This window comes from Burkholderia sp. USMB20 (genome assembly GCF_000949135.2).
Taxonomy (GTDB): domain Bacteria; phylum Pseudomonadota; class Gammaproteobacteria; order Burkholderiales; family Burkholderiaceae; genus Burkholderia.
Genome location: NZ_JTAN02000010.1, coordinates 1 through 115,343, shown reverse-complemented (window position 1 = coordinate 115,343; position 115,343 = coordinate 1). Strand labels below are relative to the sequence as shown.

The 115,343-nt window shown below is 65.8% G+C and carries 99 protein-coding genes, 1 tRNA gene, 6 pseudogenes and 1 riboswitch; of the genes and pseudogenes, 46 read left to right on the top strand and 60 right to left on the bottom strand.

Annotated features, from left to right (window positions below; translation table 11 throughout):
• Positions 1-95: 95 nt before the first annotated feature.
• The 5 genes and pseudogenes from dnaA (at position 96) to PL79_RS11630 (ending at position 7,359) form a co-directional block, all read left to right on the top strand.
• Positions 96-1,677, top strand: a pseudogene (dnaA, locus tag PL79_RS11650) (chromosomal replication initiator protein DnaA).
• A 168-nt stretch (positions 1,678-1,845) separates the two neighbouring features.
• The gene (gene dnaN, locus PL79_RS11645; RefSeq protein WP_006756934.1) at positions 1,846-2,952 is read left to right on the top strand and encodes a DNA polymerase III subunit beta; all 1,107 of its coding nucleotides are present in this window, start codon (positions 1,846-1,848) and stop codon (positions 2,950-2,952) included.
• Positions 2,953-3,145: 193 nt separating this feature from the next.
• A complete protein-coding gene (gene gyrB / locus PL79_RS11640; RefSeq protein WP_044848661.1) occupies positions 3,146-5,620 on the top strand; it encodes a DNA topoisomerase (ATP-hydrolyzing) subunit B in 2,475 nt (824 codons plus the stop codon).
• Between the two features lie 331 nt (positions 5,621-5,951).
• Positions 5,952-6,548 carry a hypothetical protein gene (locus PL79_RS11635; protein WP_135801035.1) on the top strand — a complete coding sequence of 199 codons (597 nt, stop codon included), beginning with the start codon at positions 5,952-5,954 and terminating at the stop codon, positions 6,546-6,548.
• A gap of 91 nt (positions 6,549-6,639) precedes the next feature.
• The gene (locus PL79_RS11630) at positions 6,640-7,359 is read left to right on the top strand and encodes an FRG domain-containing protein (RefSeq protein WP_082088743.1); all 720 of its coding nucleotides are present in this window, start codon (positions 6,640-6,642) and stop codon (positions 7,357-7,359) included.
• Between the two features lie 151 nt (positions 7,360-7,510).
• Here the strand turns inward: PL79_RS11630 and PL79_RS11625 are convergent, their stop codons facing one another.
• Genes PL79_RS11625 through PL79_RS11610 form a run of 4 tightly spaced genes read right to left on the bottom strand, consistent with a single transcriptional unit; the run spans position 7,511 to position 16,349 of the window.
• The gene (locus PL79_RS11625) at positions 7,511-9,190 is read right to left on the bottom strand and encodes an AAA family ATPase (RefSeq protein ID WP_044848660.1); all 1,680 of its coding nucleotides are present in this window, start codon (positions 9,188-9,190) and stop codon (positions 7,511-7,513) included.
• Positions 9,187-12,861 (bottom strand): Eco57I restriction-modification methylase domain-containing protein, encoded by a 3,675-nt coding sequence (locus tag PL79_RS11620; RefSeq protein WP_044848659.1) that lies wholly within the window; start codon positions 12,859-12,861, stop codon positions 9,187-9,189. The genes PL79_RS11625 and PL79_RS11620 overlap by 4 nt, the downstream gene beginning before the upstream one ends.
• On the bottom strand, positions 12,854-16,180 hold the full coding sequence (locus tag PL79_RS11615) for a helicase-related protein (protein WP_044848670.1): 3,327 nt from the start codon (positions 16,178-16,180) through the stop codon (positions 12,854-12,856). The genes PL79_RS11620 and PL79_RS11615 overlap by 8 nt, the downstream gene beginning before the upstream one ends.
• Positions 16,143-16,349 (bottom strand): helix-turn-helix domain-containing protein, encoded by a 207-nt coding sequence (locus PL79_RS11610; protein ID WP_082088747.1) that lies wholly within the window; start codon positions 16,347-16,349, stop codon positions 16,143-16,145. Before PL79_RS11610 ends, PL79_RS11615 begins: the two co-directional genes overlap by 38 nt.
• Before the next feature lie 631 nt (positions 16,350-16,980).
• On the opposite strand from PL79_RS11610, the gene PL79_RS36870 reads away from it, so the two are divergent.
• Positions 16,981-17,283, top strand: a complete 303-nt coding sequence (locus PL79_RS36870; protein ID WP_328591984.1) for a SymE family type I addiction module toxin — start codon at positions 16,981-16,983, stop codon at positions 17,281-17,283.
• Positions 17,284-18,166: 883 nt separating this feature from the next.
• Here the strand turns inward: PL79_RS36870 and PL79_RS11595 are convergent.
• A complete protein-coding gene (locus PL79_RS11595) occupies positions 18,167-19,432 on the bottom strand; it encodes an SGNH/GDSL hydrolase family protein (protein WP_044846316.1) in 1,266 nt (421 codons plus the stop codon).
• 201 nt (positions 19,433-19,633) lie between these two features.
• Between PL79_RS11595 and paaA the strand changes: the two genes are divergently transcribed.
• From paaA to PL79_RS11555, 8 genes are all read left to right on the top strand, one after another.
• Positions 19,634-20,632, top strand: coding sequence for a 1,2-phenylacetyl-CoA epoxidase subunit PaaA (gene paaA, locus PL79_RS11590; protein WP_044846317.1), 999 nt, complete (start codon positions 19,634-19,636; stop codon positions 20,630-20,632).
• Between the two features lie 36 nt (positions 20,633-20,668).
• Positions 20,669-20,953, top strand: coding sequence for a 1,2-phenylacetyl-CoA epoxidase subunit PaaB (gene paaB / locus PL79_RS11585; protein ID WP_006752453.1), 285 nt, complete (start codon positions 20,669-20,671; stop codon positions 20,951-20,953).
• Positions 20,954-20,963: 10 nt separating this feature from the next.
• On the top strand, positions 20,964-21,767 hold the full coding sequence (gene paaC / locus PL79_RS11580) for a 1,2-phenylacetyl-CoA epoxidase subunit PaaC (RefSeq protein WP_044846318.1): 804 nt from the start codon (positions 20,964-20,966) through the stop codon (positions 21,765-21,767).
• Between the two features lie 25 nt (positions 21,768-21,792).
• The gene (gene paaD, locus PL79_RS11575; RefSeq protein ID WP_044846319.1) at positions 21,793-22,356 is read left to right on the top strand and encodes a 1,2-phenylacetyl-CoA epoxidase subunit PaaD; all 564 of its coding nucleotides are present in this window, start codon (positions 21,793-21,795) and stop codon (positions 22,354-22,356) included.
• Positions 22,357-22,387: 31 nt separating this feature from the next.
• A complete protein-coding gene (gene paaE, locus PL79_RS11570; protein ID WP_044846378.1) occupies positions 22,388-23,524 on the top strand; it encodes a 1,2-phenylacetyl-CoA epoxidase subunit PaaE in 1,137 nt (378 codons plus the stop codon).
• Between the two features lie 129 nt (positions 23,525-23,653).
• Entirely contained in the window at positions 23,654-24,469 is an 816-nt protein-coding gene (locus PL79_RS11565; RefSeq protein WP_044846320.1) for a DUF1835 domain-containing protein, read from the top strand.
• A 22-nt stretch (positions 24,470-24,491) separates the two neighbouring features.
• Positions 24,492-25,097 carry a TetR/AcrR family transcriptional regulator gene (locus PL79_RS11560; RefSeq protein ID WP_044846321.1) on the top strand — a complete coding sequence of 202 codons (606 nt, stop codon included), beginning with the start codon at positions 24,492-24,494 and terminating at the stop codon, positions 25,095-25,097.
• A gap of 234 nt (positions 25,098-25,331) precedes the next feature.
• A complete protein-coding gene (locus PL79_RS11555; RefSeq protein ID WP_044846322.1) occupies positions 25,332-25,979 on the top strand; it encodes a GNAT family N-acetyltransferase in 648 nt (215 codons plus the stop codon).
• A 69-nt stretch (positions 25,980-26,048) separates the two neighbouring features.
• Here PL79_RS11555 and PL79_RS11550 read toward each other — a convergent pair whose 3' ends face one another.
• Entirely contained in the window at positions 26,049-26,573 is a 525-nt protein-coding gene (locus PL79_RS11550; RefSeq protein ID WP_044846323.1) for an Lrp/AsnC family transcriptional regulator, read from the bottom strand.
• 213 nt (positions 26,574-26,786) lie between these two features.
• Here PL79_RS11550 and hppD point away from each other — a divergent pair, with 213 nt between their 5' ends.
• On the top strand, positions 26,787-27,884 hold the full coding sequence (gene hppD, locus PL79_RS11545; protein WP_044846324.1) for a 4-hydroxyphenylpyruvate dioxygenase: 1,098 nt from the start codon (positions 26,787-26,789) through the stop codon (positions 27,882-27,884).
• A 133-nt stretch (positions 27,885-28,017) separates the two neighbouring features.
• Here hppD and PL79_RS11540 read toward each other — a convergent pair whose 3' ends face one another.
• Positions 28,018-28,212 (bottom strand): hypothetical protein, encoded by a 195-nt coding sequence (locus PL79_RS11540; protein ID WP_044846325.1) that lies wholly within the window; start codon positions 28,210-28,212, stop codon positions 28,018-28,020.
• Positions 28,213-28,529: 317 nt separating this feature from the next.
• Between PL79_RS11540 and PL79_RS11535 the strand changes: the two genes are divergently transcribed.
• Complete coding sequence (locus tag PL79_RS11535) at positions 28,530-32,120, top strand: indolepyruvate ferredoxin oxidoreductase family protein (RefSeq protein WP_044846326.1); 3,591 nt, start codon at positions 28,530-28,532, stop codon at positions 32,118-32,120.
• Between the two features lie 145 nt (positions 32,121-32,265).
• On the opposite strand, the gene PL79_RS11530 is transcribed toward PL79_RS11535, so the two are convergent.
• Positions 32,266-34,536 (bottom strand): NADP-dependent malic enzyme, encoded by a 2,271-nt coding sequence (locus PL79_RS11530; protein WP_044846327.1) that lies wholly within the window; start codon positions 34,534-34,536, stop codon positions 32,266-32,268.
• 473 nt (positions 34,537-35,009) lie between these two features.
• Between PL79_RS11530 and PL79_RS11525 the strand changes: the two genes are divergently transcribed.
• The 7 genes from PL79_RS11525 to PL79_RS11490 all read left to right on the top strand — a co-directional run bounded on the left by PL79_RS11525 (position 35,010) and on the right by PL79_RS11490 (position 42,749).
• Positions 35,010-35,696, top strand: coding sequence for an orotate phosphoribosyltransferase (locus PL79_RS11525; RefSeq protein WP_006752465.1), 687 nt, complete (start codon positions 35,010-35,012; stop codon positions 35,694-35,696).
• Between the two features lie 239 nt (positions 35,697-35,935).
• On the top strand, positions 35,936-36,541 hold the full coding sequence (locus PL79_RS11520; RefSeq protein WP_044846328.1) for a YbhB/YbcL family Raf kinase inhibitor-like protein: 606 nt from the start codon (positions 35,936-35,938) through the stop codon (positions 36,539-36,541).
• A gap of 391 nt (positions 36,542-36,932) precedes the next feature.
• A complete protein-coding gene (locus PL79_RS11510; RefSeq protein ID WP_044846329.1) occupies positions 36,933-37,505 on the top strand; it encodes a flavodoxin family protein in 573 nt (190 codons plus the stop codon).
• 187 nt (positions 37,506-37,692) lie between these two features.
• Positions 37,693-38,643, top strand: coding sequence for an N-acetyl-gamma-glutamyl-phosphate reductase (argC, locus tag PL79_RS11505; RefSeq protein WP_044846330.1), 951 nt, complete (start codon positions 37,693-37,695; stop codon positions 38,641-38,643).
• A gap of 427 nt (positions 38,644-39,070) precedes the next feature.
• Complete coding sequence (locus PL79_RS11500) at positions 39,071-40,504, top strand: DUF2957 domain-containing protein (RefSeq protein WP_044846331.1); 1,434 nt, start codon at positions 39,071-39,073, stop codon at positions 40,502-40,504.
• A gap of 151 nt (positions 40,505-40,655) precedes the next feature.
• Positions 40,656-41,900 carry a DUF2957 domain-containing protein gene (locus PL79_RS11495; RefSeq protein WP_044846332.1) on the top strand — a complete coding sequence of 415 codons (1,245 nt, stop codon included), beginning with the start codon at positions 40,656-40,658 and terminating at the stop codon, positions 41,898-41,900.
• Positions 41,901-41,915: 15 nt separating this feature from the next.
• The gene (locus tag PL79_RS11490; RefSeq protein ID WP_044846333.1) at positions 41,916-42,749 is read left to right on the top strand and encodes an OmpW/AlkL family protein; all 834 of its coding nucleotides are present in this window, start codon (positions 41,916-41,918) and stop codon (positions 42,747-42,749) included.
• Positions 42,750-42,949: 200 nt separating this feature from the next.
• On the opposite strand, the gene PL79_RS11485 is transcribed toward PL79_RS11490, so the two are convergent.
• Positions 42,950-43,870 carry a LysR family transcriptional regulator gene (locus PL79_RS11485; protein WP_044846334.1) on the bottom strand — a complete coding sequence of 307 codons (921 nt, stop codon included), beginning with the start codon at positions 43,868-43,870 and terminating at the stop codon, positions 42,950-42,952.
• A gap of 97 nt (positions 43,871-43,967) precedes the next feature.
• Here PL79_RS11485 and PL79_RS11480 point away from each other — a divergent pair.
• Positions 43,968-44,906 (top strand): annotated as a pseudogene (locus PL79_RS11480) (MFS transporter); the annotation flags it as partial.
• A 429-nt stretch (positions 44,907-45,335) separates the two neighbouring features.
• On the opposite strand, the gene PL79_RS11475 reads toward PL79_RS11480, so the two are convergent.
• Together PL79_RS11475 and PL79_RS11470 are read right to left on the bottom strand one after the other, a co-directional pair.
• Complete coding sequence (locus tag PL79_RS11475; protein ID WP_044846336.1) at positions 45,336-45,971, bottom strand: LysE family translocator; 636 nt, start codon at positions 45,969-45,971, stop codon at positions 45,336-45,338.
• Between the two features lie 71 nt (positions 45,972-46,042).
• Positions 46,043-46,954, bottom strand: coding sequence for an NAD(P)-dependent oxidoreductase (locus PL79_RS11470; protein WP_260427334.1), 912 nt, complete (start codon positions 46,952-46,954; stop codon positions 46,043-46,045).
• Between the two features lie 56 nt (positions 46,955-47,010).
• On the opposite strand from PL79_RS11470, the gene PL79_RS11465 reads away from it, so the two are divergent.
• Positions 47,011-47,778, top strand: a complete 768-nt coding sequence (locus tag PL79_RS11465) for a Mut7-C RNAse domain-containing protein (RefSeq protein WP_044846338.1) — start codon at positions 47,011-47,013, stop codon at positions 47,776-47,778.
• A gap of 78 nt (positions 47,779-47,856) precedes the next feature.
• Here PL79_RS11465 and PL79_RS11460 read toward each other — a convergent pair whose 3' ends face one another.
• A complete protein-coding gene (locus PL79_RS11460; protein WP_044846339.1) occupies positions 47,857-48,090 on the bottom strand; it encodes a hypothetical protein in 234 nt (77 codons plus the stop codon).
• 368 nt (positions 48,091-48,458) lie between these two features.
• On the opposite strand from PL79_RS11460, the gene PL79_RS11455 reads away from it, so the two are divergent.
• Genes PL79_RS11455 through PL79_RS11440 form a run of 4 tightly spaced genes read left to right on the top strand, consistent with a single transcriptional unit; the run spans position 48,459 to position 52,725 of the window.
• Entirely contained in the window at positions 48,459-49,664 is a 1,206-nt protein-coding gene (locus PL79_RS11455; protein WP_044846340.1) for an efflux RND transporter periplasmic adaptor subunit, read from the top strand.
• Between the two features lie 10 nt (positions 49,665-49,674).
• Positions 49,675-50,373 (top strand): ABC transporter ATP-binding protein, encoded by a 699-nt coding sequence (locus tag PL79_RS11450; RefSeq protein ID WP_044846379.1) that lies wholly within the window; start codon positions 49,675-49,677, stop codon positions 50,371-50,373.
• An 18-nt stretch (positions 50,374-50,391) separates the two neighbouring features.
• Positions 50,392-51,546 carry an ABC transporter permease gene (locus tag PL79_RS11445; protein ID WP_044846341.1) on the top strand — a complete coding sequence of 385 codons (1,155 nt, stop codon included), beginning with the start codon at positions 50,392-50,394 and terminating at the stop codon, positions 51,544-51,546.
• A 12-nt stretch (positions 51,547-51,558) separates the two neighbouring features.
• Positions 51,559-52,725: an ABC transporter permease gene (locus tag PL79_RS11440; RefSeq protein WP_044846342.1), complete on the top strand. Its 1,167-nt coding sequence runs from the start codon at positions 51,559-51,561 to the stop codon at positions 52,723-52,725.
• A 13-nt stretch (positions 52,726-52,738) separates the two neighbouring features.
• Here the strand turns inward: PL79_RS11440 and PL79_RS11435 are convergent, their stop codons facing one another.
• The 3 genes from PL79_RS11435 to PL79_RS11425 form a co-directional block, all read right to left on the bottom strand.
• Positions 52,739-54,076, bottom strand: coding sequence for a carotenoid oxygenase family protein (locus PL79_RS11435; RefSeq protein WP_044846343.1), 1,338 nt, complete (start codon positions 54,074-54,076; stop codon positions 52,739-52,741).
• Positions 54,077-54,092: 16 nt separating this feature from the next.
• Positions 54,093-54,719, bottom strand: coding sequence for a DUF2239 family protein (locus PL79_RS11430; RefSeq protein WP_044846344.1), 627 nt, complete (start codon positions 54,717-54,719; stop codon positions 54,093-54,095).
• A 127-nt stretch (positions 54,720-54,846) separates the two neighbouring features.
• Positions 54,847-55,578 (bottom strand): glutathione S-transferase family protein, encoded by a 732-nt coding sequence (locus tag PL79_RS11425; RefSeq protein WP_044846345.1) that lies wholly within the window; start codon positions 55,576-55,578, stop codon positions 54,847-54,849.
• 38 nt (positions 55,579-55,616) lie between these two features.
• Here PL79_RS11425 and PL79_RS11420 point away from each other — a divergent pair, with 38 nt between their 5' ends.
• From PL79_RS11420 to PL79_RS11410, 3 genes are all read left to right on the top strand, one after another.
• Positions 55,617-56,591, top strand: a complete 975-nt coding sequence (locus PL79_RS11420) for a LysR substrate-binding domain-containing protein (RefSeq protein ID WP_044846346.1) — start codon at positions 55,617-55,619, stop codon at positions 56,589-56,591.
• A gap of 246 nt (positions 56,592-56,837) precedes the next feature.
• Positions 56,838-58,178 carry an MFS transporter gene (locus tag PL79_RS11415; RefSeq protein ID WP_044846380.1) on the top strand — a complete coding sequence of 447 codons (1,341 nt, stop codon included), beginning with the start codon at positions 56,838-56,840 and terminating at the stop codon, positions 58,176-58,178.
• 62 nt (positions 58,179-58,240) lie between these two features.
• On the top strand, positions 58,241-59,638 hold the full coding sequence (locus PL79_RS11410; RefSeq protein ID WP_044846347.1) for an enolase C-terminal domain-like protein: 1,398 nt from the start codon (positions 58,241-58,243) through the stop codon (positions 59,636-59,638).
• Between the two features lie 69 nt (positions 59,639-59,707).
• Here the strand turns inward: PL79_RS11410 and PL79_RS11405 are convergent.
• From PL79_RS11405 to PL79_RS11385, 5 genes are all read right to left on the bottom strand, one after another.
• Positions 59,708-59,783, bottom strand: a tRNA-Ala gene (locus PL79_RS11405).
• 65 nt (positions 59,784-59,848) lie between these two features.
• Positions 59,849-60,208 carry a c-type cytochrome gene (locus tag PL79_RS11400; protein ID WP_044846348.1) on the bottom strand — a complete coding sequence of 120 codons (360 nt, stop codon included), beginning with the start codon at positions 60,206-60,208 and terminating at the stop codon, positions 59,849-59,851.
• Positions 60,205-61,002, bottom strand: coding sequence for a BON domain-containing protein (locus PL79_RS11395; RefSeq protein ID WP_044846349.1), 798 nt, complete (start codon positions 61,000-61,002; stop codon positions 60,205-60,207). Before PL79_RS11395 ends, PL79_RS11400 begins: the two co-directional genes overlap by 4 nt.
• A gap of 17 nt (positions 61,003-61,019) precedes the next feature.
• Positions 61,020-61,604 carry an SIS domain-containing protein gene (locus PL79_RS11390; RefSeq protein WP_044846350.1) on the bottom strand — a complete coding sequence of 195 codons (585 nt, stop codon included), beginning with the start codon at positions 61,602-61,604 and terminating at the stop codon, positions 61,020-61,022.
• 127 nt (positions 61,605-61,731) lie between these two features.
• The gene (locus PL79_RS11385; RefSeq protein ID WP_193759843.1) at positions 61,732-62,160 is read right to left on the bottom strand and encodes a YraN family protein; all 429 of its coding nucleotides are present in this window, start codon (positions 62,158-62,160) and stop codon (positions 61,732-61,734) included.
• Between the two features lie 46 nt (positions 62,161-62,206).
• Between PL79_RS11385 and rsmI the strand changes: the two genes are divergently transcribed.
• A complete protein-coding gene (rsmI, locus tag PL79_RS11380) occupies positions 62,207-63,085 on the top strand; it encodes a 16S rRNA (cytidine(1402)-2'-O)-methyltransferase (RefSeq protein ID WP_044846352.1) in 879 nt (292 codons plus the stop codon).
• Positions 63,086-63,180: 95 nt separating this feature from the next.
• Here the strand turns inward: rsmI and PL79_RS11375 are convergent, their stop codons facing one another.
• On the bottom strand, positions 63,181-63,792 hold the full coding sequence (locus tag PL79_RS11375) for a septal ring lytic transglycosylase RlpA family protein (RefSeq protein ID WP_044846353.1): 612 nt from the start codon (positions 63,790-63,792) through the stop codon (positions 63,181-63,183).
• A gap of 662 nt (positions 63,793-64,454) precedes the next feature.
• Between PL79_RS11375 and PL79_RS11370 the strand changes: the two genes are divergently transcribed.
• The 3 genes from PL79_RS11370 to PL79_RS11360 all read left to right on the top strand — a co-directional run bounded on the left by PL79_RS11370 (position 64,455) and on the right by PL79_RS11360 (position 66,305).
• Positions 64,455-65,099 carry an MBL fold metallo-hydrolase gene (locus tag PL79_RS11370; RefSeq protein ID WP_044846354.1) on the top strand — a complete coding sequence of 215 codons (645 nt, stop codon included), beginning with the start codon at positions 64,455-64,457 and terminating at the stop codon, positions 65,097-65,099.
• The gene (locus PL79_RS11365; RefSeq protein WP_044846355.1) at positions 65,096-65,755 is read left to right on the top strand and encodes an exonuclease; all 660 of its coding nucleotides are present in this window, start codon (positions 65,096-65,098) and stop codon (positions 65,753-65,755) included. Before PL79_RS11370 ends, PL79_RS11365 begins: the two co-directional genes overlap by 4 nt.
• 79 nt (positions 65,756-65,834) lie before the next feature.
• Complete coding sequence (locus PL79_RS11360; RefSeq protein ID WP_006477376.1) at positions 65,835-66,305, top strand: Lrp/AsnC family transcriptional regulator; 471 nt, start codon at positions 65,835-65,837, stop codon at positions 66,303-66,305.
• Positions 66,306-66,332: 27 nt separating this feature from the next.
• Here PL79_RS11360 and PL79_RS11355 read toward each other — a convergent pair whose 3' ends face one another.
• The 4 genes from PL79_RS11355 to PL79_RS11340 form a co-directional block, all read right to left on the bottom strand.
• Positions 66,333-67,490, bottom strand: a complete 1,158-nt coding sequence (locus PL79_RS11355) for a cation diffusion facilitator family transporter (protein ID WP_044846356.1) — start codon at positions 67,488-67,490, stop codon at positions 66,333-66,335.
• 238 nt (positions 67,491-67,728) lie between these two features.
• Entirely contained in the window at positions 67,729-68,022 is a 294-nt protein-coding gene (locus PL79_RS11350; RefSeq protein ID WP_044846357.1) for an H-NS histone family protein, read from the bottom strand.
• A 353-nt stretch (positions 68,023-68,375) separates the two neighbouring features.
• The gene (locus PL79_RS11345; protein WP_044846358.1) at positions 68,376-69,035 is read right to left on the bottom strand and encodes a HugZ family pyridoxamine 5'-phosphate oxidase; all 660 of its coding nucleotides are present in this window, start codon (positions 69,033-69,035) and stop codon (positions 68,376-68,378) included.
• Complete coding sequence (locus tag PL79_RS11340; protein ID WP_044846359.1) at positions 69,032-69,289, bottom strand: hypothetical protein; 258 nt, start codon at positions 69,287-69,289, stop codon at positions 69,032-69,034. The genes PL79_RS11345 and PL79_RS11340 overlap by 4 nt, the downstream gene beginning before the upstream one ends.
• 20 nt (positions 69,290-69,309) lie before the next feature.
• Between PL79_RS11340 and PL79_RS11335 the strand changes: the two genes are divergently transcribed.
• Positions 69,310-70,524: an MFS transporter gene (locus tag PL79_RS11335; protein ID WP_044846360.1), complete on the top strand. Its 1,215-nt coding sequence runs from the start codon at positions 69,310-69,312 to the stop codon at positions 70,522-70,524.
• Positions 70,525-70,607: 83 nt separating this feature from the next.
• On the opposite strand, the gene PL79_RS11330 is transcribed toward PL79_RS11335, so the two are convergent.
• Both PL79_RS11330 and PL79_RS11325 read right to left on the bottom strand, forming a co-directional pair.
• A complete protein-coding gene (locus PL79_RS11330) occupies positions 70,608-71,750 on the bottom strand; it encodes a branched-chain amino acid ABC transporter substrate-binding protein (RefSeq protein WP_044846361.1) in 1,143 nt (380 codons plus the stop codon).
• A gap of 439 nt (positions 71,751-72,189) precedes the next feature.
• Complete coding sequence (locus PL79_RS11325) at positions 72,190-73,269, bottom strand: NAD(P)H-dependent flavin oxidoreductase (protein ID WP_044846362.1); 1,080 nt, start codon at positions 73,267-73,269, stop codon at positions 72,190-72,192.
• A gap of 270 nt (positions 73,270-73,539) precedes the next feature.
• On the opposite strand from PL79_RS11325, the gene PL79_RS11320 reads away from it, so the two are divergent.
• Both PL79_RS11320 and PL79_RS11315 read left to right on the top strand, forming a co-directional pair.
• Positions 73,540-74,232 (top strand): dienelactone hydrolase family protein, encoded by a 693-nt coding sequence (locus tag PL79_RS11320; RefSeq protein ID WP_044846363.1) that lies wholly within the window; start codon positions 73,540-73,542, stop codon positions 74,230-74,232.
• Between the two features lie 81 nt (positions 74,233-74,313).
• A complete protein-coding gene (locus PL79_RS11315; RefSeq protein ID WP_044846381.1) occupies positions 74,314-75,792 on the top strand; it encodes an amidase in 1,479 nt (492 codons plus the stop codon).
• Positions 75,793-75,890: 98 nt separating this feature from the next.
• Here PL79_RS11315 and metF read toward each other — a convergent pair whose 3' ends face one another.
• From metF to flhD, 26 genes and pseudogenes are all read right to left on the bottom strand, one after another.
• Positions 75,891-76,721: a methylenetetrahydrofolate reductase [NAD(P)H] gene (gene metF, locus PL79_RS11310; RefSeq protein WP_044846364.1), complete on the bottom strand. Its 831-nt coding sequence runs from the start codon at positions 76,719-76,721 to the stop codon at positions 75,891-75,893.
• Between the two features lie 24 nt (positions 76,722-76,745).
• Positions 76,746-77,099 (bottom strand): phage holin family protein, encoded by a 354-nt coding sequence (locus PL79_RS11305; protein ID WP_006477367.1) that lies wholly within the window; start codon positions 77,097-77,099, stop codon positions 76,746-76,748.
• A gap of 182 nt (positions 77,100-77,281) precedes the next feature.
• Positions 77,282-78,700, bottom strand: a complete 1,419-nt coding sequence (gene ahcY, locus PL79_RS11300) for an adenosylhomocysteinase (protein ID WP_044846365.1) — start codon at positions 78,698-78,700, stop codon at positions 77,282-77,284.
• Between the two features lie 34 nt (positions 78,701-78,734).
• A riboswitch (S-adenosyl-L-homocysteine riboswitch) is annotated at positions 78,735-78,851 on the bottom strand.
• Between the two features lie 77 nt (positions 78,852-78,928).
• Positions 78,929-79,663: an RNA polymerase sigma factor FliA gene (locus tag PL79_RS11295; protein ID WP_044846366.1), complete on the bottom strand. Its 735-nt coding sequence runs from the start codon at positions 79,661-79,663 to the stop codon at positions 78,929-78,931.
• Positions 79,664-79,685: 22 nt separating this feature from the next.
• Positions 79,686-80,504 (bottom strand): MinD/ParA family ATP-binding protein, encoded by an 819-nt coding sequence (locus PL79_RS11290; RefSeq protein ID WP_044846367.1) that lies wholly within the window; start codon positions 80,502-80,504, stop codon positions 79,686-79,688.
• A complete protein-coding gene (gene flhF / locus PL79_RS11285) occupies positions 80,497-82,278 on the bottom strand; it encodes a flagellar biosynthesis protein FlhF (protein ID WP_044846368.1) in 1,782 nt (593 codons plus the stop codon). The genes PL79_RS11290 and flhF overlap by 8 nt, the downstream gene beginning before the upstream one ends.
• Positions 82,275-84,377 (bottom strand): flagellar biosynthesis protein FlhA, encoded by a 2,103-nt coding sequence (gene flhA, locus PL79_RS11280; protein WP_044846369.1) that lies wholly within the window; start codon positions 84,375-84,377, stop codon positions 82,275-82,277. The genes flhF and flhA overlap by 4 nt, the downstream gene beginning before the upstream one ends.
• Positions 84,374-85,573: a flagellar biosynthesis protein FlhB gene (gene flhB, locus PL79_RS11275; RefSeq protein ID WP_044846370.1), complete on the bottom strand. Its 1,200-nt coding sequence runs from the start codon at positions 85,571-85,573 to the stop codon at positions 84,374-84,376. The genes flhA and flhB overlap by 4 nt, the downstream gene beginning before the upstream one ends.
• A gap of 572 nt (positions 85,574-86,145) precedes the next feature.
• Positions 86,146-86,415, bottom strand: a pseudogene (locus PL79_RS36590) (DUF805 domain-containing protein); the annotation flags it as partial.
• Between the two features lie 362 nt (positions 86,416-86,777).
• On the bottom strand, positions 86,778-87,275 hold the full coding sequence (locus tag PL79_RS11265; protein ID WP_044846372.1) for a VOC family protein: 498 nt from the start codon (positions 87,273-87,275) through the stop codon (positions 86,778-86,780).
• A 187-nt stretch (positions 87,276-87,462) separates the two neighbouring features.
• On the bottom strand, positions 87,463-88,722 hold the full coding sequence (locus PL79_RS11260) for a DUF3443 domain-containing protein (protein ID WP_044846373.1): 1,260 nt from the start codon (positions 88,720-88,722) through the stop codon (positions 87,463-87,465).
• A gap of 16 nt (positions 88,723-88,738) precedes the next feature.
• Positions 88,739-89,242 carry a DUF2844 domain-containing protein gene (locus PL79_RS11255; RefSeq protein ID WP_044846374.1) on the bottom strand — a complete coding sequence of 168 codons (504 nt, stop codon included), beginning with the start codon at positions 89,240-89,242 and terminating at the stop codon, positions 88,739-88,741.
• 283 nt (positions 89,243-89,525) lie between these two features.
• Positions 89,526-90,257: a protein phosphatase CheZ gene (gene cheZ, locus PL79_RS11250; protein ID WP_044846375.1), complete on the bottom strand. Its 732-nt coding sequence runs from the start codon at positions 90,255-90,257 to the stop codon at positions 89,526-89,528.
• 1 nt (position 90,258) lies between these two features.
• On the bottom strand, positions 90,259-90,654 hold the full coding sequence (gene cheY, locus PL79_RS11245; RefSeq protein WP_006754880.1) for a chemotaxis response regulator CheY: 396 nt from the start codon (positions 90,652-90,654) through the stop codon (positions 90,259-90,261).
• A 67-nt stretch (positions 90,655-90,721) separates the two neighbouring features.
• The gene (locus PL79_RS11240) at positions 90,722-91,816 is read right to left on the bottom strand and encodes a protein-glutamate methylesterase/protein-glutamine glutaminase (protein WP_044846376.1); all 1,095 of its coding nucleotides are present in this window, start codon (positions 91,814-91,816) and stop codon (positions 90,722-90,724) included.
• Positions 91,813-92,574, bottom strand: a complete 762-nt coding sequence (cheD, locus tag PL79_RS11235; RefSeq protein WP_044846377.1) for a chemoreceptor glutamine deamidase CheD — start codon at positions 92,572-92,574, stop codon at positions 91,813-91,815. Before cheD ends, PL79_RS11240 begins: the two co-directional genes overlap by 4 nt.
• Positions 92,571-93,584, bottom strand: coding sequence for a CheR family methyltransferase (locus tag PL79_RS11230; protein ID WP_135801034.1), 1,014 nt, complete (start codon positions 93,582-93,584; stop codon positions 92,571-92,573). Before PL79_RS11230 ends, cheD begins: the two co-directional genes overlap by 4 nt.
• Positions 93,585-93,587: 3 nt before the next feature.
• Positions 93,588-95,541 (bottom strand): annotated as a pseudogene (locus tag PL79_RS11225) (methyl-accepting chemotaxis protein).
• Positions 95,542-95,578: 37 nt separating this feature from the next.
• Positions 95,579-96,094 carry a chemotaxis protein CheW gene (cheW, locus tag PL79_RS11220; RefSeq protein ID WP_031397017.1) on the bottom strand — a complete coding sequence of 172 codons (516 nt, stop codon included), beginning with the start codon at positions 96,092-96,094 and terminating at the stop codon, positions 95,579-95,581.
• A gap of 48 nt (positions 96,095-96,142) precedes the next feature.
• Positions 96,143-97,678 carry a chemotaxis protein CheW gene (locus PL79_RS11215; RefSeq protein WP_442861538.1) on the bottom strand — a complete coding sequence of 512 codons (1,536 nt, stop codon included), beginning with the start codon at positions 97,676-97,678 and terminating at the stop codon, positions 96,143-96,145.
• 20 nt (positions 97,679-97,698) lie between these two features.
• Positions 97,699-98,364, bottom strand: a complete 666-nt coding sequence (locus PL79_RS37155; RefSeq protein WP_442861537.1) for an Hpt domain-containing protein — start codon at positions 98,362-98,364, stop codon at positions 97,699-97,701.
• Positions 98,365-98,397: 33 nt separating this feature from the next.
• On the bottom strand, positions 98,398-98,775 hold the full coding sequence (locus tag PL79_RS11210) for a response regulator (RefSeq protein ID WP_044849175.1): 378 nt from the start codon (positions 98,773-98,775) through the stop codon (positions 98,398-98,400).
• A 107-nt stretch (positions 98,776-98,882) separates the two neighbouring features.
• Complete coding sequence (gene motB, locus PL79_RS11205; protein ID WP_044849176.1) at positions 98,883-99,902, bottom strand: flagellar motor protein MotB; 1,020 nt, start codon at positions 99,900-99,902, stop codon at positions 98,883-98,885.
• 13 nt (positions 99,903-99,915) lie between these two features.
• Entirely contained in the window at positions 99,916-100,776 is an 861-nt protein-coding gene (gene motA / locus PL79_RS11200) for a flagellar motor stator protein MotA (RefSeq protein WP_044849177.1), read from the bottom strand.
• Between the two features lie 189 nt (positions 100,777-100,965).
• Entirely contained in the window at positions 100,966-101,520 is a 555-nt protein-coding gene (gene flhC, locus PL79_RS11195; protein ID WP_044849178.1) for a flagellar transcriptional regulator FlhC, read from the bottom strand.
• 93 nt (positions 101,521-101,613) lie between these two features.
• The gene (gene flhD / locus PL79_RS11190) at positions 101,614-101,934 is read right to left on the bottom strand and encodes a flagellar transcriptional regulator FlhD (RefSeq protein ID WP_006751074.1); all 321 of its coding nucleotides are present in this window, start codon (positions 101,932-101,934) and stop codon (positions 101,614-101,616) included.
• Positions 101,935-102,599: 665 nt separating this feature from the next.
• Here flhD and PL79_RS11180 point away from each other — a divergent pair.
• On the top strand, positions 102,600-103,664 hold the full coding sequence (locus tag PL79_RS11180; protein WP_044849179.1) for a glycosyltransferase family 4 protein: 1,065 nt from the start codon (positions 102,600-102,602) through the stop codon (positions 103,662-103,664).
• 107 nt (positions 103,665-103,771) lie between these two features.
• Here PL79_RS11180 and PL79_RS11175 read toward each other — a convergent pair whose 3' ends face one another.
• Positions 103,772-104,068, bottom strand: coding sequence for an H-NS histone family protein (locus PL79_RS11175; RefSeq protein WP_006489320.1), 297 nt, complete (start codon positions 104,066-104,068; stop codon positions 103,772-103,774).
• 298 nt (positions 104,069-104,366) lie between these two features.
• On the opposite strand from PL79_RS11175, the gene aqpZ reads away from it, so the two are divergent.
• Entirely contained in the window at positions 104,367-105,107 is a 741-nt protein-coding gene (gene aqpZ, locus PL79_RS11170; RefSeq protein WP_044849180.1) for an aquaporin Z, read from the top strand.
• 105 nt (positions 105,108-105,212) lie between these two features.
• On the opposite strand, the gene PL79_RS11165 is transcribed toward aqpZ, so the two are convergent.
• Both PL79_RS11165 and PL79_RS11160 read right to left on the bottom strand, forming a co-directional pair.
• Positions 105,213-106,046, bottom strand: coding sequence for a Cof-type HAD-IIB family hydrolase (locus PL79_RS11165; RefSeq protein WP_044849181.1), 834 nt, complete (start codon positions 106,044-106,046; stop codon positions 105,213-105,215).
• Positions 106,047-106,173: 127 nt separating this feature from the next.
• On the bottom strand, positions 106,174-107,055 hold the full coding sequence (locus PL79_RS11160; protein WP_044849182.1) for a BadF/BadG/BcrA/BcrD ATPase family protein: 882 nt from the start codon (positions 107,053-107,055) through the stop codon (positions 106,174-106,176).
• Between the two features lie 141 nt (positions 107,056-107,196).
• Here PL79_RS11160 and PL79_RS11155 point away from each other — a divergent pair, with 141 nt between their 5' ends.
• Entirely contained in the window at positions 107,197-107,802 is a 606-nt protein-coding gene (locus tag PL79_RS11155) for a DNA-3-methyladenine glycosylase I (RefSeq protein ID WP_044849183.1), read from the top strand.
• Positions 107,803-108,109: 307 nt separating this feature from the next.
• Here the strand turns inward: PL79_RS11155 and rpsU are convergent, their stop codons facing one another.
• On the bottom strand, positions 108,110-108,322 hold the full coding sequence (rpsU, locus tag PL79_RS11150; protein ID WP_006401410.1) for a 30S ribosomal protein S21: 213 nt from the start codon (positions 108,320-108,322) through the stop codon (positions 108,110-108,112).
• Positions 108,323-108,909: 587 nt separating this feature from the next.
• Between rpsU and PL79_RS11145 the strand changes: the two genes are divergently transcribed.
• The 4 genes from PL79_RS11145 (at position 108,910) to PL79_RS11130 (ending at position 112,601) form a co-directional block, all read left to right on the top strand.
• The gene (locus PL79_RS11145) at positions 108,910-109,737 is read left to right on the top strand and encodes a flagellin N-terminal helical domain-containing protein (RefSeq protein WP_044849184.1); all 828 of its coding nucleotides are present in this window, start codon (positions 108,910-108,912) and stop codon (positions 109,735-109,737) included.
• A gap of 173 nt (positions 109,738-109,910) precedes the next feature.
• A complete protein-coding gene (gene fliD / locus PL79_RS11140; RefSeq protein ID WP_044849185.1) occupies positions 109,911-111,377 on the top strand; it encodes a flagellar filament capping protein FliD in 1,467 nt (488 codons plus the stop codon).
• A gap of 40 nt (positions 111,378-111,417) precedes the next feature.
• Complete coding sequence (locus tag PL79_RS11135; RefSeq protein ID WP_044849186.1) at positions 111,418-111,723, top strand: flagellar protein FliT; 306 nt, start codon at positions 111,418-111,420, stop codon at positions 111,721-111,723.
• A gap of 98 nt (positions 111,724-111,821) precedes the next feature.
• Positions 111,822-112,601, top strand: a complete 780-nt coding sequence (locus PL79_RS11130; protein WP_044849187.1) for a glycosyltransferase family 2 protein — start codon at positions 111,822-111,824, stop codon at positions 112,599-112,601.
• 57 nt (positions 112,602-112,658) lie between these two features.
• Here PL79_RS11130 and PL79_RS11125 read toward each other — a convergent pair whose 3' ends face one another.
• From PL79_RS11125 to PL79_RS11120, 3 genes and pseudogenes are all read right to left on the bottom strand, one after another.
• Positions 112,659-113,918, bottom strand: coding sequence for an O-linked N-acetylglucosamine transferase, SPINDLY family protein (locus PL79_RS11125; RefSeq protein ID WP_235879261.1), 1,260 nt, complete (start codon positions 113,916-113,918; stop codon positions 112,659-112,661).
• Between the two features lie 99 nt (positions 113,919-114,017).
• A pseudogene (locus tag PL79_RS36580) lies at positions 114,018-114,410 on the bottom strand (tetratricopeptide repeat protein); the annotation flags it as partial.
• Between the two features lie 287 nt (positions 114,411-114,697).
• Positions 114,698-115,343: pseudogene (locus PL79_RS11120) on the bottom strand (heme utilization protein); the annotation flags it as partial.

The following is a 115,343-nucleotide window of genomic DNA, read 5'->3' as shown; positions in this document are numbered from 1 at the left end:
AGGCACGCTCGCACGACCGCTTCGGGCCTTGTTGCGCAACCGCGACAAGGGCGCCGGCGAGCCGCGCTGTGCACGCAAAAAACGACAGTTACTTGATGAACGATTTCTGGCAACACTGTTCCGCACTGCTGGAGCGCGAGCTGACGCCCCAGCAGTACGTGACGTGGATCAAACCCTTGGCCCCGGTGGCCTTCGATGCGTCGGCGAACACGCTGTCCATCGCCGCGCCGAACCGCTTCAAGCTGGACTGGGTCAAGAGCCAGTTTTCGGGACGGATCTCCGATCTGGCCCGGGATTTCTGGAATGCGCCGATCGAAGTCCAGTTCGTCCTCGATCCGAAGGCAGGCATGCGTAGCGCCGCGGCCAGCGCCGCACCGGGCGCAGCCGCGCCACGCGCGCCGCTCGCACCGAGCGGCCCGGCCGCCACGGTGGCCGCGATCGCCGCCAATCTGACCGCGAATGCATCGGCTGCACCGAGCGCGCCGGCCGACGTGCCGATGACGCCGTCGGCGGCCGCCGCACACCACCTGAACGCCGACGACGCCGACATCGACCTGCCGAGCCTGCCCGCGCACGAAGCGGCGGCCGGCCGCCGCACGTGGCGCCCGGCCCGGGTGCGGCACCGCGAACGGCGGCGAAGCCGATTCGATGTACGAACGCTCGAAGCTGAACCCGGTGCTCACGTTCGACAACTTCGTGACCGGTAAGGCGAACCAGCTCGCGCGCGCCGCCGCGATCCAGGTCGCGGACAACCCGGGCATCTCGTACAACCCGCTGTTCCTGTACGGCGGCGTCGGCCTCGGCAAGACCCACCTGATCCACGCGATCGGCAACCAGCTGCTGCTCGACAAGGCCGGCGCGCGGATCCGCTACATCCATGCGGAACAGTACGTGTCCGACGTGGTGAAGGCGTACCAGCGCAAGGCGTTCGACGACTTCAAGCGCTACTACCACTCGCTCGACCTGCTGCTGATCGACGATATTCAATTCTTCTCCGGCAAGTCGCGCACGCAAGAGGAATTCTTCTATGCGTTCGAGGCGCTGGTCGCGAACAAGGCGCAGGTGATCATCACCAGCGACACGTATCCGAAGGAAATCTCGGGTATCGACGATCGCCTGATCTCGCGCTTCGACTCGGGCCTCACCGTCGCGATCGAGCCGCCCGAGCTGGAAATGCGCGTCGCGATCCTGATGCGCAAGGCGCAGTCGGAAGGCGTGAACCTGTCGGAGGACGTCGCGTTCTTCGTCGCGAAGCACCTGCGCTCGAACGTGCGCGAACTCGAAGGCGCGCTGCGCAAGATCCTCGCGTATTCGAAGTTCCACGGCCGCGAGATCTCGATCGAGCTGACCAAGGAAGCGCTGAAGGATCTGCTGACCGTGCAAAACCGGCAGATTTCGGTCGAGAACATCCAGAAGACCGTCGCCGACTTCTACAACATCAAGGTCGCCGACATGTATTCGAAGAAGCGCCCCGCGAACATCGCGCGGCCGCGGCAGATCGCGATGTATCTCGCGAAGGAACTCACGCAGAAGAGCCTGCCGGAAATCGGCGAGCTGTTCGGCGGGCGCGATCACACCACCGTGCTGCACGCGGTGCGCAAGATCGCCGACGAGCGCAGCAAGGACGCGCAGCTCAACCACGAGCTGCACGTGCTGGAACAGACGCTGAAGGGCTGAGCGCGCACCGCGCTTGATAATTCGGCATCCGCCCCAAATTAAGGGGGGCGGTTCGGTTTTGAGGCACAATACTGGTTTGACCGCCCCGGTGGTGGCGGGCCAAGAGCCCGGCCGGCGGGGCGCTGCGAGGCTGCTGCGCTGCAGGCCGTTACTCAACGAAGGAACTCTATGCAACTGGTCAAGACCGAACGAGACACCCTCCTCAGGCCGCTGCAAACGGTCAGCGGCATCGTCGAACGCCGCCATACGTTGCCGATCCTCGCCAACCTGCTGATCACCAAGAACGGCCCGGACGTTTCGTTCCTGTCGACCGACCTGGAGCTGCAGATCACCACGCGCGCCGATTTCGGCGTCGGCGGCGACCAGGTCGCGACCACCGTCGCCGCCCGCAAGCTGCTCGACATCCTGCGCGCGATGCCTGACGGCCAGGTCACGCTGTCGCTCGCCGACAAGCGCCTCACCGTTCAATCGGGCAAGAGCCGTTTCGCACTGCAGACGCTGGCGGCCGACGAGTTCCCGACCGTCGCACAGGCGAAGGATTTCGGCGCGACCCTGACCGTCCCGCAGAAGTCGTTCCGCCAGCTGCTCGGCATGGTCCACTTCGCGATGGCGCAGCAGGACATCCGCTACTACCTGAACGGCATGCTGCTCGTCGTCGACGGCGACCAGCTGATGGCCGTGGCCACCGACGGCCACCGCCTCGCGTTCTCGTCGATGAAGCTCGAAGGCGGCACGTTCGGCCGCCAGGAAGTCATCGTGCCGCGCAAGACGATTCTCGAGCTGCAGCGCCTGCTCGAAGACATCGACGACACCGTCACCATCGACATCGCGCAAACCCAGGCCAAGTTCACGTTCGGCCAGGTCGAGCTCGTGTCGAAACTCGTCGAGGGCAAGTTCCCCGACTTCCAGCGCGTGATCCCGAAGGCGCACAAGAACACGTTCGAGATCGGCCGTGAAGAACTGCAGCGTTCGCTGCAGCGCGCGGCCATCCTGACCTCGGACAAGTTCAAGGGCGTGCGCTGCATCATCGCGCCGGGCCAGCTGAAGATCATGTCGACCAACGCCGATCAGGAAGAGGCGCAGGAAGAACTGGAAATCGCCTACCAGGGCGATACCGTCGACATCGGCTTCAACGTCACGTATCTGCTCGACGTGCTCGCGAACCTGAAGGTCGACACCGTGCAGGTGAGCCTCGGCGACGCCAGCTCGAGCGCGCTGATTACCGTGCCCGAGAACGACGAGTTCAAGTATGTCGTGATGCCGATGCGCATCTGACGCGCACGACATCAAGACACACACCAGGGGGCGGCAAGCCCCTTTGGCGTTTTTATGGCGAACCGACAACCCGTCCCTTTGGTGCCTTTTCGGCGCTTGGGGCGGGCCAGGAAACTGGAGCGGCCCGGCGATTTCTCTCGCTGAAACGCACCGCGCCGCCACCTGAGTGGCCTCGCAGAACCGGAAGATATCCATGAGTGAACAGCACAATTCGCAACCCGATAACAGCAGCTACGGCGCCTCGTCGATCCAGATCCTCGAAGGTCTGGAAGCGGTGCGCAAGCGCCCCGGGATGTACATCGGCGACACGTCTGACGGCACCGGTCTGCACCACCTCGTGTTCGAGGTGCTCGACAACTCGATCGACGAAGCGTTGGCCGGGTACTGCAACGACATCCACGTGACGATTCACGCCGACAACTCGATTTCCGTGACCGACAACGGCCGCGGGATTCCGACCGACGTGAAGATGAACGACAAGCACGAGCCGAAGCGCAGTGCTGCGGAAATCGTGATGACCGAGCTGCACGCCGGCGGCAAGTTCGACCAGAACAGCTACAAGGTGTCGGGCGGCCTGCACGGCGTGGGCGTGTCGTGCGTGAACGCGCTGTCGAGCTGGCTGCGGCTGACCGTGCGTCGGAACGGCAAGAAGCACTTCATGGAGTTCCATCGCGGCGTCGCGCAGGAGCGCGTGCTCGAGACGGTGGACGGCGTGGAAGTTTCGCCGATGCTGATCACCGGCGACACCGAGAACCGCGGCACCGAAGTGCACTTCATGGCCGATCCGACCATTTTCGGCACGGTCGAGTATCACTACGACATCCTCGCGAAGCGGATGCGTGAACTCTCGTTCCTGAACAACGGCGTGCGGATCCGTCTCACGGACCTGCGCTCGGGCAAGGAAGACGATTTCGCGTTCGCAGGCGGTGTGAAGGGCTTCGTCGAGTTCATCAACAAGACGAAGACCAACCTGCACCCGACGGTGTTCTTCGCCAACGGCGAGAAGGATGGCGTGGGCGTCGAAGTCGCGATGCAGTGGAACGACAGCTACAACGAAAACGTACTGTGCTTCACGAACAACATTCCGCAGCGCGACGGCGGCACGCACCTGACCGGCCTGCGGGCCGCGATGACGCGCGTCATCAACAAGTACATCACCGACAACGAAATCGCGAAGAAGGCGAAGGTCGAGACGACCGGCGACGACATGCGCGAAGGGCTGTCGTGCGTGCTGTCCGTGAAGGTGCCGGAGCCGAAGTTCAGCTCGCAGACGAAGGACAAGCTGGTTTCGTCCGAGGTTCGTGCGCCGGTTGAAGAGGTTGTGGCGAAGGCGCTGGAAGAATTCCTTTTGGAAACGCCGATCGACGCGAAGATCATCTGCGGGAAGATTGTTGAGGCTGCTCGGGCGCGTGATGCTGCGCGGAAGGCGCGTGAGATGACGCGACGCAAGGGTGTGCTCGATGGCGTTGGTCTGCCGGGCAAGCTCGCGGACTGTCAGGAGAAAGACCCGGCGAAGTGCGAAATCTACATCGTCGAGGGTGACTCGGCAGGTGGGTCGGCCAAGCAAGGGCGTGATCGGAAGTTCCAGGCCATTCTGCCGCTGCGCGGCAAGGTGCTGAACGTCGAGAAGGCGCGCTACGACAAGCTGCTGTCGTCGGAACAGATCGTCACGCTAGTGACCGCGCTTGGGTGCGGCATCGGCAAGGAAGACTACAACCTCGACAAACTGCGCTATCACCGCATCATCATCATGACCGACGCGGACGTGGACGGTGCGCACATCCGGACGCTGCTGCTCACGTTCCTGTATCGACAGATGCCGGACATGATCGAGCGCGGGTACGTGTATATCGCGCAGCCGCCGCTTTACAAGATCAAGGCGGGCAAGGACGAGCGGTATCTGAAGGATGATGTCGAGCTCAACGCGCATATGCTGCGGTTGGCGCTGCAAGGGTCGGAGCTGGTGCCGGGTGAGAATGCTGCGGCGATTTCGGGCGATGCGCTTGGGGAGCTGGCGCGGTCGTATCTGCTGTCGCAGAGCGTGATCGAGCGGTTGAGCCGGTTGTATGACCCGGCCGCGCTGGAAGCGGTCATGGATGGGGTGGTGATCGATCTCTCAACTGAGGCTTCGACTGAGGCTTCGGCAAAGGCTTTGCACGCTGCGTTGCATGACGAGGCTTTGAAGAACGAAGTGCGCGTGGTGCCTTCGTATGACCCGGTTCGCGAACAGCGGTCGCTGCATGTCGAGCGTACGCATCACGGTAACGTGCGGGTTTCGGTCATCGACCAGGAATTCCAGCACACGGCGGATTATCAGCAGCTCGTGACCACCGCGAATACGTTCAAGGGGCTCATCGGCGAAGGTGCGGTCATCAAGCGCGGTGAGCGCAGCATGGCCGTGGCGGACTTCAAGAGCGCGATGAAGTGGCTGCTGGCGGATGCCGAACGGAACGTTTCGAAGCAGCGGTATAAGGGGCTGGGGGAGATGAACCCCGAGCAGCTGTGGGAAACGACGATGGATCCGGCGGTGCGGCGTCTGCTGCGTGTGCAGATCGAAGACGCGATTGCCGCGGATGGGATCTTTACTACCCTCATGGGGGATGATGTGGAGCCGCGGCGGGCATTTATTGAGAGCAATGCGTTGCGGGCGGGGAATATTGACGTTTGACACTGTAGGTTGTCAGAGATAGTGAAAAATTTGTCACTGAGATGAAAAAAATTTCTCATTGTTCGTGAAAATTTGGTCACTTTTGTAGCCCGGTCGACTGCCAAAATCTTCCGGGCTATTTTATTTTTTGCCACCAAATCGAGCAGCGTATCGATAGCGCAGGACCACATATATTCCCGCCCAGTCGTCGAACTGCAGTGACGTGATGACACACAAGGACCAAATCCAGTCGAACACACCCCGCGACTAGCAGCACGTCGCAGACGCGCGAGCACTCATGTTTTCACTCGTGCTGCCGTAATAGAATTGGGATATAAAAACTGGACAGCCTGTGGCGAAATATTCGATTAGGGTCGGCTGGAAACGTCTTGCGGAAGAGCGCTACCACAAGGCGCTTTTCGACCATCTCAAAAACTCGACGCTTGTAGTTGCTCTTGCCGTAGCTGCCGCGAAGGTTTTTTCGGCTCATGTGGCCAGCATCATCACCGTCACAGGAAAGGGTCTAGCCGTTTTGTTGGCGACAGCACTTTTTATCGGCTTCTTCTCGTTACTGTGGTACAACACATGGTATTACATTAGACAGGTCTTGTTCCCTCAACTTGCGATTGAGCAAACCCGTCCAGTGGTTAAGATGCGAATCCGACTTAAGATGGGGGCAAGGCGACCGCTCTACAGAAGATTGGTGACATGGCTTCAGCGATACAGAAGCCATTTGGCTATTACCGCGTTCATAACGGCCCTTTGGGGATCGGAAGTGTACGCATTCTTCTCCTCCATGGATCATCTCGGCTCCTCCGAAGCAAGCGCGCCGGCCGGTGCACGCGAAACTACGGACCAACTGCATGAAGAACCTTCCTCGTCATACGGCGGGAAAACGCGACCATTCCCGAGTCAAAACCGCCTTTCGATCAATAGCATCCGATGCTAGAGAAATCGAAGCACTGAGTCGACTGCCCTGTCTGTCGTGAGGTTTATCGAGTTTGAGACAAATGCCCGTATCAACGTGAAGTGATCACTCAATGCATATAACAAATTTCACGGACTTGCACAACGCATTCTCGAAATACCGTTCTGACAATCGTTGGATGTTCAGAGGGCAAGCTCGTGCAGCATGGCCTGTAATACCTAAGGCGGGCCGTGCACCGTACGGCGCTGCGAATGATCTCGTGAACCTCGAGGCATGGAAGCGGCGTGCGATGGAGTTCCTGGAAGTCGAGCCCGTTGACGATTGGGAATGGCTTGCGCTCGCTCAGCATCACGGTCTACCCACCCGATTGTTGGACTGGAGCTACAACCCACTTGTAGCGGCATTCTTTGCTTCGCTTGAAGAGACACTTGCCGATGGTGCAATTCATTGTCTTTTGCCGCATTGGGCGATCAAGCCAGAGCATGCGAAGCCGGGAAGTCACCCGAATGTAGCACGTTACAAACCTCGGATAGTCGCGAGCCGCATCGCAAGGCAGAGTGGCTTATTTACCGCACACCCGGATCCTAAGGTTCAACTTTCGGAGTGCTTAGACCACCGCGACCGTTACGAAGTACACACGATTGCTTCAAACTACAAGCGGCAACTGCAGTTCGAACTGAATCACTACGGAATTAATCGCCTGACGTTGATGGGAGACCTCGACGGCCTCGCAGCACACATGCGCTGGACCCAGGAAAATAGAGGATACTGGACAAATCACGACGAATTCATGCAGGAACTGAACGAACACATTACAAATCCTCCAATTTAAGCGAAATCTTCCGGAATACTGTGGATAATAGGCGCGACACCGAGATCGATATGTGTTGTCACCCATCAACCTCTGCCCTCTATCAGGGGCCGCCAAGCACCTTCAATGGCCGACTACGCGAAGAATGTTTGAACCAGCATGCGTTCGTCAGTCACTTCCGAGCGTCTAGCAATACTTGCTCAAGTCGATCTATCAGCTTCTTCGCACGCCGTACTTCTTCCTCGTAGAGCGGCGTTGTGTTTCCATGGGATGCCGGATTCAGCACGCGTTCAGTCATCTCGAGCACGCGGTCAACCGCCTCCACCGCTTCCATTTTCTTCCACCCGTCGTGGTTCAGAACATTGCCCAGATCGCGGCGTTTTGACTTCAGCCTTCCCTTGTCGGCCGGCTGTAGCGCAGCGTTATTGTCCAGGTCCGTATTTTCAGATGGAAGCAAAAGCCCTCGATGCTCGACGGGCGTGTTCTTCAGAACATTTTTGTAAAGAGTAGTAGGGATGCTTTCTATCAGCTTGTTTCGCGCAGCACGCAGATTCTCGGTTAGCGAGAAAAATTGGCCTGATGGCAGGGTCGTGCCTTCCGCCCATTCACGATAGCGCTTCGCCGTGTCTTCCGCCGCCTTTCGCAAGAACATCGCGGCCTCTTCAATATCGTGCCCATTGAGATAGTCCTCGGCTTTCTCGATATCCTCCTTTTCGCTTTTGACCTCTATATTCTGTGCGGCGGTTCCTTGCAAACGAACAAAACTCCATTCGGCATGGCAAACCCCAATCCGTCGACGAAACTCCCGAAAAAAACCTAACTCATGAGTAAGAATTATTTTCTGATAGTTCCTAAAAGTGTCTGACAAAAGGATGTCAACCACTTTCATGCGATTGCTCATATCCAAACTCACCAACAGGTCATCCAGCACTAACAGCTTGAGATCTGAATCATGTAAATTAACCAAGGATGCGGCGAATCGAACTGACAATGCCAGTTGAGTCAGTTTCGCCTCATTCAAGAAACTTTGAGGTCGCTTGATTTCTTCATCATCAATCTTGATACCAAATGACACCACTGGATTCGTAAATACAAATGTGCTATTAGACGTTCCAGAGGCGCGCGGCGCCGTCGTAACACCAAGCTTTACAATTACTTCAGCCGGGCCATCATCGGCAAAATGTTCATTATAAAACTCCTGAGCCTTCGTACTAATGGAGTCAACCACACCAGCAAGAACAGTCGCAAAATCCTTCGTCTTCTGCCTAATAATTTCGTAGGAATTTTCCGCCGCCTCTTCATTCAAACCGAGAGTATTTTTTACTGCGGATTTTATACCTTCCCACATCTGCAAAGGATTCTCCCCACTGGTTGACACACAGAATGGCAGAATCTCTTTCTCGAACAGCGGCCACAAGTCGAAATTTTCAGAGTTTCTAAAATGCGAGAAACCGAAGAAAAACCGATAGGTAATGAAATCGCTCGCCAAATCACCTTTCAAAATCGCAGGCTGATTGAACGTCCCGTGATCAGCCTGACTAATTCGAAAAATCGAATCATTGCGAGTTTCTCCATCGCGTAGTGTCAGCGCAATTTCACCGAGCCTCGGCTTTGCCGTTTTCTGCTCATGAATATTGAGCAAATTCTCCGATTCAGTGGGATCAAAATACTTTGCAATGCTGTTCTTCGATTTACGAGCGCTTTGAAGAAACGTGTAAAGCGCCCAATAAAGCGAGGATTTCCCCGCGCCATTTGCACCATACACCAGCAAATGCCGGCCTTCGAGTTTGAGAGTAAATTCGCGAAATGCCTTGAAATTTGTAATGGCGATGTCGTGCAATCTGGTTTTCATTCCACCTCCTCGTTCTTAATGACCGCGAGAAGTTCGGGGCTATCAGCGGAAATGCGAAGCAGGCGATTGCGGATAATCGACGCAGGAGCATTTAGCGCTCGATACAGTTCCAATATGAAATTGTGTCGCACCGCTTCCGGTGCACTCATGTCGTAAGCAGACACTTGCGAAGCCAAGTCTTCGAGAAAGAGTATGTCTCGTTCGGCCATGTGTTCGTGGAAATAGCATTCCATAACACAAGCATCGACAAGGTCCTCGAGGAATCTCGCAGGTGCAAGTTCACCAACTTTTTTGGACAGAATGAGCATATTGACCAGGCTACCAAATACGCCCAGAATTCGCTCGCTCGCTGGAATTTTTATAGGGATTTGACCTACATATTCCTTTGAGAGATTAACGGTCAATTTTGAATTATTCGTAAATCTCTTTCGATAGAACCAGTTGCCAATCTTTGAGTTCAAAACCGCAAGAATAAACTCGTACTTATCACTATGCTGCGGCATCAAGATCAAATTCAAGATCGATTCTTTATTGTAGAAATTCTCATCATCAAGAGTTGCCTTGAGTGGAGTTTGCCCGCCAGTGATTCGTAGAATCATGATCTTTCTGCACTCGAAAATATCCCGCGTGCGACTTCGATGCAAAAGCGCCGGGTCGTAATTCAAGAAGCGGCCGCGATATTGGAGCGTATACGGACCAATTTCATCACCTTCCAGAAAAGGTTTCCAGCCATCGCCGTGAGAGACATCATCAACGACCTCTGCCAAATTCCCCGAAATAACGACGCCGAATCGAATACGACTACAAAGCTCCCCCAGACACACACTTCCCGACTCGAGGTGCTCGATAATATTTCGATCCCGTTCGTTCGAAAAAATGTCGATCGTACCGCCGTTCGCGAGCCAATCTGACTGCCGGGATCGCTTTTGTTCTACGTCATCAAGACCATGCTTAATTTCGGCCATCCAATTTACTTGAGGCCTACAACGCTTGAGTCTGATAACAATTGTCGATGCAGTTACCGCATCGAATACCCCAACATCCAAATCGAGAACCTCATCGATTTGAAGATTTTCGAGGATGTAATTTCGAATATTTTTATACGACGTCACTCGAAGAAGCGTGTTCGGTAAGATATATGTGAGAACACCTCCTGCCTTCAGAAGTTGCGAGCCACGCTCAATGAAAATGGTGAAAAGATTTATTTTCCCGCTACCGGATACATAAGTTTTTTTATAAATTTTCTTATTTTTTTCGGATATACCAACGTTCCCGCCGAAGACGTAAGGTGGATTTCCAAGAACTATGTCGAAACCGTCACTTAGAGATTTCCCGAACATCCAATGTGGGTCGAAGAAATCGCAACTGGTCTGCGGGTCGAAGGGGTCCCAGTCTGCTATATGTCGAGCTTTCTCTGACGATCCAAGGCTTTCTGACAGGAGTCTACCCAGCTCTTCGCGCAGGACCTTAATCTTCTTCTGGATAACAAGCTTATGATCGTGTCGTTGAATGGCAAAATAATTGTGGTAAAGGGCTTCAATTTCGCCTTCGACTTGGAAAACCCTACCGGGCAGTAGCGCGAATTGATCTATTTCCGGCAACTTGGTAAGTGTGTCGGCGACGACAAACTTTGTTTCAAGATTCGGCAAAGGACGAACGCCGTGATTTTCCCTTTTATTGCGATTGGTTCGTTGATCGCATATGAGAGAAATAAAGAAGCGAAGCTTTGAAATTTGGATCGCAATGGGTTGAATATCGACACCATAAAGGCAGTTCTCAATAAGGTAGAGCTTGCGACCGTAATCATCCTCATTGTCAGCAAAGTCACGCTCGATTGCAGAGATAGCAGCATCTCGCGCAGAGAAGTCAGGAATCTTAGTGGCGGCATCAATCTGGATCTGCTTCCAGCGGGCGTTGTCCGGATCGAGCTTGTGAATGATGTAAACAAGCTTGTGCAGCATACCCATTGGGAAAGCGCCAGATCCGCAAGCTGGGTCAAGAATCTTGCACGTGTGGATAGCGTCCAGCAGAGTAGCGACGTCTTTCTCCGAAAACGGGTGTACTCGTTCGCTGTAGGAAAAAAGAATGTCGAGACCAGCTCGTGCGTCCTGGTCACCCTTTCCGCCCTTGATGAGAGCATTTGCAAGGTGCGATTTAAGGGCTCCATCCACCATATATTCGACAATGGGGCGCGGCGTATAGAAGGAACCCGTCTGCTTACGAGCGGTCGTTTTCGTTTCCTCATTGTAGGAAGCGAGTAGATTTTCAAAGACCTTGCCCAGCAATTCAGGATCAAGGGCTATTTCCTGGTCAACAGGTGTGTTTTCTACAATAGTGAATTTGTAAGCATGCAGTATGCGGAGGAGACCTCGCACCTTCTCCTTTTTGCGTTTTTTGTCTCCATAGGCTGCGGAAAGATCCTCGTCATGCTCATTACCAAAAAAGACGCGATTCGGAATAACAGGACGTTTTTCTGGATCGCGTGAAAAACCGTCGAGATAGCGTTTCTCGTTGGTACTCTCGTCGATATAATCGAGACATTCGAAAAGACCACCATTCAAAAATGGCACATCGGCAAACTGATCGAGCGCTGCATCCGGATCGAGAAAATGGTCTTCGTAGCGATACAGAGCGTCTCCGCGCATAGTTGCGCGGTTTTGCTGCACGCTGACATCATCGATAAAAGCACGAAATGGCACGCCTTTTGCGTCCTTTCCCATTCGCTGATTGAGCGTAGCAAAGAAAAGATTTTGCAGAATGGCTTCGTGGTAAGTAGAGATCTCGGGCGAAAGATCTTTGAGAATGTCCTTCAGGGCGGTTTCAGAAAACAGCTTGTCTGGAACAAGGCCCTTCTCCCTGAGAAACCAGCAGAAAATGAGGCGAGTGAGCAGGCGAATCAAGCCAGTGGCGCGGCGCTTCTCGTCATCTTTCTCAATGTCCGCCGGGAAGTCGACTTGCGGGAGTGCCCAGAAATACCAGTTGGCGAGTTCACGGTAGAATCGTTTGTTGAGCAACTCAACATTGAATACCTCTTCCCAAGCAGCGTGCATCTGGTCGAAATTCTCGATAACACGGCGGCCTTCAGTTAGTTCGGCCAGCGAGAATGATGCCAAGATATCAAGGTGGCCCGGATGTGGTTTTTCGATCGCGATGTTTTGAATCAGCGTGACCTTGCCCAGCACGTCCCTGCTTTCGTCTCTCTTATTTTGCCGACGGTTGATAACGGCAATCGAGAGCAGCTCCCCTATCTTGAACAGCACCATGACAGGCATGGGGAATATCTGGTTGATCTGGCGCGCGATGCCTGCGAGCTTGCCGCGTGCATAGTCGCCTTCAGCCAGTTCGATAGCAATGAAGATGTAGGACTGCAGCAAGGATTTCTTGATAGATTCATCCTTGAACAGCGCGGTATTGCCGGAAAGCTCTTCGTCGGTGAGCTGAAACAACAGGTGGGCGGATTGCCAGTTCGTGACAAATGCTGCCGGATGCTCCAGTCGGGATTCAGGGTCGAATTTCGAACGAAAATCAGCGACCGACTGGCTTTCCACAGTGCGGTCAGACTCGTAGCCGAGCGTGGAGAACAGCGACAGCGCCGCCTCGCGTAAAGGCTCGGAGCAGAAAGCCTGGATTCGCTGGCTGATGCTTTGTTTGAGTTGTGGGTTACTAGGCATTCTTGATTACCAGCCAAGTGATGAGTTCGAAGTCGGTGGCGTTGTGGATGGCATTCTGACTAGCCAGCAATTTGCCTCCCCTCCCGGCAAACAGGTTGCCTGCGTTCTTGCGCCCGAACTGCGCTGCAATGGCAGCCACGGCCAGGTCGAGTAGACCGCTGTAGCGGCTCATGTCTTGACCGTGCCCGGTTTCCTCGTCAAACAGGTCACATAGCTTTGCGTGTGGCTCGGCTTCGCCCTGGCAGACGGTGCGGAATATCTCCAGCACCTGCTTAGGCGCCGTGAAGTTGTAGCGCACCTCACCATCGTCTCGGATGTACACGAGAAAGTAGGGCTGCATCGGATTCACCGCTTCGTTGCCGGTGACTTCGGTACGCTGCTTTAAGCAGTAGATGACGCCAGGCCGGATGAATTTGTATCCGGTGTGGGGCGGTACCACGGCGTAGAGGCCGAACGGAGTTTCTTCCAATTTTTCACGGTTCGCCTCGATGTACGCGGCCAATTCCATGCGGAAGTCGTCAAGTGTGAATTCATTGAGGGCGACGGACTCATTAAAGTCTTCAAGATCGAGCACTTCGTCCTTCAGTTTGAGCAATTGCTTGTCGCGGTAGCGCAGATCTTCCTTGATGAGATCTTGCAGGTCTTCGACTTGCAGGATGTTATCTTCCGCCGTGGCCGCGATGTCCACCAGAGCCATGCGTGCTTCGACGCGGTTCTTGAGGTTGATGTATTTGTTGAGGTCGGGTGTCGGCCAGAAGTTGACGAGCTGGACCGCCTCATTGAGGCTACCGATGCGGTCAATTCGCCCGAATCGCTGGATGATACGCACCGGATTCCAGTGAATGTCGTAGTTGATAAGGTAATCGCAATCCTGCAGGTTCTGGCCTTCAGAAATGCAGTCTGTTGCGATGAGGATGTCGATTTCGCCATCCTGAGGCATGGATTTCATCTTGGCCCGCTGTTTGGCGCGGGGGGCAAAATTCGCAAGAATGTGTGTGAACTCGGCGTTGCCAAAGGTGCTGCGGTTGAGGCGAGTCCCTCCAGACACCAAGGCGATGTGCACACCAAGCTGCTGGCGCGCCCAGACTTCGAGCTGTTCGTAGAGATAAGCTGCGGTGTCGGCAAAAGCGCAAAACACGATGACTTTGCGGTTTTCCTCACCACGCGTATTGACGCCAGGGTGACGAACCTTGTGTCCAATACGCATTTTGAGTTCCGCCAACTTGGCATCGCGTGCAGCGTCGACTGCCTGGGCGGCGTCGGCCAGCAGAGAAAGTTGCTGCTTGTCGCGCGTCAGATCCTGTAGCCAGCCAGTGACATTTAGATGAGCCATTTCGTACTTGAGCTTGGTGCCCACCTGGAACACTTCGGCCAGTTCTTCGTCGTCTCCCGGCTCGATGAAGAGGTCAGGTTGAAGATCGGTGATCTTGACATCTTGATGTTCCTGGAATGCCTTTAGCCGAGATTCCAGATCCTCGATCTTGGCAACCGTGCGCTCCATCGTGATGGCAAAGGCATGAACAGAACTCTCCAGCCGCTTGAGAAAGTTAACTTTCATCATGCCAATGAGGAATCGCTCACGGCTTGCTTGACTAAAATTACCCACATTGCCGATGTCGTATTTCGCCTTGAAAGGTTCAAGAACGTAGCGTGATGGGTTGTACAGCGAAAGCTGATAGTTGTCGATTTCGTCGTTCAATCGATCGTAAGAGAGAAATCGCCCCTTGAGATCGATTTCGGAAAAGACGGCTTCCGGCTTCCTGCGCTTTGGGAATTGGCCGATCTGTGCAATCGAGGCACGATAGTATTTCTGGATGTGCTTGCGCGACCGCGCGATGGTAAGTTCATCCAGTAAGGTAAAAAAGCCTGCCGAGAGTCGTTCCATCAGGTCGCGTGCGTCCTTCTCCCCCGAGCGCTTAGCCCATTCCGTGAAGGTTCTCTGGGCAAGGGTGAGCGTGTCCTTGATACTGTGAATTCCGAAGCTCTGCGAAAAAGCGGCATCTCGCCCCTCGGTCACGAAATAGATCTGGTTGCGCAGATCTTTCAAATCGTTGTTGACTGGAGTGGCAGAAATCAGCAGCACTTTGGTCTTGACGCCCGCCCGGATAATGTCGTCCATTAAACGATCGTAGCGACTCTTGCGGATGAGGTTTCCCTCTTCGTCGTGTTTGCCCTTGGTGTTGTTACGGAAGTTGTGCGATTCGTCAATGACGATCAAATCGAAATTGCCCCAGTTGAGCGTTGCCAAATCAACTCCATCAACACGACCGCGATCACGGGACAAGTCGGTGTGCGAGAGTACGGTATAGGCAAAACGATCTCTCAGAAATGGATTCAATTCACTGTTGTTCTGTGCGAGATAAACCGTCCAGTTGTCACGCAACTTCTTGGGGCAAAGTACGAGAACTCGGTGGTTGCGCAGTTCGTAATACTTGATGATCGCCAACGCAGAATAGGTTTTACCCAGCCCCACGCTGTCGGCCAGGATGCATCCGTTATGGTTGTTGATCTTGTGGATAGCGCCTTTGACGCCGTCCTTCTGGAAGTCGAATAACGCTTTCCAGATTTCTGTATCCACGATGGCAGTCTGATCGAACAGAGCAGCGTCGGCCTCCTGGCCTGACAAGTAGCGCTCGAAGACGTGATAAAGGGTCTTGAAGTAGACGAACTCCGGTGCATGATTGACGTAGAGCTGCTCCAAGTAGCGCAGAACCTCCGCCTTCACGTCAGCAACTAGCTTGTCGTCGTTCCAGATGTCGTCAAACCACTGCTTGAGGTCAGCGCGGTCACGGTCACTGTCGACAATAAGATTGAGTTCGATGTTAGACGTGGCGGACAGACCCAAGCCACGACGAGTGAAATTGGAACTACCCAGAAGGGCGTGCTCGCGCTTGCCATCATCAATGTGGTATAGCTTGCCGTGCAACAGATTGGCTTGACGCACCGAGCGAATGTCCACTTTGTTGCGGATCCATTCGGAGCAGCGGCGTGCGATCTCCTTTTGCTGGAGACGGTTCGCAAGTTCCAGACCATCGTCCTCAATCTGGAAAGATTTCTTGCTGGTCTTTTCTGGGTCAAGTGAGGCAATGAAGCGCGGCTCACCGAACAGGAAATTAAGGTGATCGATCTGGTCCAGTTCGTTGGACAAGGCTTCATAGGCATAAATGGTGAAGTAAGCCGAGACGATCGAAAGTCGACTGTTGGTGGCGATTTTGTCAGCCAAGAACTTGGCAACCTTGCCACGGCCGTGGTTGTCCCTAATGCCGAAGTGGTGCTTGTGGTTATCGACCATCTTTCTCACCTCCGTTTTCAGCGTCATCCGCGCCACCTGCACGCACCCAGCCATCCACCTCCGACACCTGGAACTTCCACAACCGTCCAACGCGGTGTGCAGGGAGGCCCTTGCGGTCGATCCAGCGGTAAATGGAATCGCGCTTCACGCCCAAGTGTTCTGCGATCTGTTCAACGGATACCCATGGCTCGGTCACGGTATGCTCCAGCAGCAATAATTTTGGTGGCACAAAGTCGCACCAAATCGGAAAAACTCGAATCTAGCAGGTAAATTTCGAGTTGACCATTGAGCGCGAGGCTCCGGGCGGAACCGGTTGTTATATGCGCTATGCCGGAGCTTTGCCCACTCCTAAGCAGCATTCATGCTCTTACGGTATGGCCTCTCGCGCCGGTTGTCCTCGGCTGGGATGCCGCGCATATGTACGCGCATTGAAGAATTTGATCGTCGTGCCGTAGGGCAACCACTCGCCTAGCTCGGACTGCTTGCAGAAGTAGCAATCCGTCTTGAGACGGACTTGAATGAGCGCTGATGCTGTGGTTGCCATTCGCCATTCGTCGCTACGATTTGCGAAGCCCCGTTACCGCGGGAGAACTGGACCCACGCACGGCAATGCTCGCAGGGCAAGCTCTCCCATCCCTGACCTGCCTGATTTCTTCGGGCCATTGCCTCGCAGGACTCGTCGGGCATCGATACCTAGACCTACGCCGCAATTTTCTGCAATGAAAACTCAAGAAGCTATGCCGATTGGCCATCCCTCGAATTTTCCATATTTCGAGATGCCCAGTTAGGTAAACTCAAGTGGCATCACCGCAAAAAGCGCGGGCCGCATGGGCTGCCACCCATACGACCCGCTGACCACAACCAACTCAATACCGGAGTCGGAAATGGCTAACGCCAATCATAAGTCACGCCTCGTCGTAACGGAACGCTTCGTCAAGATTCAAGAGTCAGCACGTCATCACTCCTTGTCTAGAGTCCTCCGTGCCATCAGAGCACACCGGAAACTGAACACGACGTATTACCCGTGGATCAAATTGGCTGGAGTATGGCTTGAGGACGCGGGATTCGAGGCAGGAGAACGCGTCCGGATTACTGTCGAGCACCAGCGACTCATCATCACGCCGATGTGAGCGGCGCATTGCCCATGGTGGGCGTCGCAAGTCACGATCCGTCTAGGTAACTCGGTGCCCGATACTCCGCACCGTTAGTAACTGTGACAAGCGACGATCGTGCTGCAATCGCAGCGGGCCGGCCACTCAGGTCCGCTGCCGTGTAGCCTTTCAGCACGAGCTGCAACCCACACCAGGCGCACCACACATTTCCGTCGCGCAAATGCAAAAACCCCCGCCTTTCGGGCGGGGGTTTCTGGCTTAGGGAGCCTGACGATTACCTACTTTCACACGGGAATCCGCACTATCATCGGCGTAGAGTCGTTTCACGGTCCTGTTCGGGATGGGAAGGGGTGGGTTCAGTTAAGAACCGGTCGCTCACTCAAAGCTGACAGGAATATGAATCACTTCATAAACCTGACTTACTTTAGTGTGAGACTCTTGATACTTTCGCTTTTCTGATCCGAAGATCAGCTCGCGGCCATCAAGCGCCCACACTTATCGGCTGTTAATTTTTAAAGAGCATTTCTGCGAGAAACTTCGTGTTTCTCAGCAGCGCCGCGTTTTCAGCAGCAGAGAAGCGAGATTATGAACCGTCTTTTTCAGTTCGTCAACAACTTTTTAACTGCTTCGTTGCGACGACTGGGGTTCAACTTCCTGCACCGCCGAGACCGCTACGACCCGCCCGACAGCACCGCTTCCCTTCTTCTCCCGCGCCGCGTTTCCGTTAGCGCGAAAGAGGCGTGATTCTAAGCACCTGCCCTCGTCTGCGCAACCCCTTTGTGAAAATATTTTGAAAAGCCCCCGTGCGCTGCCGCGCACGGGGGCTTGGGGTTCGATGAACTACGTGCCTCCGGCGACCTTGAAGCGGCCGGCAATCCGTCGTTCTATATATATGGCGAGTTTACTTGCCGCCAGCCACGGCCTGCAGCCGCTCCACCGGCACCGCGTCGGCCATCGCCGCGTAACCGGCGTCGCTCGGGTGAATGCCGTCGCCGCTGTCGTAGCGGCGCTGCAGCACACTCGGGCGCGCCGGATCGCGCAGTACCGCGTCGAAGTCGACCACACCATCGAACCCGCCGCCGCTTCGGATCCACCGGTTCACCTCAAGCCGGATCGCCTCGCGCCCGGCCGGCAACGCCGCGGGCGTGAGCGTCGCACCGAAGATCTTCACCCCCTGGCGGTGTGCAGCCTCGATCAACCGGCGATAGCCGTCGATCAACGATGCCGCCGTGACCTGCGTATGCGGGTTGTCGCAATCCAGCCCCGCGCGCGGCGGCATCGCAGCAAAGTTGATGTCGTTGATACCGATCAGCACGATCGCCGCCTTCACCCCCGCGCGCGACAGCGCATCGCGCTCGAACCGCGACGCCAGCGACGTGCCGTAGCACGCCGAATCGCTCAGCAGACGATTGCCGCTGATCCCGAGATTCACGACGCCAAGCGAATCCGAACCTGCCGCTGACAGCCGGCGCGCCAGCGCGTCGGGCCAGCGACGGTTGCGGTTCAGGCTCGAGCGCAGCCCGTCGGTGATCGAGTCCCCGATCGCGGCGACGCTCGCCCGCGCGGCCCCGGCCTCGACGGCCAGTTCGGTCACCCACGCATACTGAGTAAAGCGCGCACGGAATGCACCGCCGCCCGGATCGTTCACGTGATCACCCGGCGCCGATACGTAATTGAGCTGGTTCGACACGCGGTGCCACACGGTCATCCGCTGGTTCGCGCCCATCCGCAGACTGATCGCATACGGCTGCCCGGCCATCACGTCGATCGCCACCGCGTCGCTTTCGAGTTCCTGGCCCGGCGCGAGCGTCACCGACGCCTTGCCGCCGAAGCGCACGGCCGAACTCGCCCCGTCGGCAAGCGCCGCGCCGTCACCCGCGCGCGCAAGACCGGCGCCCTCGATCACCAGCGGCGCGCGACCGTACGCATTGCTCACGCGAATCCGCGCGGCATGCCCCGATACCGTCGGGTAGACGATCTGACGGACCGTACGTCCGCCCACGTCGGGCGCGCGATAGAGCGGCGGCGGCGCAGCCAGGTCGGGAATCGGCTGCAATGCGGTCGCCCACGCGGCGACCCACCCGGCCGGTGCGGCCGAGGCGGCAAGCGGCGACAGGAACACGGACGCGCCCAGCACGGTCGCGACGAAACTGCTTCGAAATGACATCGGCGAAATCCTTATCGGAAAGCGGGCATTGTGCCGCAGAAGCCGCCCGTCTCACGCGCCGGACCGTCTTCTTGCCCTGGCGATCGCGCCCCGACGCCCCACGTTTACCCGAATCTCCCCGCAAATCCGCGAGAAATTTATTAACCGACCGGTCGGTTGATTTATACTTCGCACACATTCAACCGGACGAGATCCTCCGCCATGTACACGCAATCCCTCGACATCCCCGGCAACGTCGCATCGCTCGACGCCGCAGCCGAGTCGCCCGAGCAGGCGCGGTTCGACGCGGTCATGGCCGCGGACGGCAAGATCGAACCGCAGGACTGGATGCCCGACGCCTATCGCAAGACGCTGGTGCGCCAGATTTCGCAGCACGCGCACTCGGAAGTCGTCGGCATGCTGCCGGAAGGCAACTGGATCTCGCGCGCGCCGAGCCTGAAGCGCAAGGCGATCCTGCTCGCGAAGGTCCAGGACGAAGCCGGTCACGGCCTCTATCTATATAGCGCGGCGGAAACGCTCGGCGTCTCGCGCGATTCGCTGATCGACGCGCTGCACGCCGGCAAGGCGAAATACTCGAGCATCTTCAACTACCCGACGCCGACCTGGGCCGACGTCGGCGTGATCGGCTGGCTCGTCGACGGCGCCGCGATCATGAACCAGATCCCGCTGTGCCGCTGCACGTATGGCCCGTACGCGCGCGCGATGATCCGCGTCTGCAAGGAAGAGTCGTTCCACCAGCGTCAGGGCTTCGATGCGCTGCTGTCGATGATGAAGGGCACCGACGCGCAGCGTGCGATGGTCCAGCAGGCGGTGAACCGCTGGTGGTGGCCCGTGCTGATGATGTTCGGCCCGAGCGACGCCGATTCGGTCCACAGCAACCAGTCCGCGAAATGGGGCATCAAGCGGATCACGAACGACGACCTGCGGCAGAAGTTCGTCGACGCGACGGTCGACCAGGCGAAGGTGCTCGGCGTGACGCTGCCCGACCCCGACCTGAAATGGAACGAGGCACGCGGCCACCACGACTACGGCGCGATCGACTGGGACGAATTCTGGCGCGTCGTCAACGGCGACGGCCCGTGCAACAAGGAACGCCTCGCGACCCGCGTGAAAGCGCACGACGACGGCGCATGGGTGCGCGAAGCCGCGCTCGCGCACGAGGCGAAGCGCCGCGCCCGCGCCGAACAGCACGCCGCCTGAGCGGCAACCATCGAATACAGGATTCAGGAGAGAGTGATGAACAAGGAATGGCCGATCTGGGAAGTGTTCGTGCGCAGCAAGCAAGGCCTCGACCACAAGCATTGCGGCAGCCTGCACGCGGCCGACGCGTCGATGGCGCTGCGCATGGCGCGCGACGTCTACACGCGCCGCCAGGAAGGCGTGAGCATCTGGGTGGTGCCGTCGTCGGCGATCACCGCGTCGGATCCGGCCGAGAAGGCCGAGCTGTTCGAACCGGCGGGCGACAAGATCTACCGTCACCCGACGTTCTACACGCTGCCCGACGAAGTCAACCACATGTAACGCCCGCGCCATGACGATCACGCCCGAACACCTCTCCTACGTGCTGCGCCTCGCGGACAACGCGCTGATCCTCGGTCAGCGCAACGCCGAATGGTGCGGCCACGGCCCGATCCTCGAGGAAGACATCGCGCTCACCAACATGAGCCTCGACCTCATCGGCCAGGCCCGCATGCTGTATACGCACGCAGCCGAACTCGAGCGCCAGCTGAACGGCGCGACGAAGACGGAAGACGATTACGCGTACTTCCGCACCGAGCGCGAGTTCGCGAACTTCACGCTCGCCGAGCTGCCGCACTACGGCCCGATCGCCGGCACCGCGCACGCCGACAAGGATTACGCGGTGACGATCGTGCGCAACTTCCTCTACGCGACGCTGATGCTGCACGTGTGGACCGCGCTCGAAACGTCGACGGACGCGCAACTGGCCGCGATCGCCGCGAAATCGGTGAAGGAGACCCGCTATCACGTGCAGCACGCGCGCGAATGGCTGGTGCGCCTCGGCGACGGCACCGACGAATCGCATCGCCGCGCTCAGGCCGCGCTGGACTACCTGATTCCGTACACGCGCGAATGCTTCGCGGCCGACGCGATCGACGACGCGGTCTGCGCATCGGGCGTCGGCCCGGCACCGGCCGCGCTCGAAGCCGCATGGCGCGCGGACGTGGACGAAGCGCTCGCGGAAGCGACGCTCACCCTGCCGGCGCCCGTGCAGCACGTGAGCACCGGCAAGCAGGGCGAGCACTCGGAGCACATGGGCTACCTGCTCGCGGAAATGCAGAGCCTCGCGCGCCAGCACCCTGGCGCGACCTGGTAACCCGCCGCCCCAACGGAGCCCGACGATGTCCGTCCAGACCGCCGCCCCCGCCGACCCGACGCCCGCCGCGCACCGCAACGATCCGTTGCTCGCGCGCGCGTGGGACGTGCTCGAAGCCGTGCCCGATCCCGAGATTCCGGTCGTGTCGATCCGCGAGCTCGGCATCCTGCGCGACGTCCGTCGCGCGGACGACGGCCGGCTCGAAGTCGTGATCACGCCGACCTACTCCGGCTGCCCGGCGATGTCGCAGATCGCCGAGGACATCGCCGCGGCAATGCAGGCCGCCGACCTGCCGCCGCACCGGATCGAGACGGTGCTCGCCCCCGCGTGGACGACCGACTGGATCACGCAGGAAGCGCGCGACAAGCTGCGCGCGTACGGCATCGCGCCGCCCGTCGGCCAGTGCGGCAGCGCCGCGCCGCGGGAAAACGTCGTGCGTTTCGTGCCGCGCCCCGTCGCGGCGCCCGTGTGCCCGCGCTGCGGGTCAGCCAACACCGAGCGTCTCGCGCAATTCGCGTCCACGGCCTGCAAGGCGTTGTATCGCTGCGTCGACTGCCGCGAACCCTTCGACTACTTCAAACCTTACTGAAATGAAACAGCCCCCACGCTCTCTTCATTCGCTGCCCCCCGAGGGGGCCGACGCCCCCGTTGGGGCGGCCCGGCGGGGGTCGTCAACCCCGCAATTTCACCCGCTGCGTATCCGCGACGTACGGCCCGAGACCGCCGACGCCGTTACCGTCTCCTTCGACGTGCCGCCCGAGCTGCGCGACGCGTACCGCTTCACGCAGGGCCAGTTCGTCACGCTGAAGACCCACATCGACGGCGAGGAAACGCGCCGGTCGTACTCGATCTGCGTCGGCACGACCGACTACGACCGCGACGGCGAACTGCGCATCGGCATCAAGCGCGTGCGCGGCGGCCGTTTCTCGAATTTCGCGTTCGACACGCTGCAGCCGGGTCACACGATCGACGTGATGACACCGGACGGCCGCTTCTTCACGCATCTGAACGCGGACCACGGCAAGCAGTACGTCGCGTTCTCCGGCGGGTCGGGCATCACGCCGGTGCTCGCGATCGTGAAGACGACGCTCGAACTCGAACCGCGCAGCACGTTCACGCTGATCTACGGCAACCGCAGCGTCGACGCGATCATGTTCGCGGAGGAACTCGAGGACCTGAAGAACCGCTACATGAGCCGCTTCGTCCTGTACCACGTGCTGTCGGACGACCAGCAGGACGTCGAGCTGTTCAACGGTGTGCTCGACCAGGCGAAATGCGCGGAATTCCTCGCGACGCTGACGCCGGCCGACGCAATCGACGAAGCGTTCATCTGCGGCCCGGCGCCGATGATGGACGCGGCCGAAGCCGCGCTGAAGGCAGCCGGCGTGCCGCAGGCGAAAGTGCACGTCGAACGCTTCGGCACGCCGCTGCCGCAGGCGGGCGCGCCCGTCGTCGAGATCACCGACCAGACGCCGGCTGCCGACCTCGAAATCGTGCTCGACGGCAAGAAACGCAAGCTGCGCCTGCCGTACGAAGGCGTGAGCCTGCTCGACGTCGGCCTGCGCGCGGGCCTCGCGCTGCCGTACGCGTGCAAGGGCGGCGTGTGCTGCACGTGCCGGGCGAAGGTGGTCGAAGGCGAGGTCCGGATGGAGAAGAACTACACGCTCGAGGAACACGAAGTGAAGGACGGCTTCGTGCTCACGTGCCAATGCCACCCGATCAGCGACAAGGTCGTCGTGAGCTTCGACGAGCGTTGAGCGGCGTCGCGCCGGCGCGCCGCGCCGGTTTCTCGTCGTCACACATCTCGCTTACACTAGGGGCCGCCGGCCGGCTGGACGTCTTCACGTCCGCCCGGCCGGCGGTTTTCTTTTGTTGACGACAGACCGATGAGTACCATTCACGTGATTCAGGGCGGCACCGCCGCCGCGTCGCTGCGCGAGGCCCTCGCGCAAGCCGGACGCGACGAGCGCGTCGTCGGATTGCTCGACGATCTCGCGGTCGGGCCGCTGAAGGGCGCCGACGAGACGCCCGACACGCGCGCCGCCTTCTGGCAGCGCGTGCTCGGCGACGCGATTCCCGACTGGAACGCGGAAATCGAAGGCGAATTCGACCGCCTCGACCAGCTCGCGACCGAGACGGGCCAGGTGGTCGTCTGGCACGCGCCGAGCGTCGGCGACAAACTGCTGCTGCGCCGCGTCGCCTATCACCTGCGCAACGTGCCGCAGCGCCTGAACGAGGTGCGGCTGTCGGCCGCGGACCTCGACGCGCCGCAGCGCGCGGCGCTGACCCGCACCGACCAGGCCTGTTCGACCGGGATGTTCTCGCCGGCGGCGCTCGCGCGCAAACGGCCGCTGGCCGCACCGATCTCGGTGCTGCGCATCGGCCGCCTCGCACTCGAATGGCAGGAGGCGAAGCACCTGAATGCCGAGTTGCGCTACTGGGTCAGCAACACCATCAAGAGCGGCCAATACGCGGACCTCGACGCGCTGATCGTCGCGCACGCGGAAACCGGCTGGCTGCCCGCGCGACGCGTCGTCGGCGGCATCATGGCCGGCGCCGACCGCGGCGGGCTGTTCGTCAGCGACTCGATCGCCTGGTGGCGCTGCCGCGAACTCGCGGCAGCCGGCCGGCTCGAGCTGCAGGACGACGCGCCGGCCGCCCTTTCTTCCACGCAGGTGCGCGCGCCCGCCGCGCCTCGCTAACGCTACTCTTTCGCATTCGACCATGGCCCGTACCCGAGCGCCCGACCACGAATCCCAGCGCGAGCAGATCCTCGATCTCGCCGCCGAGAAATTCGCGCAGACGAGCTACCCGAGCACGTCGATGTCCGATCTCGCGACCGCGAGCGGCACGTCGAAGGCACGTCTCTATCACTATTACGAGAGCAAGGAAGCGATCCTGTTCGACCTGCTCGACCGCTACACGAAGCGGTTGATGCTGATCATCGCCGAGGTCGAAGGCGCGAGCCAGCGGCGCGGCCTCACCGAGCGCGACGCGTTCGCCGAGCTGGTGCGCGCGTTCCTCGCCGAGTACGAGACGTCGCACAGCCGCCATGTCGCGCTGCTCAACGACGTGAAGTATCTCGAGGACGCGCAGCGCGAGATCGTGCTCGACCGCCAGCGCGACATCGTCGCGGCATTCGCGCGCCAGCTCGCGCGCGCCTATCCGGACCGGATCTCGAAGGAAAACCAGACGTCGGTCACGATGATGGTGTTCGGGATGATCAACTGGACGTTCACGTGGCTCAAGCCGGGGGGCCGCCTCGGCTACCGAGACTTCGCCGAGCAGGTGATCGACCTGATGGAGCACGGGCTGTCGTCCGGCGCGTGATTGCCGCGCAGCAGCATGCGTTGCGCGGCGGGTACACTGCGACAGGCCGCCGTGCATTTCATGTGATGAATTTTAAATCACTTATAAATCAAATAGATAGCAAATGAACTAAGCGGATTTAGAATTCACCCTCGGCACAAATAACGTCAAATACGGGTTTTCCCCAACCCGCTCGGGTAAAATGCTGTTGCATTGCACAAGCTGCTTGTGCGGCTACAGACTGAGGAACCCACGATGAACACGCAACTCGACCGCCGTGCCGATGCTGTCGGCCACGCCGGGACTGCGCCGGTTCTCGTCAGGGAACTGGCTTCCAAAGACCGTGAGCGAATGCTCACCCACTTTCTCTCGCTCAACGAAGAGGACCGCCTGCTGCGCTTCGGCCAGATGGTGCCCGATCACGTGATCGAGAACTATGTCCGTACGATCGACTTCGGTCGCGACACGGTGTTCGGCGTGTTCGACCATGGGCTCGAACTGATCGGCGTCGGCCACCTGGCGTACCTGCCCGCGGAAGGCGACAAGCGCACGGCCGAATTCGGCGTGTCGGTGCTCGAAAGCGCCCGCGGACGTGGCGTCGGCTCGAAGCTGTTCGAGCGCGCGGCGATCCGCAGCCGCAACACCCGCGTGACGATGCTGTACATGCATTGCCTGTCGCGCAATGCGACGATGATGCACATCGCGAAGAAATCCGGGATGCGAATCGAATACGCGTACGGCGAAGCCGATGCGTACCTGTCGCTGCCGCCGGCCGACCACGCGACGATCCTCGCCGAGATGCTGCAGGAACAGGCCGCGGTGTTCGACTACGCGCTCAAGCGCCAGGCGCACCGCACGTCGAAGTTCATCGAATCGCTGATGCCCGCCGCGCTGACGGCATAACATCGGCCGACCGGGCTGCCCTGCGGGGCGCCCGGCCTTCCCTTCCTTCTCGCCTTCCCCCGCCGCGCACTAGCGCACCGAGCGGATCGGCAACGCCGTCGTCTCCTTGAAGCACTCGAGCGAGAAGCTCGTCTTCACGTCGATCACCGACGGATGGTGCAGCAAGTGCTCCTGCACGAAGCGGGAGAAGTGCGCCATGTCCTCGACCTGCACGCGAAGCAGGTAATCCATGTCGCCCGTCATTGCATGACACGCGACCACTTCCGGCCAGGTCTGCACGGCCGCGCGAAACAGTTCCGCGTGGGTCGCGCCCGCGCGCGCCGACGTCTCGTCGGCACGGACCGGCGCCAAACCACCACGCTTCTCGAGCCGCACGCTCACGTACGCCAGCAGGTCGAGCCCGAGCTTCTGCGGATCGAGCAGCGCGACGTAGCCGGTGATCACGCCGATCTCCTCGAGCCGCCGGATCCGCCGCAGGCACGGGCTCGGCGACAGGTTCACGCGCTCGGCGATCTCCTGGTTCGACAGGCGGCCGTTCTCCTGAAGAATCGCCAGAATCCGCCGGTCGATGGCATCCAATTCGGCGTGCGCCATTTTCTGCCCTCCGTTGATTATTTCCAGACTGGAAATTGCGCCATCGTAGGCAGGGACGATTAAGTTCGCAAGTTTTCGCTCGCGCCCGCCCGCTACACTTTGTCGCACGTACCGATTCGTTGCGCACGCCGACGCGTGCGCCGCGTTCGACATCGAACCGGGCCGCACACGCGCACGTCGCGCCGGCCGATCGCCCCGCACAGGAGACACGACATGCAGATCCCCAACTGGGACAACCCCGTCGGCACCGACGGCTTCGAATTCATCGAATACACCGCGCCGGATCCGAAAGCGCTCGGACAACTGTTCGAGCGGATGGGTTTCACCGCGATCGCCCGCCATCGTCACAAGGACGTGACGGTCTACCGCCAGGGCGACATCAACTTCATCATCAACGCCGAGCCCGATTCGTTCGCGCAGCGCTTCGCGCGCCTGCACGGCCCGTCGATCTGCGCGATCGCGTTTCGCGTGCAGGACGCCGCGAAGGCATACCGGCACGCGCTCGAACTCGGCGCGTGGGGCTTCGACAACAAGACGGGCCCGATGGAGCTGAACATCCCGGCGATCAAGGGCATCGGCGATTCGCTGATCTATTTCGTCGACCGCTGGCGCGGCAAGAACGGCGCGCAACCGGGCGCAATCGGCGACATCAGCATCTATGACGTCGACTTCGAACCGATCGCCGGCGCGAACCCGAACCCGGTCGGCCACGGCCTCACCTACATCGACCACCTGACGCACAACGTGCATCGCGGCCGCATGCAGGAATGGGCGGAATTCTACGAGCGGCTGTTCAACTTCCGCGAAGTGCGCTATTTCGACATCGAAGGCAAGGTGACAGGCGTGAAGTCGAAGGCGATGACGTCGCCGTGCGGCAAGATCCGGATTCCGATCAACGAGGAAGGCTCGGACACGGCCGGCCAGATCCAGGAATACCTCGACGCCTATCACGGCGAAGGCATCCAGCACATCGCGCTCGGCACGAATGACATCTACGGCGCGGTCGACGGCCTGCGCGGCAAGGAAGTGAAGCTGCTCGACACGATCGACACGTATTACGAGCTGGTCGACCGCCGCGTGCCGAACCACGGCGAATCGCTGGACGAGCTGAAGAAGCGCAAGATCCTGATCGACGGCGCCCGCGACGACCTGCTGCTGCAGATCTTCACCGAGAACCAGATCGGCCCGATCTTCTTCGAGATCATCCAGCGCAAGGGCAACCAGGGCTTCGGCGAAGGCAACTTCAAGGCGCTGTTCGAATCGATCGAGCTCGACCAGATCCGCCGCGGCGTGGTCCAGGACAAGGCCTGACGCAGAAGGCCGCGCGGACCCCGGCTGGCCCGGGCGTCCGCGCGAACATCGGCGGCACAAGGAAAAAGGGCGGGAATCCTGCGATTCCCGCCCTTTCGTCGTTCCGGCGCGGCCCGGCGGCCGCGCGAACGGATCAACGCACGTTCGCCTTCGACACGACGGCACGTGCGGCCGCCGGCTGTGCGTCGGCATCCTGCGCCGGCGCGATCTGACGCATCTGCGCGCCGGCTGCCGCCAGTGCGCTCGCGCCGCGCGCGTGCACCGGGCCGGTCATCGCGAAGAACGCGGCGGACACGATCAGGAAACTCTGGATATGACGTGTGTTCATTGCACCTCCTGTAAAACTGCCGGCGCCTCCCCGGTTGCGTCGAAACGAGCCGACGCGACCGGGCACCTCCGGCAGGCCGACAAGATTAACGGCATTTGTCCGATGATGGGCGCGGCTTTACATGCCTTTACATGATGTAACGCATCGTCGCGCCATTTCGTCGGCGTGCCGCGGCACGCCGGCCGGTGGTCGGCGGGTTTATACCAGTGCTACCATCACTTAAAACCGGCCAATATGCCGGCCACTGCCGACACGTTCACAAGACGTCGACGCAATCGAAGCTTTGGTGATCCCAAACTGGGTGGAGGAGACTGTTAATGAATGCCCCGCTAGACGCAGGCCAACGCGCGTCGCTCGAAGCCGCGCTGAAGTCCGTCACGCTTGACGACAAATACACGCTCGAACGCGGCCGCGCGTACATGAGCGGCATCCAGGCGCTCGTGCGCCTGCCGATGCTGCAGCAGGAACGCGACCGCGCCGCCGGCCTCAATACGGCCGGTTTCATTTCCGGCTACCGCGGCTCGCCGCTCGGCGGCCTCGATCTGTCGCTCTGGAAAGCCAAGCAGCACCTGGCGGCCCACCAGATCGTCTTTCAGCCCGGCCTCAACGAAGATCTCGCCGCCACCGCCGTGTGGGGCTCGCAGCAGGTCAACCTGTACCCCGGCGCGAAGCACGACGGCGTGTTCGGCATGTGGTACGGCAAGGGCCCGGGCGTCGACCGCACCGGCGACGTCTTCAAGCACGCGAACTCGGCCGGCTCGTCGAAGCACGGCGGCGTGCTCGTGCTCGCCGGCGACGACCACGCAGCGAAATCGTCGACGCTCGCGCACCAGTCCGAACACATCTTCAAGGCCTGCGGGCTGCCGGTGCTGTTCCCGTCCAACGTGCAGGAATATCTCGACTTCGGCCTGCACGGCTGGGCGATGAGCCGCTATTCGGGCCTGTGGGTCGCGCTCAAGTGCGTGACGGACGTGGTCGAATCGTCGGCGTCGGTCGACATCGACCCGCATCGCACCGAGATCGTGCTGCCGACCGACTTCATCCTGCCGGAAGGCGGCCTGAACATCCGCTGGCCGGACCCGCCGCTCGTGCAGGAAGCACGGCTGCTCGACTACAAGTGGTACGCGGCGCTCGCCTATGTGCGCGCGAACAAGCTCGACCGGATCGAGATCGACTCGCCGAATGCGCGCTTCGGGATCATGACGGGCGGCAAGGCGTACCTCGACGTGCGCCAGGCGCTGACCGACCTCGGCCTCGACGACGAAACCTGTGCGCGGATCGGCATCCGCCTGTACAAGGTCGGCTGCGTGTGGCCGCTCGAAGCGCAGGGCGCGCAGGCGTTCGCGCGCGGCCTCGACGAAATCCTCGTCGTCGAGGAAAAGCGCCAGATTCTCGAATACGCGATCAAGGAAGAACTGTACAACTGGCCGGACGCGCAGCGCCCGCGCGTGTTCGGCAAGTTCGACGAGAAGGACGGCGCCGGCGGCGAATGGTCGGTGCCGATGGGCAACTGGCTGCTGCCCGCGCACTACGAGCTGTCGCCCGCGATCATCGCGAAGGCGATCGCGACGCGCCTCGAGAAGTTCGAGCTGCCGTCCGACGTGCGCGCGCGCATCGCCGCGCGGCTCGCGGTGATCAACGCGAAGGAAATGGCGCTCGCGAAGCCGCACGTGCAGACCGAGCGCAAGCCGTGGTTCTGCTCGGGCTGCCCGCACAACACGTCGACCAACGTGCCGGAGGGCTCGCGCGCGATCGCCGGGATCGGCTGCCACTACATGACGGTGTGGATGGACCGCAGCACGAGCACCTTCAGCCAGATGGGCGGCGAAGGCGTGCCGTGGATCGGCCAGGCACCGTTCACCGACGAGAAGCACGTGTTCGCGAACCTCGGCGACGGCACTTATTTCCACTCGGGCCTGCTGGCGGTGCGCGCGGCGATCTCGTCGAAGGCGAACATCACCTACAAGATCCTCTACAACGATGCGGTGGCGATGACGGGCGGCCAGCCGGTCGACGGCGTGCTGACGGTGCCGCAGATCACGCACCAGCTCGCGTCCGAAGGCGCCAAGAAGATCGTGATCGTCACCGACGAGCCGGAGAAGTACGACAGCCAGAAGGCGCTGCTCGCGCCGGGCGTGACGATCCATCACCGCGACCAGCTCGACGACGTGCAGCGCGAGCTGCGTGAGATCGAAGGCACGACGATCCTGATCTACGACCAGACCTGCGCGACCGAGAAGCGCCGCCGCCGCAAGCGCGGCACGTATCCGGATCCGGCGAAGCGCGTCGTGATCAACGACGCGGTGTGCGAAGGCTGCGGCGACTGCTCGGTGCAGTCGAACTGCCTGTCGGTCGAGCCGCTCGAAACGGAATTCGGCACGAAGCGCCAGATCAACCAGTCGAGCTGCAACAAGGACTTCTCGTGCGTGAAGGGCTTCTGCCCGAGCTTCGTCACAGTCGAAGGCGGCCAGCTGAAGAAGCCGAAGGCCGTGTCGGTCGACGGCGGCGCGCTGCCGCCGATTCCGGAGCCGACGCTGCCGGCGATCGACCGTGCGTACGGCGTGCTCGTCACGGGCGTCGGTGGCACGGGCGTGGTCACGATCGGCGCGCTGCTCGGGATGGCCGCGCACCTGGAGAACAAGGGCGTGACCGTGCTCGACGTGACCGGCCTCGCGCAGAAGGGCGGCGCCGTGATGAGCCACGTGCAGATCTCGCACGCGCCGACCGACATCCACGCGACGCGGATCGCGATGGGCGAAGCCGACCTCGTGATCGGCTGCGACGCGATCGTCACGGCCGGCGACGAATGCACGTCGCGGATGCGGCACGACACGACGCGCGTGGTCGTCAACAGCGCGCAGACGCCGACCGCCGAGTTCATCAAGAACCCGAACTGGGCGTTCCCTGGCCTGTCCGCGGAGAACGACATCCGCGCGGCAGCCGGTGAAGCCGTCGACTTCATCGACGCGAACCGCTTCGCGGTCGCGCTGCTCGGCGACGCGATCTACACGAACCCGTTCGTGCTCGGCTACGCGTGGCAGAAGGGCTGGCTGCCGCTCACGCTCGCGTCGCTCGAACGCGCGATCGAGCTGAACGCGGTGTCGGTCGAGAAGAACCGCGCGGCGTTCGACTGGGGCCGCCGCGCCGCGCACGACCTCGCGAGCGTGAAGCAGGCCGCGGCCGGCGATGCACGCCACGCGCAGGGCGCCACGGTGATCGCGCTGCACACGAAGAAGGCGGTCGACGCGCTGATCGCGAAGCGCGTGGAGTTCCTCACCGCGTACCAGAACGCCGCGTACGCGTCGCGCTATGCGGCCTTCGTCGACACGGTGCGGGCGGCCGAACGCGCGCTGGCGGACGGCGACGCCGTGCAGGAGCCGTTGACCGAAGCGGTCGCGCGCAACCTGTTCAAGCTGATGGCGTACAAGGACGAGTACGAGGTCGCGCGGCTGCAGTCCGATCCCGCGTTCCTCGCGCGCCTGTCGTCGCAGTTCGAAGGCGACTGGAAACTGAAGTTCCACCTCGCGCCGCCGCTGTTCGCGAAAACGGACGCACACGGCCATCTCGTGAAGAAGGCGTACGGCCCGTGGATGCTGTCGGCGTTCCGGCTGCTCGCGAAGGCGAAGTTCCTGCGCGGCACGGGGCTCGACCCGTTCGGCCGCACCGCGGAGCGCCGCACCGAGCGCGCGCTGATCAGCGAGTACGAAGCGCTGATCGGCGAAGTGCTGGGCAAGCTGAACGCGGCCAACCGGCCGCTCGCGCTCGAGCTCGCGGCGCTGCCGGACGGCATTCGCGGCTACGGCCACGTGAAGGAGAACAACCTGCGCGCGGTACGCCAGAAGTGGGACACGCTGCTCGCGAAGTGGCGTTCGCCGACGGGCGGCCAGTCGCATCAGCAGGTCGCGTGACGGCGCGCGGCGGGTGTTCGCGGTCGGGACGCCCGCCGCCGCGTAGCCTCGCCCACGGCAGTGCATAAAAAAACGCCACGGAACGCAGGTTCCGTGGCGTTTTTCATTGCGCCGCGCATGACGCGCGGCGCACGCGGGCGCGAACTTACTTCGTGTTCGCGTTCGCGGCGGCCACTGCCGTCATGTTGATGATCCGGCGCACGGTCGCGGCCGGCGTCAGGATGTGGACCGGCTTCGCGGCGCCGAGCAGGAACGGGCCGACCGTCACGCCTTCGCCGCCGACCATCTTCAGCAGGTTGTACGCGATGTTCGCCGCTTCGACGTTCGGCATGATCAGCAGGTTCGCTTCGCCCGACAGCGTCGTGCCCGGGAACGCGGCCTTGCGGACTGCTTCCGACAGCGCCGCGTCACCGTGCATTTCGCCGTCGACTTCGAGGTTCGGCGCACGCTCGCTGATCAGCTTGCGGGCCTCGGCCATCCGGCGCGACGACGCCGACGGCGCGCTGCCGAAGTTCGAGTTCGACAGCAGCGCGGCCTTCGGCGCGATGCCGAAACGCTCGATCTCGGCGGCCGCCTGGATCGTCATGTCGGCGAGCTGTTCCGCGCTCGGCACTTCGTTCACGTACGTGTCGCACAGGAACAGGTTGCGGCCCGGCAGCATCAGCAGGTTCATCGCCGCGTAGTGCTCGGCGCCCTGCGCACGGCCCAGCACCTGCTCGATGAACTTCAGGTGCGTGTGGTACGTGTCGATCATCCCGCAGATCATGCCGTCCGCGTCGCCCAGGTGCACGAGCATCGCGCCGATCAGCGTGTTGAACTTGCGCAGCGCGGCCTTCGCGACTTCGGGCGTGACGCCGTCACGCGCGCCGATCTCGTGGTATGCCTGCCAGTAGCGGTGGTAGCGCGTGTCGTCTTCCGGATTCACGATCTCGAAATCGACGCCGGCCTTCAGCTTCGAGCCGATCTTCGCGAGGCGCATCTCGACGACCGACGGACGGCCGACGATGATCGGCTTCGCGATCTTTTCCTGCAGCACGAACTGCGCGGCGCGCAGCACGCGCTCGTCCTCGCCCTCGGCGAACACGATGCGCGCCTGCTTCGTCTTCGCGGTCGCGAACACCGGGCGCATCACCATGCCGGTGCGGTAGACGGTCGCGCCGAGTTGCTCGCGGTATGCGTCCATGTCCTGGATCGGACGCGTGGCGACGCCCGAATCCATCGCGGCTTGCGCGACGGCCGGCGCAATCTTGATGATCAGGCGCGGATCGAACGGCTTCGGAATCAGGTAGTCCGGCCCGAACTCGAGCGAGTGGCCTTCATACGCCTTCGCGACTTCCTCGCTCTGGTCGGTTTCCTGCGCCAGCTCGGCGATCGCGCGCACGCACGCGAGCTTCATTTCTTCCGTGATCGTCGTCGCGCCGACGTCGAGCGCGCCGCGGAAGATGAACGGGAAGCACAGCACGTTGTTGACCTGGTTCGGGTAGTCCGAACGGCCGGTCGCGACGATCGCGTCGGGGCGCACGGCCTTCGCGTCTTCCGGGCGGATTTCCGGTTCCGGGTTCGCGAGCGCCAGGATCAGCGGGCGCTCGCCCATCGTCTTGACCATGTCCTGCTTCAGCACGCCCGCGCTCGAGCAGCCGAGGAACACGTCCGCGCCGACGATCGCGTCGGCGAGCGTGCGCGCGTCGGTGGTCGCCGCATAGCGCTGCTTCGACGGGTCGAGGTTGCCGCGCCCTTCGTAGATCACGCCCTTCGAATCGGCGACGAGGATGTTCGACTTCGTGAGACCCAGGTTCACCAGCAGGTCCAGACACGCGATCGCTGCCGCGCCCGCGCCGGAACACACGAGCTTCACTTCGGACAGCTTCTTGCCGACGACCTTCAGGCCGTTCAGGATCGCGGCCGACGCGATGATCGCGGTGCCGTGCTGGTCGTCGTGGAAGACGGGGATCTTCATGCGCTCGCGCAGCTTCTGCTCGATGTAGAAGCATTCCGGCGCCTTGATGTCCTCGAGGTTGATGCCGCCGAGCGTCGGCTCGAGCATCGCGATCGCCTCGACGAGCTTGTCGGGGTCGGACTCGGACAGTTCGATGTCGAACACGTCGATGCCCGCGAATTTCTTGAACAGGCAGCCCTTGCCTTCCATCACCGGCTTCGCGGCCAGCGGGCCGATGTTGCCGAGGCCCAGCACGGCCGTGCCGTTCGTGATGACGCCGACGAGGTTGCCGCGCGACGTGTACTTCTGCGCGTCGAGCGGATCGGCGTGGATCGCCTCGCACGCCGCGGCGACGCCCGGCGAATACGCGAGCGACAGATCGAGCTGGTTCGACAGCGGCTTGGTCGGGGTGACCGAAATCTTGCCGGGTTTCGGGTTCAGGTGATAAGCGAGAGCGGCCTGCTTCAGTTGTTCGTCCATGATTGACCTGCGAGAGACATGCGAAATTTTTGACGGTTCAGTACACAGCACCTTGGGCCGCGTCTGCTTGAATCGAGGGGGTGGTCGACTGCGAGACGGCACGCGACGCGCCGGGTCGGCACGCCATCGAACCTTGGCGGGTGGCAAGAGAAAAGTACAAAGTACTGAACGATTTCTAAGGGTCGCCTAGTGTACACCCCCTAAATGCCGCCTGTTGGTGCAGCGCGGCATCCTCGCCATCAGCATCGGGCTGGTCGTGCCCCGTTTGTTTCACCGGTGGCGAGCCGCACGTCGAACCTGCGCGAATTCCGCCGAAAACCGGCCTGAATCGGGTAAAATAGCGGGCTACGCGCGCAGCGATGCGATTGTTGGCCCGATGGGTCCGTCGATCGCACCCCGGCCCCTCGGGCAGGTTCCCCTTGCTGCGCCACCGGGCCCGCGCCCGCTCTTCGCTCATCACCCAAGGAATGCCCATGACAGGCTACGATCGTCAGTCGATCTCGGATACGACCGCCAAAATCCTGCTCGAAGTGCAGGCGGTGCACTTCAACGCCGAAAAACCGTTCATCTTCACGTCCGGCTGGGCAAGCCCCGTCTACATCGACTGCCGCAAGCTGATCTCGTATCCGCGCGTGCGTCGTGCGCTGATGGAAATGGCGGAAACGACGATCATGCGCGACGTCGGCTTCGAGCAGATCGACTCGGTGGCAGGCGGCGAGACGGCCGGCATCCCGTTCGCGGCATGGCTCGCGGACCGCATGATGGTGCCGATGCAGTACGTGCGCAAGAAACCGAAGGGCTTCGGCCGCAACGCGCAGATCGAGGGTCATCTGGAAGAAGGCTCGCGCGTGCTGCTGGTGGAAGACCTGACGACCGACAGCCGCAGCAAGATCAACTTCGTCAACGCGCTGCGCACCGCGGGCGCGACGGTGAACCACTGCTTCGTGCTGTTCCACTACAACATCTTCAAGGAAAGCGTGTCGGTCCTGAAGGACATCGACGTCGACCTGCACGCGCTGGCGACCTGGTGGGACGTGCTGCGCGTCGCGAAGGCGTCGGGCTACTTCGAGACCAAGACGCTCGACGAAGTCGAGAAGTTCCTGCACGCGCCGGCCGAGTGGTCGGCCGCGCACGGCGGCGCGACGGCCCCGAAGGAGTAACGCCGAGCCGGCACGCAGCCGGCATCCTGGCTGAAAAAACCGCTCGCGTGGTCGCGAGCGGTTTTTTTTCGTCCGTCGATCGACATCGCGGCCGGCCCGAATCGCGGGCCGCGGCATGCATCGCTCATCGAACCCTAATGCTAGACTTGATCCATCGCAGCCATCAGCTGCGCGGGCAACGCACAACGCCAACAATGCCGGGAGCATCGGCCCGGCCCACGTGACGGGAGAAGCGCCATATGCGTGTGGATCGCCGGATCACTTCGCCTGCGTCCCCGGGTCGTTCGTCCCCGTTCATCGCCGTCCTGCTCTGCGCCGCCGCCGCGTGCGCTGCGTTTACCACCCTGCCCGCGCGCGCGGAAGGCCCGTTCACCGTGTCGAGCGACGAGCTGACGCCCGGCGGGCGCGTCGGCGCCGCGAACGTGTTCGACCGCGGCGACTGCAAGGGCGACAACCGTTCGCCGCAGCTCAGGTGGCGCAACCCGCCGCCCGGCACGCGCGGCTACGCGATCACGATCTTCGATCCCGATGCACCGGGGCACGGCTGGTGGCACTGGGCCGTCGCCGGCATCCCGGCGAGCGTCACGAGCCTGCCGGCCGACGCGAGCGCATCGGGCTTCCTGCGTCGCATCGGTGCGAGCGAGGCGCGCAACGACTTCGGGATCGACGGCTACGGCGGCCCGTGCCCGCCGCCCGGCAAGCCGCACCGCTACGTGATCACCGTCTACGCGCTGAAGGGCACGGACCTGCGCATCGGGCAAGGACGCCCCGCCCCGATGTTCGAGCACGAAATCGGCACGCTGACGATCGGCACCGCACAGCTCACGGTCACGTACGGGCAGTAAGCGCTCGCGTGTCCGCCGTGAGGCGTGTGGCGTGTATCGCCGACCGCCCGTCGCCCGTCGCCCGTCGCCGATTGCCGATCTCCGGTCGCCGGTCGCCGGTCGCCGGTCGCCGATCTCCGGTCTCCGGTTGCCGGTTGCCGGTTGCCGGTTGCCGGTTGCCGGTTGCCGGTTGCCGGTTGCCGGTTGCCGGTTGCCGGTTGCCGGTCGCGATTGTCCGCGCCTGCGAATTTCTGTGCGCCGCCCGCGCGCTTTTCTCCCGTCATTTCGGCTTGCTAGACTCGGCGGCACCGGTCGCGGCATCCCGCCGCGCATCCGTCGCGCCGCCCGACCGCGGCGCGTGACGCGGCTGGCCGCGGTGCCCGCCGTTTCGTCCCCTTCCGGAGAACGCTTCATGTCGAACATCGTCATCGTCTATCACAGCGGCTACGGTCACACGCAGAAACTGGCCGACGCCGTCCATGCAGGCGCGCAGGACGCCGGCGCCACCGCACGCCTGATCGCCGTCGGCGAGCTCGACGACGCGGGCTGGGCCGCGCTCGATGCGGCGGACGCGATCGTCTTCGGCGCGCCGACCTACATGGGCGGCCCGTCCGCGCAGTTCAAGCAGTTCGCCGATGCCACGTCGAAACCGTGGTTCACGCAGAAATGGAAGGACAAGATCGCCGCGGGCTTCACGAACTCCGCGACGATGAACGGCGACAAGTTCTCGACGATTCAGTATTTCGTCACGCTGGCGATGCAACATGGGATGGTGTGGGTCGGCACGGGCATGATGCCGGCCAACTCGAAGGCGGCCACCCGCAACGACATCAACTACGTCGGCGGCTTCACGGGCCTGCTCGCGCAGTCGCCGGCGGACGCGACGCCCGACGAGGGCCCGCTGCCCGGCGACCTCGAGACCGCGAAGGCGTTCGGGCGGCGCGTCGCCGAAGCGACCGCCCGCTGGCTGGCCGGCGGCCGCTGAACGCGGCGGCACGCGCGAGCGCTCGCGCCGCCGGTGACACGGCAACGCAGCGCAGGCGCGTGACAGGGACACAAGACGGCCCGCGGGCCGTCTTTTTTTCGCCCCGTGCGGTGCAGGCCCGCCGGATGACGTCTTAAAATGGCGGTTTCAGGGCGCCGCGGCTCCCGTTTCATTCAGTGAGAGCGAAATGAGCACCAAAGTTTTTGTCGACGGCCAGGAAGGTACGACCGGCCTCAAGATCTTCGAATACCTGTCGGCGCGCAGCGACATCGAGATCCTGCGCATCGATGAAGCGAAGCGCAAGGACGTCGACGAGCGCCGCCGCCTGATCAATGCGTCGGACGTCACGTTCCTGTGCCTGCCGGACGTCGCATCGCGCGAATCGGCATCGCTGGTCGAGAACCCGAACACGACGCTGATCGACGCGAGCACCGCGTTCCGCACGAGCGCCGACTGGGCATACGGCCTGCCGGAGCTGACCCGCGCGCAGCGCGAGAAGATTCGCACGTCGAAACGCATCGCCGTGCCGGGCTGCCACGCGTCGGCCTTCGTGCTCGCGATGCGTCCGCTCGTGGATGCCGGCATCGTCGCGCCGACCTTCTCCGCGCACAGCTACTCGATCACCGGCTACAGCGGCGGCGGCAAGTCGATGATCGCCGAATACGAAAACGCAGCGCCGGGCGGCAAGCTCGCGAGCCCGCGTCCGTACGCGCTCGCGCTGGCGCACAAGCACCTGCCGGAAATGGCCGCGCACACGGGCCTCGCGCACGCGCCGATCTTCACGCCGATCGTCGGGCCGTTCCTGAAGGGCCTGGCCGTGACGACCTACTTCTCGCCCGAACAGCTCGCGAAGCGCGCGACGCCGCAAGACGTGCAGCGCGTGTTCGCCGAGTACTACGCGGACGAGCCGTTCGTGCGCGTCGCGCCGTTCAACGCGGAGGCGAATCTCGACAGCGGCTTCTTCGACGTGCAGGCGAACAACGACACGAACCGCGTCGACCTGTTCGTGTTCGGCAACGAGGAGCGCTTCGTCACGGTCGCGCGCCTCGACAACCTGGGCAAGGGCGCATCGGGCGCCGCGATCCAGTGCATGAACCTCAACATCGGCGCCGCCGAGGATGCAGGCCTCAAGCGCTGATTCAACTTGCATGCGATGCAAAGCCGGCCGCTGGCCGGCTTTTTATTTGCCCGCATCAAGCAATAAATCAAAAATCCGGATCACGCATTTACAAATATTTACAAGCTTTCCGTTGCGTAATTGCCGGCAAATTAATTTACCCATTTCTCCAGTCAATCCCGAATAGGGATAAACCGGATATCGCCGCTTTAAACGCTGCCGTTATACGCGTGAAGGCCTCGAGCGCCGTCCATGCGTGGCAGCCGCCCCACTCCAGCAGCACTCTAGCGCCCTCCGCGCGTTTTAATTCTTACTGAAAGCGCTATCCCGCAAGGATTCATCGCGCGCACGTTGTTTCAATCGTCTTTTTTAGACGAGTTCATCAATTGACAGCAAAAATCCTGGCAGCGACATTAGCTCGCACAATTAAACGATTGGAGACAGCGGCATGTCGCACGCCTTATCAAAGGGGGTGGCAACGGCCTTTGCCATCGCCCCTTTCCTGATTGCCTGTGGGGGAGGAGACGGCGGCTCGCCCGCGCCGATCGAGGCCCCTCAATGTTCCGGATCGAGCTGCGGCACGCAAGGGCCGCCGCCGTCGCAGCCCGTCAACGGCGCGCTGTGCCCGGCCGATGCCGACATCGTGAAGAGCACCTACCTCGGCGGCGCCGGCAGCGGCGAGATCGTCAGCGTCAACATCGACGCGGTCGCGATGACGTACACGCTCAAGTGGCTCGAATCGCCGATTCCGCTCGCGACCGGCACGGTCACGCCGAGCCGCGCCGGCACCACGATCACCGGCAAGGTCATCCACCCGCCGACCGGCGCGCTGCCGACCGCGGAGCAGACGCGCTGCGCGTTCGTCTTCACGCCGGGTTCGGGCAAGGCACCGAACGGCTCGACCTATTCGACGGCCGCCGACTTCAACCAGGCGAACCCGCCGATGCTGCTGGTCGGCATGGGCGTCGCGGGCGGCGGCATCCCCGGCGCGACGGTGCAGTACGACGGGCTGACGATCACCGTCGCCGGCGTCCCGATCTACAAGAACGTCGGCCAGGTGCCGAACCGCCACTTCGACTTCTACCCGTTCCTCGGCTTCGCGAACACGACGACCGACCTCACGAAGCTGCCGGGCACCTACAACGCGCTGCTCTACCACCTCGTGCCGTCGGGCAACTACGCGACGAAGGGCACGAATTCGAGCGAGACGTTCGATGCGAACGGCGCGTGCACGTCGACGAGTGCGGGGGGCTGCCAGACGACCGGCGATCCGTGGACCGTCAACACCGCGAACGGCGGCTACCTCGACAGCACGAAGGCACCGCAGATCCTGCCGCAGACGGCGCTGCCGATCGTCGGCACGACCGGCAAGTCGGCGACCGCGCACATGGTGATCGGCCAGCTCAACGGCGCGACCGTGCCGGTGGTGGTCCGCACGGGCTACGTGTATCTGGGCACCGACCTCGCGCTGCACACCGACGCCAAGGTCGACGACGAATCGGGCATCGCGGTGCTCGGCAAGGCAACGGCGATCCAGTCGGGCGCGATCGACGGCGGCTACGCGGGCGCGGATTCGAACTTCAAGTACACGGCGGCACTGATCCGCGGCAGCAACGCGTCGTTCATCAACCCGACCACGCAGGCCGAGGAAGACGCCTTCACGCTCGACTACGGTCAGGGAACGCCGGGCCTGCTGAACACGACGACGACGCCGACGAACGGTGCGACCTATCCGTCCGCATCGGGCGTGGTGATCGCGACGGGCGGCCTGTACGCGGCGCTGATCCAGGGCACGGTGAACGGCGGCGTCACGTCGACGTCGGCGAACTCGAGCACGTCGTCGACACCGTACTTCGGCGTGGGCGCACAGATCAGCAAGTAGCGATCGAGGACGCGGCGGCCGGTGCGCCGCCGCGGGATGCAGGGAAGGCACGCAACGACGGCGCCCGGCACGGCGCAGCAGCACGAGCACAAGCAACAGAAGCGGCCGACAGGGAGCCGGCCGCCCGACAAGACAAATCTGGAGGAGCAACATGAAGCGCAACCTCGTTCTCGCGGCGGCCCTTGCCGCCCCCCTTCTTTCCGCATGCGGCGGCGGCGGCGGCGACAACCCGCCCCCGCTCGTCGAAGACCGGCTCTGCCCCGCCACGCTCGACTACAACACCGTGTACACCGGCGGCGCGGGCAGCGGCGAACTGGCCAAGGTCCAGCTCGACACGACCAAGATGACCTGGCAGGTCACCTATGTCGAATCGCCGGTGCCGCAAAAGACCGGCACCGTCACGCCGACCCGCGCGGGCACCGTCGACAGCGGCACGCTCACGCAGGAAACGATGCTGCCGACCAACAAGCTGAACCAGTGCGCATTCCGGCTGAACGGCGCGAGCCTCGATGCGTCGCGTCCGGCGCGCATCTTCGTCGGCTTCGGTGTCGCGGGCGGCACGATTCCCGGCAAGGAGATCCAGTTCGACGGCGTGCTCGGCCAGGCCGCGGTGCCCGACACGAAATTCCCGTACTACCCGTTCATCGGCTTCTCGTCGATCGAAACCGACATCACGAAGGTCGCGGGCACGTACAGCCACATCGGCTTCGGCGAAGTGCCGTCGCAGAAATTCGCGCCGGCGTCGATCGATGCGAAGGTGACGATCAACGCGGACGGCACGTGGACCAAGTGCGACACGACCGGCCAGTTCGCCGGCGGCGCGTGCATGCAGCAGGGCACGAACTTCGTGCAGTCGGCCGACGGCAGCGGCGCGTTCCAGAGCAACAACTACCGGAGCCAGCTGAGCCCGACGCTGTCGGCGACGCCGCAAGGCAAGGGCTTCATGATCGTCGGCAAACTGCGCAACCAGCTGGTGCCGATCCTCGTGCGCACGGGTGTCGCGAACCCGAACCCGACGCCCGACAGCAACGGCGTGCCGGGCCTGACCGCCGACGACGAATCGAGCATCTCGATCCTCGCGCCGCAGACCGCGATCGCGGCCGGGTCGCAAAACGGCGAATACATCGGCGTCGACAGCCAGTTCGACTACCGGACCACCGCGCTGATCAACAACCAGGCCACGCTGCTCGATCCGTTCCAGCCGTCGCAGGCCTCGCTCGCGACCCCGCTCGACCTGGACTACACGCAGAAGGTGCCGGGCACGGTCACGACGATCCACACGGGTTCGGGCAGCACGTCGCCGACCGGGAAGTTCATCTTCACGGGTGGCGTGTTCGGTTTCCTCGACAACGCGGGTTCGACGCCGTATTTCACGATCGGCGCGTTCGTCCAGTAAGCGGAGGAAGCCGTGATGAAGAAGACCCTTCTCTGCGCGGCGGCCGGCGCCGCCGCCCTGGCGCCGCTCGCGGCGCACGCGCAGAGCGCCGGCAGCAACGTCGTCACGCTGGGCTGGTTCCACGTGATGCCTCAGCAGAGCAGCACGCCGATGACGACCAACGTCGCGCCGACGCCGATCAACACGCCGCTGCGGCTGCCGCCGTCGTTCACGTCGCCGGGCACCGGGCTGCGTACGAGCGGCGCCGACACGGTCGGCCTGACGGTCAGCCACTTCCTGACCGACCACATCGCGGTCACGTCGGTGGCGGGCGTGCCGCCGGTGTTCAAGGTGTCGGGTCAAGGCACGATCAAGCCGCCCGGCCCGGCCGGCGCGCTCGGCACGCAGAACATCGGCCTCGCCTCGGTGAACCCGATCGTGAAGAGCGTGCGGCAGTGGAGCCCGGCGGCGATCCTGCAGTACTACTTCGGGGCGGCGACCGCGAAGTTCCGGCCGTTCCTCGGCCTCGGCGTGTCGTACAACTGGTTCAGCGACCTGCAACTCAACACGAACTTCATCAAGCAGACGCAGGACAACCTCGGCGCGATTCTCGCCGCGGGCGCGGGCAAGCCGGGTACGACATCGGTGGAAGCGAAGGCGTCGTCGTCATGGCAGCCGGTGTTCAACGCGGGCCTGCAGTACAACATGACCGAGCATTTCGGGCTGGTCGCGTCGGTGACCTACATCCCGCTGAAGACGACGTCGACGGTGACGATCAAGGCGGCCGACGGCACGGTGCTCTCCGAGTCGAAATCGGACCTGAAGGCCGACCCGATCATCAGCTACGTCGGGATGACCTACAAGTTCTGACGGCGGCGACGGAGGACGGTGGATGAATGGACGGCCCGCGCAAAAAACGCGGGCAAAAAAAAGCCCGCCTAAGAGGCGGGCTGAATCCATATCAGAGGAGACATGGAGGAGACAGGTGTAACTATAGCGAATCAGTTTCCGCATTGCAACATTTCCGTAGAGAAAATAAGGATTTTCCCTCGAATGCGCACTCTAGATCGCTAGTTCGAATCCGACCCCTTCCCGTTCTCCCGGTCGAGCACCTCGCCCAGCGTGTCGCGCAGCAGCGCGACCGGCCGCGTCAGGCGGCCCGGCAGCGCGCCGTGCACGATCCATACGTTGATCCGCGTTTCCAGCCCCGCCGTTTCCACCACCCTCAGCGCATCGCGATGCTTGCTGCGCGCCAGTGCGTTCGGCGACGCGATCCCGATGCCGGCACCGCGCGCGACGAGCGACAGCTGCAACTCCGAGCCGAACGCCTCGACCGCGACGTCGAACGGCAGCCCCGCGGCGCCGAGCGCACGGCTCAGTGCCGAACGCATCCCGCAGCCGTCCTGGCTCAGCACCCACGGAAAACCCGACAGCACGTCGAGCGACAGCGGGCCGGCCGGCAGCGGGAAATCGCGCGCGGCGACCAGCACCGTCGGCTGCGTGCCGAGCGGCGTGGCCGTCAGCGTGTCGGGCAGCGCCGCGCTGGCCGGCACCATGACCGCCGCGACATCGAGCGTGCCGCGCTCGATGCCCTGCACGAGCGCCGGCGACCAGCCGGCCGTCACGCGCAGCGTCAGCCGCGGAAACGCGTCGCGCAGCCGGTCGATCGGCCGCTCGAGCGCCAGCTCGGACAGGAACGGCGGCACGCCGATGCGCAGTTCGCCCGACGGCTCGCTGTCGGGCGCGCCGGCCGCCATCAACGCGTCGACCGCACCCAGCACGTTGCGCGCGAGCGCATAGACGTCGCGCCCGGCGGCGGTCGGCTTCAGCGGCTTGCTCTGCCGCTCGAGCAGCGGCATGCCCAGGAGCGTCTCGAGGTTCTGCACGCGTCGCGTGAGGCCCGGCTGCGTCAGATGGAGCTTCGCCGCGGCCGCGACCATCGACCCGCTGTCGACCACCGCGACGAACGCCTGGAGATCACGCGTATTCAAAGCAAACTCGCATAATCATGTTAGACATATTTCAATTGTCGCATAAACATCCGGCACCTACGATGGGGATTCCTTCGCTCGACGCTCCAGGCTTCCGATGAACTGCCCTGCCGACTCCTGCCCCGCCCCCGGCCGCGCCGCGCGCGGTGCACCGCCCGTGCTGAGCACGGGCATGACGCTCTTCTTCGCCGCGACGGTCGGCGTGATCGTGATGGACCTGTTCGCCGCGCAGCCGTTGACGGGCCCGATCAGCGCCGACCTGCACCTGCCGCCCGGTCTCGCGGGCCTCGTCGCGATGCTGCCGCAACTCGGCTACGCAGCCGGCCTCGTGCTGCTCGTGCCGCTCGTCGACCTGTTCGAGAACCGCCGGCTGATCGTCGCGACGCTCGTCACATGTGCGGCCGCGCTCGCGTTGCCGGCGTTCACGCGGTCCGGCACCGTCTTCCTGCTCGCGACGCTGGCCGCCGGCGCCGCGTCGAGCGTGATCCAGATGCTGGTGCCGATGGCCGCGTCGATGGCGCCCGAAGCGCAGCGCGGCCGCGCGGTCGGCAACGTGATGAGCGGGCTGATGCTCGGCATCCTGCTGTCACGGCCACTCGCCAGCCTGATCGCGGGCACGGCCGGCTGGCGCGCGTTCTACGCGCTGGCCGCGCTCGCGAACGCGGCGATCGCGGTAGTGCTCGCGCTGCGCTTGCCGCCGCGCGTGCCGCCGGCTTCGGCCGGCTATCGCGCGCTGCTCGCGTCGATGGGCCGGCTGCTGGCCGACGAAGCGGTGCTGCGCCGGCATGCGCTGTCGGCCGCGCTCGCGATGGCCGCGTTCAGCGCGTTCTGGACCGCCGTCGGGTTGCGGCTCGCGCAGCCGCCGTTCGGCCTCGACCTGCACGGCATCGCGCTGTTCGCGTTCGCCGGCGCGAGCGGCGCGATCGTCACGCCGCTGGCCGGCCGCGCCGGCGATCGTGGCCACGGCCCGGCCGCGCAGCGCATCGCGCACGTGACGATGCTCGCGGCGCTCACCGTGCTCGGCATCGCCGGCGCCGGCTGGTTCGGCTTCGATGCGCACGCGCATCGCGGTGTCGCGCTGGCGCTGCTCGCCGGCGGCGCGGCGCTGCTCGACGCGGGCGTGATCGTCGACCAGACGATCGGCCGCCGGGAAATCAACCTGTTGAACCCGGCCGCACGCGGGCGGCTGAACGGGCTGTTCGTCGGGTTGTTCTTCGTCGGCGGCGCGCTCGGCGCGGCGCTGGCGGGCAACGCATGGGCGTGGGGGGGGTGGGGCGGTGGAGCGCCGTGTGCGGCGTCGGCTTCGCGTTTCGCGGGCGCGGCCGCGGGGCGTTCGCTTGTCGGGGGGGCGCCGGAGCGGCACCGCGGCGTGTGCCGCGCGCGTAACGCGGGCCCGGACATGAAAACGCCCCGCCCTCTGACGAGGCGCGGGCGTCCGGCGGCCGCGTGGCCGCGCTGGCCAAAATCAGTGACGGACCAGCGCCATCATCGCGCCGAAGCCGACGAAGATCCCGCCCGTCAGCCGGTTGAACACCTTCGCGACGCTCTGGCTCTTCAGCGTCGCGCCGATGCGCGTGCCGAACGACGCGTAGACGAGATACCAGCTGACCTCGATCACGGCGAACGTGACGACGAGGATGCAGAACTGCGGCAGCGTCGGCTCGGCTGCATTGATGAACTGCGGCAGCAGCGCGGCCGCGAACAGGATCGCCTTCGGGTTGCTGCCCGCGACCAGGAAACCGTTGCGGAACAGCGCCCAGCGTGATGCCGACGCGCCTTGCGAAACCGCATCGACGTCCGCGGCCGGCGCGTCGTCGACGCGTGCGCGCCACGCCTTCACGCCGAGGTAGATCAGGTAGGCGGCGCCCGCGAAGCGCAACGCATCGAACGTCGCCGGCCACGCCTCGAGCACCGCCCCGAGCCCCGCCGCGGACACCGCGAGCATCAGCACCAGCGCGCTCAGGCAGCCGGCCATCGTCGACGCCGAGCGGCGCAGCCCATGCTGCGCGCCGTGCGTCATCACGAGCAGCATGTTCGGACCCGGAATCGCCGACACGACGAACACCGTCGCCACGAAAAGCCACCACGTATGCAGGTTCATGACCGCCCCGACCGAAAGAGAATTGAAATGTCGATTATGCCGTGCGCGCGGCGTTTTTGTCCCGCGTCGGCTCAGCGGCCCGCGCGGCGCAGCGCGACTTCGCCGAGCACCGCGAAGTCCTGTTCGCCGCCGCCGTGCGCGAGCGCATCGAGCAGGCTGTCGCGCACGACGCTCGCCACCGGCAGCGGCACCGACGCCGCGTCGCCGGCCTCCAGCGCGAGCCGCACGTCCTTCAGCCCGAGGCGCGCCTTGAAGCGCGCGGGTTCGTAGCTGCGCTCGGCGATCATCCCGCCGTAGCCTGCGTAGACCGGCCCCGGGAACACGCTGTTCGTGATCACGTCGAGGAAATCGCGCATCGCGACGCCGTGCGCGCCGAGCAGCGCGGACGCCTCGCCGAGCGTCTCGATCGCCGACGCGAGCGTGAAATTCGCCGCGATCTTCGCGACGTTCGCATGCTGCGGCAGCGAGCCGAACCGCCAGGTCTTCTGGCCGATCGCGTCGAACAGCGGCTGCACGCGGTCGATCGCCTCGGCCGGCCCGCCGGCCATGATCGTCAGGCGCGCGGCCGCTGCGACGTCCGGGCGCCCCATCACGGGCGCGGCGACGTACTCGAGGCCGCGCGACGCATGCGCGTGCGCGAGCGACTCGGCCAGCGCGACCGACACCGTCGCCATGTTCACGTGGATCAGGCCGCGCGGCGCCTGCGCGAGCAGCGCGTCGTCGAATACTTCGCGCGCGGCCGCGTCGTCGGCGAGCATCGAGAACACGGCGTCGCCGCGAAACGCGTCGGCCGGCGTCGCGACGATCTGCGCGCCCAGCGCGGCGAGCGGCTCGGCGCGCTCGCGCGACCGGTTCCAGACCCGCACGGCGTGCCCCGCCTTCAGCAGGTTCGTCGCAATCGCCTGCCCCATTTCGCCCAGCCCGATAAATCCGAGATCCATTTCCCCGCTCCTTCGACCCGTGAAGCGGGGAGTTAAACACAGATGGCGGCGGCCTGCAGCCCCCGGCGACCGGCCGGGCGCGGTGCGATACTGCGCCAATGGCGACCGCGACCTTCCGCTTCCACGGCGAACTGAACGCGTTTCTCGCGCGCGAGCAGCGCGAGTGCGCGTTCGCGCACGCGTTTGCGCGCGACGCGACGGTCAAGCACGCGATCGAGGCACTCGGCGTCCCGCATACGGAAATCGGCCTGCTCTGCGTGAACGGCACACCGGCCGCCCTCGACCGGCCGCTCGGCGACGGCGACCGCGTCGACATCCATCCGGAACGCGCGCAGCCGGCGGCCGCCTCGCCGCTGCCGCAACCGGACCGCTGGCGCTTCGTCGCCGACGCGCATCTCGGCGGCCTCGCGCAGCTGCTGCGCCTCGCCGGCTTCGACACCTGCTACGACAACCACTACCGCGACGACGAACTCGCGGCGCTCGCCGCGCGCGAAGGCCGGATCGTGCTGACCCGCGACCGCGAGCTGCTGAAGCGCCGCGCGGTCGTGCGCGGCTGCTACCTGCATGCGCAGCAGCCGGACGCGCAGCTGCGCGAGCTGTTCGCGCGGCTCGATCTCGCGCCGCACATGCGGCCGTTCCGGCTGTGCCTGCGCTGCAACGCGCCGCTGCACGCGCTCGATGCGGCGGACGCCGCGCCGCGCGTGCCGCCGGGCGTGCGCCAGCGGCACCGGCGCTTTGCCGCGTGCGACGTGTGCCGGCGCGTGTTCTGGGAAGGGTCGCACTGGCGGCGCATGCGCGCGGTGGTCGATGCGATGCGCGCGCCGCCGCCCGATGCCCTCGAGTTTCCGGACGTGGCGGACGCCTGAAAAAACAAAACCCCGCAGGCCGGAGCATGCGGGGTTTCGCGACGGCCGGCCGGCAGCGGCGCCCCCGGCGGAGCGTGCTTAGTTCTGCGTGCCTGCGTCGTTCGTGCCGGCGGCCGAAGCGGCTGCAGCCTTCGCCTTGCCCTTGGCCGAACCGTGTTGCTTCAGCTGGTGCTTCGGCTTGCTGTGATCCTTCTTGGCCGGTGCCGGTGCAGCGGCCGACGTGTCGGCTGCCGGCGCCGACGCCTGTGCGAATGCCGAAACCGATGCGAGAGCGAATGCTGCGGTCATGATCGAAGCGAGCGTCTTCTTCATTGTTCTTCCTTTAGCGGAGAAAAAGTCAAACGTACCGGTAAGAGATGCGAGGCATCCGCATCGGAACATCAGTCGCGCCGGGTTGCCGGTCGCCGCCGGACGGGTCGGCTCTCGCCTTTCCGCCTCGGCAAATACTGACGCACAGGCTCCATAACGCATCGCCCGCGCGGCGAGTTGACATGCAGCTTGCATCGTTCGGGTTTCCCCGGGGGCACGGGTTCCGCGCCCGCGCGACGCGCCGCCGGGACCTGCGTCAATCGTCCGACAAACCGGCTCTCGCGCCCGTCGCCCCGACGCTATACTGGCCACCTTCCGTCCCAACCGGACGCGGCCGGTCACGAGACCGCCGCCGTCGCAAGGCGCCCAAATTGCCCGATCACAATCTGGACAAACTGAAAATCGACCGGCGTCCGATCGCACCCGCGCCACGCCGGCGCCGGTGGGTCCGCTACGCGGTCGCCGCCGCGCTCGTCATCGTCGCGATCGTCGCCGCGCTGGCGCTCACCGGCCGGCCGACGGTCGACACGACCTCCGTCACGTCCGCCTACCCGTACCAGAACGACACCCAGCTCAACGCGACCGGCTACGTCGTGCCGCAGCGCAAGGCGGCGGTCGCGTCGAAGGGCCAGGGTCGCGTCGAGTGGCTCGGCGTGCTCGAGGGCACGCGCGTGAAGAAGGACGAGATCATCGCGCGGCTCGAAAGCCGCGACGTGCAGGCGTCGCTGGCACAGGCACGCGCGCAGGCGCAGGTCTCCCGTGCGAACCTCGGCGTCGCGCAGGCAGAACTGAAGGATGCGGAGATCGCGCTGCGCCGCACCGCCGCGCTCGCGCCGAAGGGCGCGGTGCCGGCCGCGCAGCTCGACATCGACACGGCCCGCGTGAACAAGGCACGCGCGTCGGTCAACAGCGACGAAGCCGCGATCGCGTCCGCCGAAGCCAATGCGCAGGCCGCGCAGGTCGCGGTCGACCAGACGGTGATCCGTGCGCCGTTCGACGGGATCGTGCTCGCGAAGCACGCGAACGTCGGCGACAACATCACGCCGTTCTCGTCCGCGTCGGACAGCAAGGGCGCGGTCGTGACGATCGCCGACATGGACACGCTCGAGGTCGAGGCCGACGTCGCCGAATCGAACATCGCGAAGATCCGCGCGGAGCAGCCGTGCGAGATCCAGCTCGACGCGCTGCCCGACATGCGCTTCGCGGGCCGCGTGTCGCGCATCGTGCCGACCGTCGACCGCTCGAAGGCGACCGTGCTGGTGAAGGTGCGTTTCGTCGACCGCGACGAGCGCGTGCTGCCCGACATGAGCGCGAAGATCGCGTTCCTGTCGAAGCCGGCGTCGCCGCAGGACCGGCAGCCGGTGACGGCCGTGCAGGCGAGCGCGGTGGTCGAGCGCGACGGCCGCCCGGTCGTGTTCGTCGTGAAGGACGACACGGTGCGTGCGACGGCGGTGACCCGAGGCGCGCGGATCGGCGAACTCGTCGCGATCCGCGGCGTGAAGCCCGGCGACACGGTCGTGCTCGCGCCAGGCGCGAAGCTGAAGGACGGCGCTAAAGTCGCCGTCGCGAAGAAGTAGCGTGGCGCGCGTGAACGACGCCTCGCCGCCCCTCGTCGAGATCAGCCACGTCGCGAAGTCGTACCGGCGCGGCAACCAGGTCGTGCCGGTACTGACCGACATCACGCTCGACATCGGCGCAGGCGACTTCGTCGCGCTGATGGGGCCGTCGGGTTCCGGCAAGAGCACGCTGCTCAATCTCGTCGCCGGCATCGACCGGCCCGACAGCGGCGAGCTGCGCGTGGGCGGCCTCGACATCTCGCGGCTCGAGGAAGCGCAACTGGCCGAATGGCGCGCGGCGAACGTCGGCTTCATCTTCCAGTTCTACAACTTGATGCCGGTGCTCACCGCATTCGAGAACGTCGAGCTGCCGCTGATGCTCACGCACCTGTCGCGCCGCGAACGGCGCGAGCGCGTCGAGCTGGTGCTCGACATGGTGAATCTCGGCGACCGGACCAGCCATTACCCGTCCGAGCTGTCGGGCGGCCAGCAGCAGCGCGTCGCGATCGCGCGCGCGCTGATCACCGACCCGCTGCTGATCGTCGCCGACGAGCCGACCGGCGACCTCGACCGCGCGTCGGCCACCGACGTGCTCGCGATGCTGCAGCGGATGAACGCGGAGCTCGGCAAGACGATCATCATGGTGACCCACGATGCGCACGCGGCTGCCGCCGCGCAGTCGCTCGTGCATCTGGAGAAAGGAGAGTTGATCGATGGGCACGCCGTCTGACGGACGGGAGCGCGCGCGATGATGGTGTTCAAGCTGATCGCGCGCAACGCGCTGCGGCACCGGCTGCGCACGCTGCTGACCGTGCTCGGGCTGACCATCGCGGTGCTGGCGTTCGGGCTGCTGCACACCGTCGTCGACGCGTGGTACGCGGGCGCGGCCGCCGCGTCGAGCGGCCGGCTCGTCACGCGCAACGCGATCTCGCTCGTGTTCCCGCTGCCGGTCAGCTACGAGAACCGGATCCGCGGCGTCGACGGCGTGACGGCCGTGGTCCGCTCGAACTGGTTCGGCGGCATCTACCGCGACCCGAAGAACTTCTTCGCGAGCTTCGCGGTGTCGGAAAACTACCTCGACCTGTATCCGGAATTCATCCTCCCGGCGCAGCAGCGCGCCGACTACGTCCGCGACCGCCGCGGCTGCCTGGTCGGGCGCCAGCTCGCGACGCAGTTCGGCTTCAAGGTCGGCGACGTGATTCCGCTGAAGGGCACGATCTATCCGGGCACGTGGGATTTCGTCGTGCGCGGCATTCTCGACGGCCGCGACGACTCGACGATCACGCGCCAGCTGGTGTTCCACTGGGACTACCTGAACGAGACGGTGCGCAAGCGCACGCCGAAGCAGGCCGACCAGGTCGGCGTGTTCGTGCTCGGCGTCGCGCACGCGGACGACGGCGCCGCGATCGCGCGCAACGTCGACGCGGTGTTCAGGAACTCGCTCGCCGAAACGCTGACCGAGACCGAACAGGCGTTCCAGCTCGGCTTCGTCGCGATGTCGAACCAGATCATCGCGGCGATCCGCGTCGTGTCGTACGTGGTGATCCTGATCATCATGGCCGTGATGGCGAACGCGATGGCGATGAGCGCGCGCGAACGCACCGCCGAATATGCGACGCTGAAGGCGCTCGGCTTCGGCCCCGGTTTTCTCGCGCTGCTCGTGTTCGGCGAATCGGTCGTGATCGCGGTGGCGGGCGGCGGGCTCGGGATGCTCGCGACGCCGCCGGCCGCGAGCCTCTTCAAGCAGGCCGCGGGCGGCATCTTTCCGGTGTTCAGGGTGTCGGACGGGACGATGGCGCTGCAGGCCGCGTGCTCGATCGCGGTCGGCTTCGCGGCCGCGCTGGTGCCGGCGTGGCAGGCGGCACGCGTGCGCGTGGTCGAAGGCCTGCGGGCGATCGGCTAGAGGCGCGCATCGATGGCCATTCCGCTCACCTACATCGCGCGCAACCTGTGGACCCGGCGGCTCACCACCGCGCTCACCGCGGGCGGGATGGCGCTGGTGATCTTCGTGTTCGCGACCGTGCAGATGCTCGACGCGGGGCTCACGCAGACGCTCGTGTCGACCGGCGAACCCGACAACGTCGTGGTGATCCGCAAGGGCGCGGAAACCGAGATCCAGAGCGCGATCGACCACCAGCAGGCCAACGCGCTCGAGATGCATCCGGCCGTCGCGCTCGGCCCCGACGGCCGGCCGCAGGTGTCGAAGGAAGCCGTCGTGCTGATCTCGCTCGTGAAGACGTCGACCGGCAAGCCGTCCAACGTCGTGATCCGCGGCGTGTCGCCGGCCGGCCTCGCGCTGCGGCCGCGCGTGAAGCTGGTCGCCGGCCGCACGTTCACGCCGGGCTCGTCGGAGATCGTCGTCGGCAGCGCGATCGCGAAAGGCTTCAGCGGCACGCAGCTCGGCGACCGCCTGCATTTCGCGCAGCGCGACTGGACCGTCGTCGGCATCTTCGACGCGGGCGGCAGCGGCTTCGATTCGGAGATCTGGGGCGACGTCGACCAGCTGATGCAGTCGTTCCGGCGCACCAGCTATTCGTCGATGGTGCTGCGCATCCCGAGCGCCGACGGTTTCGCGCGCTTCAAGGCCGACATCGACGTCGACCCGCGCCTCACCGACGAAGCGAAGCGCGAGCAGACGTTTTACGGCGACCAGTCGAAGGCGCTGTCGACCTTCATCAACATCCTCGGCATCACGCTGTCGACGATCTTCTCGATCGCCGCGATGATCGGCGCGATGATCACGATGTATGCATCGGTCGCGAACCGCACCGCCGAGATCGGTACGCTGCGCGCGCTCGGCTTCAAGCGCATGAACGTGCTTGCCGCGTTCATGCTGGAGGCGCTGCTGCTCGGCTTCGTCGGCGGCGTCGCGGGGCTCGCGTGCGCGTCGCTGATGGAGTTCGCGTCGTTCTCGACGACCAACTTCCAGACTTTCTCCGACCTGTCGTTCCGTTTCGTGCTGACGCCCGCGATCGTCGTGAAGACGCTGCTGTTCTCGCTCGTGATGGGGCTCGTCGGCGGGTTCCTGCCGGCGATGCGCGCCGCGCGGCTGAGCATCGTCGACGCGCTGCGCGCGCAGTGACGCGCGCGGCCGCTCACGCTGGGCGCTCGCTCGGCACCCACGCGCCGTGGAACCCGGCCGGCACGCGGCGCGGCAGGTGCACGGTCGCGACCGGCGCCGCGTCGATCGCGCGCGCATCGAGGATCACGACGTCGCTCGTATCCGTCGCCGCGCGGTAGACCACCACCAGCAGCCAGCCGTCGTCCTCGTCGGTGCCGCCCGGGCGCGGCACGAACACCGGCTCGCCATTCTGGTCGCCGGCCGGCACCGCGTAACGCGTCGTCGTGCCGCGCATGTGATCGAAGCGCATCACGCCGCGCATCTCGGTGTGGTTCGGCTGCTCGGCCGCATACAGGTAACGGTAGCGGCGCCCGGTCCGGCTTTCGTTGATGCGCGGCAGCTCGATGCCCCCATCGGCGAGCGGCCCCTCGTCGACCAGCCCGTTCGCGGTATCGATCACGTAGCGCCACAGTTCGCCGACCGGGTTGTCGGCGAACCGGCCGGTGCGCGCGTCGAGCCGCAGGAACCACGGATAGCGCACCGCATCGAGCACGATGCACGACGCATCGCAGTCGTACGCGTTCACCACGTGCTGGATGAAGCACGGCTCGATCCCGAACCAGCGCACGTCGCCGCCGTGGCGCGGCATCACGCCGATCCGCGCGTCGCGGTCGTCGTGCCAGCGCAGCGGCATCCGGTGCCCGTGCTTCAGCATCGCGAAGTCGTAACCCACGTTCAGGTCGAGCAGCAGGCTGCGGGTCTCGGTGATCGCGAGGTCGTGCATCATCGACGGCGCGCGCACGTCGACCGCGAGGTCGACGCGCTGCACGCCCTGCGCGTCCGCGACACCGTAGCGCAGCCACGGCGCGCGCCAGTCCGCGCGAAACAGGATCAGTTCGCCGGTCACCGGATCGACCTTCGGATGCGCGGTCATCGCGCCGCCGAACGCCGCGTGCCGCGCGGGCGCACCGAGCGTGTCGAGCGCGGCCGTGATCGCGAGCGGCGCGCCGCCTTCGGCCAGCGCGAGCAATTCGCCCGCGTGCTGCAGCACGTTCACGTTCGGATTCGTGTCGGGCAGATGCGGCGCCTGCTCCGGCGCGTGAACATCGGCCCAGCGGCGCGTGCGGGCCCAGCGGTTCCGGTAACCCGCGGCGCGGCCGCGTTCGAACGCGATCGCGTGCAGCATCGCCGCTTCCGGCCACCACGACAGCACGTCGTTGCCTTCGAAACGGCCGCCCGGCGGATTCGGGCCGTTGCGCAGCAGCGTGCCGTCGAGTTCGGGCGGGATCGTGCCGGTCACGCGCAGGTCGACGAGGTCGGCTTCGTCGGCGACCGGCGCGATCGCGCCGTGGTTCAGATCGAACGTCGTCATCGCGTCGTGTGCTCCTTCAGCAGTCTTCGGTCGACGGCGGCAGATCGCCGCGCGCCAGCGCGAGCGCATGGTCGCGCACGTCGTCCGGCCAGCCGGCGACCCACTCGGCCAGCCGCGCGAGGTCGTTCGCATACAGCGCGCGCGCGGCCTCCTCGAAACCGGGCAGGTCGCCCGCGATCGCGGACATGAAGTGATAGGCGCGCGCCTGCGCGTCGCGGCGCCGGTCGGCCGCCGCATGCGTGCGCCGCGCGTCCTCGACGAGCTTGCGCAGCGCGACGGACGCGCCGCCCGGCTGCGCGGCGAGCCACTCCCAGTGACGCGGCAGCAACGTGACCTCGCGCGAGACGACGCCGAGCTTCGGACGGCCGCGGCCGCGTTGTTCGCCCGCCCCGCCTCCCTGCGCGGCGGGCGCGGATGCATCGCCCGGCGCAGCCGCGTAACGCGCGCGGATATCGTCCGCCGTGCCGCGCAGGTCGAGGTCGATCGAGCGGCCGGTCGCGTCGTCGAAGATCACGATCGTGCCGGACATGGCGTCGCCGGCCGCCTGCCGGACCGCGACCGCCACCGTGGCGAGCGGGCCCGACGCGACGCGCCGGTGGCCGTCGAACGCCGTGTAGGAAGGGAGAAGTGTGGAGAGCGTCATCGTGGTCGCCCGTGGGCAGAAATCGGAATGACGCTATTTTTATCCGGGTATAAATTGAATGTCAATATCACCCGGGTAAAAATTTGCCGACGCCGTGCGCGCGTCGGGCGAGCGCGCTGTCCGGTCTTCAGGGCGTCGCTGCCGGCATCGCGGTCACGCGCGCGCTGGCGAGCGCATCGTCGAGCGACACATGCCCTTCGAAGGCCGACGACGCCGGTAGCGGCCGGTTTTCCTCGATCGCGTGAGCGAACTGCACGCCGGCGTCGTCGGCGAGCCGTGCGCGCAGCGCGGCGACGTGCGGAAACGCATCCTGCTCGAACACCGCGTGATAGTCGGCCCAGCGGGCGATTCCCGCGAAATACGCGTCGGCCAGCGTGCGTTGCGCGCCGAGCAGCCACGGACCGTCGCCGCGCTCGAGCAGCGCTTCGAGGTGACGGTGCGCCTTCAGCACCTTGCCGCGACCGTATGCCTGCAGCACGGCTTTCTCGGCGCCTTCGGCGCCGTGTTCGTACACGTACCAGAGCGCGCCGAACGCGCTGAAGAACGTCGTGTTCAACCACGCGAGCATACGGTTCAGACGGTCGAAATCCGCGCTGCCCTGGCGGAACGCGAGGCCGCTGTCGAGTGCCTGTGCGCCGACATGGCCGAGGATCGCGACGCTTTCGGTCAGCACGTCGCCGTTCGCGGTCACGAACGCCGGCGTCTCGGCGGCGGGGTTCAGCGCGAGGAACGCGTCGCTCGTCACGAGGCCCGGCATCGTGATGCGCGACAGCCGGTAAGGCCGGCCGGCCCATTCGAGCGCGACGATCGAGCCGAACGAGCAGCCGGCGGGAATGCCGTAGAGAAGGATCGGAGACATGGGGATTTCGCAGAAGTTGATCGAGCAATCATGCTCCCATGACGAACGATCGCGCAGTAGCCGCTAGAATCGAAACCCGTCGTTTCTCCTGGTGGACGCTGACAGTGAATCTGAACGATCTCTACCTCTTCGTACAGGCGGTCGACGCGGGCAGCATGTCGGCGGCCGCACGTCGGCTCGACCTGCCGAAATCGACGGTCAGCAAGCGCGTGGCCGAGCTCGAGCGCACGCTCGGCGCGCGGCTCGTGCATCGCACGTCGCGCAGCTTCCGGCTGACGCCGGTCGGCGCCGAATTCTTCGAGCATGCGCGCGCGGCGGTGATCGAGGCCGAAAGCGCGCGCGACGCCGTGCTGCGGCAGGCGGCCGAACCGGCCGGCGTCGTGCGGATCACGAGTTCGGTGCCGGTGGCGCAGCACATCCTCGCGCCATGCCTGCCGGCGCTGGCGATCGCGCACCCGAAGCTGCTGCTGCAGATTCACGCGAGCGACCGGCTCGTCGACATCGCGCAGGAAGGCTTCGACATCGCGGTTCGCAGTCATTTCGCGCCGCTCCCCGATTCCGCACTCGTGCAACGGCCGCTGGCCACGTCGTCGATCATCGCCGTCGCGTCGCCGGCGTATCTCGCGCGTGCCGGCACACCGGACGCGCCGGCCGACCTCGCGCGGCACGACGGGCTTCATCCAGGTCCTCAGCCATGGCGGCTGCTGCGCGCCGGCGACACCGTCGACGTCGCCCCGCGCATCCGGATGCAGGCGGACGAGTCGACGCTGCTGCTGCAGGCCGCGACGGCCGGCCTCGGGATCGCATGCCTGCCCGACTGGATCGCCGGCGCCGCGCTCGCGTCGGGCGCGCTCGTGCGCGTGCTGCCCGGCTGGCGGGCCGGCACCGTCACGACCACACTGCTGATGCCGCACCGGCGCGGCCAGTTGCCTGGCGTGCGCGCCGCGGTCGAGTTTCTCGCGGAACATGTCGCGGCCCACCACGGCGCCGGCCCGGACGACGCGCACGCGTGAACGGGCCTTCCGCCGAATCGCGCCCACAATTCGCGCCCGCCTCCAATCGATTCAATTCCTGAATCGATCAAGTCAGTAATTGGCATGAAAGCGCATATTTCGCCGTGACAGAATGATCCGGACGCCGCGCCCCCGGGCATCGGCGTCCAACTTCCGGCCACCGGCCGGCAACACCGCCACGAAAAAATGCGCGCACCCGACGCGCAGCCGCACGACGGCACCTTCCGCCCTTCGGAGGAGACACTGATGAATCCGCTTCACGCATTGCCGGCGTCCGCGTCGGCAACGGCCCGGCGCACCCGCGTGCGCTGGCTCGTGCTGACCGTGCTGTTCGCGGTCACGACGATCAACTACGCGGATCGCGCGGCGATCGCGATCGCGGGCCCGGCGCTGGCCCGCGCGCTGCACCTGAGCCACGTGCAGATGGGCTTCATCTTCTCGGCGTTCGGCTGGTCGTACGTGATCGCGCAACTGCCGGGCGGCTGGCTGCTCGACCGCTTCGGGTCGCGCATCGTCTATGCGTTCAGCATCTTCTTCTGGTCGCTGTTCACGCTGCTGCAGGGCGGCATCGGCTTCTTCGGCGGCGCGGCCGCGTTCGCGCTGCTGTTCGGATTGCGCTTCCTGGTCGGCGCGGCCGAGGCGCCGTCGTTCCCGGCCAACAGCCGGATCGTGTCCACCTGGTTCCCGGCCGCGGAGCGCGGCACCGCGTCGGCGATCTTCAATGCCGCGCAGTACGCGGCGACCGTCGTGTTCGCGCCGCTGATGGGCTGGCTCGTGCACGCGTACGGCTGGCAGTCGGTGTTCGCGGTGATGGGCGTGCTCGGCTTCGCGTTCGTGCTGGTGTGGAACCGCACGATGTACGACCCGAAGGCGCACCCGCGTATCAACGATGCGGAGCTCGACTACCTCGCCGAAGGCGGCGCGCTCGTCAACATCGACCAGGCGACCGGCGCGCGCGACGGCGGCCCGTCGATGCGTCACGTGAAGGCGCTGCTGGGGAACCGGATGCTCGTCGGCGTGTACGTCGCGCAGTACTGCATCAACGCGCTCACCTACTTCTTCATCACGTGGTTCCCCGTCTATCTCGTGCAGGCGCGCGGGATGTCGATCCTCAACGCGGGGCTCGTCGCGTCGATCCCCGCCGTGTGCGGCTTCCTCGGCGGGATTCTCGGCGGCATCGTGTCCGACGCGCTGCTCAAGCAGGGCCAGTCGCTGTCGGTCGCGCGCAAGGTGCCGATCGTGATCGGCATGCTGCTGTCGATGTCGATGATCGTCTGCAACTACACCGATTCGCACGTGGTGGTCGTGCTGTTCATGGCGCTGTCGTTCTTCGGCAAGGGGCTCGGCGCGCTCGGCTGGGCCGTCAACGCCGACACCGCGCCGCGCCAGATCGCCGGCCTGAGCGGCGCGCTGCTCAACACGTGCGGCAATCTTTCCAGCATCACCACGCCGATCGCGATCGGCTATATCGTCGACCGCAGCGGCTCGTTCAACGGCGCGCTGGTGTACGTCGTCGCGCACGCGCTGGTCGCCGTGATCTGCTACCTGTTCGTCGTCGGCGAGATCCGCCGCGTCGAGCTGAACTGAACGGCGCGGGCCGCGCCGGCGCATCCGGCGGCCCGTGCATCACCGGAACCAGGAGCGAACCGATGTCCGAATCCCGCTGTGCCGGCACGCCGCGCGTCACGCGCATGCAGGTGATCCCCGTCGCCGGCCGCGACAGCATGCTGCTGAACCTGTGCGGCGCGCACGCGCCGTATTTCACGCGCAACCTCGTGATCCTCGACGACAGCAGCGGCCACACGGGCGTCGGCGAAGTGCCCGGCGGCGAAGGCATCCGCCAGGCGCTCGAGCGGATGACCGGCCTCGTGGTCGGCCAGTCGATCGGGCGTTACCAGGCGACGCTCAACGCGGTGCGCGCGGCGTTGTCCGGCGCCGGTGCGACGGCCGGCCGGACGATCCGGCACGAGGTGACGTCGGCCGGCGAGGCGGCCGTGCTGCGCCAGCCGCACGAGATCAACCTGCGGCTCGACAACGTGATCACCGCGATCGAGGCCGCGCTGCTGGACCTGCTCGGCCAGCATCTCGACGTGCCGGTCGCGGCGCTGCTCGGCGAAGGCCAGCAGCGCGACGCGGTGCCGATGCTCGCGTACCTGTTCTACATCGGCGAGCGGCGCCGCACCGACCTGCCGTATCGCGACGAGACGCACGCCGCCGATCCGTGGTTCCGGCTGCGCAACGAAGCCGCGCTCACGCCGGCCGCGATCGCGCAGCAGGCCGAGGCCGCGGTCGAGCGCTACGGCTTCGCCGATTTCAAGCTGAAGGGCGGCGTGATGGCCGGCGCGGACGAGATGGAAGCGATCGCGGCGATCAAGGCGCGCTTTCCCGACGCGCGCGCGACGCTCGACCCGAACGGCGCGTGGTCGCTCGACGAAGCGGTCGCGCTGTGTCGCGGGCAAGGTCATCTGCTCGCGTACGCGGAGGATCCGTGCGGGCCGGAAGCCGGTTATTCGGGCCGCGAGGTGATGGCCGAGTTCCGGCGCGCGACCGGCATTCCGACCGCGACCAACATGATCGCGACCGACTGGCGGCAGATGGATCATGCGGTGCGGCTGCAGGCGGTCGACATCCCGCTCGCCGATCCGCACTTCTGGACGATGCAGGGCTCGGTGCGGCTCGCGCAGCTGAGCCGCGACTGGGGGCTCACGTGGGGTTCGCACTCGAACAACCACTTCGACGTGTCGCTGGCGATGTTCACGCATGCGGCCGCGGCGGCGCCCGGCACGATCACCGCGATCGACACGCACTGGATCTGGCAGGAAGGCGACGCGCGGCTCACGCGCGAGCCGCTCGAGATCGTCGGCGGCCAGGTGGCCGTGCCGGAGCGGCCGGGGCTCGGGATCGAGCTCGACATGGCGCAGGTCGAGGCCGCGCATGCGCTGTATCGCGAGGTCGGCGGCACGGCGCGCGACGATGCGATGGCGATGCGGTATCTGGTGCCGGGCTGGACGTACGATCCGAAGCGGCCGAGTTTCGGGCGGGGGTGACGGCGGCGGAGCGGGACACGCGGAAAAACAAAAGGGCCCGGTCTTGCGACCGGGCCCTTCGGAATCCGTTGGTGGAGCGGAGGAGGATCGAACTCCCGACCTTCGCATTGCGAACGCGACGCTCTCCCAGCTGAGCTACCGCCCCAACAGACAACCATCATACACATGCATTTCCGCGCTTGGCAATAGGGGTTCCGTCACCCCGGCGCGTCACTTCGACGGCGCGCCGGCCAGCACCCATTCGACCACGGCGCGCAGATCCGCGTCGCTCATGCGCGGGTGTGCCGGCATCGGAATCGCGCCCCACACGCCGGAGCCGCCGTCCTTCACCTTCTTCGACAGCTTCGCGACGGCCTGCGGATCGGACTTGTAGCGCGCGGCGATGTCCTTGAACGACGGACCGACGAGCTTGCGGTCCACTGCGTGGCAGCCCATGCAGGCATTGCCGCGCGCGACCTTCAGGCCGTCGCCGACGTCCGCATGCGCCGTGCCGAGCGCGCCGGCCGCGAGCGCGGCCGCCGCGGCGCCCTGCACCATCCATTGCTTCAACTTCATCTGCGTCGACTTCATTGCGGCGTGGCCTTCGGGTTACCCGGATGCACGCTCGACGAATTCGAGATCGGCGCCGGCGGTTGCAGCGGCGTGGACTGGACCGACGCATCGGGCACGGCACCGACCGTCGCGGCATCCGCGGGCGCGGCGGCGGGCTGCGCGCCGGATGCCCCGCTCGGCGACGCGGCCTGCAGTGCCTGCGCGTCCTGCGGCTGGATGTACTGGAACACCTTCACGACCTTCTCGACGCCCGGCACCTGGCTCGCCGCATCCGCGCCGCGATTGCCTTCGTCGACCGTCACGAGACCCAGCAGGTAGATGTTGCCGCGCTCGCTGACGACCTTGTAGTAGTTCGCCGACAGCCCCTTCGTCGCGATGAACTCGGACTTCACGCGTCCTTCGAGATACGAGTCGTTCGCGCGCGACGACAGCGACGATGCCGGCTCGACCGACAGCTCGTTGACGATGCCGTTCACGTTGTTGATGCCGCGCACGATTTCCTCGGCGCGCTGCTTCGATGCGTCGTTCGGCACTTCGCCCGTCAGCAGCACGCGGCGGTTGAACACCGTCACGTTCACGTGCGACTGGTCCGGCAGCCCGTTGTTGATCTGCGTGAGCGACTTGACCTGGATCTCGCGATCCTCGGTCTGCGCGCCGAGCGTGCGGCGATCGGTCGCGATCAGCGCGCCGCCGCCGGCCGCCGCACCCAGCACGCCGAGCACGCAACCCTGCAGCGACATCGCGAGGCCCGCCGTCAGCGCGGCGAGCAACGTGGTTCTGACGAGCGTCTGTTTGACGCGGCTTTGGTTCATCGACGGCTCTCCTTCGTTCAATCCTCACCCAGCAGCATCGCGTCGATGCCGTCGCACAGGCAGTGGATGGTCAGCAGATGGACTTCATGGACGCGCGCCGCGCGCGAGGCGGGCACGCTGATCGGAATATCGGTATCGGACAGCGCGGCCGCGACGGCTTGGCCGTCGCCACCCGTCAGCGCGACGACGGTCATCTCGCGCTCGTGCGCCTCGTCGATCGCGGCCAGCACGCGCGGCGACGCACCGCTCGCGTCGAGCACCAGCAGGATGTCGCCGGTCTGCCCGAGCACGCGCACCTGCTGCGCGAACAGCTGGTCGGCGGCGGATGCCCCCATGAGGCCGCCCTGCGACGCATCGGTGGCCAGCGCGATCGCGGGCAGGCCCGGACGCTCGCGCTCGAAGCCGCCGACGAGCGACACGGCGAGGTAGTGCGCGGCAGCGGCCGACGGGCCGTCGCCGCACGCGACGATCTTGTTGCCGTTCGCCAGCGCGGCGAACATCGCATCGACCGCGGCTGCGATCGGCAGCGACAGCGCGTCGGCCGCTTCGGCGTGTAGCGCGGCGCTGTCACGGAAATGTTGCTGAATACGTTCGACTGACATCGATTCCTGGTGAACTGGGCGCGTGGGCACACCGCGCGCAACGTCATGGGTGCGGCGAGTTTACCGCACTCCGGCACCCTCTCCGGGGGTATGACGAGAACTCTTTACATCTCGTCACAGCTCGCGGCTACGCATCGTCGGCACGAAATGCATCGCGCAGCCACTCGAGCCGGCCGGCCTCGAACGCGACGACGTCGAAACGGCACGCGGCACCCGCGCCATGCCGTACCCAGAAATGAAGCGCGGCCGCAACCAGACGCCGCCGCTTGCGCCAGCCGATGCTCGCGGCCGCGCCGCCGTGCCGCGTGCTGCGCCGCGCGCGCACCTCGACGAACACGAGCGTGCCGTCGGGCGTGCGCATCACGAGGTCGAGTTCGCCGCCGCGCATCGTCACGTTCGCCGCGACGAACGCGAGACCGCGGCGCTCCAGGAACTGCCGCGCGCGCTGCTCGAACGTCGCGCCGACCGACCTGGATCGCGCCGCGCCGGAAAAGTTGCCGCCGCCGGGCGGCAAACCGCGCTCGCCGCCCGGCGCGGCCGGCGCCGCGTGGCACAATGCCGTCCTTGTTCCGCTTGCGCCGCGATTGCGCGCATTGCCTGCCATGACTGCCCTCCTCGAACTCGCGCAAACACAGCACTACCCGGACGCCGCGCTCTACGTGGTCGCGACGCCGATCGGCAACACCGCCGACATCACGCTGCGCGCGCTGCACGTGCTCGGCCTCGCCGACCGCATCGCGGCCGAAGACACGCGCAACACGGGCCAGCTGCTGGCCCGCTACGGGATCTCGAAGCCGCTCGTCGCCGTGCACGAGCACAACGAACGCGAAGCCGCGCTGCGCGTGATCGAGCTGCTGCGCGCCGGCGAACGCGTCGCGTACGTGTCGGACGCCGGCACGCCCGGCATTTCGGACCCGGGCGCGCGGCTCGTCGACGCCGTGCGCGCGGCCGGCTTCGCGGTGATTCCGCTGCCGGGCGCGAGCGCGGCCGTGACCGCGCTCAGCGTGGCGGGCGACTGGGCCGGCACGTTCACGTTCGCGGGCTTCCTGCCGCCGAAGGCGAAGCAGCGTGCGAGCGCGCTGCAGGCGCTCGTGCAGCACCCGTACGCGCTGGTGTTCTACGAAGCGCCGCACCGGATCGCGGACACCGTCGCCGCCCTCGCCGACGTGTTCGGCCCCGCGCGCCGGCTGCTGATTGCGCGCGAGCTCACCAAGCTACACGAGCAGCTGTTCCAGGGCACCCTGGCCGAAGGACAGAGCTGGCTCGACGGCGATGCGAACCGGCAGCGCGGCGAGTTCGTGCTGGTCGTGGAAGGCGCGCCGGCCGACGGCGGCGAAGCCGACGACACCGCGCACGACGCGCTGCTCAAGCTGCTGCTGGAAGAAGTGCCGGTGAAGAGCGCGGCGAAGCTCGCGGCCGCGCTGACGGGCGCGTCGCGCAACGCGCTGTATGCGCGCGCGCTGGTGCTGAAGGAAGGCTGACGCGCGAGCACGGACAGCCTCTGCCTCCCGGCACGCGGAAATGCAAAAGGGCTGCCCGAAGGCAGCCCTTTTGCGTAGGCGGACGAACCGCCGCGTTACCTCGCCGAGACCGACGCCAACATTTCGTCGCGTGCCTCGCGCGCTTCCTGCGGCGACAGCCCTTCGATCTTCACGCGGCCCGTGCCGGCGTGCACGAGGCCGATCATCCGGGCAGCGGCATACGACAGGTCGAGCACGCGGCCGCGCTTGTACGGCCCGCGATCGTTGACCTTCACGACGACCCACTTGCCGGTCGACGCGTTCGTCACCCTGATGTACGACGACAGCGGCAGCGTGCGGTGCGCGGCGGTCAGCGCGTTCATGTTGAAGCGCTCGCCGTTCGCGGTGCGGCGGCCGTGGAAATCCCGGCCATACCACGATGCCCGGCCCGTCTGGCGGAAGTCGGACACATCCTTGCCGTCGATCGGCTCGGCGTCCGCCAGCGACGACTTCTTCGCGTCCTTGCTGTCGGCAGCCGGCATCGATGCCAGCGCGGAATCGAAATTCAGTTGCTGCTTGTCGTCATCCGCTTTCGCGGCCGCGGCCGTCTTGTTGGCCGCGTTCTTCTGGTTGTCGCTGCCGGTGGTCTGGCTGGGTGGCACCGCACAGCCCGTCAGCGCAAAAAATAAAGCAATGGTCCCGAATCGAGTCGGAAATCGAAAATTCATCGACGTGTCGCCTTCTGGTTCGGGCCGCACCAGTACAACGCTGCTCAACAACGCAGATATGCGGCCCGGACGGCAAATGCGTGCACGCCCCGCTCGGCTACGCGAGCAGGCGGCTAGCATGGGCGCGGCTTTCGTTTCTGCCGCAACCGTCCTGATTAGTTTTCACGTCTGGCGCAACCTGTCCCCGGCAGCCTGACCAGACCCCACATGCCGCCATCGAACATGGCTTTCAGGTTCGCGCGCGTCGCGTACAGCCAACGCACAGGAACGGCGGCACAGGCCTCATCCGGCGGCGCGGCAGCAGGGCCGCAGACGGGCGCGCAGCACCCGGCCGGACAAGACGTGAGCACCGAATGCTCGGTGCTGGATACACCGCCGGACTCCCCGGCGGTCGATGCTTGACGGTGAATCCGACACCCCGTTTAACGGGGTCGAAACACCAGCGAATTGCGTGAAATTCACGCGCAATGGGGCGCATTATACATAAACCAAAAGCCTGTCTCGAAAAGGCCCCCGTCCGGACCATTGATTCTCGCTATGGCTGTAACAATCGGGATGCTCCGGGATTGCCCGCACGAGCGGCGTCCGACACCGCACCGCAGGGCCGGCATGCCGCGCGCGCGACCGGTACAATCGCTCCTTTTAGCCGCCGCGGTGCCTCCATGAAAGTCACGCTCATTCCGGTCACGCCGTTCCAGCAGAACTGCTCGCTGCTCGTCTGCGAAAAGACCGGCCGCGCCGCCGTCGTCGATCCGGGCGGCGATCTCGAACGGATCGAACAGGAGATCGCGCGGCAGAACGTGCAGGTCGAGAAGGTGCTGCTCACGCACGGCCACGTCGATCACTGCGCGGGCGCGAAGGCACTCGCGACGCACTACGGCGTGCCGATCGTGGGACCGCAGGAAGACGAGCGCTTCTGGATCGAGCAACTGCCGATGCAGAGCCAGCGCTTCGGCTTCCCGGCCGCCGAAACGTTCGAGCCGGACCACTGGCTGAACGACGGCGACACCGTGCAGTTCGGCGACGAAACGCTCGAGGTCTATCACTGCCCCGGCCACACGCCCGGCCACGTCGTGTTCTTCAGCCGCGCGCATCGCGTCGCGATCGTCGGCGACGTGCTGTTCGCCGGCTCGATCGGCCGCACCGATTTCCCGCGCGGCAACCACGCGGACCTCGTGCGCTCGATCAAGGAGAAGCTGTGGCCGCTCGGCGACGACGTCACGTTCGTGCCGGGCCACGGCCCGGTGTCGACCTTCGGCGACGAGCGCCGCACGAATCCGTTCGTGTCCGACAAGGTGTTCGGATGAACCAGACCGCCATCCCCGAAATCTACGTCAGCACCGACGTCGAGGCCGACGGGCCGATTCCCGGCCCGCACTCGATGCTGAGCTTCGCGTCGGCTGCCTATACGGAGGACAAGCAGCTGATCGCGACGTTCTCCGCGAACCTCGAGACGCTGCCCGGCGCGCAGGCCCATCCGGTGCAGGAAGCGTGGTGGAAGACGGAGCCGCAAGCGTGGGCCGCGTGCCGGCGCGACCTGCAGGCGCCGGCGGCCGCGCTCGTCGCGTACGTCGAATGGGTCGAGGCGCTGCCCGGCAAGCCGGTGTTCGTCGCGATGCCGGCCGGCTTCGATTTCACGTTCATGTTCTGGTACATGATGCACTTCGCCGGACGCTGCCCGTTCTCGTGGTCGGCGCTCGACATCAAGACGCTCGCGTTCGCGATGACGGGCCTGCCGTACCGCAAGGCGATCAAGCCGCGCTTTCCGAAGCACTGGTTCGACGATCATCCGCACACGCACGTCGCGCTCGACGATGCGATCGAGCAAGGCGCGCTGTTCTGCAACATGCTCGCCGACCTGCGCCGCCAGCAAGCCGCGCTCGCGGGCCTCGCGGTGGCCGACACCGATCGGTCGGAACAGGCGGGAGCGGGACAAAACCCAACGGATCCGCGGGCAAATTAGCGAATCTCGCTCAACGGCGCGCCGCCAGATTGCCTTTCCTTTCCCGGGCCTCTAACATTCAGCGTGTTGTAGCTGCCGCATGGAGGCGCAGGTGACGCTCGATTCCTTTTCGCAAAAAATCCTTCGCCTGTTGCAGCTCGACGCGCGCCGTTCCGTGCAGGAAATCTCCGACCAGGTCGGCCTGTCGAGTACGCCGTGCTGGCGCCGCATCAAGGACATGGAACAGTCCGGCGTGATCCAGCGCTACACCGCGCTGCTCGATCGCGAGAAGCTCGGCCTGCACGTCTGTGCGCTCGCGCACGTGCACCTGACCCGCCACAACGAAGGCGGCGTCGAACAGTTCGAGCGCGAGATCGCGACCTGCCCGGAAGTCACCGAGTGCTACAGCACGACGGGCGAAGCCGATTACATCCTCAAGATCGTCGCCCCCGACATCAAGGCCTACGACGTCTTCCTGCACGAACGGATCTTCAAGATCCCGGCCGTGTCGCAGGTGCGCACGAGCGTCGTGCTGCGCGAAATCAAGTTCGACACGCAACTGCCGCTGTAACGCGCGGCCCGCGGTCGCGGGCGCCGCTCACGCCTGCGCCGGCAGCCCGCGCGTGAAGCCGATCCGGCGCGCGCCGAACTGGCGCTTCAGCGCGTCGACATCGAGCCGGCCGGCCAGTGCCGCGTCGGTGTCGCCCGCGCCGGCGTCGAGCGTCACGTCGATCTCGAGCCCCGTACTCAGGTAGTGCAGGTTGATCGCGGCCGGATGCAGCCCGCGCTGCGCGAGCGCGGCCTCGAGCCGCGCCGCGATCTCGGCGCGCGGCGGCAGCGCGAGCGCCGGACGGCGCGCCACATCGTTCTCGGGGTCGACGTGGATCAGCGCGTCGAGCACGCGCGGGTCGCGCAGCACGCGCGCTCGTGCGGTTTCCGCGATGTAATGCCCTTCGGAGACGGAGATCATCGGATCGACGAGGATGTGCGCGTCGACGAGCGCCGCATCGCCCATCTTGCGCGTGCGCAGGTCGTGCACGTCGCGCACGCCCGGCGTCGCGGCGAGCAGCGCGCGGATCTCGGCCGTGTCGGTGGTGTCGAGTGCGCGATCCGACAGGTCCTGCAGCGCGTCATAGCCGAACGTCCAGCCCATGCGCGCGACCATGAAGCCGACGATCGCGGCGGCGATCGGGTCGAGCAGCCGCACGCCGGCGAGACTGCCGACGATACCGATCGCGACGACGAGCGACGATGCGGCGTCCGAGCGCGCATGCCATGCGTTCGCGACGAGCATCGCCGAACGCACGCGCCGCGCCTCGCGCAGCATGTAGCGGAACAGCGCCTCTTTCGACACGAGCACCGTGAGCGCGACGATCAGCGCGGAAAAATGGACAGCCGGAATGTTTTCGAGATTCACGAGACGGTTGCCGGCGCGCCAGAGCATGCCGATGCCGACCGCGATCAGGATCGCGCCGAGAAACAGCGACGCGACGGTCTCGTAGCGGCTATGTCCGTAATTGTGATCGGCATCCGGCGATGCGCCACTATGGCGATTCGCAACCAGTACGACAAAATCCGAGATCAAATCGGAAATCGAATGGATACCATCGGCAATCAATGCCTGCGAATGCGCAACCACGCCGACGACGATCTGAAACGTCGCAAGCACCACATTCAGCACGATACTGACGAGGGTGCTCTTGCGCGCGACCGCGTGCTTATCTGCGCTTTGTGCGTCGTCGGAAAACGTGGACATGAAATACGAGATATCGGTTGGGATACGTAATTCTACCAAACGACCCTCGCGGGGCATTCCGATAACCCCAAATTTTCCATTTAAATCAATCGCTTATGCGAACGGGTCGCATTTTCATTCACGCGCCGTTTCTGACATTTCCATGACAGAACGCATACATTCCGATCCCACGATACAAAAAAGCCGCGCTCCTGCACGGATACGCGGCTCTTTTCGAGGCAATGATTTAAACAGCCGTTTAAATCGAGAACTGTTCACGGTCCTTGCCGGCGATCCAGCGCGGCGGCTTGCCACGGCCCGACCACGTCGCGCCCGTTTCCGGATCGCGGTACTTCGCTGCCACGCCTGCGCGCGGACGACCGACCTTGCCTACCTTCGCGCGGCTGAGGCCGAGTTCGGCGAGCGAAAAGCCGTAGTCGGCAATTTTCTGCTTCACGTCATTCAGCACTTCGGCGTATTCGCGCGACTTCGCTTCTTCGATTTGCTTCTCCAGCTTCTCCCGCTGGGCCAGCAGGTCCTTGTAAGAAGACATAGTTTCCCTTTCGATATGACCAATGGCGCCGATCTGCTGCCGGCTCACCATTCATGAAATATTTGTGCCTCGGATTTTGAAGGCAGAGATTAGCACAAAAAAGATTTGATAGAAGCAGGATTCATGAAAATCCCGAGACCAATTGTAATTCACGCATGTCATTTTGACCGGCCACGGCCTTTTCTCAAATTTTTACGCGCTTGCATAGAGATTAGGACATTACCGATCCGGAAATAGGTCTATCAACATACGCAATTACCCGCATTCGGAAAAATCAAAGCTTTCATCCGGCGACATGTTTGCGAAAATCGTACGGCGCGTGACGCTAAACAGACAAAGCTGAATCCGCGGCCTCACGTCACATCCCGCGCGCAGGCCATCAACCGCTCGCGCAGCGCGCCGGCATCGCCGGGCACCGGGTCGAACGGCGTGCGCACACGGCGGCCGTCGCAGCGCCAGTCGGCGCCGTGGCGGTCGACGCCGAGCAGGTCGAGCCCGGCGCGGCGCGCAGCGCTCGAGTCGTATGCGTCCCACAACGCCCGTTCGTCGTCGAACCCGAGCGGCGGCAGCGCATCGAGGCCGGTGCCGTCCACCCAGCCCATCCGGCCGAATCCGCCGATATAGCGCAGCCGCTCGATCTCGAGCGCCCAGAACGTGAAATCGCCGAGCGCGAGATAGCGCGCGGCGTCGGGTTCGTAGCGCAGGTAGCGCGCGGCGACATGCGGCGCGTCGCCGAGCGGCACGAAGCGGCCGAGCAGCGTCGCGCGCTCGGCGTTCAGCACGTCGCCGTCCGGCGCGTCGACGACCAGGAAGCCCGCGCGCGGATCGGCGGCGAGGTTGCGTGTGTGCTCGGCGAGGCCGCTCACGAGAATCACGGGCCGATGATCCGCATCGGGTGCGAACGGCACGACCGTCGGATAGGGAAAGCCTTGCGGGTCGCGCGCGTGGGTCGCGAGCGTGCCGAGCGCGCAGCGATGCAGCAGGTGCAGGGCAAGGACGGGATCGATGTTCACGGTGACTCCTGCGTTCGGAAGGCCTGATGGCAAGGGTGGCGAAGGCGGGCCGCGCCGGAACGCGTCGGGCACGCCGCCTGCGCATCGATGTTACCCGCGGCGGCGGCTTGCCGGGCATCGGCCGGATGGCCGACGCGCCGCGTGAAGGCGAAGTGCGCGCCGATCACGACCGGCCGCACGGCCAGCGCGCCGGCAAGACCGTAAACGGTTCGATAGAATCGGACGAATCCGACGGGCGCGACGCGCCCGCGCATCGTCCATTCAAGAGCGTTCCGTGTCCGAATCCTCCTCCCGATCCTCGTCCGACTTTTCCGCGCCGCCCGACGCGCATCGCGTGCTGGCGTTGCCGGTCCGCCAGCGCGCACGCACGGCCACGATGGCGCTGTTCTTCGTCGCCGGCATGATGTACGCGTCGTGGGGCGTGCACGTGCCGACCGTGCGCGACAAGTTCGCGTTGAGCCCGGGCCTGCTGTCGATCGCGCTGTTCGCGGTCGCGGGCGGCTCGATCGCCGCGATGCTGACGATCGCGCGCTGGATCGCGCGCGTCGGCTCGCGCACCGCGTGCCTCGCGGGCGGGCTCGTGATGTCCGCCTGCGCGGCGCTGATCCTCGTGGTCCCCGATTACTGGATGCTGCTCGTCGTGCTCGCGCTGTTCGGCTTCTCGATGGCGACGCTCGACGTCGCGATGAATGCCGAGGCGAGCGCGGTCGAGATCGCGCTCGGCAAGCCGATCATGTCGTCGCTGCACGGGATGTTCAGCATCGGCGGGATGTCGGGGGCGGCGGCCGGCGGCGCGCTGCTGTCGGCCGGCATGGCGCCGGCCGTGCATCTCGCGCTCGCGGCGGCCGTCAGCGCCGCGGTGCTGCTCGCCGCGAGCCCGGCCGTGCTGCCGCACGTGCCGCATCACGAACACGCGCACGGCGGCGGCAACCGCTGGCGCTCACCCGCGCTGTGGATGCTCGGCGGCATCGCGCTGATCGCACTGATCGCCGAAGGCGCGATGTACGACTGGGCGACCGTCTACATGCGCGACGTCGTCGCGGCGAGCCCCGCGCTCGCGAGCGCCGCGTATGCGGCGTTCTCCGGCGGAATGGCGGTCGCGCGTTTCGCCGGCGACGCGGTGCGCGCGCGCTTCGGCGCGCCGCAGCTCGTGTTCGCGAGCGCGTCGCTCGCGTGCGCCGGGATGATCGGCGCACTGCTGCTGCCGAACCCGATCGCCGTGCTGACGGGCTTCACGCTGATGGGTCTCGGCCTCGCGAACATGATGCCCGTGCTGTTCGCCGCCGCCGCGCGCGTGAAAGGCATCCACGCGGCCGAAGGCCTCGCGCACGTGGCCGGGCTCGCGTATTTCGGACTGCTGTTCGGTCCGGTCGTGATCGGCGCGGTCGCGCAGACGGCGAACCTGACCATCGGGCTGGCGGTCGTCGCGCTGTGCGCGGCGCTCGTCGCGGCCGTCGCACCGAAGGTCCTCGCACACCTGAAGATCTGACCGCGCGGCGGGCGCGCCAAAAAGAAAGCGCGCCTGCGTTGCCGCAGGCGCGCTTTCACCCCTTCTGTCGACCGCTGTTCAGCTTACATCTTCACTTCGTCGAGCAGCGTCTTCTTGCCGCTCTTGTAGTTGTACAGCGAGATCACGCCGTGCTGCAGGTCGCCCTTCGAGTCGAAGGTCGTCGTGCCGATCACGCCCGAGTAGTTCGTCGCCGGCATCGCAGCGAGAATCTTCGCCGGATCCGTCGAGTTCGAGCGCTTCATCGCATCGACGATGATGTACACGGCGTCGTACGTGAACGGTGCGTAGATCTGGATCGGCTGGCCGAAGCGCTTCTCGTACTTCGCCTTGAACGCCGCGCCGCCCGCCATCTTCTCGAGCGAAGCACCGGCTTCCGAGCACACGACGTTGTCGGTCGCGTCGCCGGCCAGGTCGGCCAGCTTCTCCGTGCACACGCCGTCGCCCGCGAGGATCTTCGCGCGCAGGCCGAGCTGCTTCGCCTGTTTCGCGAACGGGCCGCCGGTGGCGTCCATGCCGCCGTACATGATCGCGTCCGGATTCTCGCCCTTGATCTTGGTCAGAATCGCGCGGAAGTCGACCGCCTTGTCGTTGGTCGCGTCGTGCGACATCACCTTCAGGCCGAGCGCCTTCGCCTTCTTCTCGAACTCGTTCGCGAGACCCTGGCCGTAAGCGGTCGAATCGTCGACCACCGCGACACTCTTGATGCCCTTCGAGTGCGCGTAGTTCGCGAGTGCCGGGCCCTGCTGCGCATCGGTCGCCACCACGCGATACGTGGTCTTGAAGCCTTGCTGCGTGTACGCCGGGTTGGTCGCCGACGGCGAGATCTGCACGATGCCCGAATCGCTGTAGATCTTCGAGGCCGGGATCGACGTGCCCGAGTTCAGGTGGCCGACCACCGCGACGACCTTGTCGTCGACGAGCTTCTGCGCAACCTGCGTGGCCTGGCGCGGGTCGGCCGCGTCATCCTGCGCGTCGAGTTGCAGCGTGATTTTCTGGCCGCCGATCGTGAGACCCTTGGCGTTGATCTCCTCGACTGCGAGACGTGCACCGTTTTCGTTGTCCTTGCCCAGGTGTGCAATACCGCCCGTCAAGGGCGCGACGTGGCCGATCTTGACGACTTGATCGGCGGCCGCGTTGCTTGCCGCTGCAACGCACAGCATCGCCGCTGCGGTGATAGGCAACAGCTTTTGCATCTTGATATTCATGTAAGTCTCCAGTTTCGGTCCCAATAAACGCCATCGCCCGGTGCCCCGCTGCCATCCCTGTGTTTGCATTCACTGGACGATTCGCCGGTTGCATCGTTCATGCACTTGGCCTCAAGCACGTGGGAAGCAACCGCTTTTAGCAGCCGCCCGCCCGTACTTGCGCGCAAGTGTAGGTGATCAAATTAATTTGTGGGACTTTTTTGGGGTAGTGGTAACACTACCGATACGGGCGCTTTGGAATGACTGCTCGAATGTCGCCGCAAGCCCCGCCGGATAAGGGTTTCCGCTAGTTCCACGCGGCCTCGCGAAAGGTTGATTTAAAGCATTCCCGTGTCATTTCGATTCGGTATTTTGTGCGCGGGATCATTGAATGAAACGTGCGTGACAACGCGCACGTTTCGCGCGCCGACGCGAGCCGCTCCGGCGGCCGTCGAATCGTTTACGCAGGCACCGCGCGCCATTCGGCGTCGAGCGCGTCGACGAGCTGCGACGTCGTCAGCGCGGCGTCGCGCCGCCTGGCGAGCGGCGCGCCCTGCCCGGCCCACAGCGACAGGTAGTCGCCGTCATTCGCGCGCGCGGCGGCCTGGCGCAGCGGCTGCGTCAGCGCGTTCTGCACCGGATACGGCGCGGCATCGGCCACGCGCTCGCCGAGCCGCATCATCAGCGCATTGCGCAAGCCACGCGCATGGCGGCCGGTGATCGCTCGCGTGACCTGCGTCGACGTATCGGCGCTCGCGAGCAGCCGCGCCTTCCAGTCCGCCGCGATCGCGCTTTCCGCACACGTCAGGAACGCGGTGCCGAGTTGCGCGCCCTGCGCGCCGAGCGCGAGCGCGGCGGCGATCCCGCGGCCGTCCATGATGCCGCCCGCGGCGAGCACGGGCAGCCCGGTCGCATCGACGAGCTGCGGCACCAGCGCGAGCGTGCCGATCAGCGCATCGTCGGCCGGGCCGATGAAGGTACCGCGATGGCCGCCGGCTTCGGCGCCCTGCGCGGACAGCGCGTCGGCGCCGGCCGCCCGCCACGCGAGCCCTTCGGCGACGTGCGTCGCGGTGCCGATCACGTAAGTGCCGGCGGCCTTCAGGCGCGCGACGTCGGCCGCGTCGAGCACGCCGAACGTGAAACTCGCGACCGGCACGCGCAGCGCGACGAGCGCGTCGAGCTGCGCGCGGAAGTCGGGTGCGTAACGCGCGGGCGCGCTGCCCGGCGGCAGCCCGAGCGTCGCGTTCAACGGATCGATCGCGGCGAGCGCGCGAGCGACGGTCGCCGCGTCGGGCGCGGCCTCGGGCAACACGAACAGGTTCACGGCGAACGGACGCGACGTCGCCGCGCGAATCGCGGCGACTTCGGTCGCGAGACGGTCCGGCTCGAACGCGCCGGCGCCGAGACTGCCGAGCGCGCCGGCATTGGACGCGGCCGCGACCATCGCGGCCGTGGTCGCGCCGACCATCGGCGCCTGCACGAGCGGCAGGCGCAGGCCGAAGCGTTCGGAAAACGGGGTGGAAAATGTACGGGCTGGCATGGCGAATCCTTCGGGGGCGATGCGCGAAAGCGCTTTGTAAAGGCCGACACTTCGACTCTATCGAAGCCGCCCGCCGCCGAAAAATGAATAATCGAGATCGAAACGATCGCTGCGCGAGAAGCGGGTTCGGCACGCGGGTTCGAGCCGCGCATACCCGGCCGGCGCGCCGCTTGCGCGCGCTGCAGCGTCCGGGGATTGGTGGCACACTGGGCCGCCTCCATTTCCATCCGCGGCGCGCATGTCGCGCGCCCGTTCGCCAGGAGTTCAAACGTGACAGCCCAATGGATCGACATCCCGACCGGTAACGACAGCTTCGGCGGCTATCTCGCGCTGCCCAAGCGCGGCAAGGGCCCTGCCGTCATCATCATCCAGGAAATCTTCGGCGTGAACGCGCACATTCGCGCGGTCGCCGACCAGTACGCGGCCGACGGCTTCGTCGCGCTCGCGCCGGACGTGTTCTGGCGCACGCAGCCGCGCGTCGAACTGACCTACGAAGGCGCCGATCGCGACAAGGGCATCGAGCTGATGAAGAAGACCGACGTCGGCCTCGCGGTCGCGGACATCGGCGCGGCCGCCGACGCGTTGCGCGCGCGCCCCGAAGTCGCCGGCAAGGTCGCCGCGATCGGCTACTGCTTCGGCGGCCAGCTCGCGTACCGCGCGGCCGCGGCCGGCAAGGTCGATGCGGCGGTCGCCTACTACGGCGGCGGCATCCAGAATGCGCTCGACCTCGCCGGCAAGATCACGCAGCCGATCCTGTTCCACTACGCGGAGAACGACCACGCGATCCCGCTCGCCGCCGTCGAGCAGGTGAAGGCCGCGTTCGCGGGCGGCCACAACGCGTCGTTCCACCTGTACCCGGGCGCCGAACACGGCTTCAACTGCACCGACCGCGCGTCGTACAACCAGCGCGCCGCGGCGCTCGCGCACGGCCGCACGCTGACGTTCCTCGCCGAGCACCTGTAAAGGCCGCCGGCGGCGGGTCCGGCGCGCCGGGCCCGCGTTATCCTCCTTTCATCGCCACGAGTCACAACGGGGGTGACCGCGATGCACTCGGACTATCTCGCGCATGACGCGATCGGCCTCGCCACGCTCGTGCGCGAACGCAAGGCGAGCCCGCGCGAACTGCTCGACGCCGCGATCGGCCAGGCCGAGGCGGTGAACGGCGCGATCAACGCGATCGTGCTGCAGGACTACGACGCCGCGCGCAAGCGGGCCGAGCAGGCCGGCGACACCGGCACCGACGCGCCGTTCGCGGGCGTCCCGTATCTCGTCAAGGATCTGGGCGCGGCGGTCGCCGGGCTGCCGCTGTCGATGGGCAGCCGGCACTACCGCTACTTCGCCCCCGCCGACGATTCGCCGCTGATCGCGCGCAGCCGCGCGGCCGGGCTCAACGTGTTCGGCAAGACCAACACGTCGGAAATCGGCCAGATGCCGTACACCGAACCCGAGCTGTTCGGCGCGTGCCGCAATCCGTGGGACATCGATCACACGCCCGGCGGCTCGAGCGGCGGCGCGGCCGCGGCCGTCGCGGCCGGCATCGTGCCGCTCGCGCATGCGTCCGACGGCGGCGGCTCGATCCGGATCCCCGCGTCGTGCTGCGGGCTGTTCGGCCTGAAGCCGAGCCGCAATCCGGTGCTGGTCGACCTGCCTTCGAACGGCGAGCTGGTCGTCCAGCATGCGGTGTCGCGCAGCGTGCGCGACAGTGCGCTGCTGCTCGACGTGACGACCGGCCAGACGCTGCCGCCCGGCGCGCCCGGCACCTTTCTGGGCGCGCTCGACGCGCCGCCCGGCCCGCTTCGGATCGGCCTCGTCGTCGACCCGATGCTCGCGCCGGCGCTCGCCGGCGACACACGCGCGGCGCTCGACGACGCGGCCGCGCTGGTCGAATCGCTCGGCCATCACGTCGAACCGGCGACGCTGCACATCGACTACGCACGCGCGGCCGAAACCTTTCTCACGCTGTGGGCGACGATCGCCGAGGAGCTGGTGCTGGGTGCGCGCGCGCTGACCGGACGCACGCCGAAGCGCGCGGAGTTCGAGCCGGCGACGTGGGCGATGGCCGTCGTCGGCAAGCGCGTCGCCCGCGCGCGCCTGCCGGACGTGCTCGAATGGCAGCGCCAGCTCACCGTGCAGGTCGCGGGCCTCGTGTCGCGCTACGACGCGATCCTGTGCGCGACGCTCGCGGGGCCGCCGGTCAAGATCGGCGAGCTGCAGCCGACGCCGCTCGAAGCCGCGCAGATGAAGCTGCTCGGCGCGCTGCCGGTGAAACCGCTGCTGCGCGAGATGCTCGCGAAGGCGTCGGAGAAGGCGTTCGCGTGGGCGGGCTGCACCGAGCTGTTCAACCTGACGGGGCAGCCGGCGATGTCGGTGCCGCTCTGGTGGAACGCGCGCGGGCTGCCGATCGGCGTGCAGTTCGTCGCGCGCCACGCCGACGATGCGTTGCTGCTGAAACTCGCGCGCCAGCTCGAACAGGCGCGGCCGTGGTTCGACCGGCGGCCGCCGCTGATGCAGGCGCAGCGCTGACGCCGGCGCGGCGGGCGGACCGGCCGACCGGCAGCGAAAAAAAAGCCCCGCCGGTTTTGCCGACGGGGCTTTTGACGCATGCAACCGCGTGATGACGCTTACATGGAGAGCCGTTCGCAGATCGTCCGCGTCGCGGCCGCCGCGTTCAGCGTATAGAAGTGCAGGCCCGGCACGCCTGCGTCGATCAGGCGCTGGCACAGGCTCGTGACGACGTCCGCGCCGAACGCACGGATCGCGTCGCGATCGTCGCCGAAGCTCTCGAGCCGGCGCGCGACCCAGCGCGGCACTTCCGCGCCGCACATTTCCGAGAAGCGCATCAGCTGCGAGAAGTTCGTGATCGGCATGATGCCCGGCACGATCGGCACGTCCACCCCCAGCTTGCGCGCATCCTCGACGAAGCGGAAATACGCGTCGGCGTTGAAGAAGTATTGCGTGATCGCGGAATTCGCGCCGGCTTTCACCTTGCGCGCGAAGTTCTCGAGATCGGCCTTCGGCGAGCGCGATTGCGGGTGGTATTCCGGATAGCCGGCGACTTCGATGTGGAACCAGTCGCCATGCTCGGCGCGGATGAAGCTGACGAGCTCGGACGCATAGCGCAGCTCGCCGACCGCGCCCATCCCCGACGGCAGGTCGCCGCGCAGCGCGACGATATGCCGGATGCCGTGCGAGCGGTACTGGTCGAGGATCGCGCGCAGGTTGTCGCGCGACGAGCCGATGCACGACAGGTGCGGCGCGGCCTCGAGGCCGTCCTTCTGCATGTCGAGCACGGTATCGAGCGTGCCCTGCTGCGTCGAGCCGCCGGCGCCGAACGTCACGGAGACGAATTTCGGCTTCAGCGGCAGCAGCTGCGCACGCGTCGCGCGCAGCTTCTCGACGCCCTCCGCCGTCTTCGGCGGGAAGAATTCAAACGAGAGTTCGATCGGTTTCATGATTCGCAAGAGTGGGCCCGGCCGTCAGCCGATGTCGCGCTGCCCGAAGATCAGCGCGGACAGCAGCCACGACACGATGCTGTACAGGATCGAACCGAAGAACGCCGACCAGAAACCCGACACCTCGAACCCTTTCAGCAGCGACGACGCGAACCAGAAGCACAGCGCGTTCACGACGAGGATGAACACCCCGAGCGTGACGATCGTGACGGGCAGCGTCAGCAGGATCAGCACCGGCCGGATCACCGTGTTGATCAGGCCGAGCACGACCGCGATGATCAGCGCGGTGCCGAAGCTCTTGATGTGGATCGACGGCACGAGGTACGTGATGATCAGCAGCGCGAGGGCGTTGATGACCCAGGTGAGGATGACGCTCATGGAGGGCTCCGGTTCGGTTGTCGATCTGGTCGATCTGGTCGGTCAATGCTCGGTGACCGCCGCCGGCCGCCGCGCGTGCCCGTGCAGCGGCGGACATGACGCGACGGCCGGCGATCCGGCACCGTGCCGCCGTACCGCGCCCGCCCGATGCGGGACGCACGCGGCACGGCGGCGGCGGCGCATCAGTAGCGGTAGTGGTTCGGCTTGAACGGGCCGTCCTTCTGCACGCCGATGTACGCAGCCTGCTCGTCCGACAGCACGGACAGGTTCGCGCCGATGCGCGCGAGGTGCAGGCGCGCGACCTTTTCGTCGAGATGCTTCGGCAGCACGTACACCTTGTTCTCGTACTCGTTGCCGCGCACGAACAGCTCGATCTGCGCGAGCGTCTGGTTCGCGAACGAGTTCGACATCACGAACGACGGGTGGCCGGTCGCGCAGCCGAGGTTCACGAGGCGGCCTTCGGCCAGCAGGATCACGCGCTTGCCGTCCGGGAAGATGATGTGGTCGACCTGCGGCTTGATGTTTTCCCACTGGTACTGGCGGGTCGACGCGACGTCGATTTCCGAGTCGAAGTGGCCGATGTTGCAGACGATCGCGTTGTGGCGCATCGCCTTCATGTGATCGTGGTTGATCACGTGGTAGTTGCCGGTCGCCGTCACGAAGATGTCGGCCTTGTCGGCCGCGTATTCCATCGTCACGACTCGGTAGCCTTCCATCGCCGCCTGCAGCGCGCAGATCGGGTCGATTTCGGTGACCCACACGGTCGCGCCCAGGCCGCGCAGCGACTGCGCGCAGCCCTTGCCCACGTCGCCGTAGCCCGCGACGACCGCGACCTTGCCCGCGATCATCACGTCGGTCGCGCGCTTGATGCCGTCGACGAGCGATTCGCGGCAGCCGTACAGGTTGTCGAACTTCGACTTCGTGACCGAGTCGTTCACGTTGAACGCCGGGAACGGCAGGCGGCCGTCCTTTTCCATCTGGTACAGGCGGTGCACGCCGGTCGTGGTTTCTTCGGTCACGCCCTTGATGTGCGCGAGGCGCGTCGAGTACCAGGTCGGGTCCGCGTCGAGGTGCTTCGCGATCGACTTGTACAGCGCGACTTCTTCCTCGTTGGTCGGCTTCGCGATCACCGAACGGTCCTTCTCGGCCTTCGAGCCGAGGATCAGCAGCAGCGTTGCATCGCCGCCGTCGTCCAGGATCATGTTCGCGAATTCGCCGTTCGGCCATTCGAAGATGCGGTGCGAGAACTCCCAGTATTCGTCGAGCGACTCGCCCTTGAACGCGAACACCGGCGTGCCGGCTTCGACGATCGCCGCTGCAGCGTGGTCCTGCGTCGAGAAGATGTTGCACGACGCCCAGCGGACATCGGCGCCGAGCGCCTTCAGCGTCTCGATCAGCACGCCGGTCTGGATCGTCATGTGCAGCGAACCGGCGATGCGCGCGCCCTTCAGCGGCTGCTGCGCCTTGTATTCGTCGCGGATCTGCACGAGGCCCGGCATTTCGGTCTCGGCGATGTTCAGTTCCTTGCGGCCCCAGCCTGCAAGCGCCATGTCGGCGACGATGTAATCGGTGGAAGCCTTGGAATCGATAATGGCGTTCATCACGCCCTCCTTTCTAAAAAAGTTCTAGAAATTGGTGACGTGAGCGCCGTTCAGGAAGCGGGGCCGGTGCGAATATCGCCGCACGGCTGCTTGGTGAAGCTTTCCGAGCCTGGCGGACGCAGGATGGTCCGTCGCAACGCTCCTCGGAAAACGGGAGGGATTGTAGCAAATCGGCGCGGGAAATGCGCGCCGCGCGCGGCATCGGCGCGCGTGGGCGCAATGAAAGGGTCAGTTCTCCGCGCCGACCCAAGCCTGTTCGCGCAACCGCGCGCGCAGGCGCGCGACGGCTTGGCTGTGCAGCTGGCACACGCGCGACTCGCTGACTTCGAGCACCGCGCCGATCTCGCGCAGGTTCAGCCCGCGCTCGTAGTACAGCGACATCAGCAGCTTCTCGCGCTCGGGCAGCCGGTCGATCGCGTCGACGAGCGCCTCGCGCAGGTGGTCGTCGAGCAGCGCCGACAGCGGATCGGCATGATCGACGCGATAGCGGTCGAGGAACGGCTCGTCGTCGGCCGCGCGGTCGAAATCCTCGTAATAGATGAGCTGGCTGCCGTGCAGGTCCTGCAGCATCCCCTGGTATTCGTCGAGCGGCATCTTCAGGTGCTGCGCGATCTCGGTCTCGCTCGCCGAGCGGCCGAGCTGCTGCTCGACCTGGTGCACCGCGTGCTCGACCTCGCGCGACGTCTTGCGCAGGCTGCGCGGCAGCCAGTCGTTGCTGCGCAGCTCGTCGAGCATCGCGCCGCGGATGCGCTGGGTCGCGTAGGTCTCGAACTGCGCGCCCTGGTCTTCCTTGTAGCGGCCGGCCGCGTCCATCAGGCCGATCATGCCGGCCTGGATCAGGTCGTCGAGGTCGACGCTCGCCGGCATCTTCGCGACGAGCTGCAGCCCCAGGCGCCGCACGAGCGGCGCGTATTGCGCGAGCACGTCGGCCTGGGTCATCTTTCCCTGAGCGTTGTACATCATGGCTCTCTCCTTGCGGTGGCGCTCACGCGGCGTGCGCCGCACCCGCCTCGTAAGACGGCTTGCCGCCCGCATGCACGGCGCGCCCCGCGCCCGTGCCCGGGCGCATCGGCCAGTACAGCAGGTCGGCGGCAATCTGCCGGTAATCGCGCGCGGCGGCCGACGACGGAAACGCGTCGACCGCGGTATGCATCAGGTCGCGCGCATGCTCGACGAGCGGATCGGCGTTCACGCAGCCGGCGTCGGCGATCGACACCGTCAGGTAGCGGCTCGCGACGCCCGCGAGGTTGTCGAATGCGGTCCTGGCGTCCGCGTGGCTGCCGACGTGATTGGTCAGCACGCGGAACTGCGCGACCGCGTGCGCGAAATGCAGGCGCTTCATGCACGCGTACGCCTCGGTGATCGCCTGCGCGGCAACCCGCGTGACGATCAGCACGTCGTGCGCCTCGCGCGCGAGCGCGGAGAACCCGCCGTCGGCGCCGAGCTGCGCGTCGACCAGCACGATGTCGGCCTGGCCGTCGACGAAGTCGCTCAGTTCCGTATCGTCGTAGCCGTCGCGTGCGAGCCGCGCGGCCGCGCACAGGCCGAAGCCGGCGGCGACGCGCGTGCGTTCGCCGTCGCGCAGCCACGCGCCCGCGAGCGTCGCCGTGGCCGACTGCACGTCGGCGCGCTCGTCGACGACGAGCACGTCCTTGCCGAGCGCGGTCAGCGCCGCCGCGAGGTTCACGACGGTGGACGTGCAGCCGACGCCCGCCGGCCCGCCCGTCACCGCGACGATGCGCGACGCGCGCCCGGCCAGCAGGCGCCGCAGCCCTTCGGCCTGATCGATGATCCGTTTATCCAAATCGCACCTCGTGCAGCTCGGCGGTGGAACGTGCGGTCAGTGCGGACAGCAGCGTCGGCATGTCTTCGTCTTGCGGCACGAAGGGCGAGCCGTCGCGCGGCACACAGAACGCGCTCTTCAGCAGGAATTTGGTCGACGCGACGTACAGGTTCTCCGGCACCTTCTGGCCGGTCGACACGTAGTGGACCGGCAGCTTGTAGCGGATCACCGTGTCGAGCACGCCGCCGAGGTGGGTCGCCTCGTCGAGCTTGGTCAGGATGCAGCCGGCGAGATCGGGATGTGCCGCGTGCGGATGGTCGGCCGCGCTGCGGTAGGCCTGGACGACCTCGTTGAGCGTGTCGCCGTGGCTCGTCGCGTTGAGCAGCAGCAGGCGCTGCACCGGCGCGTTCGCACCGTGCAGCATCGCGATCTGGTCGGACAGCGCGCGGTCGCGCTGGCTCATGCCGATCGTGTCGATCAGCACGATGTGCTTGTTGCGCAGCTCGGACAGCGCGAGCTCGAGATCGCCCGCATCCTTCACCGCATGCACGGGGACGCCGAGGATCTTGCCGAAGATGCGCAGCTGCTCGTGGCCGCCGATCCGGTAGCTGTCGGTGGTCAGCAGCGCGACCTTGCTCGCGCCGAAGCGCATCACGCAGCGCGCGGCGAGCTTCGCGGTGGTCGTCGTCTTGCCGACGCCGGTCGGCCCCATCAGCGCGAACACGCCGCCGCGCTCCATCAGCGCGTCTTCGCTGTCGAGCACCGGCAGGTTCGCCGCGAGTACCGACTGCGCCCAGTCGGCGGCCTGCTCGAAGGTCTGCGCGCCGTCGCCGGACGGCAGGTTGTCGACCAGCATGCGCACCAGCTGCGCGGAGAAGCCGGCCGAGAACAGGTGCCGGGTCAGCGCACCGTGCACCGGGCTGCGGCGCTGGCGGTCGTGCCACATCAGGCTGTCGAACTGCGCTTCCATCATCCCGCGCATCGCGCCGAGCTCGTGCATCACCGTGTCGTTGACGATGCTCTCGACGCGCGCCTTCACCGCGTCTGCCACCGCGGCGGCAGCCTCGGCGGACAGGCGCGTGCGTTCGGCCGGCTTCGCGGCGCCCGTTTCGCCCTGGCGGGCCGTCGCAGCGGCGGCCGGCGGCATCCGGCGCTCGGCGTCGCGCACGATGTCGCGCGCCCAGGCGGCCGGCGTCGCGGGTGCGGCGTCCTGCTGCGTGCGGGCCGGCGCTTGCGGGGCGGCCGGCGCGGCCTGCGCGCGGGCGATCAGCGCTTCGCGCTGCTGGGTCAGGCGTTTCGCGTGCTCGACGAGCCACGGCGCGGGTTCGGACGCTGCCGACGGCGTGCCGGCAGCGGTGATCGGCGCAACGGGCGCAGCCGATGCCGCGGCCGTTGCGTGCGCGTCGGCATCCGCGTCGAAGGCGGTCGGTTCCGCGGCCGGCTCCGTCGCTTCGGCGCGCGCGCCGAACACCGAGGAAAACACGTCCGGGAGCCCGCCCTCGCCTGCCGCATACGGATTGACGGCCGGGCGCGCGAGCCCGGCACCCGGGCGCGACACGATGCCCGGCACGGCTGCGGCCGGCACGGATTCCGGCGTGCGCGGCGGAAGGCTGCGCGCCCGGGCCGCGGCCGGCGGCGCGACCGCGGCGAGATCCGAATCGGCGAGCGCGACGATTTCGACACTGCCGTCATCGAGCGTGCGGTTCGACAGCACGACGGCGTCGGCACCCAGTGCCTCGCGCACGAGGCGGAGCGCGTCGCGGCTGGTCGCGCCGGTGAATTTGCGAATGTTCAAGCGGAACCCCCGATGACGTTAACGACTTTGATCGTGCGCGTGTCCGGCACTTCGGCATACGACAGCACTTTCAGTTGCGGCAGGCTGCGGCGCAGGAAACGCGCGAGCATCGCGCGCAGCGCGTGCTGCACCAGCAGCACGGGCGGCAGCCCGAGATTCTGTTGACGCAGCATCGCTTGCTGCGTGCCGGTCAGAAGGTTGTGCGCGAGGCCGGGTTCGAGGCCCGGGTTCGCGCCGGTGGCGAGCGCCTGCGACAGCACGCGCTCGAGATTCGAATCGAGGCCCATCACCTGCATCTCGCCCGCGCCCGGATACCACTGCTGCGTGATCGCCCGGCCGAGCGACAGCCGCACCGCGGCGGTGATCTCGTACGCGTCGCCGCGGCCCGCGTGTTCGGACACGGCCTCGAGGATCGTGCGCATGTCGCGGATCGGCACGCCTTCCTCGAGCAGGTTCTGCAGCACTTTCTGCAGCGTCGTCAGCGAGATCGTCTTCGGCACGAGGTCCTCGACGAGCGACGGCGCATCCTTGCCGGTGCGCTCGACGAGCGACTGCACTTCCTGGCGGCCGAGCAGCTCGGCCGCGTGCTGCACGACCAGATGGTTCAGGTGGGTCGCGACGACCGTGCTCGCATCGACGACCGTGTAGCCGTACACCTGCGCCTGCTCGCGCATCGCGACGTCGATCCACACGGCCGGCAACCCGAACGCCGGATCCTGCGTCGTGGCGCCCGGCAGCGCGGCCGTCACCTGGCCCGGGTTGATCGCGAGCCACTGGCCCGGGAACACTTCGCCCGTGCCGATCTCGACGCCCTTCAGCGCGATCCGGTATGCGTTCGGCCGCAGCTCGAGGTTGTCGCGGATGTGGATCACCGGCGGCAGGAAGCCGATTTCCTGCGCGAATTTCTTGCGGATGCTCTTGATGCGCTTGAGCAGCTCGCCGTCGCTGTTCTTGTCGACGAGCGGAATCAGTCGGTAGCCGACTTCGAGGCCGAGCGGATCGATCAGCTGCACGTCGTCCCAGGTCGCCTCGTGGCTGTCGCCCGGCAGCGCGGCGGGCGGTGCGATCTCGGTCACGTCGCCGGCCGCCACTCGGGCCGCCGCGCGACGCGTCTGCGTGCGGGCCAGCCAGATCGCGCCGCCGCCGAGCGCGAGGAACGCGACGTGCGGCATGCCCGGGATCAGCCCCATCAGCACGATGATCGCGCCGGTGATGTTGAGCACGCGCGGGTTGGTGAACAGCTGGCCGGTGATCTGCGTGCCGATGTCCTCGTCGGTCGCGACGCGCGACACGATCACGCCGGCCGCGGTCGAGATCACGAGCGACGGGATCTGCGCGACGAGGCCGTCGCCGATCGTCAGCAGCGTGTAGTTGGTGCCGGCCGCGGCGAAGCTCATGTCGTGCTGCACCATCCCGACGATCAGCCCGCCGATCACGTTGATCGCCATGATGATCAGGCCGGCGATCGCGTCGCCGCGCACGAACTTCGACGCGCCGTCCATCGACCCGTAGAACTCGGCTTCCTGCGACACGGCGAGGCGGCGCTTGCGGGCCTGCTCTTCGTTGATGAGGCCGGCGTTCAGGTCGGCGTCGATCGCCATCTGCTTGCCGGGCATCGCGTCGAGCGTGAAGCGCGCGGACACTTCGGCGATCCGCCCCGCGCCCTTCGTGATCACCATGAAGTTGATGATCATCAGGATCACGAACACGACGATGCCGACCGCGAAGTTGCCGCCGACGAGGAAGTGGCCGAACGCCTCGATCACCTGGCCGGCCGCGTCGGGGCCGGTGTGGCCTTCGAGCAGCACGACGCGCGTCGACGCGACGTTCAGCGACAGCCGCAACAGCGTCGAGAACAGCAGCACGCTCGGGAACGCCGCGAAGTCGAGCGGCTTCATCGTGTACATGCTGACGAGCAGCACCATCACCGACAGCGCGATGTTGAACGTGAACAGCAGATCCAGCAGCAGCGGCGGCAGCGGCAGGATCATCATCCCCAGGATCATGCAGATGAGGATCGGGCCCGCGAGCGCGCGCAGGTTGGTGCCCGCGAACGGGTTCGGGCGTTTGGCGAACAGGCCGGTGGTCGGGGTGCTCATGCTGCGTTCCCTTGCTTGCCGAGCGTGTCTTCGGCTTCTTCACGCTCGTCGTCGGCGGCGACCGACGACCCCTTGTCGAGGTCGGCCGGCACGTCGAGATCGACCGGCGCGGCCGGGAAGGCGCCGCCTTCCGAGCGGAAACGCTTGAGCTGGTAGACCCACGCGAGCACTTCGGCGACGGCCGAGTACAGCGAGCCGGGAATCTCGCGTTCGAGTTCGACGTTGTGATACAGCGCACGCGCGAGCGGCGGCGCCTCGAGCAGCGGCACGTTGTGCTCGGCCGCGAGTTCGCGGATGCGCGCGGCGACGAGGTTCACGCCCTTCGCGACGACCTTCGGCGCACGCATCTCGCCGTCCGTGTACTGCAGCGCGACGGCGAAGTGCGTCGGGTTCGTGACGACCACGTCGGCCTTCGGCACGGCGGCCATCATCCGGCGCCGCGCGATCGCGCGCTGCTGCTGGCGGATGCGGCCCTTCACGTGCGGATCGCCTTCGTTCTCGCGATGCTCGCGCTTCACTTCTTCCTTCGTCATGCGCAACTTCTTGTTGTACTGCCAGAGTTGGTAAGGCACATCGAGCGCGGCGACCACCAGCATCCCGGCGACCGTCGTGCCGCAGCACACGGCGACCAGATGCAGCGCATCGGCGAGCGCCGAGCCGAGCGGCTGGGTCGCGAGGCCGAGCAGCTCGTCCTTGCTGCGCCAGATCGCGATCCCGCCGATCCCGCCGACGACGAGCGTCTTCGCGAGCGACATCCCGAGCTGGATCGGCCCCTGGATCGAGAACATCCGGCCCAGGCCCGAGATCGGGTTCAGGCGGTCGAACTTCAGCTCGAAGGTCTTCTGCGAGATCAGCCAGCCGCCGAGCGCCATCGGCGCGAGCAGCGCGGCGAGGCCGGTGAGCGCCAGGATCGGCAGCAGCGCGGCGAGACCCTCGAGGCTCGCGCTGCCGGCCGCCGACAGCATCCGGTGCGGGTCGAACGCGGTGGCGCGGTCGAACGCGAACGCACCGCGCAGCATCGTCTGGAGGTGGGCGCCCGACGGACCCGCGAGCAGCCACGCGCCGTAGAACCCGGCCGCGAGCAGCGCGAACGAAGCCAGCTCGCGCGAACGCGCGACCTGCCCCTCCTCGCGCGCCTTCTCGCGGCGCCTCGGAGTGGCGGCTTCGGTTCTGTCGAGATCGCTCTCGTCTGCCACGGGGCCTCCAGTCGGGTACGGCGAAATGCCGTTCTCCAGTGACACCGATTATTCATGCGCTCGTCAAACGCCGATCGGTCGAGCAAAGCCGGGAAAGGGGGGTATTTCGAGGAATCGGGCGAGCGGGGGCGGCGGACAGCCGGCGGGCAGCCGGCGGGCGGGTGCGGCGCGCGGGGAGACGATGGAAACCGCGTTCGCGGGCACGGCGGCGCGGCGGCGCGGTGGCGCGGTGGCGCGGTGGCGCGGTGGCGCGGTGGCGTGGTGACGTGGTGACGTGGCGATGTGGTGATGTGGTGATGTGGATGAAGGTGTGACGCGGCGAAGCGGCGAAGCGGGAAATGGGGAAACGGTGAAGCGTGGGATCTGCCAAGCAGCCAAGCAGCGAAGCAAGGCAGCCGTGAAGCGATCGTCGGCCCGCCCCGACACGACGGCGTCGCGCGTCGCGCGTCGGGGGGGCGGCGCTCAGATCGCCGGAATCGGATCCGAGCCGAAACGGTTCGGGCCGTTGGTGCCGCGCGAGCACATCCACACGAGCAGCAGAATCCCGCGACGAGCGGAATGAGCGCGATCAGCAGGAACCAGCCCGAGCGGCCCGTATCGTGCAGGCGGCGGACGGTGACCGCGAGGCTCGGCAGCACCAGCGCGAGCGACACGACGGCCGCGACGATCATCAGCAGCAGCGAGATCGCGCTCGTGTCCGGCCCCACCATGGTGATCGCCTGGCAGAGGATCGACACGACGCTCGTGAGCAACGCGAAATACCAGTATTCCGCGCGGCGCGCGCGGCCCTCGAATTTCGCGTATTGATTGAGTGCGGCACGAACGGCTTCACTGAAACTCATCTTATTGCCCTCATGTTTTATATCGACGACCTCGGAAACAACGCGGGCATTATAAGTTTGAATTTCTTCGCATCGCATCCCCTTTCGCATGCTGACCGTCTCTCACGCCGTCTTTCGCATTACTGGAGCGGCCGCAGCGGCGGCGTGCCGTATCGCCAACGCGCATGTCACGTCATTTTTATAATCGCGACGACCTGACGTAAATAGCAGCAAGATAATCCACAACTTGATTACACCAGCGTGAAACGCATCTCGATCGATAATCGAAACGTTCGTTCTGCGCTGATTGACCGACCGGCCGGGAATATCGCCGGACGTCGCGCGCGCACGTCGAAAACGGCGCGTCCCCCGGCCGGCGTTCGCTAGCCGGCCGCCGCCTGCTGCAACGCGCCGAGATCGAGCTTCTTCATCTTCATCACCTGCGCCATCACGCGTTCGGCGCGTGCCGGGTCGCCCGCCATCAGTTCGGGCATCTGCACCGGCACCACCTGCCACGACACGCCGAAGCGGTCGCGCAGCCAGCCGCACTGCTGCGCGCGCTCGTCGCCGCCTTCGGCCAGGGCCGCCCAGTAGCGGTCGATCTCCTGCTGGTCGCGGCAGTTGACGACGAACGACACGGCCGGTGTGAGCGGGAACGCCGGGCCGCCGTTCAGCGCAAGAAACGCCTGCCCGTCCAGTTCGAACGACACCGTCATCACCGCGCCCTCCGCCTGGCCCGACGCCTGCGCGCCGGACTTGCCGTAACGGGCGACGTGCAGGATGCGCGCGTCGTCGAACACCGACACGTAGAAGCGGGCGGCCGCCTCGGCGTCGTGGTCGAACCACAGAAACGGCGTGATGCGTTGGATACGCTGGCTCATGGCGCTGTCTCCTCGATGTCGTGCCGGCACCGGTGCCGGCACCGGTGCCGGTGCCGGTGCCGGTGCCGGTGCCGGTGCCGGTCTTATATCGTAGGCGCTGGCGCAGCGTTCCCCGGGAATCCGCGACGAACCTAAAAAAAAGGGGGCGATCGCTCGTCCCCTTCCTGCTGCTGCCGTCCGTGCGCGATCAGAACGCGACGTAAGGCTGCGCGCCGCCGGTCGCGGTCCGGTCCATCCCGAAGTAAATCGTCTTGCCGTAGAAGTGCGGCATGCCGAGATCGAGCCAACCGGCCGCGCCGAACGGGCCGGCGATGTCGTTGAACGCGAACGTCGACGCATTCGCGAACAGCAAATCGGCGTTCGCGACGGGCATCGACACGCCGCCCGACTTCCCGTTCTGGCCGGTCAGCGTCGCCGTATAGGTGGTCGTCGACGACGGGCAGTAGAACTGCGTGTTGGTCGTACAGGCCTTCTGCGCCGAATCGTTGAAGAAGTACGCGTTCGAGCCCGTATCGAAGAACGCGGTCACGTTGCCGCCGAGGAACGTCGCACTCACGTCGCCCGTCGTCGTCGACGTCAGCACCGTCGACGCCCCCAGCGCATTGTTGCCCTGCGTGCCGATCCCGAACGTCAGCAGGCCCGTCGCGCTGCCCTGCCCGCTGCTCGAGATGTTCGGCATCTGCACGATCACGCCGTTGTTGTCGGTCGCGAAGCGATGGACCGGGTTGGCCACCTGCTGCGCGACCGGCACCAGCGCCACGGCGCAGCTCGCATTGCCGTTCGGGCACGCGTAGTAGTTGTTGGACGTGGCCGACGTCGACGTCGCACAGCTCGTGCCGCAATCGACCGGCGCCGGCCCGATGCCGAGGATGCCGTTCGCGCCGAGGTCGCTCGCCGTATTGGCCGACGTCCTGGCGCCGTTGTTCGAGCACGAGCTCGGCACGTTGGTCGTGCCGAGATCGCCGATGATCTGCACCGGCAGCGAACCCGCCTGCTCGGTACCGATCGACAGGTCGACGGTACGCACCGAACCCCACGTGAAGCTCGACACGAACTTGCCGCACTCGGCGACCGGCGCGCCGCCGCTCGTCGTCTGCGGCAGGTTGTTCAACACGCCCGACGACAGCGCGCTGCTGACGAGCCGCAGCCCGTACGACGCGGTGTCGACGAGCACGTTGTTGACCACCTGGCAGTTCGTCGTGCCCGGCACGCAGATCTTCACGTTGACGGTCGGGATGTTGATCACGTGCGCGACGCCGGTGCCGACCGTGATCACGGCCGTGTTCGCGGTATTGCCGTCCGATACGTTGGAGCCATTGCCGCCGCCGCTGCCGCCGCTGCCGCCGCCGTTGTCATCGCCGCCGCCGCAGGCGGTCACGAGCATGGCCGTCACGGCCGCGACGCTCAGCAGCCCGAGCCAGCGCCTGAAGGTACGAGGAATTCTCAAGATCGCTCTCCCGCTGTCACTGGATGTCGTTGCCGGTCAGCCCGGCAGGCAGCGCCGCCGGCAGCCATGCCTGGCCCGCGAAGGCGCCCATGTGGCCGCCCGTGCGGATCACGAGGCTGCTCGTGTCGACGGACACGGGCGCGCGCCAGCCGCGCGCCGCATGCGCCGCCTGGACGCCGGCGGTGTACTGCGGGAAATAGCTGCCGAGCAGCGACTCGAGATCCGGCATGCTCGGCCCGCGCCAGGCGAGGCCGAACACGGTGCCGGCCGCGCTCGCGTATTCGTGGATGACGGTGCCCGATCCGAGCGTGATCTCGCGGACGGTGTAGGCGGCCGCGCTCGCCTGCGCGCCGTCGGCGGAGCGCATCGCGCGCTGCAGCGCGCGCACCGTGGCGGCGTGATCGTCCGCCGGCGGCGACATCGGTGCGCCGCCCAGTTCGGCCTGTGCGTGGACGGCCCACAGCACACCCATTGCAGCCGTCGCGTGCGCGGCGGCCCAGCCCAAGCGTTTCAGCTTCACGTTCCCCCCCAAAGGGACTGGCTTCGTTGCCGGCGGTGCCGCCATCAGGCACGGCGCCGCGGGCCAACAAATCAAAGTCTTAAGAATGACGCTTCGTTGCTGCTGATGCGTAGTATGCCTGCGGAGTGTGTCGGAGTGTCAAATCAACAATGCATGACGCGGCGCAGCATGACGAGCGGCACGACCCGCGCGCGGGGGGCTCGGCGGGAGAGGCAGGGTGAAAGCCGCGCACACCGGGCGCTCCACGAACGGAAGCGGCCCGGTGGCGTGCGGTGCGGCATGGTCAGAAGCCGAGACTCGCGAGCAGGTCGTCGACCTGCGCCTGGTCCTGCACGACGTCGGACTTGCCTTCCGGTGCGATCTGCGGCCCGTTCAGCAGCGACTCGGGGCTGCCGGTCGCGCTGATCTGCTCGGCCGCGAGCGCGGCCGCGGTCGCCGCGAACTGCTCGCGCCGCTCGGGTGCGATGTTCTCGACGAGCACGGTGAGCAGCTGCTGCTCGATCAGATAGACCATGTCCATGATCTTCTTGATCACCTGCCCGGTCAGGTCCTGGAAATCCTGCGCGAGCATGATCTCGAGCAGCTGCGCGCTGGTCGCGGACGTCGCTTCGGGCAGCGCGCGCAGGAACGTGCGCGTGTCGTCCATCAGCGCGCGCACTTCCGTATGCTCGATCGGCGCCGCGTACCACTGCGCCCAGCGCGCGTCGAGCGCCTCGGCCTCGTTCTGGATGCGCGCCTGCACCGGCTTCGCGACCTCGATCGCGTTCAGCACGCGCTCGGCCGCCTGCTCGGTCATCGTCGCGACGTAGCGCAGCCGGTCGCGTGCATCGGGCACGGCTTCCGCCGCGCGCTCGACATGCTTGTCGAGCCCGAGCTCGCGCATCGAATCGCGCAGCGTGCGCGTGACGTGGCCGATGCGCGCGAGGATCCGGTCGCTCGCGTAATCGGCGCCTTCGGCGTGGCCGTCGGCGCTGAACGCAGCGCCGGCGAGCGCCGCATGGATCGGCTCGTTCACGTCAGCTCCCGGCCTTGGCCATCTTGTCGATGATCTTGTTCAGCTTCTCGTCGAGCGTCGCGGCCGTGAACGGTTTCACGACGTAGCCGCTCGCGCCGGCCTGCGCGGCCGCGATGATGTTCTCCTTCTTCGACTCGGCCGTGACCATCAGCACCGGCAGATGCGTGAGCGTCGCGTCCGCGCGGATTTCCTTCAGCATCGCGAGGCCGTCGAGGTTCGGCATGTTCCAGTCCGAGATCACGAAGTCGAAGCCGCCGCCGCGCAAGCGCGCGAGGCCGGCCGCGCCGTCCTCGGCTTCGTCGACGTTCGTGTAGCCCAGTTCCTTGAGCAGGTTGCGGACGATCCTGCGCATCGTCGGGAAATCGTCCACCACCAGGATTTTCATGCTCTTGTCCATCGTCGTTCCTTTGCAGATTCGTTACCGTCGGGGCCCGCGGCTTCGCACGCGCCCCGTGACATTTCATTCAGACGCGTTGCACGCGGTCACCCATCGTCGCCAGCCGCGCCATCACGCGCCGGCTCATCTCGGCAAGCGGCGCGACCTCGTCCGCGCCGCCGAGCGCGATCGCCTCGCGCGGCATCCCGAACACGATGCAGCTCGCCTCGTCCTGCGCGAACGTGTGGGCGCCCGCGCGCTTCATGTCCAGCAGGCCGGCCGCGCCGTCGCGGCCCATCCCCGTGAGGATCACGCCGATCGCGTTCTTGCCCGCGTGCTGCGCCGCCGAGCGGAACAGCACGTCGACCGACGGCCGGTGGCGGTTCACCGGCGGCTCGTCGGACAGCTGCGCGATGTAGTTCGCGCCGCTGCGCGCGAGCAGCAGGTGCGCATGGCCCGGCGCGATGTACGCATGGCCCGGCAGCACGCGCTCGCCGTGCTCGGCTTCCTTCACCGCGATCCGGCACAGGCCGTTCAGCCGCTGCGCGAACGACTTCGTGAAGCCGGGCGGCATGTGCTGCGCGATCAGCACCGCCGGCGCATCCGGCGGCAGCGGCGTCAGCACCTCGCGGATCGCCTCGGTGCCGCCCGTCGACGCGCCGATGATGATCAGCTTCTCGGTACTGACGAGCGGGTTGTTGATCATCGGCGCGGCCGGCTGGCCGCTCGCGGTGCGCGCGGCGGCCGCCTGCGGCTGCGGTGCCTGGCGCACGCGGGCGCGCGACGCCGCGCGGATCTTGTCCGCGAGTTTTTCCGCGTAGTCGAGCATGCCGTCGCGGATTCCGACGCGCGGCTTCGTGACGAAATCCACCGCGCCGAGTTCGAGCGCGCGCAGCGTGATCTCGGAGCCGCGCTCGGTCAGCGACGACACCATCACGACCGGCATCGGCCGCAGGCGCATCAGCTTCTCGAGGAAGTCGAGGCCGTCCATGCGCGGCATTTCGACGTCCAGCGTCAGGACGTCCGGGTTGTGCTGCTTGATGAGTTCGCGCGCGACGAGCGGATCGGGCGCGGTCGCGCATACCGTCATGTCGGGCTGGCTGTTGATGATCTCCGTCATCAGGCTGCGGATCAGCGCCGAATCGTCGACGCACAACACTTTGATCTTCTGCACTGCGGTCATGCCTCCTGCTTTCTCGAATGGTTGGCCGCGTACGGGCTGCCGGCGTTCGGGCTGCCGGCCTTCGCGTTCCCCGGCTGCGCGCCCGCGCCGCCGCGTGCGCCGAACAGCTCGATGCGCGGGCGCGCCGGCGGCGGCGCGGCCGGGCGCTTCGCCGCGAACAGCTCGACGTGCGCGCGCGTCCGGGCGGCGTGCACGCGGTCGGCCTCGCGCGCCAGCGCGGCTTCGCGCTCGGTCACGCCCGGCACCTGCAGCCGCAGCTTCTTCACCATCGCGCGCCCGCTGCGCGGCATGAACGCGACCTTGCGCGGGTGCACGCCCTGCAGGTCCTCGGCGGTGATGCGGATGCGCTCGAGCGCGAGATAGCGGCGCACGAAATCCGCGTTGCGGTCGCCGATGTTGATGGTCGTCATCCCCGCCAGCACGGCCGCACCGCCGAACACCTTCGCCTCGAGGCGCTCGCGGCGCCCGCCGGCCTTGATCAGTTCGTTGATCAGCACTTCCATCGCGTAGGCGCCGTAGCGCATCGACTCCGATGCGGCCGCGCCGGCGTCGGCGCCGTCGTCGGGCAGCATGAAGTGATTCATCCCGCCGATGCCCGCGATCGGGTCGTGCAGGCACGCGGCGACGCACGAGCCGAGCACGGTCATCAGCACCATGTCCTCGGACGTCGTGTAGAACTCGTTCGGCAGCAGCTTCACGCCGGGGCGTTCGAAGTGGTTGTCGAAGTAACGATTGGTGGCGATCGGCAGCGCGCTCATCCGCGTTCTCCGTAAGCGGGCGCGGCGCCCGCGGCACGCGCATGGGCGCGCGGCGGCACCGCCGCGGCCGGCGCCGCGCCGCGCGGGCGCAGGCCCGGCGCGGCATCGTGCCCCAAGGGCACTTCCTTCGGGGCGCGCGTCAGCTCGTACACCGTCTGCCCGCGCAGCCGGAACGCCTGCGAGACGTAGGTGAAATTCTCCGAATGCCCGGCGAACAGCAGCCCGCCCGGTTTCACGAGCGGCTCGAAGCGCGACAGCACCTGCCCCTGCGTCGGCTTGTCGAAATAGATCATCACGTTGCGGCAGAAGATCGCGTCGAACGGCTTCGCGATCCCGTAGTCGGCATCGGTCAGGTTCAGCTGCTCGAAGCGGATCATCGCGCGCAGCTCCGGGCGCACCTTCACGCGGCCGGCCTGCGCGCCGGTGCCCTTCAGGAAGAAGCGCTTGAGCCGCTCCGGGCTCAGGTGCTTGACCTGGTCGTACGTATAGATGCCGGCCTCGGCCTTCGCGAGCACCTGCGTGTCGAGGTCGGTCGCGAGGATCGATGCGCCGCGCGCGGCCGATTCGCCGAGCGCCTCGATCAGCGTGATCGCGATCGAATAGGGCTCCTCGCCGGTCGACGCCGCCGAGCACCACACCGACACGGGCGCCGTGCACCCCTTCACGAAGTCGGCCAGGATCGGGAAATGGTGCGACTCGCGGAAGAACGCGGTCAGGTTCGTCGTCAGCGCGTTGGTGAACGCCTCCCACTCGAGCGGATCGTCCTCCTGCTCGAGCAGGTCGAGGTAGTCGCGGAACGTGTCGAGGCCGCGGGCGCGCAGCCGGCGCGCGAGCCGGCTGTACGCCATGTCGCGCTTGTGCTCGGACAGCGAGATGCCCGCGCGTTGATGAATCAGCGCGCGGATGCGTGCGAAATCCGCGCCGGTGAACGCGAAGTCGCGCCCCGGCTCGCCCGCGCGGGGCGAGGCATCCGGTGCATCGAATCGAAACGGTGCGCGCGCGGACGGCATGGCTTAGAAGGTCTCCCAGTCGTCATCGGACGTGCCGGCCGCGGCCAGCGCCGGCTTCTCGCCGCTCAGCGCCGGACGCACCAGCGCGGGCTTGTCGGCCGGCTTGTGCGCCGGTTGCGGCGCCGCCTTCGCGAACGCGGCCGTAGCCGCCGCGGCCGGCGCTTCCTTCGCCGCGCGTGCGGCGGCGTCGGGGCGCGCTTCGTTTCGTGGCTCGGGCGTGCCGATGCATGTGACCGCATGCGACGCGGGCGCAGGCGACGCGCGGCGCCCCGGCTGAGCGGCCGTCTGCGGTGCCGGCAATGCGGCCGGCGCGGTTCATGGCGGCGTTCCGACGGCGACGCCAGCGCCGCGCCGCTGCGTGCGCGGCCGGGGCGTGCGGCGCGCGCGCCGGCGCGAGCGCGATGCGCCCGCGACGCGCCACGCCGACACGACCCCTTCATCTGGCGCGTCTGCTCCTCGAGCGACGCGGCGGCGGCCGCGGCCTGCTCGACGAGCGCCGCGTTCTCTGCGTGACGGAATCCATCTGGCCGACCGCGCGATTGACCTGCTCGATGCCGGTCGACTGCTCGTCCGACGCGGCGCTGATCTCGCCCATGATGTCGGTCACGCGGCGCACGGCCTGCACGATCTCGTCCATCGTCGAGCCGGCCCGCGCGACGAGCGCCGACCCGCTGTCGACCTTCTCGGCCGAATCGCCGATCAGCTGCTTGATTTCCTTCGCGGCGCTCGCGCTGCGCTGCGCGAGCGAGCGCACTTCGCCCGCGACCACCGCGAAGCCGCGGCCCTGCTCGCCCGCGCGCGCGGCTTCGACCGCCGCGTTCAGCGCGAGGATGTTGGTCTGGAAGGCGATGCCTTCGATCGTGCCGATGATGTCGACGACCTTGCCCGAGCTGGCCGCGATGTCCTGCATCGTCGACACGACCTGGCCGACCACCTCGCCGCCCTGCGTCGCGATGTCGGACGCGTTCACCGCGAGCTGGCTCGCCTGCCGCGCGTTCTCCGCGTTCTGCCGCACGGTGCCGGTGAGCTGCTCCATGCTCGATGCGGTTTCCTGCAGCGACGCGGCCTGCTCCTCGGTGCGCTGCGACAGGTCGGTGTTGCCGGTCGAGATCTCGCGCGCGCCGACGTCGATCGATTCGGTGCCGCGATGCACGGCCTGCACCATCGCCGTCACGGCGTCCTGCATCCGCTTGATGCCGCCGAACAGGCGGCCGATCTCATTGTTGCTGAACACGTTCACCGGCTGCGTGAGGTCGCCGCCGGCGATCCGCTCGAAGTGCGCGATCGCGTCCTCGAGCGGCTTCACGATCAGCCCGCGCAGCACGAAGCGGATCGCGATCACGACGACGAACGCGATCGCGATGCCGGCCGCGATCAGGCCGATCATCAGCGAGATCTGCGACTGCGTCGTGGTCTGGCGTTCCTCCGCGCGCTTCTGCAGCGACGCGACCACGGCCGATGCCGCCTGGTCGTACGCGACGAACATCGGGCTGATCTTCGTGTCGGCGACCGCGTGATACGCGGCCATGTCGCCCGCGCGCGCCGCCGCGAATTCCGGCTCGACGCCTTCCTTCACGATCGTCGCGTAGCGTGCGGAGAGCTCGTCGACGAGCGCCTGCTCGATGCCGAGCTTCGGCGTGGCCTGGAACGCCTGCCAGTTCTGGTTCGACTTCGCGTACAGCTCCTGCGCGCGGTCGAGCACCTTGCCCGCGTCGGCCGTGTTGCCGGCTTCGGTCAGCGAGCGGAAGCGGTCGAGCGACACGCGCGCGCGCAGCAGGTACGACGACGTGTCGTCGAGCGTGTGGATCGCCGGCAGGTCGACATGCGCAATCTCGTCGAGCGAGCGGCTCGCGTGATTCAGCGCGTACAGGCCGAGCCCGCCGACGGCTGCGGCCAGCGCCACGAGGATGAGTCCGACCGCCGTGAGCGTCGTGCGGATCGACCAGTTATGCAACATTGCAGATTCTCCCGAAATTGCTGCGCGCGCGGCGCGCTTACCCGCCGAGCGTCTCGATCAGCGCCATTTCCCGGCTCGACATCAGCTTCTCGATGTCCATCAGGATCAGCATCCGGCCGTCGACCGTGCCGAGGCCCGTGAGGTACTCGGTCGTCAGCGTCGCGCCGAATTCCGGCGCCGGCATGATCTGGTCGGTCTGCAGCGTCAGCACGTCCGACACGCCGTCGACCACCATCCCGACCACGCGGTTCGACACGTTCAGGATGATCACCACCGTCTGGTGGTCGTACTCGACGCGGCCGAGATGGAACTTGATCCGCATGTCGACGATCGGCACGATGATCCCGCGCAGGTTGATCACGCCCTTGATGAAGTCCGGCGCGTTCGCGATGCGCGTGACGCTGTCGTAGCCGCGGATTTCCTGCACCTTCAGGATGTCGATCCCGTACTCCTCGTCGCCGAGCGTGAAGACGAGGAATTCCTGGCCCGTCGCATCGCCCTGCTCCGCATCGCGGCGGCTGGTTGCCGCGTTCGCCGCGGCCGGATTGATCATTTGGACTTCAGCGGACACGTTTGCCCCCAATCGGTTGAATGGCGAGAGTCAGAAAATGGCGAGCTCGGCGCCGGCTCGGGCGCCGTGCGTCGCACGGGTTTCGCGGTTCAGCGCCGCGACGTCGACGATCAGCGCGACACTGCCGTCGCCGAGAATGGTCGCCGCAGAGATGCCGTGCACCTTGCGGTAATTGGTTTCGAGGTTCTTCACGACCACCTGCTGCTGGCCGACCAGCTCGTCGATCAGCATCGCGAAGCGGCGCCCCTCGGTTTCCATGATCGTGACGATGCCCTGGGTCGGATCGGTGCGCGCGTCCTCGACCGAGAACACCTCGTGCAGCGCGACGAGCGGCAGGTATTCGCCGCGCACGCGCACCACGCGCTCGCCGTTGCCGACCGTGTAGATGTCGTCGTTCGACGGCTGCAGCGACTCCATCACGAAATTCAGCGGCAGGATGAAGATCTCGCTGCCGACCTTCACCGACATCCCGTCGAGGATCGCCAGCGTGAGCGGCAGCACGATCCGCGTGGTCGTGCCGCGACCGGCCTGCGACGTGATCTCGACATGGCCGCCCATCGACTGGATGTTGCGCTTCACGACGTCCATCCCGACGCCGCGGCCCGACACGTCGGTCACGGTCTCGGCGGTCGAGAAGCCCGGCGCGAAGATCAGCTGCCAGACTTCGTCGTCGCTGATGTTTTCGGAAATCTGCATGCCCTGCTTCGCGGCCTTCGCGAGGATCCGCTCGCGGTTCAGGCCCGCGCCGTCGTCGCTGACCTCGATCACGATGTTGCCGCCGTGATGCGCGGCCGACAGCACGAGCTGGCCGACGCCGTCCTTGCCGGCGGCGACGCGCTTGTCGACCGTCTCGATCCCGTGGTCGAGGCTGTTGCGCACAAGGTGCGTGAGCGGGTCGATGATCCGCTCGATCAGGCTCTTGTCCAGCTCGGTCGCCTGGCCGAACGTGACCAGCTCGACCTGCTTGCCGAGCTTGCCGGCGAGGTCGCGCACGAGCCGCGGGAAGCGGCTGAACACGTAGTCCATCGGCATCATGCGGATCGACATCACCGCTTCCTGCAGGTCGCGCGCGTTGCGCTCGAGCTGCGCCATCCCGTTGAACAGGCGGTCGTGCAGCGCCGGATCGAACGCGCTCGCGGTTTCCGCGAGCATCGCCTGCGTGATCACGAGCTCGCCGACCAGGTTGATCAGCTGGTCGACCTTCTCGACGCCGACGCGGATCGAGCTGCCTTCGGCGCCCGATGCGGCGGCGGCCGGGCGCGGACGCTTGTCGTCGTGGTGCGCGGCAGCCTGGGCAGCCTGCGCGGCGGGTTCTGGTGCGGTTGCGATGCCTGTTGCGGCGCGGTTGCGTGGCGGCGCTCGCTGCGCCTGTAGTGCGGCGGCGGCCGGGCGGCACCGGTCTTTCGCGAAGACTGACCCGCGCGGCGGCTCCGGCGCGGGCCGGTTCGGCGGCGGGCCGGCGTGGCGGAAGGCGCGCCGGTGCGGCCGGGCGCGGTGCCGCGGCATGCGGATCTGGCTGTCGTCGATCACGAAGCACACACGGCGGACTATGTCGTCGGACGGCACGTCCGATTCGAGCCACAGCGTCAGGTCGGCGCCCGCTTCCTCGCGGCGACGATCGCCGGATTGCCGAGCTCCTCGGTGAGCAGCGCCTGGTCCTTCGCGTCGACGCCGAGGAGCGTGATCTTCAGGTGCGGGCCGTCCGTGCCGGCAGCCGCCGCCGGATGCGCGGCCGCGACCGCCTGTTCGACCACGTGATCGGGCGCGCGGTCGCTGGCGGAGGTAGCGGCGGCCGGTGCCGGTGCCGGTGCAGTCTCCACGGCAGGCGCGGCAGGTGCGACGTCCGCGGGCGCGCCCGCGCCGCTCTCGGCCTTCAGGCGTTCGAGCTTCGCGCAGATCGTCGCGGCAGCCGCCGCGTCCGGTTCCGCGCTCGCGCGATAGTCGACCAGCTGGTCGGACAGCACGTCCTTGGTCTCGAGGAACGCGTCGACCATTTCCTTGGTCAGCGTCAGCTCATGGTTGCGCGCGCGGTCGAGCAGCGACTCGAGGATGTGGGTCGTCTCGGTCAGCGCGGAAAAGCCGAACGTCGCCGCGCCGCCCTTGATCGAATGCGCGGCGCGGAAGATCGCGGCCAGGTCCTCGGGGTCCGGCGAGCCGACGTCGAGGTTCAACAGCAGTTGCTCCATCTGCGCGAGCAACTCGTCCGCTTCGTCGAAAAAGGTCTGGTAGAACTGCGTGATGTCGAGAGTCATGCCCGGTCACCGGTTGGATTCGTCGCGTTCATGTCAGGAGGCGGTCTGCTCGGACAGCGTCGCGACCAGGTCGATCAGCACGGCCGGATCGATCGGCTTTTCGATCCAGCCGGTCGCACCCGCGTCGCGCGCGGCGTCCTTGAACGCATCGCTGCCTTCGGTCGTCAGCACGAGGATCGGCGTGTCCGCATACGCCGTCAGCTTGCGCAGCGCGGCGATCACCTCGAGGCCGTTCCTGCGCGGCATGTTCTGGTCGGTCAGCACCAGGTCGTACGGCACGGTGGCCGCCATGTCGAAGCCGGCTTCGCCGTCCGGCGCCACCGTCACGTCGTAGCCGGCCTGCGCAAGCGTCGCCTGCAGCAGCGCACGCATGGTCGCGGAGTCGTCGATGGCGAGAATGGTTCGGATCATGTCGGGCTCCGCAGGACCGCTCCAGGGTGGCTGACCGCCCCCTCGGGGGGCAGCGAACGAAATGAGCGTGAAGGTTGTTTCATACGCGTCTCGAAATCTTGGAAACGTCAGGGTTTCGGCACCACGGCGACGGCGCTCGCGAGCACCGGTCGCGCGGCCGGCGCCGTGCCGTCGAGCTGCTGGGCCAGTTGCTTCGAGCCCGCGGCGTCGGCCGACAGCGTCGTGGTCGTCGTGTCGTCGCGCATCAGCGCGTCTTCGGATTTGCGGTTCAGCACGATCACGCTGATCCGGCGGTTTTCCGGATCGAGCGGATCGGCCTTGTTCAGGTTCTGCGTCGACGCGAGGCCGAGCACGCGCAGCACCTTCGACTCGTCCATGCCGCCCGCGATCAGCTCGCGGCGCGACGCGTTCGCGCGATCGGCCGACAGTTCCCAGTTGCTGTAGCCGCCCTCGCCGCCCGCGTACGGCACCGCGTCGGTGTGGCCCTGGACGATGATCCGGTTCGGCACGTCGTTCAGCGTCTTGCCGATCTCGCGCAGGATGTCGCGCATGTACGGCTCGACGTGGTCGCTCGACATCGCGAACATCGGCCGCTTCTGCGAATCGACGATCTCGATGCGCAGCCCCATCAGCGTCGAATCGATGCGGATCTGCTGCTTGAACTGGCGCAGCGTCGGATTCGCCTCGATCGCCGCCATCAGCTTGATCTGCAGGTCGTGCAGGCGCGCCTGCTCGAGCCGGTCCTGTGCGCCCTGCGCCTGCGAGCGCGTCCTGTCGTCGCCGGCCTTCGCGACGCGATCGGCGAGCGACGTCGTGCCGTCGGTACGGCGCAGCGTGCCGGCATCGAGGCTCGACAGGTCGCGGCCGCCGCCGTTGATGATGCTCGAGTCCTGCGAGCTGCGATCGCCGCTGCCGAACAGCGCGGCCTTCAGCGGTGTGTTGAAGTACTCGGCGATCCCCTTCAGCTGCACCGGCGTGACCGAGCTCAGCAGCCACATCAGCAGGAAGAACGCCATCATCGCGGTCATGAAGTCCGCATACGCGAGCTTCCAGGCGCCGCCGTGGTGGCCCTTCTTCTGCGGGGCCACCCGTTTGACGACGATCGCGCGATCCTTGCTCTTGCTCATCGAATGCTCCGCGTCACTTCGCCTTCACGCGGCGCACATGCTCTTCGAGCTCGGTAAACGACGGCCGCTCGGTCGAGAACAGCACCTTGCGGCCGAACTCCACCGCGATCGCCGGCGCATAGCCGTTCAGGCTCGCGAGGATCGTCACCTTGATGCACTGGAACATCTTGGTCGACTCGGCGACGCGCTGCTCCGCGAGGCTCGCGAGCGGCCCGATCAGCCCGTACGACAGCAGGATCCCGAGGAACGTGCCGACCAGCGCCTGCGCGATCATCGCGCCGAGCACCGCGGGCGGCTTGTCGGCCGACGCCATCGTGTGCACGACGCCCATCACCGCCGCGACGATCCCGAACGCCGGCATCGCGTCGCCGACGCGCATCAGCGCGTGCGCGGGGCCTTCGCCTTCCGCGTGGTGCGTCTCGATTTCCTCGTCCATCAGGCTCTCGATCTCGAACGCGTTCATGTTGCCGCCCACCATCAGGCGCAGGTAGTCCGTCAGGAATTCGACGATGTGGCGATCCGCGAGGATCTTCGGGTATTGCGTGAAGATCGGGCTCTTGTCCGGATCGTCGATGTCGGCCTCGAGCGTCAGCGTGCCTTCCTTGCGGGCCTTCGCGAGCAGCACGTACAGGAGCGCCATCAGTTCCATGTAGACGTCCTTGGTGTACTTCGAGCCCTTGAAGAGCGTCGGCAGCACGCGCAGCGTCGCCTTGATGGTCTTCATGCCGTTGCCGAGGATGAACGCGCCGACGCCCGCGCCGGTGATCATCAGGATCTCGAGCGGCTGGACCAATGCGCCCAGATGCCCGCCTGCCAGCGCGTAACCGCCGAAGACGGACAACAGCGTCACGAGTGTTCCCACGATAATCAGCACTGCCTGTCCCTCACGAAAGACCGGCGGGGAGACCGCCGTTAATCAGGTTTACGGCAGTCGGCAGGAAAACTTTGGCGGTCGCGCCGCGACCGCGCGGCGGTGTTTACCAGCAGGCCCCGGCCGGTTCGCGCGGCGCGCGGCAGGCGTGCGGAAGGCGTGCAGCTCCCGCCCGGCCCCGCCCGGCGGCGCTCAGGCCGCGGCGGCGGTCAGCCCGGCGCGCGCGGCGGCCGCCTTGCGGGTCTTGCCCGCGCGCGACGGCGGCTGGCACAGGCCGCACACGAAACCTTGATGCGGATCATGCGCATGCGCGACGAAATGGCCGCCGCAGCGCGTGCACGGCGTCATCTGCAGCATCCCCGAGTCGAAGAAGCGCACCAGCGTCCACGCGCGCGTGAGGCTCAGCGCGGCCTCGTCGCCGGACAGGTTCACGTGCTCCAGATAGAGCCGGTACGCCTTCACGATCGACTGGATCGGCTCGCAGCGGCCGTGGTCCTGCATGAACCGGTAGATGTTGTAGAACAGCGACGAGTGGATGTTCGGTTGCCACGTCATGAACCAGTCGGTCGAGAACGGCAGCATCCCCTTCGGCGGCGACGCGCCCTTCAGTTCCTTGTACAGCTTGATCAGGCGGTCGCGCGACAGGCTCGTCTCCGCCTCCAGCAGCTGCAGCCTGGCGCCCAGTTCGATCAGTTCGATGGCGAGGGTGATTTCCTTCACCTCGATCACGACGCTTTTGCTTGCCATGGTGAATAACCGTCCGCTGACGTTGTTCGGATGAATCGCCAATACGCCGCCCGCCGACGCGGCGCGCCGGCACGAACGCAAGGCGGGGAGGGATCAGCGGACGCTTTCGACCGGCTGGCCGGCCATCAGGATCGCGGAATGCGCATGCGTGACGACGTCGCTGCGGCCTTTGTCGGCGAGCGACGACAGCAGCGCGTGATCGTCGAAGCGGAAACGGCACAGTATCTGGTTCGACGCGGCGAGCTTCACGGTCTGGGCGAGCGTGAGGTTCGCGAGCACGTCGGCCAGTTCCTGGGAAACTCCCATGCGGAACATGCCCATCGCCTTGTCTTCCCGCAGCAGGCGCTGCGCGAGGAGGAGGTACGACAGGTTGACCTCTTTGATCTCACTGAGCATTTCGCTGGTGGCGCTCATGATTCCCCCGTTAAGAGCTTTTGCTTTGGCCTTTCATTGTGAAAACGTTTGCTCGATCGGGCGCCTGCTGACGCGCTGCCGGCACGTTTATAGTCTTACAGGGCGAATTCTGGCCAAACGGCATTTATGCCGGTATCAGCGAAGTGGCGCACGCCACGCAGGAATTGTCTGTAAACCGTGTAGGAATTTTTCCGACAAGGCGAATTGAAAGGGAACGAACGGCGGGGGCGAATGGGGCGCGAATGCGTCGGCGATGCGGTCCGCATGGGACGAATCCGGCTGAAGGCCATCCGGCAAGGCTGCCGGAAGTTGAATCGGTAAAAATTATAGTGGTTTTTCATGATAGCGCAACAATTGTGGTGGCTATCTCGTTTTATGTTTTCGCACCCTTTTTATCGGGGTTTTCTCGTATTTCATGGTGTAACAAGCCTTAAGTGTTTGAAAAAACACTCGAACCCCTGAAGGCGATATCGATAATGGACTCAAATGGGCGGCGGCGGGAGCCGCGCCGGCCCGCCCCGCAGCTTGCCGCCCGGCGTCCCGCGCACCCCGCCACGGACCCGGCCACGCACCGCAGACAGCGTGCGTCGGCGAGTTCCGCAACCCTGCAGCGGACCAGCATGCGCGCTCGAGCGCTTTGCGCTGGTCGACACCGGAGAACGTCCATGCGTATTGCCCAGATCGCGCCGCTTTACGAAGCTGTCCCGCCGAAACTCTATGGCGGCACCGAGCGTGTCGTGTCCTACCTCACCGAGGCGCTCGTCGAGCTGGGGCACGACGTGACGCTGTTCGCGAGCGGCGACTCCGTCACGTCCGCCCGTCTCGAGGCGGCATGGCCGCGCGCACTGCGGCTCGACCCGTCGATCCGCGACTCGATGGCGCCCCATATGCGCCTGATCGAGCAGGTCGCCCGTGTCGCGCACGAATTCGACGTGCTGCACTTCCACCTCGACTACCTGCCATTCCCGCTGATGTCGCGCCTCGACACGCCGTACGTGACGACGCTGCACGGCCGCCTCGACCTGCCGGAGCTGCAACCGGTGTTCGACGCGTTCCCGGACGCGCCGGTCGTGTCGATCTCGAACAACCAGCGCAAGCCGCTGCCGCAAGCCGCCTGGGCCGGCACCGTGTATCACGGGCTGCCCGACACGCTGCTCACGCCGCAACCGGACGTGAAGCCCGAATATCTCGCGTTCCTCGGCCGGATCTGCCCCGAAAAGCGGGTCGACACCGCGATCCGGATCGCCGCGCAAAGCGGGCTGCCGCTGAAGATCGCCGCGAAGGTCGACAAGGCCGACGCCGACTACTTCAAGGAAGTGATCGAGCCGCTGCTCGGCGAAGCGCATGTCGAATTCATCGGCGAGATCAACGAGGCGCAGAAGCCGGCGTTCCTGTCCGGCGCCAAGGCGCTGCTGTTCCCGATCGACTGGCCGGAACCGTTCGGCCTGGTGATGATCGAGGCGATGGCCTGCGGCACGCCGGTCGTCGCGTTCAACCGCGGCTCGGTGCCGGAGGTGATCGAGGACGGCGTGACCGGCTTCATCGTCGAGGACGTCCAGGGCGCGGTCGGTGCACTGCACCGGATCGACAGCCTGTCGCGCGACGCGATCCGCGCGCGCTTCGATACGCGCTTCAGCTCGAAAGCGATGGCACGGCGCTATGTCGAAACTTACGAATCGCTTTGCGCGACGGCAAAGCGGCCGACCTTGCGTCGCGTCGCGAGCGCGTGACGGCGAAATTCGTCAGAAATATTCGGTGAAATTCGCGCCGAAATCGGCGCGTAAAACCCAAAGGCGCCAAAGAGCCGCAGTCGATGCGGCTCTTTCTTTTTGCGCGCTCATTCGATCAGGAAACGATCGCGGTTTTTCCCGACGATCCAATTCGGCGGCTTGCCGCGCCCGCTCCAGGTTGCACCCGACTTCGGGTCGCGGTATTTCGGGGGGAGCGGTGCCTTTTTCGGCGGACGGCCGCGCCGCGCTCGCTCCGCGAAGCCCAGATCCTGGGCCGTCAGGCCATATTCGGCAATCATTCGCTGGACGTCGGCGATCACCGCCGCCACTTCCTGGCGACGCACGTCATCCGCCTGGGCCTGCAGATCGGCGATCTGCGCCTTGAGTTTCGCGTATTGAGACATTTTTCGGCTCCCTTTTCCATGATGCGGCGCCGGCAGTTCCGGCCGGAACGCCAACACCCGTTACGTCATCCGCACTGCCGCCCTGCCCTTCAAAATTAATGCTGCCATCTTTAACCGAATCGGCTATATCGAGAATGCGGACTTATTCTAATAAAAGCCATTCGTCAGCCATTCGAATTTAACAATCGTTGACCCTCACCCAGCCGATTCATTTCCTATAATCCAGACCAATTCGGGGTGACGGAATAAATCATCCGGTCATCCGTTTGTCTTCAACCCACTTGAACGGGATCCTTACATGAATCTTTCTCAGCGTCTGGCTGCAGAGGTATTCGGCACGTTCTGGCTGGTGCTCGGCGGGTGCGGAAGCGCCGTGCTGGCCGCAGCCTTTCCGGGCCTCGGCATCGGCTTCGCCGGCGTCGCGCTCGCCTTCGGCCTGACCGTGCTGACGATGGCATTCGCGATTGGCCATATTTCGGGTTGCCACCTGAATCCGGCCGTCAGCGTGGGCCTGACGGTCGCCGGCCGCTTCCCGGCACGCGATCTCGCGCCGTATATCGTTGCGCAGGTCGTCGGCGCGACGCTCGGTGCGTTCGTGCTGTACCTGATCGCGACCGGCAAGCCGGGCTTCGACGTCGTCGGCAGCGGCTTTGCGACGAACGGCTTCGGCGAGCGCTCGCCCGGCCACTACTCGCTCGGCGCGGCGTTCATCTGCGAAGTCGTGATGACGGGCTTCTTCCTGTTCGTGATTCTCGGCGCCACCGACAAGCGCGCGCCGGCCGGCTTTGCGCCGATCGCGATCGGCCTGTGCCTGACGTTGATCCACCTGATCTCGATCCCGGTCACCAACACGTCGGTGAACCCGGCCCGCTCGACCGGCCCCGCGCTGTTCGTGGGCGGCGAGGCGATCGGCCAGCTGTGGCTGTTCTGGGTCGCGCCGATCATCGGCGCGGCAATTGCGGGGATCGTCTACCCGCTGATCGCGGGGCGCGACGATGCCGTCGGCCTCGTGCCCGCATCCGCTCGCACCAGCGAATAAAACACTACGGGGTCACGCGAGCAGAGCAGCGAGCCTCACGCTGTCGAACAACATCGAGGCAGGTAATTTGAACGGGCGCCGCTGGCGCCCGTTTTTCATGGCCGCTCAGGAAGCAGCGACGCCGTCGAGCGTGCCTTCGAGCGCGAACAGCGTGCGCAGGTGGCGGGCGACGCCCGCATCGAAGTTGTTGCCGATCCGCGGGATGTGCGGCAGTTGCGCGATCAGGTCGGGGTTCGCGTTGTTCATCATGAACGCGTGGCCGGCCGTTTCGAGCAGGTCGATGTCGTTCATGTTGTCGCCGAATGCGATGCAGTGGCCGGCGTCGACGCCGAGTCGCGCGAGCACCGTACGCAGCGCGCGGCCCTTCGACACGTTGGCGGTCATCACTTCGAGACAGTCGGGCAGCGAGTACGTGACGTACAGCGCATCGCCGAACCGCACGCGCATCTGCTCTGCAACCACCGCCAGATCGGCCGGCTCGCCGATGTACAGCACCTTCGCGATGTCGGCGCCGTCGTGCGCGGTCATGTCGATCACGTCGTACCGGAAGCCCGAATCCTGGTGGAATTCGAGCAGGTGCGGCGCGTCGCGGTCGATCAGCCAGCCGCGGTCGGTGAACAGGTTGACGATCACGCGCCCGTGCGCACCGGTCACGCCCGGCTGCACGAGGCCGCGGACGATCGCGGGATCGATGTCCTGCGCATGGATCGCCGTGTCGTCCGGCGCATGCACACGCGCGCCGTTCGACGTGATCAGGTACGGCCGGATGCCCAGCACGTCGCGGATGCCGGCGACGTCCGCGTAGTGACGCCCCGTCGCGATCACGAACTGCAGGCCGTCGCGGTCGAGCCGGCGGACGGTCTCGATCGTGTACGGATCGAGCTGGTGGTCGCTGTTCAGCAGGGTGCCGTCGAGATCAGTGGCGATGACTTTGTACATGGGGATGGGGGAGTGGCACGCAGGACGCTGCGGAGCCGTCATTTTAACGTCGTGCCCGGCCGGGCGCCGGGCGGTTGGGGGAACGGGCGCGACGCCCTGTTCTCCCCGCTCCGACCGGCTCGACCGTTCACCCTGCTTCAGCCGCCCTCAACGCGTGCAGCGCGAGCCGCAACGCGCCGTGCGCGGAATCGTCGAGCGGCGCGCGCAGCCGCGCCGCATGGCGTGCCGGCACGGCCGGTGCCAGCGCGTCGGCCAGCCCGCCGCACAACGCGACCGGCAGCGCCTGCTGCGGATCGAGCGCGTCGATCATCTTGCCGATCTCGTCGCCGGCCTGCGCGATCAGCGCCGCCGCATAAGAATGGTCGCGGTGCGCGAAGACGATCGGCGCGAGGCGCGCGTAGATCGTCTGGTTCGCATCGCACGACCACTGGACGAGCGCGTCGCGATCGTGCGCGCCCGTTTCCGCGAGCAGCGCGCCGGCAAACGCGTCGCGCGGCACGCGGCCGTCGAGCGCCTGCTGCGCGTACGCGAGCGCGCGCATGCCGAGCCACGCGCCGCTCGCCTCATCGCCGGACGGAAAGCCGAAGCCGCCCGCGATGCGGCAGTCGCCCGCCGCGTCGAGCGCCGCCGCGATGCTGCCCGTACCGAGCGCGACGATGAGCCCCGGCGCACCGCCGTGCGCGCCGACGACGGTCGTATAAGCGTCGCTCTCGATCGCGAGCGCGTCGAGCGGCGCCTGCGCGCGAAACGCGGCGAGCCACGCGGCATTGTTGACGCCCGCGAGCCCGCAGCCGAGCGCGCACTGCGACCAGTCGAACGCGAGCCCCGCCCGCGTGAATGCGTCGGCACAGGCCGCGCCGATCGATGCCCACGCGCGCTCGATGCCGAGGCCGAGCCCCGACGGGCCGCCGCGCCCCTGCGCGAGTTCGCGCCCGTGCCGGTCGGCGAGTACCGCGCGGGTGCCCGTGCCGCCGCCGTCGATGCCGATCGCAAAAAGGAATGCCGTCATGCGTTGATCCTGCTGATTCGAACAGGCGCCAAGCTTAACCGGATCGGAGCCGCGCGCCCATCTGCCGTTCGGCCAGCTATACCGTGAATGGGCCTTCCGCTATGCTGGCACGATCGAATCGACACTGGAACGAGGCCGGCGATGTCGCAGCGGTGCAACTGGGTAAAGACGGAAGCGGATGCTCACTATCACGATACCGAGTGGGGCGTGCCGTCGCGTGACGATCGCCATCTGTTCGAAATGCTGATTCTGGAAGGCGCGCAGGCGGGGCTGTCGTGGTCGACGATCCTGAACAAGCGCGCCGGCTATCGCGAGGCTTTCGCCGACTTCGATGTCGACGCGGTCGCGCGCTTCACGCCGAAGCGCATCGAGAAGCTGCTCGAGAACCCCGGCATCGTCCGCAATCGCGCGAAGGTGGAATCCGCGGTCACCAATGCACGGGCCGTGCAGCGCATTCGCGAGGATCACGGATCGCTCGCGCAATTCCTGTGGTCGTTCGTCGACCACACGCCGGTCCAGAACGCGTGGCAGTCGTATCGTGACGCGCCCGCGTCGACTGCCCAGTCGGATGCGCTCAGCAAGGCGCTGAAGGAGTACGGCTGCAAGTTCGTCGGCTCGACGATCTGCTATGCGCTGATGCAGGCAACCGGGATGGTCAACGACCACGAGACCAGTTGCCCGTGTCACGCCCAATGCGCGGCGCTCGGCGGCAAGCAGCAGCCGGCACGGCGCCGCAAGGCGGGTTGACGGCGACGAAGCTCACGGGCTGGTCGGCTTGCCGCACCGGCACGTCAGCACGCGCCGCCAGGTGATCCGCGCAAGGCGAGCCCGAATGCGGCGCCGATTTCCAGGTGAACACGTCGGCGGCTTTGCCTGTTGGCCGCCGGTGGAACCGCCGTGCGGCCGTACCGCCATGCCGCCATGCCGCCGTCTGACAGTCGATCGGCCACTTTTCCGCCACGATCCGCAACCTTTTCCGGCCCCGAAAAGCAAAACGGCGGAGCGGCTTCTTTCGAAGCACGCTCCGCCGTTTCGCGGCGAACCGTAGACGCTCTTAGTGGAGCTTCTTCGGCAGCATCTGGCTGCGCAGGCGCTTGTGCAGGCGCTTGACGGCTGCTGCCTTCTTGCGCTTGCGGACTGCGGTCGGCTTTTCGTAGGACTGGCGTTCGCGCAGTTCAGCGATCAGGCCATTTTTTTCGATAGCACGGCGAAAGCGGCGAATCGCCACTTCGAACGGCTCGTTTTCCTTCAGAAGAATCGTCGTCATGTCGTTCCTAAATTGCTTAAACGGTCAAAAACGTAGCGGCCAAGCGCCACGCACCGGCCATCCGGGCGTCCCCACAACAGGCGAAACGAGCGGAAATACGGCCTCGGAGGCCGGAAAAGAGAGGCACAAAGCACCGCGGGTACGCTTCACAAGCCGCGTGCAGCGCCGCGTTTGACTGCCAGCAGGAATGCCGAGACGGCATAGGCGTGACAGAAAATCTCAATTCAGCCCGCCATCATACCAGTTAAACGCAGCTTCGCCTACAGGTTTACCGCTTTTCCGTTGCAATTCAGCACGAGCCGCTCGCCATGTCCGATCGGCGAAGGCCAGGCGCGCCCTCCCATGCGGGCCGACCTCACTGCCCGACGAAGCGCATTGCCGCGCCACGATGCGCCGCACCCCACCGAGGCGACACGCACGAGACACATGCGCGGCATCGCGCCGCAAGAATAGTGTTCGATGCGGCCCTAAAGTTTCCCCGAATCAGCGCCGACAACCAGGAAAGGCGGGCAGCGCGGGACACGGAAAGCGCGACGCCGAACCCCGAATCCAGTCAATCAAACGGCGTTTTCCAAACGAGGATCCAAATGCTGAACATCAACACCAACATCTATTCGCAGACCGCTCAAACGAACCTCTCGTCGACGCAGAACGCGCTGTCGCAAGCGATCAACCGCCTGTCGTCGGGCAAGCGCATCAACTCCGCGGCAGATGATGCGGCAGGCCTCGCGATCTCGACGACGATGCAAGCGTCGATCAACGCATACACGCAGGGTGTGTCGAACGCGAACAACGCCGTGTCGATGGCTCAGACCGCATCGAGCGGCCTGTCGGCAATCACCGCCAACCTGCAGCGTATCCGCCAGCTCGCTGTTCAGGCATCCGATTCGTCGATCGGCACCGCTGCTGCAAGCAACCTCGACACCGAAGTGCAAGCGCGTATCACCGAAATCGGCCGTATCGCGAGCCAAACGACGTTCAACGGCATCAACCTGCTCGACGGCAGCGCGAACGCCACAGGCACGCCGCTGACCTTCCAGATCGGCGAAAAGTCCGGCCAGCAACTGTCGCTTGACCTGAGCGGCAAGTACGACACGACGACGCTCGCCCTGACCGGCAGCGTGACGAACGTCACCAACGCGCAAGCGATGATGAACACGATCGACACCGCGCTCGGCACCGTCAACACCGCGCAAGCTCAGCTCGGTTCCGACATCAACATCTATCAGGCAGCGATCTCGCAGACCACGGCGCAATCGACGAACCTGAACGCAGCAAGCGCGCAGATCACCGACGCGAACTTCGCGCAGGAGACCGCCAACCTGTCGAAGGCACAGGTGCTGCAGCAAGCCGGCATTTCGGTCCTCGCACAAGCGAACTCGATGCCGCAGCAAGTGCTGAAGCTCCTGGGCTAAGCAAACCGGACGGCGCGCGCCGCGGGATCGCGAACGACGCGGCGGCGCCATCGGAACGGGAACGCCCTTCCTCCCAATGCTTATCCGATCACGTCGGGTAAGCATTTTGCTTTTCGTGCTTCGCGCATTACGTCGCGCCCTGCCCGACCGTTGCGCAGGACTAATCTCATCGAATGGAGTCCTACATGTCGACGACTACCACCACATCGGCGAACAGCGCACTGGCGGCAGCCGCCCAATCGATCATCAGCGGTGTGACGAATTCGAACACGGACGTCTCGTCGCTCGTGTCCGCACTGGTCGCAGCGAAGACGGCCGCACAAACGACCCAGAACACCAATCGGCAAACGCTCGACAACACGACGCTGTCCGCGATCGGTTCGCTCAAGTCGTCGCTTTCGTCGCTGCAAAGCGCACTGTCCGGCCTTACGGACGGCTCGGCGCTGTCAAAATTCACGGCATCCGCGAGCGGCAGCGGCCTCACGGCCACGACGTCGACGGGGGCGGTCGCGGGCAGCTATTCGGTCGCAGTGACGCAGGTAGCGACGGCGCAAAAGCTCTCGTCGATCACGGGAATTCCATCGACGAACCAGGTCGGCACCGGCAACCTGACGATCCAGCTCGGCAGCGGCACGCCGATGACCGTCGCGATCAAGTCCGGCACCAACACGCTCGCCGACATCGCAAATGCGATCAACACGGGAAGCGGCAATCCGGGCGTGACCGCCACGGTCGTCACCGGCACGGACGGCTCGCACCTCGTGCTGACGTCCAACGTCACGGGCGCGGCGAACACCATCAAGGTGTCGACCAATTCGACGGACGGGCTGGCTGCGCTGGCAACCGTCGATAACACGGGTGCAGCGACAAACAATTACAACGAGACGATCCCCGCGCAGGACGCGCAGCTTTCGATCGACGGCACCAGCGTGGTTAGCGCGAGCAACACCATCACGGGCGCGATTACGGGCGTGACGATCAACCTGTCTGCTTCGTCGGCCAAGACGACCCAAACGCTCTCGGTCTCGCCGGACAACACCTCCGCCACCAATACGATCAACGCGTTCGTCTCCGCATACAACTCGTTCGTCAGCACCGCATCGTCGCTGTCGAGCTTCAATTCGAGCGCAGCCGCCGGTAGCCAGGGGGGCCCGCTCATCGGCGACTCGATGCTGAATTCGATCGTCAACACGCTGGCCACCAAGGTGGCCCAGGGCGTAACGAGCGGCGGCAGCACGATCAGCCTGAGCGCGATCGGCCTCAATCTTCAGCCGGACGGCACGCTCAGCGTCGACAGCGCGGCCCTGTCGTCGGCGCTGGCGAACAATCCGTCATCCGTGGCGACCGCGTTCAACGCGACCAACGGCGTAGGCGCGACGCTCAACAGCAACATCACGACATTCCTGCAGACGGGCGGCATCATCGACACGCGCGTCACGGCGTTGAACCAGGATCTCGCCGCTGCGAAAACGCAGGCCACGGCGCTGCAGGCATACGCCAGCCAGCTCACCGATCAGTACAATACGCAATTCACCGCGCTCAATACGCTGATGGCAAAGATGCAAAACAATTCGCAGTACCTGACGCAACTGTTCGGCGGCACCAACAGCGCGGGCGCGCTGGCCACGAACAAGGCATAGCGGCAGGCGTTGCCGCGGCCGGATCAACATGGGAGAGAACATGACGACGGACCCGATCACTCTGCTGGAGCGCGTGTGGTCGCTCACGCAGGCAATCGAACATGCGGCATCGATGGCCGACTGGCCGGGCGCGGCGAGCCTCGTCGAACAGCGCTCGCCGCTGCTGATGTCCCTGGCCGCCCCGCAATCGCCCGACGCGCTGGCGATCCTGAAGCGCATCGAGGCGATCGACGCGGCCGTGATGGCGGACGCACAAACGACACAACGGGAGCTGCAGGCCGAGTTCAAGACGGCTATCGGCCGCACGGAAGCAGCGCTGCAATATCAGCGGATCGCGGGTTTCTGAACGAACGCCCCGGTGCCCGCCGCGCCTGATGATCTCGCGTCATCGCCCGGCGGGAATCGCTCGCCGGGCGAGCGGATTCCACTCATTACCGGTTCATCGTGTTTACCGTCATCATCGCCACCCACGACCGGCCACTGCTGCTGCGCCGGACGTTGCAGTCCCTGATCGACCAGACGTGGCAGGACTTCACCGTCATCGTCGTCTCCGATAGCGCGACATACATGCCGCCATTCGAGGAGCTTTCCGCATTGCAGGGGCGCTACGTCCACGTGATCCGCAGCGGCGCGCCCGGGCCGGCCGAAAGCCGCAACATCGGACTCTCGCTCGCCAAATCGCGCTACGTCATGTTCCTCGACGACGACGACACGCTTGAGCCGACGCACCTCGACGCGCTGGCCCGAAGCATCGGCGCCGACGAGCCGGAAATCGTGTTTTGCGATTTCAAGGTGTGTTACGAGAATCGCACGACGCATCCGCCACGCACGACTTCGATCGACACGGTGCGCATCGGCGATGTCGACGCAGACAGCGTCTACGTGCTGAATCGCGTGCCGAACAGCTGCATCGCGTATCGCGACGACGTCGTCGCGCGCGTCCGATATGCGACCGATCTCGAGATTTACGAAGACTGGGACTTCCTGCTCGCGTGTCTTTCCGGACGCGCAATGGTTCATGTCCCGCTCAGCTCCGTCGTCATTCACAAGAGCCCGGCCGGCGCGCAGGAGAACATGCGACGCGGCAATACACGCGACGACCTGATCGCCTCGACGATGCTCGCGCTTTACCAGCGGCATCCAGCCCCCAATACGGACGTCCGCCTGAACCGCCAACGGCTGATGGCCTCGGCGGGAATCGTGCTGGATCTCGACCGCTTCTGACCTGCGGCGCGATCCGGCGGCCGGCCTGCCCGGGGAGGCGGCCGACCGGCGCGCCGATCAGTCCAGCGCGCCGACGAGACGCGAAAAATGCGCCTCGAGATTGTTGACGAATCGCGGCGTGTCGAACAATACGCCATCCCTGCGCTCGGCGTTCAGCACCTTTCGCAGGCGCTCGCACTCATCCGGCGCACTGGCGAGCGCCACCGCCTTCTCCTCGTATGCCTGCAGATCGTAGGTGATCAATTCCTCGATACCCGCGGCGGTCAACATCGCACCCGCCATCCGCGATGCGAAGCTCCTGCCCGAGAGCGTCAGAACCGGCAGCCCCATCCAGAGCGCGTCGTTCGCCGTCGTGCCGGCGTTGAACGGGAAGGAATCGATGAACAGATCCGCGACCGCAAACCGGGCAAGATAATTCTCCGGCGAGACGCGGGACGCAAAGACGAGGCGACCGCCGTCGATGCCGTGCCTGGCCGCTTCCTTGCGCAGGTTGGCCTCGGCCCATGGATTGTCGGCAAGCAACCAGAGCACGCTTGCCGGCACCCGCTGCAGGATCCGCATCCAGGCGCCGAACACCTCGGGCGTGAACTTGTAATTGTTGTTGAACGAACAAAAGACGAAGCCGTCTTCCGGCAGGCCGCAGCTTGCGCGCGACGGCGCCGGCGCACTGACCCGCTTGCGATCGCTGACCTGGTAGATGTCCGGCATGTACAGCGGCTTCTCCGAGTAGAAGTGCGCGTACGCTTCCGGAATCAGGAACCGGTCGGCGATCACATAATCGATGTACGGCAGGCCGGTCGTGGCCGGCAAGCCCAGATATGTGATCTGGATGGGCGCCGGCCGATAGGCAAGCAAGTCCGTGCGTGCGCCGAGCGTCTGCCCGTGCAGGTCAACGACGATGTCGATCTCGTGTTCACGGATCAGCCGAGCGGCGGCCTCGTCGCTCATCGCGTCGATGCGATGGAAATGATCCATCGACTGGATAATCCGCTTGCGCAGCGCGGAGCCGTCGTCGCGCGACCAGCAATAGCCGTACACCTCGAAACGCCGCCGGTCGTGCAGTTCGAACAGCTCGGCCGTGAGCATCGAAACGGGATGCAGGCAGAAATCCGACGAAAGATACGCGATCCTGATCTTCTCGTGACCGTATGCCTTGTTGCCGGACAACGCGGGCACGTCGACGTTGATCTTGGTGTCGACGTAATGCCGGGCCGCCGACAATTGCTCCGCCGGATCGTCCGACTGGCTGATCATCGCCAGCGCGGAAGTCGACTGTCGCATGAGGTCCGGATCGACGCCCTCGACGGGCGCAAACACGGGCCACTCGCACTGCTTGCCGCGCAGGAACACCCAGTGGTGCAGCACGTCCGGCTGGTTCGGTTCCATCCGCAAACTTTCCGTCAGGCACGCCAGCGCATCGGCGTAACGCCGCTGGTTTTCATGGACGCGCCCGAGGTTGTTGAGCGCGGACAGCCGCAGCGGCCGTTGCTCGGGATGATCAGCCGACGCGTGCTCCACGACCCACGTCCATTCCGCGATCGCCGTGTCGAGCTCGTTGATGCGCTCGCACATGACACCCAGATTGAAATGCGGATGAATGAAATCGGGCGCGAGCTCGATGGCCGTGTAGTGTGCCTTTTTCGCGGCCTCGATGTCATTGGCGTTGAAAAGCGCGACGCCAAGGTTGAAGTACACGAAATGATTGAACGGCGCGACGTTGCGCTCGAGCCAGGTCCGGTAAAGGACCGCCGCCAGCTCGAACTGCCGGTTCGCTTCGAGCGCGCCCGCGCGCTCGAAGAGACCCGTCATGTCGATCTTGCCGTGCCACGCGAGCAGAAGATCGGCAGCAAAATTTTCTTCAGACGAAACCATGACTTCACTCATACGCAATACCGTAAAGTACGGCAGTCCGCCGGACGGCTGCCTGTCAGCCGCCGCGCGGGCACGACGGCGCGCCGCCTCCTCGCCTGCCCGTGACGCGCGGCTGCCGCCACGTCACGCGTGGCCGGCAGTTTAACCTGCCAGTACTCACGCCTTGCCCGATGCCGGCGAGGCGGGATGGCGCCGGGAACCCCGGCGCCATGCAACGCGACTGATCAGAAGTGGAGCTGCTGGATCTGATCGGTCGTCATTGCCCCCACCTGCGCCGACGTCAGCGCATGCACCTGGGTCGTCGTGAACGCAGCCACCTGATCGGTCGTCAGGTTATGCACCTGAGCCGTCGTCAGCGCAATCACCTGGCTCGTCTTCAACGCCACGATCGACGCCGTGGACAGCGCCGCGGTCTGCGTCGTCGTCAGCGCCGCGAGATCAGCCGTCGTCAGTGCCGCCACCTGCCCCGTCGTCAGCGCCTTGACCTGATCGGTCGACAGGCCGTTCTGCACCTGGTTCGTCGTCAGCGACGCGATCTGCGTGTAGCTCAGCGCTGCCGCCTGAGCCGTCGTCAGGTTCTGCAGCTGGTCCGTGCGCAGTGCCGCGACCTGATTCGTCTTCAGCGCGGCCACGTCAGCCGTCGTCAGCGCGCTCGATTGCGCCGTCGTCAGCGCCACGACGTCGGCCGTCGTCAACGCGGCCGCCTGCGCGGTCGTCAGCGCCTTGACCTGGTCGGTCGTCAGGCCGTTCTGCACCTGATTCGTCGTCAACGCGGCCACTTGCGCGGTCGTCAGCGCGCCGGCCTGCGCCGTGCTCAGGTTGGCGATCTGCGCCGTCGTCAGTGCCGCGACCTGCGTCGGCTTCAGCGCC

Bases quoted from the DNA above. Each gene is read 5' to 3' on its own strand.
- argC (WP_044846330.1), top strand. From the start codon at position 37,693: ATGAGCACCAAAGTTTTTGTCGACGGCCAGGAAGGTACGACCGGCCTC.
- PL79_RS11595 (WP_044846316.1), bottom strand. From the start codon at position 19,432: ATGTCATTTCGAAGCAGTTTCGTCGCGACCGTGCTGGGCGCGTCCGTG.
- ahcY (WP_044846365.1), bottom strand. From the start codon at position 78,700: ATGAACGCCATTATCGATTCCAAGGCTTCCACCGATTACATCGTCGCC.
- PL79_RS11395 (WP_044846349.1), bottom strand. From the start codon at position 61,002: ATGAACCAAAGCCGCGTCAAACAGACGCTCGTCAGAACCACGTTGCTC.
- PL79_RS11355 (WP_044846356.1), bottom strand. From the start codon at position 67,490: ATGTCCACGTTTTCCGACGACGCACAAAGCGCAGATAAGCACGCGGTC.
- PL79_RS11535 (WP_044846326.1), top strand. From the start codon at position 28,530: ATGAATGCCCCGCTAGACGCAGGCCAACGCGCGTCGCTCGAAGCCGCG.
- PL79_RS11540 (WP_044846325.1), bottom strand. From the start codon at position 28,212: ATGAACACACGTCATATCCAGAGTTTCCTGATCGTGTCCGCCGCGTTC.
- hppD (WP_044846324.1), top strand. From the start codon at position 26,787: ATGCAGATCCCCAACTGGGACAACCCCGTCGGCACCGACGGCTTCGAA.
- aqpZ (WP_044849180.1), top strand. From the start codon at position 104,367: ATGAATCTTTCTCAGCGTCTGGCTGCAGAGGTATTCGGCACGTTCTGG.
- PL79_RS11555 (WP_044846322.1), top strand. From the start codon at position 25,332: ATGAACACGCAACTCGACCGCCGTGCCGATGCTGTCGGCCACGCCGGG.
- PL79_RS11145 (WP_044849184.1), top strand. From the start codon at position 108,910: ATGCTGAACATCAACACCAACATCTATTCGCAGACCGCTCAAACGAAC.
- cheD (WP_044846377.1), bottom strand. From the start codon at position 92,574: ATGAGCGCGCTGCCGATCGCCACCAATCGTTACTTCGACAACCACTTC.
- PL79_RS36870 (WP_328591984.1), top strand. From the start codon at position 16,981: ATGGGCTGCCACCCATACGACCCGCTGACCACAACCAACTCAATACCG.
- rsmI (WP_044846352.1), top strand. From the start codon at position 62,207: ATGACTGCCCTCCTCGAACTCGCGCAAACACAGCACTACCCGGACGCC.
- rpsU (WP_006401410.1), bottom strand. From the start codon at position 108,322: ATGACGACGATTCTTCTGAAGGAAAACGAGCCGTTCGAAGTGGCGATT.
- paaA (WP_044846317.1), top strand. From the start codon at position 19,634: ATGTACACGCAATCCCTCGACATCCCCGGCAACGTCGCATCGCTCGAC.
- gyrB (WP_044848661.1), top strand. From the start codon at position 3,146: ATGAGTGAACAGCACAATTCGCAACCCGATAACAGCAGCTACGGCGCC.
- paaC (WP_044846318.1), top strand. From the start codon at position 20,964: ATGACGATCACGCCCGAACACCTCTCCTACGTGCTGCGCCTCGCGGAC.
- PL79_RS11415 (WP_044846380.1), top strand. From the start codon at position 56,838: ATGAATCCGCTTCACGCATTGCCGGCGTCCGCGTCGGCAACGGCCCGG.
- PL79_RS11400 (WP_044846348.1), bottom strand. From the start codon at position 60,208: ATGAAGTCGACGCAGATGAAGTTGAAGCAATGGATGGTGCAGGGCGCC.
- PL79_RS11330 (WP_044846361.1), bottom strand. From the start codon at position 71,750: ATGAATATCAAGATGCAAAAGCTGTTGCCTATCACCGCAGCGGCGATG.
- PL79_RS11425 (WP_044846345.1), bottom strand. From the start codon at position 55,578: ATGTCTCCGATCCTTCTCTACGGCATTCCCGCCGGCTGCTCGTTCGGC.
- flhD (WP_006751074.1), bottom strand. From the start codon at position 101,934: ATGAGCGCCACCAGCGAAATGCTCAGTGAGATCAAAGAGGTCAACCTG.
- PL79_RS11370 (WP_044846354.1), top strand. From the start codon at position 64,455: ATGAAAGTCACGCTCATTCCGGTCACGCCGTTCCAGCAGAACTGCTCG.
- PL79_RS11530 (WP_044846327.1), bottom strand. From the start codon at position 34,536: ATGGACGAACAACTGAAGCAGGCCGCTCTCGCTTATCACCTGAACCCG.
- PL79_RS11325 (WP_044846362.1), bottom strand. From the start codon at position 73,269: ATGCCAGCCCGTACATTTTCCACCCCGTTTTCCGAACGCTTCGGCCTG.
- paaB (WP_006752453.1), top strand. From the start codon at position 20,669: ATGAACAAGGAATGGCCGATCTGGGAAGTGTTCGTGCGCAGCAAGCAA.
- PL79_RS11180 (WP_044849179.1), top strand. From the start codon at position 102,600: ATGCGTATTGCCCAGATCGCGCCGCTTTACGAAGCTGTCCCGCCGAAA.
- PL79_RS11435 (WP_044846343.1), bottom strand. From the start codon at position 54,076: ATGACGACGTTCGATCTGAACCACGGCGCGATCGCGCCGGTCGCCGAC.
- PL79_RS11625 (WP_044848660.1), bottom strand. From the start codon at position 9,190: ATGAAAACCAGATTGCACGACATCGCCATTACAAATTTCAAGGCATTT.
- PL79_RS11495 (WP_044846332.1), top strand. From the start codon at position 40,656: ATGAAGCGCAACCTCGTTCTCGCGGCGGCCCTTGCCGCCCCCCTTCTT.
- PL79_RS11340 (WP_044846359.1), bottom strand. From the start codon at position 69,289: ATGCGCGGGCGCGTCGCGCCCGTCGGATTCGTCCGATTCTATCGAACC.
- PL79_RS11240 (WP_044846376.1), bottom strand. From the start codon at position 91,816: ATGACCGCAGTGCAGAAGATCAAAGTGTTGTGCGTCGACGATTCGGCG.
- fliD (WP_044849185.1), top strand. From the start codon at position 109,911: ATGGAGTCCTACATGTCGACGACTACCACCACATCGGCGAACAGCGCA.
- PL79_RS11465 (WP_044846338.1), top strand. From the start codon at position 47,011: ATGGCGACCGCGACCTTCCGCTTCCACGGCGAACTGAACGCGTTTCTC.
- PL79_RS11420 (WP_044846346.1), top strand. From the start codon at position 55,617: ATGACGAACGATCGCGCAGTAGCCGCTAGAATCGAAACCCGTCGTTTC.
- PL79_RS11490 (WP_044846333.1), top strand. From the start codon at position 41,916: ATGAAGAAGACCCTTCTCTGCGCGGCGGCCGGCGCCGCCGCCCTGGCG.
- PL79_RS11175 (WP_006489320.1), bottom strand. From the start codon at position 104,068: ATGTCTCAATACGCGAAACTCAAGGCGCAGATCGCCGATCTGCAGGCC.
- PL79_RS11525 (WP_006752465.1), top strand. From the start codon at position 35,010: ATGACAGGCTACGATCGTCAGTCGATCTCGGATACGACCGCCAAAATC.
- PL79_RS11460 (WP_044846339.1), bottom strand. From the start codon at position 48,090: ATGAAGAAGACGCTCGCTTCGATCATGACCGCAGCATTCGCTCTCGCA.
- PL79_RS11615 (WP_044848670.1), bottom strand. From the start codon at position 16,180: ATGACGCTGAAAACGGAGGTGAGAAAGATGGTCGATAACCACAAGCAC.
- PL79_RS11305 (WP_006477367.1), bottom strand. From the start codon at position 77,099: ATGAGCGTCATCCTCACCTGGGTCATCAACGCCCTCGCGCTGCTGATC.
- PL79_RS11155 (WP_044849183.1), top strand. From the start codon at position 107,197: ATGTCGCAGCGGTGCAACTGGGTAAAGACGGAAGCGGATGCTCACTAT.
- PL79_RS11160 (WP_044849182.1), bottom strand. From the start codon at position 107,055: ATGACGGCATTCCTTTTTGCGATCGGCATCGACGGCGGCGGCACGGGC.
- PL79_RS11510 (WP_044846329.1), top strand. From the start codon at position 36,933: ATGTCGAACATCGTCATCGTCTATCACAGCGGCTACGGTCACACGCAG.
- dnaN (WP_006756934.1), top strand. From the start codon at position 1,846: ATGCAACTGGTCAAGACCGAACGAGACACCCTCCTCAGGCCGCTGCAA.
- PL79_RS11365 (WP_044846355.1), top strand. From the start codon at position 65,096: ATGAACCAGACCGCCATCCCCGAAATCTACGTCAGCACCGACGTCGAG.
- PL79_RS11375 (WP_044846353.1), bottom strand. From the start codon at position 63,792: ATGAATTTTCGATTTCCGACTCGATTCGGGACCATTGCTTTATTTTTT.
- flhC (WP_044849178.1), bottom strand. From the start codon at position 101,520: ATGGCAAGCAAAAGCGTCGTGATCGAGGTGAAGGAAATCACCCTCGCC.
- flhA (WP_044846369.1), bottom strand. From the start codon at position 84,377: ATGAGCACCCCGACCACCGGCCTGTTCGCCAAACGCCCGAACCCGTTC.
- PL79_RS11410 (WP_044846347.1), top strand. From the start codon at position 58,241: ATGTCCGAATCCCGCTGTGCCGGCACGCCGCGCGTCACGCGCATGCAG.
- PL79_RS11550 (WP_044846323.1), bottom strand. From the start codon at position 26,573: ATGGCGCACGCCGAATTGGATGCCATCGACCGGCGGATTCTGGCGATT.
- PL79_RS11350 (WP_044846357.1), bottom strand. From the start codon at position 68,022: ATGTCTTCTTACAAGGACCTGCTGGCCCAGCGGGAGAAGCTGGAGAAG.
- PL79_RS11135 (WP_044849186.1), top strand. From the start codon at position 111,418: ATGACGACGGACCCGATCACTCTGCTGGAGCGCGTGTGGTCGCTCACG.
- PL79_RS11500 (WP_044846331.1), top strand. From the start codon at position 39,071: ATGTCGCACGCCTTATCAAAGGGGGTGGCAACGGCCTTTGCCATCGCC.
- PL79_RS11440 (WP_044846342.1), top strand. From the start codon at position 51,559: ATGGCCATTCCGCTCACCTACATCGCGCGCAACCTGTGGACCCGGCGG.
- PL79_RS11315 (WP_044846381.1), top strand. From the start codon at position 74,314: ATGCACTCGGACTATCTCGCGCATGACGCGATCGGCCTCGCCACGCTC.
- PL79_RS11430 (WP_044846344.1), bottom strand. From the start codon at position 54,719: ATGACGCTCTCCACACTTCTCCCTTCCTACACGGCGTTCGACGGCCAC.
- PL79_RS11620 (WP_044848659.1), bottom strand. From the start codon at position 12,861: ATGCCTAGTAACCCACAACTCAAACAAAGCATCAGCCAGCGAATCCAG.
- PL79_RS11360 (WP_006477376.1), top strand. From the start codon at position 65,835: ATGGAGGCGCAGGTGACGCTCGATTCCTTTTCGCAAAAAATCCTTCGC.
- PL79_RS11390 (WP_044846350.1), bottom strand. From the start codon at position 61,604: ATGTCAGTCGAACGTATTCAGCAACATTTCCGTGACAGCGCCGCGCTA.
- PL79_RS11565 (WP_044846320.1), top strand. From the start codon at position 23,654: ATGAGTACCATTCACGTGATTCAGGGCGGCACCGCCGCCGCGTCGCTG.
- PL79_RS11475 (WP_044846336.1), bottom strand. From the start codon at position 45,971: ATGAACCTGCATACGTGGTGGCTTTTCGTGGCGACGGTGTTCGTCGTG.
- PL79_RS37155 (WP_442861537.1), bottom strand. From the start codon at position 98,364: ATGACTCTCGACATCACGCAGTTCTACCAGACCTTTTTCGACGAAGCG.
- PL79_RS11210 (WP_044849175.1), bottom strand. From the start codon at position 98,775: ATGATCCGAACCATTCTCGCCATCGACGACTCCGCGACCATGCGTGCG.
- PL79_RS11560 (WP_044846321.1), top strand. From the start codon at position 24,492: ATGGCCCGTACCCGAGCGCCCGACCACGAATCCCAGCGCGAGCAGATC.
- cheY (WP_006754880.1), bottom strand. From the start codon at position 90,654: ATGGACAAGAGCATGAAAATCCTGGTGGTGGACGATTTCCCGACGATG.
- PL79_RS11265 (WP_044846372.1), bottom strand. From the start codon at position 87,275: ATGAGCCAGCGTATCCAACGCATCACGCCGTTTCTGTGGTTCGACCAC.
- motB (WP_044849176.1), bottom strand. From the start codon at position 99,902: ATGAGCAAGAGCAAGGATCGCGCGATCGTCGTCAAACGGGTGGCCCCG.
- PL79_RS11520 (WP_044846328.1), top strand. From the start codon at position 35,936: ATGCGTGTGGATCGCCGGATCACTTCGCCTGCGTCCCCGGGTCGTTCG.
- PL79_RS11230 (WP_135801034.1), bottom strand. From the start codon at position 93,584: ATGCCGTCCGCGCGCGCACCGTTTCGATTCGATGCACCGGATGCCTCG.
- paaD (WP_044846319.1), top strand. From the start codon at position 21,793: ATGTCCGTCCAGACCGCCGCCCCCGCCGACCCGACGCCCGCCGCGCAC.
- PL79_RS11165 (WP_044849181.1), bottom strand. From the start codon at position 106,046: ATGTACAAAGTCATCGCCACTGATCTCGACGGCACCCTGCTGAACAGC.
- PL79_RS11445 (WP_044846341.1), top strand. From the start codon at position 50,392: ATGATGGTGTTCAAGCTGATCGCGCGCAACGCGCTGCGGCACCGGCTG.
- PL79_RS11630 (WP_082088743.1), top strand. From the start codon at position 6,640: ATGCATATAACAAATTTCACGGACTTGCACAACGCATTCTCGAAATAC.
- PL79_RS11295 (WP_044846366.1), bottom strand. From the start codon at position 79,663: ATGATGTACAACGCTCAGGGAAAGATGACCCAGGCCGACGTGCTCGCG.
- cheW (WP_031397017.1), bottom strand. From the start codon at position 96,094: ATGATCAATCCGGCCGCGGCGAACGCGGCAACCAGCCGCCGCGATGCG.
- metF (WP_044846364.1), bottom strand. From the start codon at position 76,721: ATGAAACCGATCGAACTCTCGTTTGAATTCTTCCCGCCGAAGACGGCG.